A 98,303-nucleotide genomic window follows, 5' to 3' on the forward strand; every position below is an offset into this window, starting at 1 on the left:
CCCAGGCCAGCGGCCAGGTCGCCTCGCAACGCGACACGCTGGCGCGCGCCACCGCGGCCCTCGACCGCGCGATCGAGGTGCTGATCCCGCGCGAAGCAGCCGTCTACAACGCACGCGGCGCAGCAGCGCTGGCCGCGCACAGCGGGGTGGTGAAGGCCTGAGGCCCGGCGAACCCCAGGCTTCTTCCTCGCGGCGCTCTCAGGAGCGCCGTTCGCATTCAGGGCGGCATTCGGCCCGCGACCGGAAAAGCACGGTCCCTGCCCCGCTTATCTCGCTCAAGTTTTCGCGGCCTCCCGGAAGAATCCTCCTTCAGGACTCTTCCGAGGAACCATGGCCGATCAAGGCGCCCAAGACCGCAACCTGCCCGCGTCAGAACGCAAGCTGAAGAAGGCGCGTGAAGACGGGCAGGTGCCGCGCTCGCGCGACCTCGGTCACTTCGCGGCCGTGGCGGCCGGCATCGCCCTGCTGGCGGCGATGGCTCCCACCGCCACCGGCTGGATGACGCGGCTGCTGCAGAGCGGCCTGCGCTTCGATGCCGGCACCCTCAACGGCACCGCCAGCATGTCCGAGCGCCTGGCCGAACTGGGCGTGCAGTTCGCGTGGGCGATGCTGCCGATCGGGGCGGTGATGGTGCTGGCGGCGCTGGCGAGCAGCCTCACGGTCGGCGGCTGGAACTTCACGCTCAAGGCGATCGAGCCCAAGTTCAGCAAGCTCAACCCCCTGACCGGTCTCCCGCGCATGCTGTCGGCCGACCGCCTGGTGGACACCGTACGCAGCTGCGTGCTGGCGCTGGTGATCGGGCTGGTCGGTGCCTTCTATCTGTCGCAGAACGTCTTCCAGTTCACCAGCACGCTGACACTGCCGCTGCCCACGGCGCTGGCCCAGGCCGGCAACGACGTGCTCTACGGCTGATGTTCCTGCTGCTCGCGCTGGCCGTGTTCGCCTGATCGACGTGCCACTGCAGCGCTTCCAGCACGCCAAGCGGCTGAAGATGAGCCACCAGGAAATGAAGCAGGAGCACAAGGAGAACGAGGGCAACGTCGAGGTCAAGGCCAAGGTCAAGGCGCGCATGCGCGAGATGGCCAACCGCCGCATGCTCGCCGCCGTGCCCAAGGCCGACCTGGTGGTGATGAACCCGACCCACTATGCGGTCGCGCTGAAGTACGAGGAAGGCCGGGGCGGTGCCCCGCGCGTGGTCGCCAAGGGCGCCGACCTGATGGCGATGCGCATCCGCGACCTCGCCAAGGACTCCAAGGTGCCGGTACTGCAGGCCCCGGTGCTGGCGCGTGCCCTGTACGCGCACGCCGAGCTCGACCGCGAGATTCCGATCGCGCTCTACACCGCGGTGGCCCAGGTGCTGGCCTATGTGTACCAGCTGCGCGCCGCGCTGGCCGGCAAGGCACCGCTGCCGGGCGAACTGCCCGAGCTGCCGGTGCCCGCCGAGCTCGACCCGCACAACAAACCGTCTTCCGCAGAAAGCGCTGAGGTCCCGGCATGAACCCGATGCTCTCCCAAGTCCAGGCCTGGCTGGGTCCCAACGCCCGCATGATCCGCAGCCTGGCAGTGCCGCTGCTGGTGCTGATGGTGCTGGCGATGATGGTGCTGCCGCTGCCGCCGCTGGCGCTGGACCTGCTGTTCACCTTCAACATCGCGATCGCGCTGATGGTGATGATGGTGTCGGCCTACATGGTCAAGCCGCTGGACTTCTCGGCCTTCCCGGCGGTGATCCTGCTGACCACGCTGCTGCGGCTGTCGCTGAACGTGGCCTCGTCGCGCGTGGTGCTGATGGAAGGCCACACCGGCCCGGGCGCCGCCGGCGCGGTGATCGAGAGCTTCGGCCACTTCCTGATCGGCGGCAACTTCGCGGTCGGCATCATCGTGTTCGCGATCCTGGTGGTCATCAACTTCATCGTGGTGACCAAGGGCGCCGAGCGCATCGCCGAGGTCGGCGCGCGCTTCACCCTGGACGCGATGCCCGGCAAGCAAATGGCGATCGACGCCGACCTGAACGCCGGCCTGATCGACGAGAAGGAGGCCAAGCGCCGTCGCGCCGAGGTGGGCAACGAGGCGGAGTTCTTCGGCTCCATGGACGGTGCCAGCAAGTTCGTGCGCGGCGACGCGATCGCCGGCATGCTGATCCTGTTCATCAACATCGTGGGCGGCTTCATCATCGGCGTGGTCCAGCACGACCTCAGCGCCGGCAAGGCCGCCGACAGCTACATCCTGCTGGCCATCGGCGACGCGCTGGTGGCGCAGATCCCGGCCCTGCTGATCTCGGTGGCGGCCGCCATGGTGGTGTCGCGCGTCGGCAAGGAGCAGGACGTCGGCGAACAGATCATGGGCCAGATGTTCAAGACGCCCAAGTCGGTGGGCATCGTGGCCGGCGTGATCGGGCTGCTGGGCGTGATCCCGGGCATGCCGCACTTCGTGTTCCTGCTGATCGCGAGCGCGCTCGGCTACGTCGCATGGCTGATGCACCAGCGCGAGCAGCGCGCCAAGCTGGCGCCCCCCAGGCCGGCCGCCGCGGCCGGCCCGGCCCCCGACGCGAGGCCAGCTGGGACGACCTGCAGCCGGTCGACACGCTGGCCTGGAAGTGGGCTACCGCCTCATCGCGCTGGTGGACAAGGAACGCCAGGGCGACCTGATGACGCGCATCAAGGGCGTGCGCCGCAAGTTCGCGCAGGACGTGGGCTTCCTGCCGCCGTCGGTGCACATCCGCGACAACCTCGAGCTGCGCCCCAGCATGTACCGGCTCACGCTGCGCGGCGCCGTGATCGGCGAGGGAGAAGCCTTCCCCGGCATGCTGATGGCCATCAACCCCGGCCACGCCAGCACGCCGTTGATCGGTACCACCACCACCGACCCGGCCTTCGGCCTGCCCGCCACGTGGATCGAGGAGCGCCAGCGCGAAGCGGCGCAAATGGCCGGCTATACGGTCGTTGATTGCTCGACCGTGGTGGCGACCCACCTCTCACACTTGATGCAAGTGAATGCAGCGCGCCTGCTGGGCCGCGTGGAAACGCAGCAGCTGGTCGAGCATGTGACGAAGTTGGCACCCAAACTCATCGAAGACGTGGTCCCGAAGATGGTCCCCATCGCCGCCCTCCAGAAACTGCTCCAGCTGCTGCTGGAGGAAGGCGTGCACATCCGCGACATGCGCTCGGTGGTGGAAGCGCTGGCCGAGCACGTCGGCGCCAACCCCAACCTCGCCAACGACCCGCAGGAGCTGTCGCGCCGCATCCGCGTGGCACTGGCGCCTGCGATCGTGCAGCAGATCTACGGCCCGGTGCGCGAGCTCGAGGTGATCGCCATCGAGCCCGACCTCGAGCGCCTGCTGTCGCAGGCCCTGACCTCGCAGAACGGCCCGGTGCTGGACCCCAGCATGGCCGACATCCTGACCCGTTCCGCCGCCGACTCCGCCAAGCGCCAGGAGGACCTGGGCCACCCGGCCTGCCTGCTGGTGCCCGATGCGATCCGCGTGCCCATCGCCCGTTTGCTCAAGCGCGCCGCGCCGCGGCTGCGTGTGCTCTCGCACAGCGAGATCCCAGACACCCATTCGATCCGCATCGGCTCGATCATCGGCGCCGCCGCTTGATCCGCCCCCCTGACAGACCCCGACCCAGAGGCTCCGCATGAACGTCCAACGCTTCACAGGCCGTACCTCGCGCGACGCGATGACCAAGATGCGCCAGGCCCTCGGCGACGACGCCGTGGTGCTGTCGACCAAGCCCTGCCCCGAAGGCATCGAGATGCTGGCGATGGCGCCGGGCGCGCTGGCCGCGGTCGAGCGCCAGGCCGCCGTGCAGCAGCAGGCCGCCGCCGCGCAGCCGGCGCCCGCCAAGCCCGCGAAGCCGGTCAAGGCCGCCAAGGGTGGCCGTTCCGCGACGGCCGACGATGTGCAGCAGGACGTGGAACAACTGTCGATGAGCACGCTGTCCTTCCAGGACTACGTGCGCGACCGCATGCTGAAGAAGCGCGAGGCCGCGTTGCGCGGCGAAGCGCTGCGCGAGGAACGCACCGAGCCGACCCTCAACGTCGCCCCGATGGCGCCGGCCCGTGCCGCCGCCCAGGCGACGCTGTACGCCCAGGATCTGGACGACGACGATGCGGTCGACGCGGCGGTCGATGCCGTGCAGCACCGGATCGCCAGCCAGCAGGCCGCCACCATGCCGGTGCTGCGCGAGCAGGTGGTCTACGGCCGCCAGACACAGTCCGCCACCGCCAGCCCGCCGATCCTGCGCGAGGCCCAGGCCGATGCCACGATGCTGAGCGAGCTGCGCTCGATGAAGGGGCTGATCGAGGAGCGCTTCGGCGCGCTGGCCTTCATGGAGAAGCTGCAGCGCGAGCCCGCTCAGGCCAAGCTGACCCAGAAGCTGCTCGAGTGCGGCTTCTCGCCGGTGCTGATCCGCAAGCTGGTGGCTGGCATGACGGCCGACGTCGGCGACGAGCAGGCCTGGGCCGCCAGCGTGCTGGAGCGCAACCTGATGACCGGCGAGCGCGAGCTGCCGATCGAGGACCAGGGCGGCGTGTTCGCGATGATCGGCGCCACCGGCGTCGGCAAGACCACGTCGACCGCCAAGCTGGCCGCCGCCTTCGCCACCCGGCATGGCGCGTCCAACCTCGGCCTGATCACCCTCGACGCTACCGTCTCGGTGCCCACGAACAGCTGCGCGCCTACGGCCGCATCCTCGGCGTGCCGGTGCACACCGCCCACGACCGCACCGCGCTGGAAGACCTGCTGGAGCTGCTGTCGGCCAAGAAGATGGTGCTGATCGACACCGCCGGCGTCGCCCAGCGCGACACCCGCACGCGCGAACTGCTCGACATGCTGGCGCACCCTTCGATCAACAAGCTGCTGGTGGTCAACACCGCCGTGCAGGGCGAGACCATCGACGACGTGATGACCTCCTACCGTGCCGCCGCCTGCAAGGGCATCGTGCTGTCCAAGCTCGACGAGGCCGTGAAGCTGGCGCCGGCACTCGACGCCGTGATCCGCCACAAGCAGAAGATCGTCGCGGTGGCCAACGGCCAGCGAGTGCCCGAGGACTGGCATCGCCTGTCGGGTCAGGCCCTGGTGCACCGCGCGCTGCGCGCCACCGGCAGCCCGGCCTACAACTTCGACGCGAGCGAGATGAACCTGGTGTTCGCCACGCCGCAGATGACGGAACGCCGCCCCGTACCGGCCGGCCGCGCCTGAGCTTCCCGATCCCGACGACCCCGCTGCCGCCATGTCCACCGACCTGCCCCGCCGCGCCTGCCGCCCCGCCACCGACAGCTGGTACAACCAGCTCGACGATCTGCCGACCCACCCCGCACCGGCCGACCAGGCCCAGGGCCTGCGCCGCCTGTTCGTGAGCCGCACGATGCGCTGCATCCCGGTGGTGTCCAACCCGAAGATCGCCTTCGGCGGCGCCCTGCTGGAGCGCCTGTGCAGCGCCTACGCCGAGCAGGGTCTGCGCACGCTCGTGGTCGACGCCGGCGAGAACGCCCGCGCACCAGCCGAGCTGGCGAGCTTCGACCTCGCAGAGGGCGTGGAGACGCTGAGCCCGCACGTGAGCTACCTCGCTGCCGGCGGCCTGACGCTGCGCTTCGTGGATGCGAGCGGCTCGACCTCCGGCTTCCTCGACGCCATTTCCGAAGCCGCTCCCGACATCGATGTGCTGCTGGTGCATGCCAGCGCTGCCGAACTGGCCCGTCTGTTCGCGCGTCGCGTTCAGGAGCTGCAGGCGGCCACGGTGCGCCCCATCGTCCTGTGCGACGAGCAGCCCGACAGCGTCACGCACGCTTATGCGGCCATCAAGCTGCTGGCGACGCGCGCCGCCTTGCTGACGCACGACCTGCTGTTCAGCGCCCCGCCCGATTCGCCGCGCGCGGCCAAGGTGGCCGAACGCATGGCGCGCTGCGCCGACGACTTCCTGGGGGCCACGCTGCACGACTGGGTGGCCGTCGACCCGGCCGAGGCGCCCACCGATGGCCCGAGCCTGCGGCTGAAGCGCCTGGCACGTGAACAGCTCGCCTGCGCACTGCCGCACACCGTGAGCGACAGCGTGTTCGGCGCACTGGCCGGCGAGATCGGCGCACGCTCCGCGCTGCCGTCGCTGGGCTCGCGCCTGCCGCGGTCGCGCTGAATCCCCGATCGAAGACCGAACGAACCGCCGAACACCGCCTGGAGCCCGACATGTACACCGCCACCGGTCGCCTCGAAACGAACGCCATGATCAAGCAGTACAGCCCGCTGGTGCGTCGTCTTGCGCACCAGATGATTGCCAAGCTGCCGGCCAACGTGGAGATCGACGACCTGATCCAGGTCGGCCTGATCGGCCTCACCGACGCGATGTCGCGCTTCGACAGTGCGCAGGGCGTGCAGTTCGAGACCTTCGCCACCCAGCGCATCCGTGGCGCGATGCTCGACGAGCTGCGCGGCAGCGACTGGATGAGCCGCGGCAACCGCAAGCAGCAGCGCGAGATCGAGGTCGCGGTGCACAAGCTGCAGCAGCAGCTCGGCCGCGCGCCGGCGGAGAGCGAGATCGCCAAGCAGATGGGCCTGTCGCTCGCCGACTACCAGGAGCTGCTGGGCAAGGTGCGCGGCACGCAGCTCGTCTATCTGGAGGACATGTCCGGCGACGATGGCGACAACGATTTCCTCGACCGCCACGTGGCCGACGAGAACGAGAACCCGGTGGCCCTGCTGCAGGACCATCGCATGCGCCTGGCGCTGATCGAGGCCATCAAGACCCTGCCCGAGCGCGAGCAGTTCGTGATGGGGATGTACTACGAGCAGGACATGAACCTCAAGGAGATCGCCGCAGTGCTGGGCGTGACCGAATCGCGCGTCTGCCAGCTGCACAGCCAGTCGATCGCGCGCCTGCGCGCCAAGCTGCGCGACCACTGAACCCCAAAAAGAAGCGAGCACGAGACAACCATGCTGAGCCTGTTCAAGAAGACCCCGAGCGCGGCCGCTGCCACCGACCCGGCACCCGTCGCGGCGCCAGCTCCCGACCTGCGCCAGGCGGTGCAGAGCATCGCCCAGGCGGCCTCCCGTCTCGGCCGTGACGCGGCCGAGGTGCGCGGCCTGATCGAGGACAGCAACCAGGTCAACCAGCGCCAGGTCCAGGCACTGCAGACGCTCGGCAGCCAGCTGGGCGAGGTGCAGCGCGCGCAAGGGGCATCGGTACCACCACCACCGAGAGCCTGAAGGCCGTGGAGCGCGCACGCGCCGCGGTGGAGCAGGTGGGCACCGAGGTGGGCGGTATCGTCGACACGCTGCGCCAGGTGGCGGCCGCGGCCGGACAGATCACGCAGATCGCGCTGCAGACGCGCCTGGTGGCGTTCAACGCCTCGGTCGAGGCCGGCCGGGCCGGCGAGGCCGGACGCGGCTTCGGTGTCGTGGCCGACGCGGTGAAGGACCTGTCGGCCAAGGTCGAGGCCTCGTCGAAGCAGATCATGAGCACCGTGGCCGAGCTCGACCAGCGCGTCGGCGCGCTGGCGCGCGAGATCCAGTTGCGCGAGGGCGAGGCGCCGCAAGGCGCCTTCCACCGGGCGCTGGCCGAGGTGCAGGGCGGGGTCGGCAGCATCAGCGCCGCGGCGGTGCAGAGCCGCACGATCTGCGACGGCCTGAACGAGCAGATGGCCGCGATCGACCGCGAGATGCAGCGCTCCAGCCAGACGCTGGGCAGCGCCACGGCGCGCAGCGAAGCCTTCCTGAAGGTCAGCGAGAACATGATCGAAGTGGTGGCCGACTGCGGCATCGACACCGACGACACGCCCTACATCCGCGGTGTCCAGGAGGCGGCCTCGCAGATCAGCAAGCTGCTGGAGGACGCGCTGCGCACCAACACCATCGCCGTCGCCGACCTGTTCGACGAGAACTACCAGGCCGTGCCCGGCACCAACCCGGCCCAGCACACCACGCGCTTCGTCGCGCTGGCCGACCGGCTGTTCCCGCAGGTGCAGGAGCGCCTGCTGACGCTGAACCAGAAGGTCGTCTACTGCATCGCGGTCGACCGCAACGGCTACGTCGCCACGCACAACCGCCAGTACTGCAACCCGCAGCGCAGCAACGATCCGGTGTGGAACACCGCGAACAGCCGCTACCGCCGCATCTTCAACGACCGCACCGGCCTCGCGTCGGCGCGCAACACCCGGCCCTTCCTGCTGCAGACCTACCGGCGCGACATGGGCGGCGGCAACTTCGTGCTGATGAAGGAAGCCGCGGCACCGGTCACCGTCAACGGTCGCCACTGGGGCGGCGTGCGGCTGGCCTTCCAGTTCTGAGCCTGACCCGATCCATGCAGGACGGCGCCCCGGGGCGCCGTTTTCATGGGCGAGCGCCAAGCCCGGACATTCGGCAGGTGCATTGCGGCCGGCGGCGCGAACGCGCACAGAATGCGCCGCATGAAGAAGTCCCCCGCACTGCTGTTCCTGCTTGCGCTGCTGACCCTGCCCTGGGCCGCTGCGGCCTACACCGAGGCGGCTCCGGCCGCCGCACCCAGCCAGTTCATCTTCGCCTGGCCGCTCGGCGAGGCGGCACTGAAGCCGCGCGGCGCCAGCACGCGCGGCGTGCCGGTCGAGCTCGACACCGCGGCCAGCGAGGCCTGGAAGCGGCTGCGCGAGCCCGGTCTCAGCGCGCGCGAGCGCGACCGCCGCGCCATCCTCGCGATGGCCGGTCCCTACCGCGTGAGCTTCGACTTCCTCGAGGTGCTGCGCTTCGATCCCGCGCTGAAGCCGGACGCGCCCTACCAGAGCTGGGGCACCGAGCAGGTGTTCGTGTCCGAGGACCGCGGCGACTTCATCGCACTGCAGCACATCCTGGTGATGCGGGTGCAGATGCAGGACGGCCAGGTCAGCGAGCCCATCGTCGTGCGGCACTGGCGGCAGGAGTGGCGCTACGAGGCCGACAGCCTGCTCGCCTACGAAGGCCGCAACACCTGGGTGCGCCGGCCGGTACCGGCCGGTGAACGCAGTGGCAGCTGGGTGCAGAGCGTGCTGCAGGTCGACGACTCGCCGCGCTACGCGGCGCGCGGGCGCTGGCAGCACGGCGACAGCTTCTCCACCTGGATCAGCGACGAGACCTGGCGCCCGCTGCCGCGGCGCGAGTTCAGCGTCCGCAGCGACTACCAGGTGCTGGTCGGCAGCAACCGCCACACCATCACGCCCGGCGGCTGGGTGCAGGAGGAGAACAACCTGAAGCTCGCGCTCGGCGATGGCGGCCGGCCACGCGCGACGCTGCCCTATCTGGCGCGCGAGTACGGCGTGGCGCGCTACGAGCGCATCACCGGCCACGACTTCAGCGCCGGCCAGACCTACTTCGAGCGCACCGAGCCGTTCTGGGCCGAGGTGCGCGCCGCCTGGCGCCGCATCGGCAGCGCCCAGCCGCGCTTCGCGCTGCGTGCGCCGGTCGACCAGGGCGGGCTGTTCGCGCCCTTCTTCGAGTACGCCGAGGGCCTGGTCGAGGGCAAGCGTTTCGACGTCGACGATGCCCGGCGCTTCATCGACCGGACGCTGGCGGAGCGCTACCTGGCCGGCCTGCCGACGCCGCCGTGACCGCCACCGCCGGGCGTGCGTGAGGCGTCCTCACTCGCCCCACGGCAGCATCAGCGTCACCAGCAGCAGCTTCTCGAACTCGGGTGCGAAGCGCTCGATGATCGCCTCGGGGTCCGGGCACAGCGTGGAGTCGGTGATCAGCCCGAACTGCACGCCGCCACCGTAGGAGAGGATGGACACGCCCATGCCGATGTCGCCCGACTGCGGTACCCAGAACATGGTCTGCCGCAGCGTGGCACCGCAGAACTTCAGCGGCTCCTTCGGGCCGGGCACGTTGGTCATGACCGCCGTCGCCTTCTTGGCGAACAGGTTCAGAAGCGCGTGCTGCACGGGCTTGACCAGCAGCCCGGCGATGGCGAGCACGCCGAACGCGAGCACCGGCTGGTAGCTGCCCTTGAGCTCGTTCATGCGGCGGCGCACCGCGTAGACACGCTGCACCGGGTTGGCGATGCCGATCGGCAGCACCAGCGGCACCAGGCCGAAGCGGTTGCCCAGCTGATGCGCCTTCTCCAGCGGCCGCAGGTTGACCGGCACCATCGCACGGATCTCCTGGCCGGTGGGGTCGTCGCCCTTTGCCTCGAGGTAGCCGCCGATCGCACCGGCGGCGCAGGCCAGCAGCACGTCGTTGATCGACGCGCCCAGTGCCTTGCCGACCGAGCGCACGTCGTCCAGCGGGATCGGCTCGCACCACGCCACGCGCTTGCTGGTGCCGGGCTTGCCCTTGAGCCGCGTCGGCGAGTCGTCGGGCATCAGCGCGAGCGCAGCGACGTCCTTGACGATCTGGGCGCCGGTGAGCGCCATCTCGACCGAGCCGAACAACGGCTGCTGCGGCTTCGACAGCAGCTCGACGGACTTGGCGACGCCGTCGCCGTAGAGGCCGATGGCCTTGATCGCGACGTCGGTGATCGGCTTGAGCACCGCATCGCTCAGCCAGTCCTTCTCGTCGTCGGGCTTCTGTGCGCGCTCGGGCGGCGGCTTGCCGCCGTCGGTGATCGACAGCATCACCGAGATCAGCGCGATGCCGTCGGCGATGCAATGGTGGATGCGCGCGATCATCGCGCTGCCGCGCCGGCCCTCGACGTCGGGGTAGTCCTCGATCAGGTGCAGCTGCCACAGCGGGTGGGCCGGGTCGAGCGGGGTGGTCGCCAGCTCGGCGGCCCGCGCCTCCAGCGCTTGGCGCGGGCTCTGTCCCTTGCGCGGCGCCAGTCGCTCGCTGCGCACGTGGCGCTGCAGGTCGAAGCTGCGATCGGTGACCCAGCTCGCGCCCATCGCGTCCTCCACCACCTTCTGGCGGAAGCGCTTGTACTTCAGCAGGCGCTCCTCGACGCGCTGGCACAGCGCCGCATGCGACACGCCGGGCTCGAGCAGCCACACGCCCAGGATCATCATCAGGTTGGACGGATTGTCCATGCGCAGCCACGCGGTATCGACACGCGACATGCGCTCCGGCGTGGCGGTGGCCATCAAGGGTCTCCTCGGGTTGTTCTCGGGTTTTGGCCGCGACGATGCTCGGTAAGATCGACAGCGTCAATCTGATTTTCACTGCTGTCCCCTGCCCACGAGGAGCGCTCCATGGCCGATCTGAAAGCCCGCTTCGATGCCGCCGTCGCTGCGTCCAAGACCCTGCCGGAGAAGCCGGACAACCAGACCTTGCTGAGGATCTACGCCCTCTACAAGCAGGCAACCGCCGGCGACGTGGACGGCAAGCGCCCCGGCTTCTCCGACATGGTGGGTCGCGCGAAGTGGGACGCGTGGAATGAACTGAAGGGCACCGCCGGCGAGTCTGCGCAGCAGGATTACATCGAGTTGATCGAGTCGCTGAAGTAGGGAGTCGCGCTTGGCATGTGCAGCGTGTGAGCGCTGCTGACCAGGGCATCGGGTGAACGGCTGCGTTCGTGTCCCCCGGGGCCGGCCCCGCGGGCCGACCGCTCCTCCTTTACCTCACTTCGCCATTCACCCGATGCCCTGGTCGCACGCACCACCGCGGCACGCGAAGGCTTCACAACCCCAGCACACCGCGGTGTATTGAAGCGCCGTGACGGGCCGCTGTGTGGAGTGAAGTAGAGGAGGAGAGCCCGGCCGGAGGGCGGGCTCGGGGGACATGAACGCAACACAGTGGACCGGCGCGGCGCCCGCTCAGCGCTCGCATACAGGCCGTATGAAACGTGCAGACCTTGTCAGGTCTTCTTGCGCGCCGCCTTCTTCGCCGCAGCCGGCGCCTTGGCGCGCTTGTGCTCCGCCGCCAGCAGGCCGTCGAGGTTCTTCTCGATCTCGCCCTCGATGGTCTTCTGGAAGGCGCCGAGCAGGAAGCTCAGCTTCGCGGCGAGCTCGAAGGCATCGCTGCGCACGAGCAGCGTGCCGTTCACGCCGCTGCGCGTGAAGTGCACCACGTCCTCGTCATCGCCCTCCTCCACCGTGCATTCCATGCCGAACTTGGCTTCGGCGTCCTCGGCCCATTTCCACGCGATCTCGCGGGCGCGCTTCAGGCCGAGCTGGTGGGGGCGATGCAGGGCGATGTCGGGCATGGAGACACTCGGTTCGGTTCAGGGCGGTGGCAGCTGACGGCCGGCTCCGAGTGTGGCGCGGCGTTCGGCCTGCGGCAAGCTGGCGAGGCGCCGCACCTCGGCGTAGAAGCGCGAGAAGTCGCTGCCCTCGGCGGCGAACAGTGCCTCGAAGCCCGGCACCAGCGCGTTGTAGGCCGACTGCACGCCCAGGCTGGCGTTGTTGGCCCGCGCGAACCAGGCGTCGTAGCCGCCGTAGCCGGCCCACGGACCGGCCTTGAGGCGCGCGTGCTCGGCGCGCATCTCCGCCATCAACGCGGCCTTGCCGGCACGCTTGTCGGCTTCGCTGCCGGGCCCGCGGTACAGCGCGTCGAGCTGCGTGCGGGTGGCGAGCACGAGCGTGCGGAAGTCGCGGCGGCGCGCATCGAAGCGCTCGTACTCCTCGCGCGCCGCAGCGTCGGCCCGTTGCGCGAGCCAGCGCTCGCCGCCGAGGCGTTCGACCGCGGTCGCGAAGCTTTCGTTGAACTCGGTGTCGTCCTTCGCATAGGCCACCTGGTGCGCCAGCTCGTGGAAGATCAGCCGTGCCAGCTCGCCTTCGGGGTAGCCGATGAAGGTATTGAGCAGCGGGTCGGCAAGGAAGTCACCGGGCAGCTTGCCGAGCGTGGAATAGGCGGGCACACCGTAGACGCTGACCTCCTGGCCCTGGGACATCAACTCGGCGGCCAGCGCGTCGGCCGCGCCGCGGTCGAAGTAACCGCGGTAGCCGACGCAGCCGACCACCGGGAAGCACCAGGTCTTCAGGCTCAGCGACAGCTCGGGCGCCGCGACCACGTTCCACACCACGGCGGGCCGGCCGAGGTCGGCATAGCGGCGGTAGCTGGCGTTGTCGGGCAGGCCCAGCTCCTGGACCGCGAAGTCGCGCATGCGCTGGCTCAGCAGCAGGCGCTCGCGCAGCACGGCCGGCGTGCCGGCGTCGGCCAGCCAGTCATCGACCGGCTTCGCGGCGCGCATCACGCCGAGGTGGCCCTGCACCGATTGCGAGAGGTAGGCGACACTGCCGCAGCCGCCCAGCAGCGCCAGCGCAGCGCCGACCGCGACAAGAGAGAACCACCAGGACCGGGCGCGCAGCAGCATGGCGCGCAGTCTACGGCTCCATGCGGACAGGTCGGCGGGCGCTACAGGTAGCGGCGGATGCCGGTCAGCGCCGGGACACCACTGGCCTCGAGCCGGTCGACGGCCTGCGTGAAGCAGGCGTCCGCGCGCACCGGCCCCAGCAGTTCGGCGAGTGCCACGTACATCACGTTGATCAGCAGCGTGCCATGGCCGCCGGCCGGCCAGTCGCCATCGAGCGTGCTCACCTGCCCGCTCCACCACAGCGACGCCGCGTGCTGCTGGGTCGCGGCAGGCTGGCCGCGTGGCGGATCAGCGCGCGGCGCACGCGCGCCGGCGTCAGGCCGACCGGCAGATCGCGCGAGAGCTGGGCCTCGATCGCCGCGAAGAAGGCCTGCAGGGCCGCCACCCCTCGCCCAGCCGCGGCGCCACCGGGGCGACGGAGCCCGGTGGCAGGCTGCCCGGCTCGGTGGACTCGAAGGGTTGCGAGGACAGTGGATCGTCCGGCAGGCGCCGCGGGTCACTCTGCAGCGCGCGGAAGATCCTGAGGTGCAGCTCGGCTTCCTTGCCGGCCAGGCCGAAGCCGTCGGCGATCTGCCGGCAGTAGCGGCTCAGGCCGAGGAACAGCGCGCCGCGCCCCTGGAACTGCTGGCACCACAGCATCACCGCGTCGCGCACGCGCGGCGCCTCCAGGTACTCGGCCAGCGCGTGCGCCAGCGCACGCCGCACAGTGACCGGATCGTTGTCGCGGCTTGCCATCGTCGACGCACCGCCGCTCATCGCTTGCCCCGGTGCACCGCGTCCTGCTGGAACTCGGGGTAGCCGATCTCGTAGTGCTCGGTGAAATCGAGGCCGCGCTGCTCGTCGAGCGTGCTGGCGCGCAGGCCCATGCTGCGGGCCAGCAGCCAGTACATCAGCAGCGCGGTGCCGAAGGACCACACGAAGGCGACGCCGCAGCCGATCGCCTGCACGCCGAGCTGCCGCAGGTCGAACATCGCGTCGTGCTTGAACAGCCCGGCCGCCAGCGTGCCCCAGACGCCGCCGACCGCATGCACCGAGACGGCTCCCACCACGTCGTCGATGCGACCCGCCTCAAGCAGCCAGCCGGCCAGCACGCTCAGCCCGCCGGCCACGAAGCCGGTGAGCAGCGCATAGGCCGGCTCCATCACGTGGCAGCCCGCGGTGACGCCGACCAGGCCGGCGATGCTCCCGTTGACGGCCGCCGTCATCAGCACCGGCTGGCGGCCGAGCGCCAGCATCGCCAAAGCGCCGATCGCCCCCGCCGCGCCGGACAGGTGGGTGTTGAGCACGATCTTGCCGATGCCCACCGTGGCCGCGGCGGTGCTGCCGCCGTTGAAGCCGAACCACCCCAGCCACAGGATGAACCCGCCGAGCGCCACCGAGGTGAGGTTGTGGCCGAGCATCGGGCGCGCCTCGCCGTTGGGTCCGAAGCGTCCGAGCCGGGGCCCGATCACCAGGACGGCAGCGAGCGCCGACCAGCCGCCCACCGAGTGCACGACGGTCGATCCGGCGAAGTCGATGAAGCCCATCTCGCGCAGCCAGCCCTGGCCGGAGAACAGCGAGCCCCAGGCCCAGGACCCGAACACCGGGTAGATGAGCCCGGTGATGAGCACGGAGCTGACGATGTAGGCCCAGAAACGCGCACGCTCGGCGATCGCGCCGCTGACGATGGTGGCGGCGGTGGCGGCGAACATCATCTGGAAGAACAGCAGCCCGTAGTCGGCCTCGGGCATCGCGTGCGGCAGGAAGCGGTCGGTGCCGATCCAGCCGCTGGCATTGGCGCCGAACATCAGGCCGAAGCCCACGGCCCAGAAAGCGACCGCGCCGAAGCACGTGTCGCAGTAGTTCTTCATGATGACGTTGATCGCGTTCTTGGCGCGGCTCATGCCGCTTTCCAGCAGCGCGAAGCCGGCCTGCATGAAGAACACCAGGCGCCGGCGGCCATCATCCAGACCATGTCGGTCCCGGACTTCAGCTGTTCGATCGTCGTGGGGTCGGCGGCGCGGGAGGCGGCCGCGAGGCTCGCGAGCAGGACGGCGCACGCGAGAGGACGCGCGGCCCGACGGACAGCAGGTTTCAAGACGGATTCCCAACGTTCTGGTGACGCGGCAATGTGGCAAGACACATGCCACCGCGCTGGCCAGCGACCGGACTTCCACGCGACGCATCGGCCGCGTGACGGACTGCTCAGTCCGCGCGCACCTCGACCAGGCAGTCGTAGAAGCTCGGGGCCCGACCGAGGTCGGTGAGCTTCTGGTGGGTGACTTCGTTCACGTTGCTGCCGCGCACGCCGAGCTTGCGCCACCAGATGCCCAGGCCGTTGACCACACCGGGGCGCGCCCGCTCGCTGAGCACGGCCTTGCACCAATACTGGCCGCGCTCGTTGAAGACACGCACCAGCGCACCATCGTGGATGCCGCGCGGCGCCGCGTCGCCCGGGTGGATCTCCAGCACCGGCTCGCCCTCGATGTCGCGCAGGCTCTTCACGTTGACGAAGCTGGAGTTGAGGAAGTTGCGCGCCGGCGGCGAGATCATCGCCAGCGGATAGGCCGCAGCGAGCTCGGGCGTGCTCTGCGCCGACTCGTGGTTGGGCACGTGGTCGGGCACGCCCCAGCCGGGCGCGTCGATGCGGCAGCGCCCGCTCGGCGTGGGGAAGCCGCCGTCGGCGAACGGCGCCTCGGGCAGCGGCAGCTGGACCCAGCCGTGTTCACGCAGCTCGTCGAAGCGCACGTGGCGGCCGAAGGCCTGGCGGGCGATCGCCTCGTCGCTGTCGCCGAAGCAGGGGTCGACATAGCCCATGCGCGCGGCGAGGCGCCGGAAGATCTCGGTGTTGGGCAGCGCCTCGCCCAGCGGCGCGACGGCCGCTTCGTTGATCAGCACCGAGGTGTGGCCGTAGCTGCGGTGCACGTCCAGGTGCTCGAGCTGCGTGGTCGCGGGCAGCACGAAGTCGGCGTGGTCGGCGGTGTCGGTGAGGAAGTGCTCCAGCACCACGGTGAACAGATCCTCGCGCGCGAAGCCCCGCACGACCTGGGGCGATTCGGGCGCCACCGCGACCGGATTGCTGTTGTAGACCACCAGCGCCTCGATCTTCGGGCCGAAGCCGGCCGAGCTCTCGCGCAGCAGGTCGTCTCCGATGGTGCTCATGTTGATCGTGCGCGGACGGCGCGCGCCCAGCAGCTCGGGCCGCTGCAGGGCGCCGTGGTCGATCGGGTACCAGCCGCTGCTCGACAGCAGCAACCCGCCGGCGCGATGCCGCCAGGCGCCGATCAGGCAGGGCAGCGTGGCGATCAGGCGCACCGCGTTGCCGCCGCCATGCACGCGCTGCATGCCGTAGTTGAGGCGGATCGCGGCCGGCCGTGTGCCGCCGTAGTCACGCGCCAGGCCACGCACCTGCTCGGCGTCCAGGCCGCAGACGGCGGCGGTGCGCTCGGGCGTCCAGGCGAGTGCCTTCTCGCGCAGCGCTGGCCAGCCCTCGGTGTGGCGGTCGATGTAGTCATGGTCGAGCCAGTCGTTGACGATCAGCTCGCGCATCAGGCCGAGCGCCAGCGCACCGTCGGTGCCGGGCAGCAGCGCAAGGTGCTGGTGGCACTTGTCGGCGGTCTCGGAGCGGCGCGGATCGATGCAGACCAGCTTCGCGCCGGCGCGCTTGGCCGCCTGGGCGTAGGTCCAGAAGTGCAGGTTCGACGCGATGCTGTTGCTGCCCCAGATCAGGATCAGCTTCGCTTCGGCGAAGTGCTCCACGTGCATGCCGACCTTGGCACCGTAGCTCGCCGTCAGCGCCTCGCCGCCGGCGCTGGCGCAGATGGTGCGGTCGAGCAGCGAGGCCCCCAGGCGGTGGAAGAAGCGCGCGGCCATGCTTTCACCCTGCACCAAGCCCATCGTGCCGGCATAGCTATACGGCACGATGGCCTGCGGGTCGCGCGCAGCGATCGCCTGCAGGCGCGTCGCGATGACGTCCAGCGCCTCGGCCCAGCCGACCCGCTCGAAGCGCCCGGCGCCCTTGGGCCCGACGCGCCGCAGCGGGTGCAGCACGCGCTCGGGGTGGTAGGTGCGCTCGGGATAGCGCGAGACCTTGGTGCACAGCGCGCCGTGGGTGGTCGGGTGGTCGGCGTCGCCCTGGACCTTCACCGCGCGGCCATCGCGCACCGTGACGCGCAACGCGCAGGTGTCGGGGCAGTCGTGCGGGCAGGCGCCGCGCACGCTGCGGGTCAGCCCGCCGTCGCCTTCCACTTGCCGTCCACCTTGCAGAGCTGCTGCTCGCTGCGGGCACTGAGCGCCTTGTGCCGGTTCTCCATCACCACCACGCGGCAACCCGCGCGCTCGCCCTCGCGCGCCGTGACGCTCCCCTCGCTGCCGCTGCGGTCGTTGCGCCAGGTCACCGGCACGCCCAGTTCGGGCGCGGCCAGCGCCTGCGTGACGGCGGCACGGTAGAGCTTGAAATCCTGCTCGTTGAAGCGGCTGATCGGCGTGTTGCGCAGGAAGCCGTAATTGGCGACCTGGGCCAGCGCCGCACTGCCGGCGGCCAGCGCCCCGAACGCCACGGCGGCACCGACAAAGCTTCGTCCTCTCATCGCGGTCCTCCCTGCCGCCCGCGTCTCGGCCGGCCCGGCATGGAGTGTGCCTCGTGCCGGCGGAGGCTGCAGAACGACCCTGTCGCGGCTGCGTCGCCGGGCGCGGCATTACCATGCCGAGGTGGAATCTTCGCCCGCTGGGGAGACGCCGATGCAGTTGATCGAATCCATCCTCGCCGACAGTGCCGCGGTCACCGCGATCCGCCGAGACCTGCACGCCCACCCCGAGCTGTGCTTCGAGGAGCGCCGCACCGCGGACGTGATCGCCCGGACCCTGGGTGACTGGGGTATCCCGGTGCATCGCGGGCTGGGCACGACCGGTGTGGTCGGCATCGTCAAGAATGGCTCGTCTGACCGCGCGATCGGCCTGCGTGCGGACATCGACGCGCTGCCGATCACCGAGCACAACACCTTCCCCCACGCCAGCCGCCACGCCGGCAAGATGCACGCCTGCGGCCATGATGGTCACACCGCGATGCTGCTCGCGGCCGCCCAGCACTTCTCCAGGCACCGGAACTTCGACGGCACCGTCTACCTGATCTTCCAGCCGGCCGAGGAAGGCGGCGGCGGCGCGCGCGAGATGATCAAGGAGGGGCTGTTCGAGCGCTTTCCGATGGAGGCCGTGTTCGGCGCCCACAACTGGCCTGGGCTGAAGGTCGGCCAGTTCGCGCTGAAGACCGGCCCGGTGTTCGCGAGCAGCAACGAGTTCCGCATCACCATCCAGGGCAAGGGCGCGCACGCGGCGATGCCTCATCTCGGTGTCGATCCGGTCCCGGTGGCCTGCCAGATGGTGCAGGCCTTCCAGACCATCATCACGCGCAACAAGCGCCCGCTCGACACCGGCGTGATCTCCGTGACGATGATCCACACCGGCGAGGCCACCAATGTCGTGCCCGACAGCTGCGAGATCCGCGGCACCGTGCGCACCTTCACGACCGAGGTGCTCGACCTGATCGAGCAGCGCATGCGGACCGTCGCCGACGCCACCTGCGCGGCCTTCGAGACGCGCTGCCGCTTCGAGTTCTCGCGCAACTATCCGCCCACCATCAACCATGCGGCGGAGACCGCATTCGCGCAGTCGGTGATGACCGAGGTGGTGGGCGCCGAGAACGTGCTGGAGTTCGAGCCGACGATGGGAGCCGAGGATTTCAGCTACTACCTGCAGCACCGGCCCGGCTGCTATTTCGTCATCGGCAACGGCGACGGCGCGCACCGCGAGGGCGGACACGGCCTGGGCCCTTGCATGCTGCACAACCCGAGCTACGACTTCAACGACGACCTGATCCCGCTCGGGGCAACGCTGTGGGTGCGGCTGGCCGAGCGCTGGCTGGGCACGCCACGCTGACGGATCCTAGAGCCAGCCCTGCTCGCGCAGCGCCGCCTCGCAGTCGGCCGGCCCGGTGAAGTGCAGCGCGCGCCAGCCGGCGGCGCGGGCCGCCTCGATGTTGCCGGCGTGGTCGTCGATGAACAGGCTGCGCGCCGGGTCGATGCCGAAGTCGAGCTCGGCACGCCGGAAGATCGCTGGCTCGGGCTTCATCAGGCCGATGCGCGCCGAGAACAGCCCGGCCTCGAACCACGCCAGGAAGCCGTGCCGGCGCTCGAGGTGGTCCGCATACGGCGCCGGCATGTTCGACAGGTAGTACAGCGGCCGCCGGGCGTCGCGCAGCGCTCGCAACAGCGCCACCGTGCCGGGCTCGGGCTCGAGGTGGGGCGGGATCGCGTCGATCACCGCCCTCACCTCGGCGGTGGCCAGCCCGGTGCGCACGGCGATGCGCGCCGCCAGCGCGTCGGCATCGAGGCTGCCGCGGTCGAACCCGGCCCAGTCGCTGCCGGGGCGAAAGCCCTGGAAGATGCGCTCGGCCAGCGCGCGTGCACCACTGTCGTCGGTGGCGTGCTGCGGCAGCACCTGCTGCAGCAGCGCCAGCGGCTGCCAGCGGAACACGACCCCGCCGAAGTCGAAGACGACGGCCGGACGCGTCACGCGCGCAGCTTCCGCAGCAGACCGGCCGTCGAGGCGTCGAGTCCGCTCGCGTCACCGCTATCCAGGCGCGGCAGCAGTTCGTTGCACATCGCCTTGCCGAGCTCGACCCCCCACTGGTCGAAGCTGTTGATGCCCCACACCACGCCGCTGGTGAAGACGCGGTGCTCGTACATCGCGATCAGCGCGCCCAGCGCAGCCGGATCGAGGCGCTCCAGCAGCAGCGTGGTGCTCGGTCGGTTGCCTGGGAAGCTGCGGTGCCGCGCCAGCACGTCGCGCGGCATGTCGGCTGCGGCCGTCGGGGCCCGCTCGGCCAGCGCCTGTGCCTCGCTTTTGCCCGCCATCAGCGCCTGGGACTGCGCTAGGCAGTTCGCCAGCAGCTTGCGCTGCTGTTCGGCCAGCAATGGCTGAAGGGCCGGCGGCAGATCGAGGTGCGCATGGCTGGTATCGCGCACGGCGATGAACTCGACCGGGATCACGTCGCTGCCCTGGTGCAGCATCTGGAAATAGGCGTGCTGAGCGTTCGTGCCCGGTTCGCCCCAGACCACCGGCGAGGTCGCGAACGGCAGCGGCTCGCCGTCGCGGTCGACGCACTTGCCGTTGCTCTCCATCTCGAGCTGCTGCAGATAGGCCGGCAGGCGGCGCAGGCCCTGGTGATAGGGCGCGACGCTGCGGCTCGTCAGCCCGTGGAAGTTGCGGTACCAGACGTCGAGCAGGCCCAGCAGCACCGGCAGGTTGCGCTCCAGCGGCGCCGTCGCGAAATGGCGATCCATCGCATGGGCGCCGCCCAGCAGTGCGCGGAAGTGCGTGGCACCCAGCGCGATGGCCACCGGCAGGCCGATGGCCGACCACAGCGAGTAGCGGCCGCCGACCCAGTCCCAGAAGCCGAAGGTGGTGTCGATGCCGAAGGCCACCGCGGCGTCGACGTTGGTGGTGGTCGCGACGAAGTGGCGAGCGATGTCGCGTCCACCGCGCGCCAGGAACCAGGCCTTGGCCGTCTCGGCGTTGGCCATCGTCTCCTGGGTGGTGAAGGTCTTGGACGCGATGATGAACAGCGTGCTTTGCGGATCCAGCTGCGTCAACAGCGGTGCGAGCTCGTGGCCGTCGAGGTTGGAGACGAAATGGCTGCGCAGGCCGGCCTGCGTGTAGGCCTGCAGCGCGGGCACCGCCATCTGCGGCCCGAGGTCGGAGCCACCGATGCCGATGTTCACCACATCGGTGATGCCACTGTGCGCGGTGTCGCGCACGCGCTCGGCAAAGGCCAGCATCGCATCGAGCGTCGCGTGCACCTCGCTGCCGTGGGGCGCTGCGTCGCGCGGCGCCCGCAGCGCGGTGTGCAGCACGGCGCGGCCTTCGGTGTTGTTCAGCGGTGCGCCGGCGAGCATCGCGTCGCGCCGCCCTTCCAGGCCGACCTCACGCGCCAGACGCAGCAGCAGCGCCAGCGCGGGCGCATCCAGCCAGTTCTTCGACAGATCGGCGAACAAGTGGGGGGCCTCGACACCGAAGCGCTCGAAGCGCCGCGCATCGCCGGCGAAGGCGGTGCGCAGGTCGAAGTTCGCGGCCGACGCGGCGAAATGCGCGCTCAAGTCCGCCCAGGCCGCCGTGCGGTCGCCACGCACCCAGTAAGCGGACATCACAGCGCCTGGATCAGCCGGTCGAGCTGCGCGGCGTCGACCGCGAAGGCACGGATGCCCTCGGCGAGCTTTTCGGTGGCCATCGCGTCCTCGTTGAGTGCGTAGCGGAAGCTCGCCTCGTTGAAGCTCAGCGCCTTGGCATCGCAGTGCAGCGCGGCATCGACGTCGAGTGCCCGCACCACCGTCGCCTCGCTGGCCTGCAGCTGGGCCAGGAGCTCCGGCGAGATCGTCAGCAGGTCACAGCCCGCCAGTGCCAGGATCTGCCCGGTGTTGCGGAAGCTGGCGCCCATGACCTCGGTCTCGATACCGAACTTGCGGAAGTAGCGCCAGATCTGCGCCACCGACTTCACGCCGGGATCATTGGCACCGGCATTGGCGGCCTCGTCCCAGCGCGCGCCGGCCGCCTTCTTGTGCCAGTCGTGGATGCGCCCGACGAAGGGCGAGATCAGCCGCACGCCCGACTCGCCGCAGGCCACCGCCTGGCAGAACGCGAACAGCAGGGTCAGGTTGCAGTGGATGCCGTGGTGCTCGAGCGCCTTGGCGGCCTGGATGCCTTCCCAGGTGGCGGCGATCTTGATCAGCACGCGCTCGCGAGCGATGCCCTCGGATTCGTACAGCGCCATGATGCGCTGGGCCCGCGCCACGGTGGCCGCGGCATCGAAGCTCAACCGGGCGTCGACCTCGGTCGAAACGCGTCCCGGGACGACGTTGAGAATTTCGCAGCCGAAGCGCACCAGCACGCGGTCGACGATCGCGTCGAGCGGCTGGCCGCGGTGCGCCGCGGCGGTCTGCGCCAGCAGCGGCGCATAGGCCGGCTGGCTGACGGCCTTCAGGATCAGCGACGGGTTGGTGGTGGCATCGCGCGGCGCGAAGGCCGCGATCTGCTTGAAGTCGCCGGTGTCGGCGACCACGGTGGTGTAGGCCTTGAGCTGCTCGAGTTGGCTGGACATGGGCTTCGCGCACGACACGGTCGAGTGAGCGTCGATGGTAAACCGACACCCGTCCCGCACCGCGCCCGCCAGGGCACCGAACTCACGCCTGCACTGGCGAGGGCGTGAGCAAATCGTCGATCCCGTAGAGCCGGGACAGCTCGCTGAGCTTCTCGGGCACGGCCGTCAGCTCGAAACGCTTGCCCCAGGCCTGGGCGAGTCGGCGGCATTCGAGGAGCACGGCCAGTGCCGTGGAGTCGAAGCGCTGCAGCTGCGATCCGTCGATCACCAGCAGCGGCTCGGCCTCGCGCTCCAGCGAGACCTTGAGCAGCCGCAACGTGTCGCGCGCCTCGTTCAGGGTCAGCGTCTCGGGCAGCAGCAGCATGCCCGCTCAGCCCCGGGCGCCAGCGCTCTTGTTGCGCTGGGCCAGTTCGGCGATCAGGCGTCCATGCCCTTGGCTTGATGATGGGCATCCACTGCTGCTGGTAGCTCAGGCCGAGGCGGATGCCCAGCACATCCAGGTCGTGGATCTTCCAGGCATCGCCGGTCCGACGCAGGTAGTAGTTGATGGGCACCGGATCACGCTGGCCGACGATCTTGGTGCGCACGATGACTTCACCGGGGTTGTCCGGACTCTTGACGACCCGGCCGAACTCGATCGTCTGGTCGCGTACCTGCGCGAACGCCGCCGCGTACTGGCGCACCAGCATGACCTTGAACTCGTCCTGGAGCCGGGCGCGCTGGTCCGGCGTCGCCTGACTCCAGGCCGCCTTGCCGGCAGCGAACTCGGTCATGGCGTCGAAGTCCACGTGCGGCAGGATCTTGGCGTCGACCAGCGCGAGGATGCGCTGGGTGTCGCCACCCTGGATGGCCTTGTCGGCCTTGATGGAATCGAGCACCTCGGTGGACACCTGCTTGACCAGGCCGTCGGGCGTCTGCGCCACGGTCTGGGCCAGCGCGACGCCGTGCGCCAGACCGAGGGCGACCAGACTCAGCGACAGGAATTGACGTTTCAGCATGTTTGTTTGCCTTTCAGTGGAAACGACCACGATCGAGCCTTTTGGAGACCGTTTGCGGCGACAAGTTCGCCACGCTACATGACGTTGCAATGAGGTTCAACGCGGCGCAGCGCTCGGGGTTTCAGGATCGGGCGCATCACCACGCCGCGCTCAGGGTCGGGCCTGTGGCACTGGCGCACTGGCGGGCTCCGCCGGCGCAGAGGCAGGAGTAGCCGGTTCATCGGGAACGTAATCCTCTTCGACCGCTCCTGCATCGCGACGCCGGCCGTCCTCCACCAGGCTGCGGCGGCGCTGCAGGTAGGCGTCGCGCACGAAGCTGTACTTGTCGAGCGCGATATCGTCGAGCAGCCCGGTGGCGTCGAGCAGCCCCGCGCGCGTGTTGATCACGCGCAGGCCGGTCAGCGCATTGCGCAACCGGACCGATTCGACCACCTGGTCCGGCGAGGCCAGCAGGTCGACCGGCAGACCGACCGCATCGCGCGCCGAAGACGGCCCCAGCACCGGGAGCACCAGGTAGGCACCGGCATCGAAGCCCCAGACGCCCAGCGTCTGGCCGAAATCCTCGTAGTGCGGCGCGAGGCCCAGCGCGGAGGCCCAGTCGACGAAGCCGACGAGGCCGAACACGGTGTTCGTGCCGAAACGCATCACGTCGTTCGCACTGTCGCCGAAGCGGCCCTGGAGGATCAGATTGAAGGCCGACCAGACATCGCGCAGGTTGTTGAAGAAGTTGTCGATGCCCTGGCGAGCGACCGAGGGCACAACCTCGCGATAGACGCGCGCCGGCGGCGCGATCAGGTACTGGTCCACCGTCTCGTTGAACGCGAAGGTCTTGCGGTTGAGCTTCTCCAGCGGGTCGGGCTGCTCGACGGTGGCGCAGCCGACGAGGCCGAGCGCCAGGGCCACCGCCAGGATCGCCGATCGACAGACACCCGATTTCACTTCTTCGCTCCCTCGCCGTTGTTCGAGTCGGACGACTTGCTGTACAGGAACTGGCTGATCAGGTTCTCCAGCACCACCGCCGACTGCGTGACGCGGATCTTGTCGCCGGTGACCATCAGCTTCTCCTCAGTGCCTGGCTCAAGGCCGATGTACTGCTCGCCGAGCAGCCCAGACGTGAGGATTTTGGCCGAACTGTCCGCCGGGAAGCCGAAGCGCTTCTCGAGATCGATCTCGACGCGGGCCTGGTAGGTGTCGGCATCGAAGCCGATCGCGACCACGCGCCCGACCACGACACCGGCGCTCTTCACCGGCGCGCGCACCTTGAGCCCGCCGATGTTGTCGAAGCGAGCCGAGACCGTGTAGGTGTCGTCGAAGCTCAGGCTCAGCAGGTTGCCGGCCTTCAGGGCCAGGAACACGATCGCCGCGGCACCGATCATCACGAACAGACCGACCCACACGTCATGCTTGGATTTCTGCATCTTCCTACTCCTGACGGGCGCCTCGTCCGTCGTCAAATCGAGAACATCATCGCCGTCAGCACGAAATCGAGCCCGAGCACGGCGAGCGAGGCCACGACGACGGTGCGTGTGGTGGCCCGGGACACACCCTCCGGCGTCGGTTGGCAGGTGTAGCCCTCCCACAGCGCCACGAACGTCACCGTGACACCGAACACGATGCTCTTCACGATGCCGTTGCCGACATCCTTGAACACGTCGACCCCGCCCTGCATCTGCGACCAGAATCCGCCGGCGTCGATGCCGATCAGCAGCACGCCGACCGCCCAGCCTCCCAGGATGCCGACGGCACTGAACACCGCTGCCAACAGCGGCATCGCGAAGACACCGCCCCAGAAACGCGGCGCGAGCACCCGCTGCACCGGGTCGACCGCCATCATCTCCATCGCGGTGAGCTGCTCGCCGGCCTTCATGAGACCGATCTCGGCGGTGAGCGAGGTGCCCGCGCGCCCGGCGAACAGCAGCGCGGTGACCACCGGGCCGAGTTCGCGCACCAGCGACAGCGCGACGAGCAGGCCGAGCGCTTCCGACGAGCCGTAGCGCTGCAGCGTGTAGTAGCCCTGCAGGCCGAGCACGAAGCCGACGAACAGGCCCGACACGGTGATGATCGCGAGCGAGTGGTTGCCCAGGAAGTGCACCTGGTCGACCACCAGCCGCCCGCGCCGCAGGGCCGGACCGAAGCTCGCGAGCATGCGCCCGAACAGGCGCGCCGCGGCACCCAGGCCTGTGAGCTGGGCGCGCACCGCGTATCCGACGTCCGACGGGCGGTACCAGCTCATGAGGAGCCCACCTGGAAGTCCTCGTTCGCGCTCGCGGCGGGGTAATGGAAGCGCACCGGGCCGTCGGCCTGGGCGTCGACGAATTGACGCACCAGCGGATCCTCGCTGGCCCGCATCTCGGCTGGCGTGCCTTGCGCGACCACACCGCCGTTGGCAATGAAGACCACCTGGTCGGCAATCGAGAAGGTCTCGTCGACATCGTGCGAGACCACGATGCTGGTGATGCCGAGCGCCCGGTTGAGCTCGCGGATCAGCCGTGCGGCCACGCCCATCGAGATCGGGTCCAGACCCGCGAAGGGCTCGTCGTAAAGCATCAGTTCGGGGTCGAGCGCGATCGCCCTGGCCAGCGCCACACGGCGCGCCATGCCGCCGGACACCTCACTCGGCATCAGATCGCGAGCACCGCGCAAGCCAACGGCGTTGAGCTTCATCAGCACCAGATCGCGGATGATGGCTTCGCCGAGCCCGCTGTGTTCGCGCAGGGGAAACGCCACGTTGTCGAACACCGACAGGTCGGTGAACAGGGCGCCGAACTGAAACAGCATGCCCATGCGGCGCCTCGCCGCATAGAGGCCGTCCCGGCCCAGCGTGGCGAGGTCGGTGCCGTCGAACAGCACCTTGCCGCTCATCGGCTCGAGCTGACGACCGATCAGTCGCAGCACCGTTGTCTTGCCGCCGCCCGAAGTGCCCATCAGCGCGAGCACGCTGCCGCGCGGTACGACCAGATCCACGTCGCGCAGGATCACGCGCTCGCCGTAGCCGCACGTGACATGCTGGAGTTCGACGAGAGCGTTCGGGTCGCGGCCGGGGATCGACGGCGCTGTTGGACTTGTCATGGGCCGAAGTGAAAAAGCCGAATCAGAGGACCCGGCTTCGCGGATGATAGGGGATACCCGGGGCGCCTGCTGCGCAGCGCCCGGAGGCCGGCCCGTCCGCACGGGCTCGGCGTTGCGGCAGGCCCTAGCGGGGCAGGTCGCTGTATCCCATCAGGAACTCGTCCACGGCGCGGGCGGCCTGGCGCCCTTCGCGGATCGCCCACACCACGAGCGACTGACCACGCGGACGTCTCCGGCAGCGAACACCTTGGGCACATTGGTCTGGTAGCCCCCGGTGAAGTCGGTCGTCGCCTTGGCGTTGCCGCGGCTGTCCTTGTCGATGCCGAAGGCGTCGAGCACGGTCGACACGGGGCTGACGAAGCCCATCGCCAGCAGCACCAGATCGGCCTTGAGCACCTGCTCACTGCCCGGCACCTCGACCATCTTGCCGCCCTGCCACTCGACGCGCACGGTCTTCAGCGCCGTGACCTTGCCCTTGTCGCCGATGAACTCCTTGGTGGCGATCGCGAACTCGCGCTCGCAACCCTCGTCATGGCTGGAGCTGGTGCGCAGCTTGTACGGCCAGTAGGGCCAGGTGAGCTCCTTGTTCTCCTGCTCCGGCGGCATGGGCATCAGCTCGAACTGCGTCACGCTCTTCGCGCCGTGGCGGTTGCTGGTGCCGACGCAGTCGCTGCCCGTGTCGCCACCGCCGATCACGATGACATGCTTGCCGTCGGCGCGGATCTGGCCCTTGAGCTTGTCGCCGGCATTGATCTTGTTCTGCTGCGGCAGGAACTCCATCGCGAAGTGCACGCCGTCGAGATCACGCCCCGGCACCGGCAGGTCGCGACTCTGTTCGGCACCCCCGGTCAGCACGACGGCATCGAACTCGGCCTTCAGCTGCTCGGGCGACACGATCTCCTTGGCCCAGTTCGTGACCTTCGAGCCTTCCGGCAGGTGACCGACCAGCACGCCAGTTCGGAACACCACCCCTTCGGCCTTCATCTGCTCGACGCGCCGATCGATGTGCGTCTTCTCCATCTTGAAGTCGGGGATGCCGTAGCGCAGCAGGCCGCCGATGCGGTCGTTCTTCTCGAACAGCGTGACGGCGTGGCCGGCCCGCGCGAGCTGCTGTGCCGCCGCCATGCCGGCCGGCCCCGAGCCGACGACCGCCACCGTCTTGCCGGTCTTGTGGCGCGCAGGCTGTGCCTGCACCCAACCCTCGGCCCACGCGCGATCGATGATGGCGTGTTCGATGCTCTTGATGCCGACCGCGTCGTCGTTGACATTGAGGGTGCAGGCGGCCTCGCACGGCGCCGGGCAGATGCGCCCGGTGAACTCGGGGAAATTGTTCGTGCTGTGCAGCACCGCGATCGCGTTCGCCCAGTCGCCTCGGTACACGAGGTCGTTGAAGTCGGGAATGATGTTGTTGACCGGACAGCCGCTGTTGCAGAACGGCGTGCCGCAGTCCATGCAGCGCGCGCTCTGGACCTTGGCTTCCTCGTCCTTCAGCCCGATGACGAATTCCTTGTAGTGCTTGAGCCGCTGCTCGACCGGCGCGTAGCCTTCCTCGAGACGCTCGTATTCCAGAAATCCGGTGACTTTTCCCATGGTGTGATGCTCCGTGCGGCCGCTCTGGAAGGCCGGCCTCAGGCCTTGGCCTTGCTCGACTTCTTGTCGTTGGTCCTGGCCTTGGCGATGGTCTCGCTGGCCTCCTTCTTGGCGTGGATCTCGCCCAGCGCCCGCTTGTACTCGTGCGGGAAGACCTTGACGAACTTGCCGCGTGCCGCCGGCCAGTGGTCGAGGATGTCGCGCGCGCGCAGCGAGCCGGTCCAGCGGTGGTGGTCCTCGATCAGCTTGCGCAGCAGCACCTCGTCGGCTACGCCCTTGTGGAAGATGGCGGCCTCCTGGGTGCTGCGCTGTTCGTCGGCCGTGAGTACCTTGTCCATCGCGACCATCGCGGTGTTGCAACGCTGCGAGAAGCTGCCGTCTTCGTCGTAGACGTAGGCGATGCCGCCCGACATGCCGGCCGCAAAGTTGCGCCCGGTCTTGCCGAGCACGACCACCGTGCCGCCGGTCATGTATTCGCAGCCGTGGTCACCGGTTCCTTCGACCACCGTGGTCGCGCCCGACAGTCGCACCGCGAAGCGTTCGCCGGCGACGCCGCGGAAGAAGGCCTCGCCGCTGGTGGCCCCGTAGAGCACCGTGTTGCCGACGATGATGTTCTGCGTGGCGTCGCCTCGGAAGTCGATGCTCGGGCGCACCACCACGCGGCCGCCGCTCAGACCCTTGCCGGTGTAGTCGTTCGCATCGCCGATCAGGTAGAGCGTGATGCCCTGCGCCAGGAAGGCGCCGAAGCTCTGGCCGCCCACGCCTTCCATCTGCATGAAGATGGTGTGGTCGGGCAGGCCTTCGGGCCGGTGGCGGATCAATTCGCCCGACAGCATGGCGCCGACGGTGCGGTTGACGTTGCGCGTCTCGTCCATGAACTGGACCTTCTCGCCACGCTCGATGGCTGGACGGCACTTCTCGATCAGGCGCACGTCGAGGGCCTTGGCCAGGCCGTGATCCTGCACGTCGACCTGGCGACGCGGCACGTCCGCGCCCACCTGCGGCAGGTGGAACACACGCCCGAAATCGAGGCCGCGCGCCTTCCAGTGCGACACGCCCTTCTTGGTGTCGAGCAGATCGGCGCGACCGACCAGTTCGTCGAAGCTGCGGATGCCCAGTTGCGCCATGATCTGGCGCGCTTCCTCGGCAACGAAGAAGAAGTAGTTGACGACGTGCTCGGGCTTGCCCTGGAACTTGGCGCGCAGCACCGGATCCTGCGTTGCCACGCCCACCGGACAGGTGTTGAGGTGGCACTTGCGCATCATGATGCAGCCCTCGACGACCAGCGGTGCGGTCGCGAAGCCGAACTCGTCGGCCCCGAGCAGCGCACCGATCACGACGTCGCGGCCGGTCTTCATCTGACCGTCGGCCTGCACGCGGATGCGGCCACGAAGACCGTTGAGCACCAGCGTCTGCTGGGTCTCGGCCAGGCCAAGCTCCCAGGGCGTGCCGGCGTGCTTGATGCTGGACCACGGCGAGGCCCCGGTACCGCCGTCGTGACCGGCGATCACCACATGGTCGCTCTTGGCCTTGGCGACGCCGGCGGCGATCGTGCCGACACCGACCTCCGACACCAGCTTGACGCTGATGGAGGCGCGCGGGTTGGCGTTCTTCAGGTCGTGGATCAGCTGCGCAAGGTCCTCGATCGAGTAGATGTCGTGGTGCGGCGGCGGCGAGATCAGGCCGACGCCCGGCACCGAGTAGCGCAACATGCCGATGTACTCGGACACCTTGCCACCCGGCAACTGGCCGCCCTCGCCGGGCTTCGCGCCCTGGGCCATCTTGATCTGGATCTGGTCGGCCGAGACCAGGTACTCGGTCGTCACGCCGAAGCGCCCCGACGCCACCTGCTTGATCTTCGAGCGCAGCGAATCGCCGTCCTTCAGCTCGTAGTCGGCCTCGATCACCTTGCTGCCGACCACTTCGCTGACCATCGTGCCCTGCTTGATCGGGATGCCCTTGAGCTCGTTGCGGTAGCGCGCAGGGTCCTCGCCGCCCTCGCCGGTGTTGGACTTGCCGCCGATGCGGTTCATCGCGATCGCGAGGGTGCTGTGCGCCTCGGTGCTGATCGAGCCGAGCGACATGGCGCCGGTGGCGAAACGCTTGACGATCTCGCTGGCCGGTTCGACCTGATCGAGCGGGATGGCCTTGCTGGGGTCGAGCTTGAACTCGAACAGCCCACGCAGCGTCATGTGCCGGCGCGACTGGTCATTGATCAGCTGTGCGTATTCCTTGTAGGTGTCGAACTTGTTCGCGCGCGTGCTGTGTTGCAGCTTCGCGATGGCGTCCGGCGTCCACATGTGCTCCTCGCCGCGTGTACGCCAGGCGTACTCGCCACCGGCGTCGAGCATCGTCGCCAGGACCGGGTCGTCGCCGAAAGCTGCCCTGTGCATGCGCAACGCCTCTTCGGCAACCTCGAACACGCCGATGCCGCCGACTTGCGAGGCCGAGCCGCGGAAGTACTTCTCGACCAGCGGCTTGTTGAGGCCGATCGCCTCGAACAGTTGCGCACCGCAGTAGGACATGTAGGTCGACACGCCCATCTTGGACATGATCTTCGACAAGCCCTTGCCGATCGCCTTGACGTAGTTGTAGATCGCCTTGTCGGCCGAAAGGTCGCCTGGCAACTCCTTGTGCAGCGAGGCCAGCGTCTCCATCGCGAGGTAGGGGTGCACGGCCTCGGCGCCGTAGCCGGCAAGCACGCCGAAATGATGCACCTCACGCGCCGAGCCGGTCTCGACCACCAGGCCGGCGGTGGTGCGCAGGCCCTCGCGAACCAGGTGCTGGTGGATCGCCGACAGGGCCAGCAGCGCGGGGATCGCGATCTGGTCGCGGCTCATGCGACGGTCGGTGATGATCAGGATGTTGTGGCCGCCCTGGATCGCGTCCACCGCCTCGGCGCACAGCGATGCCAGCTTGGCCTCCACGCCCTCACCGCCCCAGGCGTACGGATAGACGATGTTGAGCTCATACGACTTGAATTTGCCGTGCGTCGGCTTCTCGATGCTGCGCAGGCGCGCCATGTCCTCGAAGTCGAGGATGGGTTGCGCGACCTCCAGCCGCATCGGCGGGTTGACCGCATTGATGTCCAGCAGGTTGGGCTTGGGGCCGATGAAGCTGTTCAGCGACATCACGATCGCCTCGCGGATCGGATCGATCGGCGGGTTGGTGACCTGCGCGAACATCTGCTTGAAGTAGCTGTACAGCGGCTTGTTCTTGTCGGACAGCACGGCCAGCGGCGAGTCGTTGCCCATCGATCCGATGCCCTCTTCCCCGGTCTGGGCCATCGGACTCATCAGGAACTTGATGTCTTCCTGCGTGTAACCGAAAGCCTGCTGGCGATCGAGCAGGTTTTCGGCAAAGGCCGGCGCGGCCTCGGCCGGCGCGGCGATGGCGTCGAGCTTGATGCGCACGTTCTCGATCCACTGCCGGTAGGGCTTGGCCGAGGCGTAGGTGTTCTTCAGTTCCTCGTCGTCGACGATGCGGCCCTGTTCCAGGTCGATCAGAAACATCTTGCCGGGTTGCAGGCGCCACTTCTTGACGATCTTGTTCTCCGGGATCGGCAGCACGCCGGACTCGGAGGCCATCACCACCAGATCGTCGTCAGTGACGATGTAGCGGGCCGGACGCAGGCCGTTGCGGTCGAGGGTGGCGCCGATCTGCTTGCCATCGGTGAACACCATCGCGGCGGGACCGTCCCACGGCTCCAGCATTGCAGCGTGGTATTCGTAGAAGGCACGGCGCCGCTCGTCCATCGTCGCATGCTGCTCCCACGCCTCCGGGATCATCATCATCGCGGCGTGAGCCAGCGGGTAGCCGGCCATCGTCAGCAATTCCAGCGCGTTGTCGAAGGTCGCGGTGTCGGACTGGCCATCGAAGCTGATCGGATACAGCTTGTTCAGGTCATCCCCCAGCACCGGCGACTTCATCACGCCCTGGCGCGCGCGCATCCAGTTGAAGTTGCCCTTGACGGTGTTGATCTCGCCGTTGTGCGCCACCATCCGGTAGGGGTGCGCCAGCGGCCATTCCGGGAAGGTGTTGGTCGAGAAGCGTTGGTGCACCAGCGCAAGCGCCGACACCGTGCGTTCGTCTTGCAGATCCAGGTAGTAAGTGCCCACCTGATCAGCAAGCAGCAAACCCTTGTAGATGATGGTGCGGCAGCTCATGCTGGGCACGTAGTACTCGTGGCTGTGCGTGAGCTGCAACTTCTGGATCGCCGCCGATGCCGTCTTGCGGATCACGTAGAGCTTGCGCTCCAGCGCATCGGGCACGATCACGTCGGCGCCACGGCCGATGAAGATCTGACGGATCACCGGCTCCTTGGCCCGCACCGTGGGCGACATCGGCATGGCCCGGTCGACCGGCACGTCGCGCCAGCCCAGCAGCACCTGCCCTTCGGCGTGCACGGCGCGCTCCAGCGCCTGCTCGCAGGCCAGTCGCGAGGCGTGTTCCTTGGGCAGGAAAATCATGCCGACACCGTACTCGCCGGGCGGCGGCAGTTCGATGCCCTGGAGAGCCATCTCGCGCGGTAGTACTCGTCGGGAATCTGGATCAGGATCCCAGCGCCGTCACCCATCAGCTTGTCAGCCCCGACCGCGCCACGGTGATCGAGGTTCTCCAGGATCTTCAGCCCCTGGCCGACGATGCTGTGTGCCTTGACGCCCTTGATGTGCGCCACGAAGCCGACGCCGCAGGCATCGTGTTCATGGGCCGGATCGTAGAGGCCTTCGAGGCGAAGGGTGTCGATGTCTTGCTGGCTTGGGGCGGACGAGGTCACGGCGCTCTCCTGGCGGGAAACGGCCGAGAGATTACGGCAGCGCAGCAAAACTGACAATCAAAAAATTCAGGGTCAGATTCTTATTATTGAGCGCTCGACACTGGTGCGAAATTAAATGGTGACATATCAAATTTGGTGCGCCGGCCGAATCTTCGGTGGTCGGCCTCTGGGCCTCGGCGCGACCGGTCGTGACGAGGCAGAGGCCAGTTGCGCGACGAAACGGTCGGATCCCAGCGCCCAGCCCCCCCGCAGTGCCGCTTCGATGGCCTGCACCTGGCGGTCCGGTAACGCGTGCTCGAGCATGCTGCCGTAGGCCATCTCTCGCTCGAAGGGTGTGTTGCCAAGCGCCCAGTACGCCGCCGGATGCACCAGGAACGGGTCCGCAGCGTGACCGCGGTGGGCCGCTTCGCTGGAACATGGCAGCGACACGGCTGCTGCCGCCTGAGCGCCATGCCCCAGTCGTTCGACATACACCATGCAAGGCAGCAACCACGAGGTCGGTTCGATGACGGCCGCCCGGAAGCGGCCTTCCCACAAGCCGCCAACACGGCCGTGGCGTCGGTTGAAGGCCGACGCATGCCGGCGCGCCACCGATTGCATGACCAGGCTCAGACCACTCGCCTGATCGGGCGTAGCCACCAGATCGAGACGCGACTCGAGCACCGAGTAGGCGTGGATTGCGACGTGATGCTGCGCCGCCACCTCGCGCAGCAACTGCAGCAATGACTGGCGGTCGGTGTCATCCTGCACCATCGTCTGGCCGTGCTGCGCGCGCTGGCTCACCACGTGCGGCAGCGCCGGAACGATCAAGCGGGGCAATCGGGCCATGGCGCGCGAGGGTACACCGCGGCAGCGGCGCGGGCCGCCGGCCGCAGGGGACTCAGAAGCGGTGGCGCAGCGCCAGCGCGATGTTGTGAGCGCCCTTGCCCGCCTCGGAGGTCACACCGCCGAAGAATCCGCCGCCGCCCGGGGCGGCCTGAGCGTTGTCGTCATTGTCGAAGCGGGTCAGCACGAAATTGACGTCGGTGCGCTTCGAGAGTGCATAGGTGTAGACAGCGCCGTAGGACTGAACGTCCGCATCGGCGATGGTGCGATCGTCGTAGTGGTTGTAGGCCACCGTCACGGTGCTCGGGCCGAAGTTGAAACGATAGCCCACGTGGAACAAGCGGGAATCCTGGCGCAACGCACGCTCGAAAGCATTGCCGATCAAGGTGGCGAGCGGCGCAAATGCGGGGCTCGGGTTTTGTGCGATCAAGCCCGCAGTCACGTCCGCGCCGACGCCAGGATTGTCGTCCTTGAAGGTCGCATAGAGCGTCGACAGCTTGCCAGGACCCAGGTCCACCGAAGCACCCAGCAGCACATCCGTCAGAGCCTTGTCGCCGACGGCATTGTTGTTGGTGCCGTAGGCCGCCCCCACCGCGAAGCCGTTGCCCTTGTAGTACGCGTTGGCACTCATGTAGCGGTTGTTGGAGGTGGAATCACCGGTTTCGCCGAAGGCATACATCAGCGTGGCCGTGAAACCATCCTTCTGCAGTCGATAGGCCAGGGCGTTGCTCTTGCGGATGTCGACTGCCGCCGGCAGCGTGGCGATCTGTGCGGCCGACAGGCTGGAATCGGTCTGCATCGAATCGAACACGTAGAACATCTCGTAGGCCGGCGTGTACTGCCGACCCGCCAGCACGGCACCGACCGGTGTGACGAGACCGACGAACGCCTGCCGGTCGAAGACGTTGTTGGTCAGGTTCACGCCGATCTGGCTGCCCAGTTGCGCGCCGACCTGGTTCACGACGGTCTGGGTCGTCACGCCCGGGGCCAGCGGGATCAGCGGCACGCCGAGGAACTGCAGATCGAGAAAGCGGTCCGGGACTTGGATGCCCGATGCCGCCCGATTGCTGATGGCGCCGGTGTCGGCCTCGAAACGGCTTTCGAGCACGAAGAGCGCGCGGTAGCCACCCCCTAGATCTTCATTGCCCTTGAACCCCCAGCGCGAGCCTTCCATGATGCCGCTCGCCAACCGCGTCTTGGCGGCGTCCTGCCCCGAAACGTAGTTGATACCGGCATCCACGCTGCCGTATAGCGTGACCGAATTCTGTGCCTGAGCCGACGCGGCGAAAACCGATGTCGCGGCCAATGCGATGAGGGTCTTGTTCATGGGAAACGTCTCCTGCAGATTCTCGAATCGGGCCATCGTGGCGCTGCCTCGACAACCTCTGCAAATGACTGTATCGACGCCCCCCGGAGCCCCGTAGCGGGTCAACACGGGGATGTTGCGATTTGCTCACAAGGGAGTAGAGACTACCCTCCAGACACCCGTCCGTGGTCTTCGAAGACAGTGCGGCCCGTGATGCGCCGGTGCTCGCTGATCGCGAAGCGATCCGTCATGCCCGCCACATAGTCGGTAACGGCGCGGAACGGCGTGGCGCTTTCGGCCGCAGCCGACGGCAGCTCGGCAGCTCCCGTCACGTAGGCCTCGAACAGTTCGCGTACCACGCATCTTGCGCGGTGCGTCGTGCTCTCGACCTGCGGGTGGCGGTAGAGCTGCGCGAACAGAAAGCGCTTCAGTGCCAGGCTCTCGTCCCGCATCGCCGGCGTGAACTGCACCAGCAACGGCGACATCCTGACATCGGACACCTTCTCGATGCGATGCTGCCGCAGCGCGTCGCGAGTGGCATCGATCACGTCGTAGACCTGGGCGGACAGCAAGCGCCTCAAGGTTTCGAACAAGAGCCTGCGGCCCTCGAGGCCAGGATGCTCACGTCGAGCTGCATCCATGTGGGTTGCCACCAAGGGCACTTCGCGAAGCTGCTCGAGACCGATCAAACCCGAACGCACGCCGTCGTCGACATCGTGTGCGTTGTAGGCGATCTCGTCGGCGAGGTTGCACAACTGCGCCTCCAGGCTGGGCTGCGTGCCGTCGAGAAAGCGGCGCCCGACACCGCCCGGCTCCTGCAGCTCGAGCGCCTGCGCGTTGCGTCTGGAGCAGTGCTTGAGGATGCCTTCCCTTGTCTCGAAACTGAGATTCAATCCTTCGAAGCTAGCGTATCGTTGTTCGAGTCGGTCGACGACCCTCAGCGACTGAAGGTTGTGCTCGAACCCCGAGCCTGCGGATCGATGCGTCGCAAGCAGCCGTTCAACTCATCCTGCCCCGCATGTCCGAACGGGGTGTGTCCCAGATCGTGCGCGAGCGCGATGGCTTCCGTGAGGTCTTCGTTGAGCTGCAGAGCACGGGCTATCGAACGCGCGAGCTGCGCCACCTCGAGCGAGTGCGTGAGCCGCGTCCGGAACAGGTCGCCCTCGTGGTTCAGGAAGACCTGGGTCTTGTAGACGAGGCGTCGGAACGCGGTGGAATGAACGATGCGATCGCGATCGCGCTGGTAATCGTCCCGGGTCGGTGCGGGCGCTTCGGCGTAAAGGCGGCCACGGCCGCTGGCCGGATCGCTGGCGTAGGACGCGAGCGACATCATCAGCGCAGCGTGGGAATCACGTACAGCGCGAAGCGAGGACCTGACGCAAGGTTGCATCCGGCACGCTGCGCAGCACGGCATGCCCGATGGCGTCGAGCAGCACGAACTTGATTTCGCCGGCTTCCGCCTTCTTGTCGAGGCGCATGAGCTCGAGATAGCGATCCGCCCCCAGGTCCGGCCCCTTCACCGGCAAACCCGCACGGTCGATGAGCCGGATCAGGCGCTCCGCGTCCCCCTCGGGCAGCAGGCCCAGTCGCGCCGAGGTTTCGGCTGCCATCGCCATGCCGCAACCGACAGCCTCGCCATGGAGCCACTCTCCGTAACCCAGACCGGCCTCGATCGCATGACCGAAGGTATGGCCGAAATTGAGAATGGCTCGAAGGCCGGCCTCGCGCTCGTCCTGCCCGACGACGGCCGCCTTGATCTCGCACGACCGTCGCACGGCATGGCGCAGGGTGGCCACATCGCGAGCAAGCAACGCATCCAGGTTAGCCTCGACCCAGCCCAGGAAGCTCGCATCGGCGATCGGCCCGTACTTGATGACTTCGGCCAGGCCGGCGCGCAACTCCCGCATCGGCAGCGTGCTCAACGTCTCCAAATCGACGACGACGCAGACCGGCTGATGGAACGCTCCGATCATGTTCTTGCCGCGCGGGTGGTTGATCCCCGTCTTGCCACCCACGGAGGAGTCGACCTGCGCCAGCAGCGTGGTGGGGACCTGAACGAAGGGCACCCCGCGCATGTAGCTGGCTGCGGCGAAGCCGGTCATGTCGCCGACCACCCCACCGCCCAGCGCATAGAGGATCGTCTTCCGATCGGCGCCTCCAGCCAGCAGCGCGTCGAAGATCAGGTTCAGCGTGGTCCAATCCTTGTGGCTTTCGCCGTCGGGCAGCGTGATGAGCTCGACCTGTGCGTGCTTTCCGCGCAGAGCGTCCCTCAGGAGCTGCGCATAGAGCGGCGCCACCGTGGTGTTGCTGACGATGACGGCCAACGGGCTGCGCGGTACGCCTGCAAAACTTTCGGGCGCGCGCAGCAAGCCCGAGCCGATGCGTATGGGATAGCTCCGCTCGCCGAGGGCGATATCGATGGTCTCGATGCCGGAGAGAGGAGTCACAGAGATCGATGACATGCCCGAAGTGTACGGGCCCAGTTCGAGCGTCCTAGCGCGGCGGCTCGACGGCGGAGGCACCCGGTTCGCATCGACGATCCCGGCCAGCTCGAGTTGCATCAGGATCATGCCCACCAGAGTCTGGACCGTCGGCCTCCCCGTCTCGACGACAAAATGCGCAGTCTCGCGGTACAGCGGATCGCGCTCGCGATAGAGCTGCTGCAACCGGGCCCGAGGATCCTTGACCTGCAACAACGGCCTTTGCGTGTCGTGACGCAGGCGCCGGTGCAGTTCTTCCGGCGAGGATCGCAGGTAGAGCACCGTGCAGTCCTCGTGCAGAACGCGGCGATTGACCTCCCGCAAGACGGCACCTCCGCCCGTGGCCAGTACGCCGAGCCGGCTGGCACAGAGCTCGCCGATCACCTGCTGCTCAAGATCGCGAAATCGGCCTTCGCCCTCGCGCTCGAAGTAGGAGCGGATCGGTTCCCCGATCCGCTGTTCGATCACCGTGTCGGAATCCGTGAAACTGACGCCGAGCTTCCGCGCCAGCACGCGGCCGACCGAAGACTTGCCTGAACCGGGGAGCCCGACCAGTGCCAGCCGCATTGCAGCGTCCGGCTGCTGCCCGTCAACGGGCCGTCGTCGGTTTGCCGCGACGCCCTCGATCAACGTGCAGCGGCAGTGCGGTCGGTCACGACCTTGGGCGTCAGGAACACCAGCAGTTCGGTCTTGTTCGACGTCCGGGTCTGGCTGCGGAACAGCGCACCGAGCACCGGCACATCGCCCAGCAGCGGCACCTTGGTGTTGTCGATCTGCTCGGTCTGCTCATAGATGCCACCGATCACCACCGTCCCGCCATTGTCGACCAGCACCTGCGTCTTGACGTGCTTGGTGTTGATCAGGATGCCGGCCGCCGTGGTGGCTCCGGGGCTGTCCTTGTTCACGTCGACGTCGAGGATGATGTTGCCTCCGGGGTGATCTGCGGGATCACTTCGAGCTTCAGCGTCGCCTTGCGGAACTGGATCGCCGTCGCGCCGCTGGAGGTCGCCGTCTGGTACGGAATCTCCGTGCCCTGCTCAATGAGCGCCTTGACCTGATCGGCCGTGACCACACGCGGACTGGACACGATCTTGCCCTTGCCGTCCGCTTCCAACGCGGAGATCTCGAGATTCAGGAAGCGATTCATCGCCGAATTGAAGATCGACACCGCGAACGTGGCCGCGTCGTAGCCGTTCTGACCGACGGCGGGCAGATTGACGAAGTAGCTGTTCGTCGACGGTGTGCCTGTGGTTAACCCGCTGCTGTTGATCGGAGGCGCCTGCCCGGTGGCGGCGCCGATACCGAGGTAATTGCCGCCGATGCCGGCGTTCACCTTCGACGACGGTGCGACGGTCGCACCGAGCTTGGCTCCGAGCGAGCGGCCGAAGGTATCGGTCGCCTCGACGATGCGTGCCTCGATCAGTACCTGACGGACCGGGATGTCGATACGGGCAATGATCTGCGCCACCTCTTCGAGCTTCGAGGGAATATCGCTGACGAAGAGTTGGTTGGTGCGCGTCTCGTACACGATGCTGCCGCGCGGCGACAGGATGCGACTGTTGTTCGATCCGCCGCCCTGTCCACCGTTACCACCTTGCCCGGCCTGCTGCCCCGTGAGCCCCTTCGATACTTCCTCGGCCTTCACATAGTTCAGCTGGAATGCCTGAGTGCGGACTGGCTCAAGAGACGCAATCTGCGCCTTGGATTCCAGTTCGAGCTTCTCCTTCGTGGCAATCTCATCCTTCGGCGCGATCCACAAGACGTTCCCGCTCTTGCGCACACCCAGACCCTTGGCCTGCAGGATGATGTCGAGCGCCTGATCCCAAGGAACATCCTTCAAGCGCAGCGTGACATTGCCGGTCACCGTGTCGCTGGTCACCACGTTGAAGTTGGTGAAATCGGCGATCACCTGCAGCAGCGCACGAACCTCGATGCTCTGGAAATTCAACGAGAGCTTCTCGCCGGCATAGCCCGGACCTTGCGTCAGCTTGTTCGGATCGATCTTCTGCGGACGCACCTCGAGCACGAACTGGTTGTCGGTCTGGTAGGCACTGTGTTCCCACACACCGGTCGGCTCGACCACCATCCTGACCTTGTCGCCGCTCTGAAAGGACGACACGGTCCGCACCGGGGTGCCGAAGTCGGTCACGTCGAGACGGCGACGCAGGCTCTCCGGCAGGCTGGACTTCAGGAATTCAACCACCAGGTTCTGGCCCTGCTGGCGAATGTCGACACCCACCTGGTTGCTGGGCAGATCGACCACCACGCGACCGGCACCATCCTGGCCGCGGCGGAAGTCGACGGCACGCAGCACCTGCGGTGCGTCATTGAGGCTGTCGGCAAAATGAACCGGCGCCGCCGTCGCTGGGGCGGCGACGGGAGCGGCCGCCGTGGGTGCGGCCGCAACATTGCCACTGGTCTGCAGCGTCAACACGAGAGTCTTGCCGTCGAGCGTCGCCGAATAATTGCCCGGTTGCTTCAGGTTCAGCACGAGGCGGGTCCGATCGCCCGCCTGAGCGACGTTGACGGATCGCAGGTTGCCTTGGTTGACGTCGACGCTGGAACGGCCCAGTGCGTTGCTCACCCCCGGAAGATCGATCGCGATGCGCGGCGGCGTCTGGACAGCGAACCCTGCCGGCACGGCCCCCAACGCTTCACTCAGTTCGATGCGCACCACGTCGGCCGCGCCCTGCTGGCTGCTGTTGATCGCCTGAATCGCGTTCTCCGCCCACGCGGACACCGCGGAGAAGAACAGCGCGAGCGCGACGGCTGGTGCTCGCCATTGGTTCATGGTCGTGATCTCCCGAATTTTCGTCATCGCGCCTTCTCCTGCAGCTGGAGGGCAGAGGGACGCTCTATCCATTCACCCGCGGCATCCTGAACAACTTCCCGCACGCCCACCTCGGTCTCGGAGATCTTTGTGATCTTTCCGTAGTTTTGACCGAGATAGTCACCCACCTTGACCTGGTAGAGCAGGTTGTCGACTCGCAACAGTGCGAACTGACGCCCTTGCTTGGACACACTGCCGACCATGCTCATGGAGTCGAGCGGATAGGCCTCCAGCGGCTCCTTGCGGCGGTTCATCTCGCCCGCCAGCAGTGAATTCGGCTGACGCGCCTCCTGCTTGAGGGCCACCGCGAGCTTTTGGCTGCTGAACGGTTCTACCGCACGAGCCTGCTCATAAGGTTGCGGATCGAAGCGCTTCGGTGGCGACAGCGGTGCGATGCTGGGGCGGACTTCACGACGCTGCTGGTCCATCCAGGCCTGAAGTTCTTCCTGCTCGGCGCCGCAGGCCGACAGCAGCATCAAGGCTGCCATTGCGGACATCATCAGCGCAGTGCGTTGCAACGGCCTGGTCATTTCTTTGCCCCCGCTGCAGCCTTCTGGCTGGCTTCCCGCGCCTTGCGCTGAGTCTCCACCTCGCTCGGATCAAGGTAGCGATAGGTGCGCGCCAGGGCGTCCATGCTCAGGTTGCCGGTCCCCGCACTGGCTGCATTCTGCGCGCCACCGGGTCCGACGCCGGAAATGTTGAGGTTGTGCAAGGTCACGATCCGGGACAGGTTTGCCACGTCTGCAGCGAAGGAGCCTATGTCGTGGTACCTGCCCGTGACGCGGATCGCGATCGGCAATTCGGCGTAATAGTCCTTGACCGCCACCTGCCCAGGCCGGAAAAGCTCGAACTGCAAACCACGGCCCAGACCGGCCTGGTTGATGTCCGACAGCAGAGCATCCATCTCGGCCTTGCCCGGCAACTGCTTCTCCAGTTGCGTGACGTACTCCTGAACCTGGATCTTCTGCTTGCGCAGTTCGCCGAGGTTCACCGCCTGGGCCAGCTTGGCGCGGTAGTCCTGCCGCAGACCCGGTTCGCGGTCGCGCTCGGCCTGCAACTCGTCAGCCGTCGCCGACAGCAGAACGAACCAGGCCACCACCACCAACGCAGCCGCCACGGCCACGAAGGTCACCAACTTGGGCAGCCACGGCCACTGCCCGGGTTCGTTGGTATTCAGCCCACGGAACTGCCCGGAAAGATCTTGCAGGACGGAGTTCAGATCGAGTGCGGGGTTCTTTTTCGTTGCCATCTGAGCGTCCTCAGGAACGGGGCACCGACGCGGCCGCCGCCGGAGCCGAGGCCCCCGCAGCGCCGGGGACCGCCGACTTGTCCGGCGTCTCCACTTGAGGACGCTTGAGACCGACCTTCACCACGAAATCGAACAATCGCTTCTGCTCGCGGTTGGGCGTCGTCAGGCTGGCCGCCTTGATCTCCACCAACTCCGGCTTCTCGAGCCAAGTCGAGTTGTAGGCAGTGTTGCGCAGAAACTCGGAGACGCGTTCGTTCGTCTGCGCAATGCCGTTGATTGCCACCACCTGACCATCCTGCTTGATCGTGGTCAGGTACACGCCTTCGGGCGTCTGCTTGACGAGTTCGTTCAGAAGGTACACAGGGATGTTGCGATCCGTCTGCAGATCTTCGACGGCCTTCTGACGCGCCTTCAGGCTGTCGATCTCGGCCTTGAGCGTCGCGATGTCCTTGATCTGCTCCTCGAGCTTCTTGATCTCGGCTGTCAGGTAGGCATTGCGCTCTTGCTGGGTGCTGATCATCTGTTGCAGCACCAGGTACCAGAGCGCCGCAATGGCGATACCGGCTGCAGCCGCGACACCCAGCCCGACGAAGAAGGCCTTCTTGCGACGCTGCCGCCGCTCTTCGCGATGCGGCAGGAGGTTGATCAAGATCATTACAGGAACCTCCGCATCGCCAGGCCGCACGCGGTCAGGTAGGCCGGGGCTTCACGGCGCAGCTTGCTCTCGCGCACAGCGGACCCGAGGCGCATGCCTTCGAAAGGATTGACGACCATCGACGCAAAGCCCGTCAATTCGGTCACCCGCTCCTTCAAGCCAGGCAAGGTTGCGGTGCCACCACCCAACATCACGTAGTGCACCTTGTGGTGCGGTGTGCTGGTGAAGAAATACTGCAATGCCCGACCGATCTCCTGCGCCAGACTGTCGACAAACGGCACCAGCAGACTCGATTCGTAGTCTTCCGGAAGATCACTGGCCAGCTTCTTCTGCTCGGCCTCTTCGAACGAGAAGCCATACTGGCGCGAGATCATTTGCGTCAGCTGCGACCCCCCGAAGGCTTGGTCACGGTCGTACAGCAGTTCCTCGTCGCGAAGCACCTTGAGGCTGGTGGTTTCGGCGCCGATCTCGAACAGCGCCACCAACGCATCACGCCCTTCGTTAGGCAAGGCCGAGACGATGCGCATCATGGCCAGACGAGAGGCATGTGACTCGATATCCAGCACGACCGGCTTCAGCCCGGCGGCCTCGGCGAGGCCCTGGCGATCCTGCACCCGATCTTTCCGCGACGCAGCAATCAGCACCTCGACGTCGCCGACCGAGGACGGGCTCGGCCCGACGACACAGAAATCCAGGCTCACCTCATCCAGCGAAAACGGAATGTACTGATTGGCCTCGGACTCGACCTGGAGTTCGAGTTCCTCGTCACGCAAGCCGGCCGGCAGCATGATCTTCTTCGTGATCACTGCCGACTGTGGCATCGCCATCGCCACTCGCTTGGAACGGGTACCGCTCTTGCTGACGACACGGCGCACCGCGTCGGCCACTTCATCGAATTTCTCGATCTGGCCGTCAGCGATCCAGCCTCGCTCGAAACTCTCGGTGGCAAAACGTTCAAGCACGTACTGGCCCGAGGCGGACTGACCCAGCTCGACGAGCTTGACGCTCGAGGAGCTGATGTCCAGCCCGACGAGCGGCGCTTGCTTGCCTCCCATCAACCCGTCTAGAAAGCCCACACGGTCTCCCGCTCGCCGCTGCACGGCTGTTAAGAAGTTACTTCAATGCTAGCAGTAAAGCCTTTGTGTCCCAATGCTTTCGGGCTGCGCGTCGGCGACCACGCGACAAGCTCACGTTGCAAAACTCACGGTCCGGGCAAGCGCCTAGTCCCCCGCACACCGGGCACCGGTGGGCATGCCGGGACGCGATCCATGTCGTTCGGAGCGCATTTCTATAATCGTTAGGTCCTGCTGGAGATTCATGAGCGCCAAAGATCGCAAACCCTCGCCGACGGCGTCCACATCTTCCCGAGCCGGTTTTCTATCCAACCTGCCCGCCGCGGCCCGGTGGCCCCTGCTGGTCGGCGGGTCGGCACTGGCGCTCGTCGTATCAGGACTGCTGGGTGGCTTCGCGCTGCTGGCGATCGCGTTGGCCGTGGCCTACCCGAACCTGCCCGAGATCAGCAGCCTCACCGATTACCGGCCCAAGCTGCCCCTGCGCGTCTTCTCCGCCGATGAAGTACTGATCGGCGAGTACGGCGAAGAGCGTCGTCTGTTCGCGCCGATCGGTCAGATTCCGAAGGTGATGCGCGAGGCGGTGCTGTCGATCGAGGACGCGCGCTTCTATCAACACGGCGGCGTCGACTACATCGGGATCGTGCGCGCGGGGCTCGCCAACGTCGGCGAATCCCGCAGCAGGGTGCCTCGACGATCACGATGCAGGTGGCACGCAACTTCTACCTGCCGACCGAGAAGACCTTCATCCGCAAGGTGTACGAGATCCTGCTGGCGCTGAAGATCGAAAGCCAGCTCAGCAAGGACCAGATCCTCGAGGTCTACATGAACCAGATCTATCTGGGGCAGCGCGCCTACGGTTTCGCGGCCGCCTCGGAGATCTACTTCGGCAAGCCGCTGAAGGACGTGACGGCCGCCGAGGCGGCCATGCTCGCAGGTCTGCCGAAGGCGCCGTCGGCCTACAACCCGGTCGCCAATCCGACGCGGGCGCGACAGAGGCAGCAGTACATCATCGAGCGGATGTACGAGAACGGCTACCTGACCGAGGAACAGGCCGAGGCTGCCAAGGCTGAGCAGCTCAAGTACCGCAGGGACATTTCGGTCCCACTGCACGCCGAGTACGTGGCCGAGACGGCTCGCCAGCTGATCTTCAGCCAGTACGGCGAGAGCGCCTACACCCGCGGCCTGAACGTCTACACCAGCGTGCGCGCGGTCGAGCAGGAAGCGGCCTACCGGGCGCTGCGCCGAGGCATCACGGACTACGAACGACGGCAGGTGTACCGGGGACCAGAGGGCTATGTGGACCTGCCCGCGGACCCCAAGGCGCTCGACGCCCGGGTCGCAGAAGCGCTTGACGAGCATCCAGACAATGACGAAATCAAGGCGGCGGTCGTGCTCGAAGCCAGTTCCAAGCAGGTCGTGGCCGTGCTGCAGAGCGGCGACACCTTGACGATCACCGGCGAAGGCCTGCGTCCGGCGACCTCGGGACTGTCGCCCAAGGCCGGCCCCAAGGTCCAGATCCGTCGAGGCGCGGTGATCCGCGTCATCAGGGGGGCGAAGGACGTCTGGTCGATCACCCAGGTGCCCGAGGTCGAGGGCGCCTTCGTCTCCATCGACTCGCGCACCGGCGCGATCCGCACCATGGTTGGTGGCTTCGACCATGCGAAGAGCAAGTTCAACCATGTGACCCAGGCCTGGCGCCAGCCGGGTTCGAGCTTCAAGCCCTTCATCTACTCGGCCTCGCTCGAGAAGGGCTTCACACCGGCCACGGTGATCAACGACGCGCCGCTGTTCTTTGACGCGGCCGCTACCGGCAGCCAGCCCTGGGAGCCGAAGAACTACGACGGCACATTCGACGGCCCGATGTCGATGCGCCGCGCGCTGGCGAAGTCGAAGAACATGGTGTCGATCCGCATCCTGGAGGCGATCGGCACCGACTACGCGCAGAACTGGATCACCCGCTTCGGCTTCGACGCCGACAAGCACCAGCTACCTGCCGATGGCGCTGGGAACCGGCTCGGTCACGCCGCTGCAGATGGCCGCGGGCTATGCGGTGTTTGCCAACGGCGGCTACCGCGTCAACCCGGTGCTTGTCACGCGGGTCACCGACAACCGCGGCCGCATCCTGGCGCAGACCGAACCGGCACCGCTGGACGAGTCGGCGCGCGTGATCGACGGTCGCAATGCCTTCGTGATGAGCAGCCTGCTGCAGGAGGTCACGCGCTCAGGCACCGCAGCGCGTGCCCAGGCCACCCTGAAGCGAACCGACGTCTACGGCAAGACAGGCACCACCAACGACTCCCAGGACGCGTGGTTCGCCGGCTACACGCCGAACCTGGTGGCAGTGGTGTGGATCGGCTACGACCAACCGCGCAAGCTCGGCGACCGGGAAACCGGTGGCGGGCTGTCCCTGCCGGTGTGGATCGATTACATGAGCGTGGCACTCAAGGGCGTGAAGGTGACCGAACTCACACCTCCGGAAGGCCTGCTCAATGTCGGCGGCGAGTGGTACTACGAAGAATACGGCCCGGGCAACGGCGTCAGCAGCCTTGGGCTCGACACACCTGCGGCTCCCGCGCCCACTGAGGAAGAGCGCAAGAGCATCCTCGACCTGTTCAAGAACTGATCGTCATCCCGGCAGGTGCGTCGCCGGCGCCATGCCGTCAGATCGTCGGCGGCGCGAAGTTCAAGGGTCGGCCCGCCTGCTCGCTCGCGCAACGCGACAGCGTGACAAAGAAGTCCTCCTCGGTCTTGGTGTCGCACCAGGTGCCTGCCACATGGCGATAGTGAAAGCCGCCGCTGCGTGCCGCCAGCCAGATCTCCTGCAAGGGCGGCTGGGTGTTCACGACGATCTTGCTGCCATTCGGAAAGCTCAGCTCGAGCAAACCGCCGGTGCGCGCTGCATCGATATCGACCACATCGTCCTGCAGCCAGCGATCGACCTGCAGTTCGATGCCGCCCAGCACGGCTCTCGTCAGCGCCTGGTAGTCGGCGTCGCTCAGCGCAGAGGCGGGGGTCGCGGTGCTCATTCGTAGAATCCGATGATGTTGAAACCTGCTTCGATTCTAGGCAGCCGCATCTCCGTGATCGCGGTGTGTGCTTTGCTGGGCGGACTGACCCTGGGTGGCTGCGGCCAGAAGGGCGCGCTCTACCTGCCGGGATCGTCGAAGCCCGCGCCGGCTCCCGGCCAGGCCGCCTCTGCGCCCACCGGGGTCGCCCGATGACGCTGCCCGGCGCCCCATTCGTCGCCTACCGCGGCACGGAGTTGTTCATCGACGGTTGCGCGGCAAGCGAGCTTGCGGCACGCTTCGGCACCCCGCTTTACGTCTACAGCCGCCGCGCCATGCTCGCCGCGCTGGCGCCGTACCAGCGGGCGCTGGCCGGGCGGGAGCACCTGATCTGCTACGCGATGAAGGCAAGTTCGAGCCTGGCGGTGTTGCAGACCTTCGCCCAGGCCGGATGCGGCTTCGACATCGTCTCGGGTGGCGAACTCGATCGCGTACTGGCGGCCGGCGGTGACCCGGGCAAGGTGGTGTTTTCAGGGCTCGGCAAGACGCGTGCGGAGATGCGGCGTGCGCTCGAGATCGGCGTGCGCTGCTTCAACGTCGAAAGCGAGGCGGAGTTGGACGTGCTGTCCGAGGTGGCGTTGTCGCTCGGCCGGGTCGCCCCGGTCAGCCTGCGCGTCAACCCCGACGTCGACGCGAAGACCCACCCCTACATCTCCACCGGACTGAAGGGCAACAAGTTCGGCATCGCGCACGACCGGGCCGTCGCGGCCTACCGCCGCGCGGCGCAGCTCCCCGGGCTCAAAGTGGTGGGGATCGACTGCCACATCGGCTCTCAGATCACCGAGATCGCGCCCTATCTCGATGCCGCCGACCGCGTTCTGGACCTGGTCGAGGCGATCGAATCGAGCGGCCTGCGGATCCACCACCTCGACCTCGGCGGCGGCCTGGGCATCCAGTACACCGATGAACGACCGCCAGCCGCCGACGCCCTGATCGGCGCACTGCTGGCGCGCCTCGACGCCCGGGGGCACGGTGCGCGCACGCTGGTATTCGAGCCGGGTCGCTCGCTGGTCGGCAATGCAGGTGTGCTGCTGTCCGAGGTGCTGTACCTGAAGCCCGGTACGCACAAGAACTTCTGCGTCGTCGATGCCGCCATGAACGACCTGATGCGTCCTGCCCTGTACGAAGCGACGATGGGCATCGTGCCCTGCCGACTGCGGGACGGCGTGCCTGTCGTCTACGACGTGGTCGGCCCGGTGTGCGAATCGGGTGACTGGCTGGGCCGTGACCGTGCGCTGGCACTGCAGCCGGGCGATGCCGTCGCGGTCCTCAGCGCCGGAGCCTATGGCATGAGCATGGCCAGCAACTACAACAGCCGCCCGAGGGCCGCCGAGGTGATGGTCGATGGCGACGTGGCCACGCTGATCCGTGAACGCGAACCCGTCGCGGAGCTGTTCCGCGGAGAACATTTGCTGCCCGCTGACTGACGTCCTCCGGCGGGGCAGCTCAAAGCCGCCCTTCGCTCACGGCGTGGCAGGCCACGCGGATGCCGTCGATCGCCTGCCAGGCCGGCCGCTCGCGCCGGCAACGCTCGTCGGCATGCGGGCAGCGCGGATGGAAACTGCAGCCGCTGGGTGGCTGCAAGGGGTTGGGCACTTCGCCTTGGACCGGTATGCGCGGCCGCCCGCTCATCTGCAGATCGGGCACCGCATCGAGCAGCATGCGCGTGTACGGATGCCGGGGCCGACCGAACAACGTGCGCTTCGGCGCCAGTTCGACCAGCCGGCCGAGGTACATGACACCCACCTGATCGGCGACGTGTCGCACGACGGCGAGGTTGTGCGAGATGAACAGGTAGGTCAGGCCGCGCTCGCGCTGCAGGTCCTTCATCAGGTTGAGCACCTGGGCCTGCACCGACACGTCGAGCGCCGAGGTCGGCTCGTCGCACACCAGGAAGTCCGGCGACGTGGCCAGCGCCCGCGCGATCGAGATGCGCTGGCGCTGGCCGCCCGAGAACTGGTGCGGGAACTTGCCGGCGTCTGCCTCGGCCAGCCCCACGGACGCGAGCAGCGCACCCACGCGCTCGCGCAGGGCCGCGGGCCGGCGTTCCACGCCCTGCTCGATCAGCGGCTCGGCCACGATGGACTGCACGCTCCAGCGCGGGTTGAGACTGGCGTAGGGGTCCTGGAAGATCATCTGCAGACGGTGCTGTGGCCCGGCCAGCACGCGTGACAGGTCTTCACCGCCGAATCGCACCGATCCGCTACTGGGCCGGTGCAGGCCGACCAGCAGCCGCGCCACCGTGCTCTTGCCGCAGCCCGATTCGCCGACCAGCGCCAGCGTCTGGCCGCGCTCGATCACGAAGTTCACGCCGTCGACGGCCTGGACGGTCTGCCGCGGCCTGCGCGCCAGCACACGCTCGAACCACGGAGGGGAGACGTCGAAGTGCTTGACCAGGTCGCGCACCTCGACCAGCGGCAACGCCTCGCCCGGTGCACTCATGCTGGCCGCTCCGCTGCTGCCTCGACCAGCCAGCAGGCCGCCCACGTGCGGCCCGCGTCCGACAGCGTCGGACGCTCGGCGCGGCAGCGATCGAAGGCGTGCGGGCAGCGCGGATGGAAGGCGCAGCCGACGGGAATCACGTCCAGCCGCGGCATGCTGCCGTCGATCTGCGCGAGCCGCTCGCGGTCTTCGTTCATCGACGGGATCGAGCGCATCAGACCGACCGTGTACGGGTGCCCCGGCGCGTGCACCACGTCGCGCACCGCGCCGATCTCGACGATGCGCCCCGCGTACATCACCGCCACCCGATCGCAGGCCTCGGCGATCACTCCCATGTCGTGCGTCACCAGCATCACCGCCGCGCCCTGCTCCTTGCACAGGCGCTTGAGCAGGTCGATCACCTGAGCCTGGATCGACACGTCGAGTGCGGTGGTCGGCTCGTCAGCGATCACCAGCTCCGGGTTCGCGGCCAGCGCCAGCGCGATCACGACCCGCTGACGCATGCCGCCGGAGAACTGGTGCGGGTAGTGGTCGATGCGTGCCTCGGGCGCCGGGATGCCGGTGTCGCGCAGCAGCGCCACGGCGCGCTCCCGCGCCGCACGCGCGTCGAGCGGCAGGTGGGTGCGGAGGGTCTCGACCAGTTGCTGGCCGACGGTGTACAGCGGGTCGAGCGAGGTCAGCGGATCCTGGAAGATCGCGCCGATGCGCCGGCCGCGGATGCGGCGCCATGCGGCCGGCGGCAGGTCGTCGATGCGCTGGCCCGCCAGCCAAATCTGCCCGCCGGCGATGCGCCCTGGCGGCTCCAACAGGCCGATGATGGCCGCGCCGGTGAGCGACTTGCCGGCCCCCGACTCGCCGACCACGCCCAGGATCTCACCGGGCGCAATGTCGAACGACAGGCCATCGAGCGCCCGCAGCGTTCCGCGACGACCGGGAAACTCGACCACCAGATCGCGCACCTCGAGCAGGCCGGGCGGCTTCAGCATGGCAGCGGATGGCTCATCTCAGCCTCGGATTCAGCGCGTCGCGCAGCCAGTCGCCGAGCAGGTTCACGCTCAGCGCGATCAGCCCCAGCATCGCGCCAGGAAAGAGCGCGATCCACCACTCGCCGCTGAACAGGAAGTCGTTGCCAATGCGGATCAGGGTGCCCAGCGAGGGCGAGGTCGGCGGCACGCCGACGCCGAGGAAGCTCAGCGTTGCCTCGGTGATGATGGCCGTGGCGACCTGGATCGTCGCCAGCACGAACACCGGCCCGAGCACGTTCGGCAGCACGTGGCGACGCATGATGCGCACCGGCGACACGCCGATCACGCGTGCCGCCTGCACGTACTCCTTCTGTCGCTCGACCAGGGTCGACCCGCGCACTGCGCGCGCGTAAGGCACCCAGCCGGTCAACGAGATGGCGAGGATCAGCACGCCGAAGGCCAGCGCCTCGTGGGCCGCGGGGAAGACCGCGCGACCCACGCCGTCGATCATCAAGGCCACCAGGATGGCCGGAAAGGACAGCATCACATCACACACGCGCATGATGAAAGCATCGACGCGACCGCCGACGAAGCCCGACACCAGACCCAGCGTCACGCCGACCAGCATCGACAGCAGCACCGAGGCCACGCCCACGGCCAGCGAGATCCGTGCGCCGTACATCAGCGCCGAGAGGATGTCGCGCCCCTGGTCGTCGGTGCCCAGCAGGTAGGCGCTCTTGCCCTCGGCCATCCAGACGGGCGGCAGGCGCGAGTCCCCGAGGTCGAGCGTCGCGAGATCGAAGGGATCGTGCGGCGCCACGAGCGGCGCCAGCACCGCGCAAAGCAGGCAGGCCGCGGCGATGATCGCCGCCAGCATGGCCACCGGCGAGGCGCGAAAGCTCTGCCAGATCTCGCCGTCTACGAAGCGATGACAGGCGTCTGCGTTCATCTCGCGATCGTCTGCGTCACCCATGCGCGGCTTCGCGATCAGGGCGCAGCCGCGGATCGACCACCAAGTAGAGCAGGTCGACGGCCAGGTTGATCGCCACGAAGATCAGCGCGACGAGACACAGGTAGGCCGCCATCACCGGCACGTCGGCAAAGCTCACGGCCTGAATGAACAACAGACCCATCCCCGGCCACTGGAACACCGTCTCGGTGATGATCGCGAATGCGATCAACGAACCCAGTTGCAGCCCGGTGATCGTGATCACCGGCACCAGCGTGTTCTTCAGGCATGGCCGAAATGCACCGCGCGATCGCTCAGGCCCGCGCGCGCGCGAAGCGGATGTAGTCGCTGCGCAGCACCTCGAGCATCTCGGTGCGCACCAGCCGCATGATCAGCGCGAGCTGAAACACCGCGAGCGTGATGGACGGCAGCACCAGATGCTGCCAGCCGCTGACAGTGAACCAACCGCTCGTCCAGCCACCGATGCGCAGCACCTCGCCACGGCCGAAGCTCGGCAACCAATGCAGGCCGACGGAGAACACGAGGATCAGCAGGATGCCGATCAGGAAGGTGGGCAACGAGACACCGAGCAGAGACACCGTCATCAGGATCTGCGACACGATACTGCCCCGCCTCAGCGCCGCGATCACGCCCATCGGCACGCCGATCCCCAGCGCGAGCACCGCGGCCGTGATCGCGAGTTCCAGGGTCGCGGGCAAGCGCTCGGCGATCAAGGTCGACACCTTGCGTCCCTGGCGCAGGCTCAGGCCGAAATCCCCCTGCACGGCGTTGCCGACGAAGCGCGCGAACTGCAAGGGCACGGAGCGATCCAGGCCGAGGTCGGCACGCAACTGCGTGCGCTGCTCGGGCGTCGCATCCTGCCCGAGCAGATGGGTCACCGGATCGCCGACGTGCTGGAACAGCATGAACGAGATGAAGCCACGGCCAACATCACGATCACGGCTTGGAGCAGGCGGCGAAGGATGAGGGCGAGCATGGCTTCCGGTTATGGGCGACCATCGAGTGACTTGAGCGCGCCGGTCCGCAGCATAAGTGCCACGCTCGAATCACAGCGGCTGTCGCGACAGCATCGAACTGGGACCATTAACGAGATGTTGTTCGTTTCATCGTCGACCTTGACCGCACGCTCGACGTTCTGGACGTAGGCGTCTAGGTTCGAGGCCTTGCCCATCGCGAGCAACCGCGAAAAACAGGGTCGTCGGGGCCGAACGCACCGCCGTTAAGGAAGCACACGCCGTCAAGCAGCGCAACAGACAGCTGCGTTAGGTCGACTGTTTGGCGCGGGTCTCGAGCAGAATTCAACCTCGACGCGGCAATGTGCATCGATGAACTCTGTCACGAAGATCTGATCATCAGAAATTCACGAACTGCGCGTCCGAGAGGAGGCCTTGCGCAACGCAAAAAAAAGCAGCCCCGAAGGGCTGCTCCTACGACCCGGTGGGAACAGAAGTCAGAATGTGTGGGCCACACCTAGCAGCGTAATCTCACGCTTGATAGACAGGCTGTTGTCGTTGTCACCGCTACGCTCGGTGTATGCCGAGTACAGTGTGGTGCGCTTCGACAGCGAGTAGCGAGCGGAAATGCCGTACTTCGACAGATCCTGATCAGCGCCTCCAACGATATCGTAGCTGGCACGTGCGTACTGCCCGCGGATGCTCAGATTGCCGAACGGCACCATCACGCCAACGGTGTAGGCGTCGTAGTCCTTAATCGACCCTACTGCACCCGTTGGAGCGACTGTCTGGGTACCGTAGTCCGATGTGTTCTGGTAACCCGCGAAGAGAGTGGCTACACCGAAGTTGTAGTTACCCCCCACAGTCGTCACCTTGTTATAGGTATCACCGAAACCGTCATAAGCTTCGTAAGTCAGGGCCGCTGCGACAGGCCCACTCTTGAAAGTCGCCGACAGACCCTGATGGCGCGCCGACGCAGGCCCTTCGCCTAGCCCGACCATGCCAAGAAGCTGGAAACCGCCGAAGCTCGGCGAGACGTAGCCGACCGCGTTGCTGACGCGGACAGTCAGCTCCTGAAAAATGGGGCGGTTGCCGGCAGCACCGGCCACAACATTCAGCACTTCGGTGAGCTTCATTTCACCGAGACCGGTGACGTCGACGAATCCGCCAATCGTCTGGCGACTCAGTGTGTCCTGACGGCCAAAGCGAACTTCGCCCAGAGACGCAGTATTGAGCCCAACAAAGGATGCTCGATTGAAAAGGTCACCCGCCGTATTGCTCCCAGTATCGAGATTGAATCCCGACTCGAGAACGAACAGGGCCTTCAATCCACCGCCGAGATCTTCGACACCACGCAGACCCCAACGCGAACCACCGATACCACTGGACGTACCGCCGTCCTTCATGTTCCAAATAGATTCTCCGCGATTGTCGCCGGGAGTTGTGCGGGTGATGTTGGTGTCGGCACGACCGTAGAGCGTCACCGACGATTGCGCCGAAGCGGCGCCGGCGAACGCACCCAGAGCGGCCAGAGCGAGTACTGATTTTTTCATTGCAACTATCTCCAGAGTTGAACATGTGGTTTCGGTGAATCCGGCCCCTCGGATGCTGCGTGCGACACCCGAAGCTGCTCACCGCCCCAACTGAGGAGCGATTCCACCAGACCGTTGCGCCCCCCGCCAGCACTGAGCTTGTTCTATGCTTATTCTGTTGCGGGACGACAACTTTGATGCACAAACTTGGTGCGCAAATGCCCTGACATACGACTGTCATGAATGAGATCATTCACGAACAACGGCCTTTCGGCCCTTGAAGACCCCCTTCCCGCACCGCTTCGACCATGCGTTCACTCAGCCGCACCGATCAGGTGATTTCTTCACTCGACAAGGCCTTGAGCACGGTGTTCGCGGCTCACTCGGCGTCCCGGCCCGCCCCCAGGCCCGCCGCCGATCCCGGCCTGACACTGACACCGCAGGAAAAGGCGTTGTCGGCCTCCCTGATGCGCGTCAATCATGTCGGCGAGGTATGCGCCCAGGCCTTGTACGACTCGCAGGCCTTGGGCACGCGAAACGAGGCCCTGAGGGCCCAGTTCGAACACGCGGCACGCGAGGAGACCGACCACCTCGCGTGGACCGAGGCTCGGTTGACCGAGTTGAACGGGCGCACCAGCTGGCTCAATCCGCTGTGGTACGCCGGAGCGTTCGGGCTGGGCCTGATCGCCGGACGCCTCGGCGACGCGGCAAGCCTCGGCTTCGTGGTCGAGACCGAACGTCAGGTCGAGCAGCACCTGCTGCTGCACCTCGACAAGCTGCCGGTCGCCGATGTCGAGTCGCGGGCCATCGTGGCCCAGATGCGCGAGGACGAGGCCCGACACGCCGCCGCCGCGGAGCATGCCGGCGCCGCGTCGCTGCCGACGCCGGTGCGCTGGATGATGCGCGGCATGGCCAAGCTCATGACCACGACCGCGCACCGCCTCTGAGTGCGCCGTCCCGGCGGCCGCCGGCGGATCAGACCTCGACGATCTCCACCCCGGTCGTCATCGCGGCAGTCTTGGCCAGCATCGCGCTCGCCGAGCAGTATTTTCATGGGACAGCGCGACGGCGCGCTCCACCGCCGCGGCGGGCAAGCCGCGGCCCCGAACGACGAACTGCAGGTGGATCTTCGTGAACACCTTCGGGTCCGCCGTCGCCCGCTCCGCGCTCAGTTTCACTTCGCAGCCCCGGATGTCATGGCGCCCGCGCTTCAGGATCAGCACCACGTCGTAGGCGGCGCAAGCGCCGGTGCCGGCGAGCACCGTTTCCATCGGTCGCGGCGCCAAGTTGCGCCCGCCGCCGTCGGGCGCCCCGTCCATGGACAGCAGGTGGCCACTGCCGGTCTCCGCGTTGAACGCCATGCCGGCCTCGGGTTGCCAGCGAACGGTGCACTCCATGCCTGAAACTCCTCCAGAAGAGGCGCCGATTGTGCCGAGTCGCACGAATTTGGAGCCGTCCCCCTAGAAAAAGAACGCTCGTGCTTGTTGCGGCGCACCATCCTCTCGTTGTATGATGACTCATCGATTGGAAGCGTTCTGACCCAATCACCGCTTGTCTCCTCCACCCTCCTCCAAAGGTGGATTCAGCCAGGGCCTCACGGCCTTGGGCTTTTTTATTGGCGCGGCCGCAAGCGTGCTTGTTGCACCGCAGCGCCGGACGGGTCCGAGGCGGGGGCTGACTTATCATCGCGCCGCTTGTAACAAGGAGACTCCATGGCCCGCGCCGCGCCGCGCCCCCCCGCCGCCAAACCCGCCGCACGCAAGGCCCGGTCACAGCCGGACTACCTGCAGCGCATCCTGACGGCGCGGGTCTACGACGTGGCGATCGAATCGGCCCTGCAGTTCGCTCCGCAGTTGTCGGAGCGCGTGGCCAACCGGGTGTGGCTCAAGCGCGAGGACGAGCAGGCGGTCTTCAGCTTCAAGCTGCGCGGCGCTTACAACAAGATGGCGCACCTGAGCCCGAAGCAGCTGGAGCGCGGCGTGATCTGCGCCTCCGCCGGCAACCACGCCCAGGGTGTCGCGCTGTCGGCCCGCAAGCTCGGCTGCCGGGCGACGGTCGTGATGCCGGTCACCACGCCGCAACTCAAGATCGAGGCCGTGCGGGCGCTCGGCGGCAAGGTGGTGTTGCACGGCGAGAGCTATTCCGACGCCTACGCCCATGCGCTGAAGCTCGAACGGGAGAACGGGCAGACCTTCGTGCATCCCTTCGACGATCCGGACGTGATCGCCGGTCAGGGCACCATTGCCATGGAGATCCTGCGCCAGCACCAGGGGCCGATCGACGCCGTGTTCGTGGCGGTGGGAGGCGGCGGCCTGATCTCGGGCATCGCGGCGTACATCAAGGCGGTCCGGCCGGAGATCCAGGTCATCGGCGTCCAGACCACCGATTCCGATGCCATGGTGCGTTCGGTGCGCGCCGGCAAGCGCGTGACGCTGCATGACGTGGGGCTGTTCTCCGACGGCACGGCTGTCAAGCTGGTGGGCGAGGAAACCTTCCGCCTGACGAAGCAGTGGGTCGACGACTTCGAGGTCGTCGACACCGACGCCGTCTGCGCGGCGATCAAGGATGTGTTCCAGGACACGCGCTCGATCCTGGAGCCGGCCGGCGCGCTGGGCGTGGCGGCCATCAAGCAGTACGCGGCGCGCACCGCTTGCCAGGGCAAGACCTTCGTGGCGATCACCTGCGGCGCCAACATGAACTTCGACCGGCTGCGCTTCGTCGCCGAGCGCGCCGAAGTGGGCGAGGAGCGCGAGGCGCTGTTCGCGGTCACGATCCCGGAGGAGCGGGGCTCGTTCAAGCGCTTCTGCGAACTGCTCGGCCCGCGCAGCGTCACGGAATTCAACTACCGCATCTCGGACGCGCAGACCGCGCAGGTGTTCGTGGGCCTGGCCACGCGGGAGCACGGCGAATCGGCCCGCATTGCCGAGCGGTTCGAGAAGCAGGGCTTCGCGACGGTCGACCTGACGCACGACGAACTGGCCAAGACCCATATCCGCCACATGGTCGGCGGCCGCTCCGAGCTGGCCCGCGAGGAGCGGCTGTTCCGGTTCGTCTTTCCGGAGCGTCCGGGGGCGCTGATGCGCTTCCTGACCCGCATGCATCCCGACTGGAACATCAGCCTGTTCCATTACCGGAATCAGGGCGCCGACTACGGCCGCATCCTCGTCGGCCTCCAGATCCCCCGCGGAGCGCAGCGCGCGCTGCGCGAATTCCTGTCCACGCTCGACTACCCCTGCGTCGAGGAGACGAACAACCCGGTCTACCAGCTCTTCCTGCGCTGATCCGCCCCCGTCGAACGACGCCGGGCCCGCCCGTCATCGTGCGCGATTGTCTCGAAGCCGACGCAGGGCTCACAATCTCACGGCACCAACCCTCCACGCCGCCATGTCCGTCCAGCGCTCCCTCATTGCTCCCACCGCCCATCCGCGGCTCGAAGATGCGCTGCGGCAGAAGCTGCAGCACCGCGCCGAGACGGCCGGCAGCCTGGGCGAACTCGAACCCCTGGCGGTGCGGCTGGGGCTGATCCAGAACTCGCTGAAACCCCGGCTCAAGAGCCCACAGCTGGTGGTGTTCGCCGGCGACCACGGGCTGGTCGTCGACGGCCTGTCGACGCGCGGCGATTCGACGTCGCAGCAGGTCACGCACCTGCTCGCCGGACGGCTGCCGATGGCCGTGTTCTCGTTCATCCAGGGCATGGGGCTCACGGTGGTCGATGCCGGTCTGGCCGAGTCGATGAGCCCCTACCCCAGCCTGCTCCAGCGCAAGATCGGTTTCGGCACGCGCAGTGCGCGGTCCGGCCCGGCGATGTCGATCGACCAGGCGCACGCCGCGATCCGCGCCGGCATGGAGATCGCCGACTCGCTCAGCGGCAACGTCCTGGCCTGCGCCGGCATCGGTGTCGGAGCCCACGAGAGCGCGTCGCTGGTGCTGTCGCGGCTGGCGGACATCCCGCTGCGGGACCTGACCATCTCCGGCCCCGACATGCCGCCCGATGCGCTGGCGCAGACGATGGTGGTGCTGCAGAGCACTCAGGGTCGCCACCGCGACGTGACCGATCCGGTCGAGGTGCTGGCCGCCTTCGGAGGCTTCGAGGTGGCGACGATGGTCGGCGCGATGCTGGTCGCGGCCAGCAAGCGGCACCTGATCATGGTCGATGGCCTGCCAGCGTGCGCAGCCCTGCTGGTGGCCGCCCGCATCTCGCACCGGTGACCGACTATGTCGTGTTCTGCCGCAGCCATGGCCACCGCGGCCTGGACCATGCGCTCAACCTCTTCCGCGCCAGCGCTCTGCTCGAGCTCGGCATGGAAAGCACCGACGGGACAGGATCTACGCTGGCCTGGCCACTGGTGCACAGCGCGGCCGCCCTGCTGACGCAAGTGGCCGAAGGCGAGGATGCAGGTCCAACGCTGCCCTCGACGACCACGCTCCCCACGCTCGACACGCCGGTCGAAGCCGATTTCGGCTCCAGCACGCGACCCTGAAGCGCTGCGAGTCCGTCCGTCAGCGCGGGCTCACTGGCGATTGATCGGGGCCCGCGGTGGACTGGCCGGTGCCGGGGCCATCGGCACCGCCGGTGCAGGCTCGGCGGCCGGCGGCGCCTGGAGCAGGCCGGCGGCCGGTGGCAGGCTGCCGGTGGCGGGCAACGGCAGCGGCGGCAGGTCGAGTTGAACGGCAGGAGCTCCCTGGGAAGGACCGAGGGTGGCGCTGCGCCGCGCCACCGACTGCAGCACCAGCGCATTGTCGATGCGCGCGCCGACCCGGTAGGCACGGGGCGGTTTCTCGTCGACGGCGATCAGCGCAATGCCCTGATCGTGCCCACGTTCGCCGTCCTTCGGTGCCATGACGCCGATCAGCTTGAAGCGGCTGGCGAGTCCCGGCTCAGTCACCGGGGTCGCCGCCGTTGGCACGGCCGCGGCGAACAGCCGCGTCACGTCGCCGCGCAGGCTGTCGGTCGCGGACACCGGCTGCGTCTGACTCGGTGCCGGCCGCGGCGTCACGAGGATGCGCAGGCCCCAGAAGGCCACGCAGGCCGCGACGGCGGCCCAGACGACGAACGCAGCAATACGGGCTGGCATGGCTGAAGATTATGATGGAAGCGAATCATCGCCCCGCGACGGTGCACCCCGTCCCCCAAACCCAGATGCCCAATTCCTCCGCATTGAACTCGTCGCTGCGCTCCGCGCGCGGCTTCACGCTGATCGAACTGATGGTCGTGCTCGTGATCATCGGCGTGCTGGCCGCGCTGATCGTGCCCAATGTGCTCGATCGGGCCGACGACGCACGGGTCACCGCAGCGCGCACCGACGTGAACAACCTCATGCAGTCGCTCAAGCTGTACCGCCTCGACAACCAGCGCTACCCGACCGGCGAGCAGGGCCTGCAGGCTCTCGTCGCCAAGCCGAGCGCCAGCCCGGTGCCGCCCAACTGGAAGCCCTATCTCGACAAGCTGCCCAACGACCCGTGGGGGAACGCCTACCAGTTCGCGAATCCCGGCGTGAAGGGCGAGGTCGACGTGTTCAGCTTCGGCGCAGATGGCCGGGCCGGCGGCGAAGGCAAGGACGCGGACATCGGTTCCTGGCAATGACATGAGCGGGCTCACGGCCAGCGGCCGAACGGGCCTGCGCCACGCGACGGACCAGTCGCGCGGCTTCACGCTGATCGAACTGCTCATCGTCGTGAGCCTGATTGCCATCGTTTCGGCCGTTGCCTCGCTGGCGCTGCGCGACCCGGCAGCCACCCAGCTCGAGCGCGAGGCCGCCCGGCTGGGCGCATTGCTCGAAGCAGCGCGTGCCGAGGCCCGAGCCGCCGGCGTGGCGGCGTTGTGGGTGCCATCCGAGACCGGTTTCCGTTTCGTCGGGCTGCCCAGCGAACTGGCCCTGCCGAGCCGCTGGCTCGCGCCGGCCGGCATCAGCGCAGAGGTGCGGAACGGCCGAGGCCTGATGCAGGCGGCGGTGCTGGGGCCCGAACCGGTGATCGGGGCCCAGCGCATCGTGCTGCGCCTCGAAGCCCAGACCGTAGCGCTCGCGACCGACGGCTTCGGGCCGTTCGCTGTCGTCGACGACGAGGCCTCCCCAAATGTCGCGCGCTGAGTTCCGGGCGCACTGCTCCGCCAGCCGCAACGTTCGCGGCATGACCTTGATCGAGGTACTGGTAGCGCTGGCCATTGTGGCGGTCACGCTGGGGGCCGGGCTCAAGGCCGCCGGGGCGTTGACCGACAACGCTCAGCGCCTCACCGACGTGACGGTAGCCGAGTGGTGCGCGGACAACCAGCTCACCGCCTTCAAGCTCATGCGGCAGTTTCCCGGTATCGGCGACAGCGAGTTCTATTGCGAGCAGCTCGGTGTGGTCTATCAAGGCAAGATGGTGATCCGCCCGACTCCGAACCCCAATTTCCGACGCGCCGATGCGGTGGTCTTCACCCCCAGCGGCCAGACCATTCTGACGCTGTCGACGGTGCTGTCGAGGTACTGACGATGCGCGGTCTCTCCCGTCACGCCGCACAGGCCGGCTTCACGCTGGTCGAGGTGCTGGTGGCGCTGCTGATCATGGCCATCGTTGCCGCCTTGTCCTGGAAGGGCATCGATGCCATCGTCCGCTCGCGCGACATCAGCAGCCAGCGGCTCGAGCAACAACTTCGACTGCAGTCGGTGATCGCGCAATGGGAGGCCGATCTCGCCGAAATACAGGACAGTGGCATCGTCCCGGCGCTGCAGTTCGACGGCGCGAGTCTGAGACTGACGCGGCGCCAGGCCGCCGGCCTGCAACTCGTCGTCTGGTCGTTGCGCGGGGACAGCTGGACGCGATGGGCCGGCCCGGCGGTGACGCGGGGCGCGGACTTGCGCGAAGCCTGGCTGCAGTCGCAGCAACTGCTCGGCAATGAAGCCGAACAGTTGCGCGCATTGAGCGGCATCGCCAACTGGCAGCTCTATTACTGGCGTGGCAACGCCTGGACCAACGCCCAATCGAGCGGGGACGCCGCGCTGACGACCGCTGCAACGCCGACGCTGGTGACACGACAGGCGCTGCCGGGTGGCGTGCGCCTGGTCCTTGCCTTCACCGAGGGCAGCGGCCGGGTCGGTGCACTGACCCGCGACCTGCGCCTGTCCCCGCAGGGCTCATGACTTCGATTCTTCCCAGATGCCGCCGCATTGCCGGCCAACGCGCGAACCGTCAGCGCGGTGCCGCCCTGCTGACCGCCATGGTCATCGTCACATTGGTGGCCACGCTGGCCAGCGCCATGGTCTGGCAGCAATGGCGCGCGGTGCAGGTGGAAGTGGCCGAGCGCGCGCGTGCGCAGGCCCTGTGGATCCTGACCGGTGCGGTCGACTGGGCGCGCCTGATCCTCCGGGAAGACGCGCGCACCGGCGGCGCCGACCACCTGGGCGAGCCTGGGCAGTGCCGCTGGCCGAGGCCCAACTCTCGACCTTCCTGGCCGTCGATCGCGACAACACCGATGACGCGCCAGAGGCTTTCCTGTCCGGCTCCATCACCGACGCGCAGTCCCGCTACAACCTGCGCAACCTGGTCGAGGCCGGCTCCGGGACGGCGAGCGCCGCCGAGGAACGCGTGCTCCAGCGCCTGCTCGATGCCGTCGGCGCACGCTCCGATCTCGCTCCGATGATCGTGCGCGGGCTGCGCGCCGCCACGCTCGCAAGCGGTCAGTCGAGCGGCGCGGAACTCAGCACCGATCCACCTCTGATGCCGGAGCGCATCGAGCAACTCGCCTGGATCGGACTCGATGCTGAGACCCTGGCGCTGTTGACTCCCTACGTCTCGCTGCTGCCGGTGCGCACCACCGTGAACGCCAACACCGCGCCCAAGGAAGTTCTGGCGGCGGTGATCGAGGGCCTGGACCTGGCCAGCGCCGACCGGCTGATCCAGGCCCGGCAGCGCAATCCGTTCCGCAATGTGGCAGAGCTCGACGCGCTGCTGCCGCAGGGCGTGAGCGCCGCCACCGAGCGGGTTTCGGTGACATCGTCCTTCTTCGAGGTGCGCGGCCGGCTGCGCCTGCAGGACCGCAGCGTGGAGGAACGCGCGCTGGTCGAGCGCCGCAACCTGGACATCGTGACCCTGCGGCGCGATCGGGTTGCGTCGGTCGAGAGCCTCGGCCGATAGAGCACACATCCGGAAACCGCCCCCCGTCCCGAATCCCGGCTGTCGCCGCTGAGCCACACCTACAATCTCCGCGCACCCCTGGCCCCATGACAACGCTCGTCGTCTCCGTTCCGCCGCGTCCGCGTCTGCGTCCCGGCGCCTCAGCGCCCGCTCCGCGGGCGATGGCGGAGTTCGCCTACGCGTTCAGCATCGACGGGTTGACGGTCGATCGCGAGGGCCAGGCGGCGCCCGCACTGTTGCCCAAGGCCGACCAGGTGGTGGCGATGCTCGCCGCCACCGATGTCAGCTGGCACCACATCGTGTGTCCCAAGGCCCCGGCGGCCCGCCTCGGTGCGGCGCTGGCCGGCGTGCTGGAAGAAGCCCTGCTCGAAGACGCTGGCCAGCTGCACCTGGCGCTCGCGCCCGGCGCCAAGGGCGGCGAGCGGGTCTGGGTGGCCGTGACCGACCGCGCCTGGCTGGCCGGCGAGATCGCCACGCTGGAAGCCGCCGGGCAGCGGGTCGATCGTGTCGTGCCGGCGGCATGGCCGGATACGCCACCGAACGGGCACTTCACGGCCACCCACGAAAGCGGTGCCGACGGCATCGGGGGACTCTCGCTCGTGCTCACCTGGGCCCATGCCGACGGCGTGGCCAGCTGGCCGCTGCAAGGCGGGCTGGCGAGGGCCCTGCTGCCGCAGCCGCTGCCCTCCGATGTGCGTTTCACCGCCACCCCGGCGGTCGCCGCGCCAGCCGAGCGATGGCTTGGCAGCACGGTGCGGGTCCAGTCGGCTGCCGAACATGCCTTGCAGGCGGCTCGCTCGCTCTGGAACCTGCGGCAGTTCAGTCTGGCACCGCGCCACCGCGGCTTGAACGCCCTGCGGGAGGGCTTGCGACGCTTCCGCAGTTCGGCGTGGCAGCCGGTCCGCCTCGGACTGGCCGCGCTGGTCATCGTGCAGTTGATCGGCCTGAACGTCGCCGCGTGGCAGCAGCGCGGCACGCTCGAAGCCAGACGCCTGGCCATGACCTCGCTCCTGCGCGAAACACATCCGCAGGTCCGCGCCGTGCTTGACGCACCGGTCCAGATGCAGAGAGAAACCGATGCCTTGCGGGTGGCCGCCGGCCGACCCGGCGAAGCGGACCTGGAGTCTGCGCTGCAGGCCGCGGCCAGCGCCTGGCCGGCCCAGCAACCGGTGCAGACACTCGGCTACGAGAACGGCCTGCTGACGCTGGCCACGCCCGGCTGGACCGAGCAGCAGGTCGGGGCCTTCCGCAACATCCTGGCGCCGAGCGGCTGGCAGGTCGAAGCTGTCGATGACCGTGTGACCCTGCGTCGCGTAACGGCCGTCGCTGCAGGCCCCCGTACATGAAGACGGCACTGCCGCCGGCCCTGGCCGCGATGAGCGAGCAATGGCGAGCGCGCTGGCGCCGCATGGCGCGGCGTGAACGCCGGCTCATCACTGCAGCCACCATAGTGGTCGGCGTAGCGCTCGTCTGGATGCTGGGCGTGCAGCCGGCCTGGCGCAGCCTGCGCGACACGCCCGCGCAGATCGACGCGGTCGAGTTCCAGTTGCAGCAGATGCAGCGGCAGGCGGCCGAAGCCCGCGAACTACGCAAGCTGCCCACCGTCAAGCCGGCTCAGGCAGAAGCCGCGTTGCGTGGTGCCACTGAGCGACTGGGGACCAACGCACGACTCACGCTGCAGGGTGACCGCGCCACCCTCACCCTCAGCGGCGTCCCCGGCGAAGCGTTGGCCGCGTGGCTGGGTGAGGTGCGCAGCGCCGCCCGCGCGCGCCCCGACGAAGCCAAGCTCTCGCACGGCCCCAACGGTTACAGCGGCAGCGTGCTGCTTACGTTGCCGCGACCGGGCTGACCGACACGCACCTGCACGCGCACGCACCCCATGGCCCGCTCCTTCTCAGCTTCCCAGTGGCGTCCGTCGACCTGGCGCGTGTCCCTGCTGCGTCGGCCGCGGGATGCCGGGGCCGTGTCACGGACGAGTGAATGGGGCGAATCCACCTACGAGGGGCTGCGCTGGGAACGCGCTCGCCACGCCGGGCGGCGCTGGGCCCTTTGGGGAGCGGTGCTCGGGGGCCTGCTCGGCGTCATCGCCTTTGCACCGGCCGCCTGGTTCGCCGCCTGGGTGGAGCGCGCCAGCGCCGGACACGTGCTGCTGGCCGACGCGCGCGGCAGCCTGTGGCAAGGCAGTGCCGTCGCAGTGTTGAGCGGTGGCGCGGACAGCCGGGGTGCCCGCTCGCTGCCGGGCCGGCTGCAGTGGACCCTCCGGCCGGCCGGTCTGGCGCTCTCTCTTCAACTGGAGCATGCCTGCTGCCTCAACGGCCGGCCGAGCGTGCGGCTTACACCCGGTTTCGGCACCGTCACCGCGACCCTGCAGGGCTCGCCCACCTGGATCGGCCAGTGGCCCGCCGAGTGGCTGGTCGGCCTGGGAACGCCCTGGAACACGCTGCAGCTCGGCGGCGTGCTGCGCCTGAGTTCACCGGGTATCAGCCTGCAAACGGTGCAGGGGCGCTGGCGCGTGACCGGCCAGGCCGCGCTCGACGTGGCAAATGCCGCATCCCGGGTGTCGACACTGGAACGGCTGGGCAGTTACCGTCTGGAGATCGGCAGCGACCCGGGCAACTCCGGGACCGCACAACTGACCCTGAGCACGACCGAGGGCGCGTTGCAGCTGTCGGGGCAAGGCACGCTGGGTGCCGGAGGCCTGCGTTTCCGTGGCGAAGCAAGCGCCGCGGAGGCCGACCAGCCGGCGCTGACGAACCTGCTGAACATCATCGGGCGGCGCGACGGCGCGCGGTCCGTCATTTCGATCGGATGATCATGAGCCTGACCACTTCACCGAAGCCCGCCCGCCGCGCCACGGCGCTGCGCGCGCTGGCTGCGGCCTGTGCGGTCAGCGTCGCGCTCGGCAGCCTCGCGCCGCCGGCCCTGGCGCAGAAGACCAAGACGCGCGAGCCGGTGACGCTGAACTTCGTCAACGCCGAGATCGAGGGCGTGGCGCGGGCCATCGGCGCCATCCTGGAGCGGCAGATCGTGATCGATCCGCGCGTGAAGGGCCAGATCACGCTGTACAGCGAGCAGCCCCTGTCGCCGCGCGAGGCCTACCTGAACTTCCTGGCTGCGCTGCGCGGCCTGGGCTTCACGGTGGTCGAGGTCGCCGGCCTGCTGAAGGTGGTGCCCGAGGCGGATGCCAAGCTGCAGACCGGCACCGTGTCGGTCGGCAACGTCACGCGCCAGGGCGATCAGATCATCACGCAGATCTTCCGGCTGAACCACGAGAACGCGAACAACCTGGTGGCCGTGCTGCGTCCGCTGATCAGCCCGAACAACACCATCAACGCCAATCCCGGCAACAACTCGCTGGTGATCACCGACTACGCCGACAACCTGCAGCGCATCGCCAAGGTGATCGCGACGGTGGACGTGCCGGCAGGGACCGATGTCGAGGTGATCCCGCTGCAGCATGCGGTCGCCTCCGACATCGCGGTGCTGGTGCAGCGCCTGTCGGACGCGTCAGCGGCAACGGCGGGCGCCCCGGCGACCGCGGCCAGCGGCGGCACTCTGTCAGTGATCGCCGACGCCCGCACCAACTCGCTGCTGGTGCGCGCCGCCAACCCGGCCAAGCTGGCCCAGGTGCGCTCGCTGGTCGGCAAGCTCGACCAGCCCGGCGCCGCAGGCGCCGGCGGCAGCAACATCTACGTGGTCTACCTGAAGAACGCCGATGCGACGCGTCTGGCCCAGGTGCTGCGCGCGGCCTTCACCAGCAATACCAGCAGCAGCAGCAGCGGCTCGGTCGGCGGCGCGGCGAGTCCGGTCACGAACCTGTCCAACCAGGCGAATGCCCAGCTCGGCAACCAGACCTCGGGCACGGGTGCTGCACCGCAGACGACCAACCCCGTCAGCGGCGCTGCCCAACCGTCGACCGGCGGCTTCATCCAGGCCGATCCGGCCACCAATGCGCTGATCATCACCGCGGCCGAGCCGCTGTACCGCCAGCTGCGCTCGGTGATCGACCAGCTCGATGCGCGCCGCGCCCAGGTCTACGTCGAGACGATGCTGGTGGAGGTCAACGCCACCAAGGCGGCAGACGCCGGCATCCAGTGGCAAGGCCTGATCGGCAAGGACGGCGACAAGACCGGCCTGATCGGTGGCACCAATTTCGGGACCGGCGGGGACAACATCATCAACCTGTCGATCGCCGCGGCCCAGGGCGGCACCGCCGTCAGCGGCAACCTGCCCTCGGCGGGCCTGAATCTCGGCGTCATCCGCCGCTTCGCGGGTGTCTACACGCTGGGTGCGCTGGCGCGCTTCCTGGAGACCAACGCCGACGGCAACATCCTCTCGACGCCGAACCTCGTCACGCTGGACAACGAGGAAGCCAAGATCGTCGTCGGCCAGAACGTGCCTTTCGTCACCGGCTCGTTCACGAGCACGGGGACCGGCAGCGGTGCGACCAATCCGTTCCAGACCATCGAACGCAGGGATGTCGGCATCACGCTGCGCGTGAAGCCCCAGATCGGCGAGAACGGCACCGTGCGCATGACGATCTACCAGGAAGCGTCGAGCGTCGTGAACCAGAACGTCTCGCAAGGCGTGGCCGACGCCACCGCGGGGCTGGTGACCAACAAGCGCTCGATCGAGTCGACGGTGGTGGTGAACGACGGCGACATCCTGGTCATGGGCGGCCTGATGCAGGACCAGTTCCAGGACAACTCCAGCCGCGTGCCGGGCCTGGGCCGGCTGCCCGGCATCGGCGCGCTGTTTCGCAGCGACAACCGCACCCGCACGAAGAGCAACCTGATGGTCTTCCTTCGCCCGCAGGTGATGCGCAGCGCCGAGAGCAGCAATGCGCTGTCGCTCGACCGCTACGATCTGATCCGAGCCCAGCAGCAGAACAGCCAGCCCGAATCGCGCGTGCTGCTGCCGAACTTCGACACGCCGGTGCTGCCACCGCTGCGTCCGCCGCCGGGTGAGTCGATGCAACCCGCGCCCACGCCGCCGGCCTCGCCGCCGCTGCAGAACTGAGCGTTTCGGCATGGCCACCCGCCACCCGCTGCCCTACGCCTACGCGAAGGCCCACTCGCTGCTGCTCGAGGACAACGGCAGCCAGCTCGTGCTGTGGGCCGGCGACGCTGTCTCGCCGTCCGTGTTGAGCGAGGTGCTTCGCCTCTACGCCGTCGACGCCCTCGAGCGCGAAGCGCCGGCCGCACTGTCGCAACGCATCGCCAGCGTCTATGCCGGCGGCGAGTCGAGCGCCGCTGCGGTGATCGGCGAAGTCGAGAGTGGCGTCGACCTGTCGCGCCTGATGCAGGACCTGCCGGCGGTGGAAGACCTGCTCGAGGCCGCCAACGATGCACCCATCATCCGCATGCTCAACGCGCTGCTGACGCAGGCCGCGAAGGACGGCGCGAGCGACATCCACATCGAGCCCTACGAGCGCAGCTCGGCAGTGCGCTTCCGCGTCGATGGCACGCTGCGCGAGGTGGTGCAGCCGAACAAGGCGCTGCACGCCGCGCTGATCTCTCGCCTGAAGATCATGGCCGAGCTCGACATCTCCGAGAAGCGCCTGCCGCAGGACGGCCGCATCTCGCTGCGCATCGGGGGCCGGGCAATCGATGTGCGCGTGTCCACGCTGCCCAGCGCGCACGGTGAACGTGCGGTGCTGCGGCTGCTCGACAAGGGCGACAGCACGCGCTTCACGCTCGAATCGCTGGGCATGAGCGGCGAGACGCTCACCAAGTTCAAGCGCCTCACGGCACAGCCTCACGGCATCGTGCTCGTCACGGGACCGACCGGCTCGGGCAAGACCACCACGCTGTACGCCGGCCTCGGCCAGGTCGACACGCAGACGACCAACGTGCTGACGGTCGAGGACCCGATCGAGTACGAGCTGCCGGGGATCGGGCAGACGCAGGTCAATCCGAAGATCGACCTGACCTTCGCCAAATCGCTGCGCGCGATCCTGCGCCAGGACCCGGACGTCATCATGATCGGCGAGATCCGCGACTTCGAGACCGCGCAGATCGCGATCCAGGCCTCGCTGACCGGCCACCTGGTACTCGCCACGCTGCACACCAACGACGCGCCCAGCGCCGTCACGCGACTGACCGACATGGGCGTCGAGCCCTTCCTGCTCAGCAGCTCGCTGCTCGGTGTGCTGGCGCAGCGGCTGGTGCGCAAGCTCTGCCCGGACTGCAAGAAGCAGGACGACAAGGGGCGCTGGCACCCGGTCGGCTGTCCCACCTGCGGCAGCACCGGCTATAAGGGTCGCACCGGCGTCTACGAATTGATGGTCGCCGACAGCGCCCTGCAGAGCCTGATCCACAGCCGTGCCGCCGAGTCGCAATTGTTCGTCGCTGCGGAACGGGGCGGCATGAAGACGATGCGCGAAGACGGCGAGCGATTGGTGGAGAGCGGGGTGACATCGCTGGAAGAGCTGTTGAGGGTGACGAGGGAATGATGGGCGGCCCGGGGTGGTTCGAGCGCTCTCGCGACGCGGGCATTGAGCCCGCGCCGCTCGCCGAGCGCTGCGCTGGCCGATCTCCGTAGACGGAGCCTCTCGGCCTTCGCTCCACGTTCTCTATGCCCGCTTACAAATTCGAAGCCCTCGACGCTGCCGGCAAGCCCAAGAGCGGCCTGCTGGAGGCCGACAACGCCCGCGCGGCGCGGGCCCAGCTGCGGCTGCAACAGCTGGTGCCGCTGGAAGTGAAGCCGGTTCTGGGACAGGCGGCGAACAGGGGCAGCTTCCAGCTCGGCCGGCGAGTCTTCAACAGCACCGGATTGGCGATCTGGACGCGCCAGCTGGCCGGCCTGGTGAGCGCCGGCCTGCCGCTCGAACGCGCGCTGACCGCACTGACCGACGAGGCCGAGGACCCACGCCAGCGCGAACTGCTGGCCCACCTGCGTGCCGAGGTCAACGCCGGCTCACCGTTCGCCCGTGCGCTCGGCAATGCGCCGCGCGAGTTCGACGACGTCTACCGGGCAGTCGTCGGCGCCGGCGAACAGACCGGCCAACTGGGCCTGGTGCTCGAGAAGCTCGCCGACGACCTGGAAGAGCGCCAGGAACTGCGCAGCAAGTTGATCGGCGCAGCGCTCTATCCCGCCATCGTGTCCCTGGTAGCGATCGTGATCGTGGTCTTCCTGGTCACCTACGTCGTGCCGCAGGTGGCCAGCGTGTTCGCGGGCGGCAAGCGCGCCCTGCCCTTCCTCACCAGCGCCATGCTGGCGATCAGCGCCTTCCTGCGCAGCTGGGGCTGGCTGCTCATGCTCGGCCTGGCCGGCGGCGTGGGCACGCTGCTGTTCATGCGTCGCAACGAGGTCTTCCGCGAGCGCTTCGACGCCTTCTGGCTCACGCTGCCGCTGATCGGGCGCCTGTCCCGCGGCTACAACGCCGCACGCTTCGCCGGCACGCTGGCGATGCTGGCCGGCGCCGGGGTACCGATCCTGAAGGCCCTGCAGGCGGCCGCCGAAACCCTGAGTAACCGCGCCATGCGGGCCGACGCGATGGCCGCGCTGATCCAGGTGCGCGAGGGTGCGCCGCTGGCCTCGGCCCTGGCCGGCAAGCGACGCTTTCCCGGCCTGCTGGCGATGTTTGCCCGCCTGGGCGAGCAGACCGGCCAGCTGCCCGTGATGCTGCAGCGGGCCGCTGCGCAGCTCGGCACCGAAGTGCAGCGCCGTGCGCTGGCGCTGGCCACCATCCTCGAACCCCTGCTGATCGTGGTGATGGGCGCCGTGGTGATGCTGATCGTGCTGGCCGTTCTGCTGCCGATCATCCAGCTCAACACCTGGGTCAAATGAAAAAGGCCGGCCCCACAGGGCCGGCCTCCATTGCCGAACGACGTCGCTGCGCCGAATCAGAGCACGGTCGCCTTCGACGATGCGCGCTGGTTCAGGGCGCTCGCGTCGCTGAGCGGCGTGCCGGCCTGCTTCAGCGACACGAAGGTCGACGGATGCAACTCGGACAGACGCGACGCTTCAATCTGGCGCACGAAGTGCCAGCCCGAAGGCGTCTTGACGTAGGCAAAACCCGTCGGCAGATCGACGAACACGCCGAAATCCTCGACCGGCAGGGTCGTTTCGGCCTGCGCGGGCAGCACGGCGGCCGCAACCAGGGACAGGGTAATCAGGGGGCGGAACAGGGTCTTCATGACGAACCTCTAACCAAGCAGTCGATCGACGGCAGCCTCGTAGGTCACCGTCACCGTCGTTTCTGAAGCAGTCGATCGACGGGGTTTAGCCCGTCACCGTCACACTAGGGTAAACCATTATATTCGGATCTGTGTCTGCCTGCACAGAACCTGTTGCAGTGCGGCATCGGCTTGCTCTTTCCGATCCCCCCGGCACGTGGGTTGCATGCGATCTGCTCGGGGTTTGCCCCGTTGATCCGAGGCTGGCTTGCGGCAGGCTTTGCTGCAATGCATCTCAATGGGTTGTCGTCTGGAGGATCTGAATGCCATCCACCGCCACAGAACTCGTGACCGTGCCGACCGGGCTGCCGCGATCAGGCTTGCCCATCGCCCACATGCGCAGCGTCTACCGCCTCGGTGACGTTGAGCGCCGGCTCGAGAAGCTGCCACCCAAGGAACACGAGAGCCTGCGTGCCACCTATGAGCGCATGCTCGAAAAGGGCGCGGAGCGCTTCCAGGTCAAGCCCTCGGGCGTGCCGGCGATGGACCATCTCTACGAGCAACTGCCCAATTTCCACGACGTGCTCGACGACGTGAAGCGCCAGCTGGCGCTGTGCCACGACAGCCGCGACGCACTCGAGATCACGCCGATGCTGCTGTTGGGTCCCCCGGGCGTCGGCAAGACCCATTTCGCGCGAGAGATGGCGCAGTTGCTCGGCACCGGCCTGGGCTTCCTGTCGATGAGTTCCCTGACAGCTGGTTGGGTGCTCAGCGGCGCCTCCAGCCAGTGGAAGGGTGCGCGGCCCGGCAAGGTGTTCGAGACCCTGGTCGACGGTCAGTACGCCAACCCGGTGATGGTGGTGGACGAGATCGACAAGACCGGCGGCGAGCACGCTTACGACCCGCTGGGCGCGCTGTACGGCCTGCTGGAGCACGACACCGCCGGCAGCTTCACCGACGAGTTCGCGGAGGTCGCGATCGACGCCAGCCAAGTGATCTGGGTCGCCACCGCCAACGATGCACGGGCGATTCCCGAGCCCATCCTGAACCGCATGAACGTGTTCGAGGTGCAGATGCCCGATGCCGCCGCGGCGCGCGCGATCGCTGCGCGCCTGTACCGCGGCATCCGCGCCGACCATGACTGGGGCAGCCGCTTCGCGCCGGAGCCCGGCGACGACGTGCTCGATGCGATGGCCGAGCTGGCGCCGCGCGAGATGCGGCGCGCCTGGATGACGGCCTTCGGCAACGCCAAGCTCGCCGGCCGTGCGGCGGTCGAGCCGCGCGATCTGCCGGAAGCGCACGGCCGGAAGGCCGCCATCGGCTTCATGCAGTAGCGCTCTTCGCTGCGGGGCGGCGCAGCGCACGCCGCCCGGCTAGCATCGGTGCATGTCCGTTTCCCTTGCCGGCCAGCTGGTCGTGGCCATCTCCTCGCGCGCGCTGTTCGACTTCGAAGAAGAGAACACCATCTTCGAAGGCAACGACGACCGCGCCTACATGCAACTGCAACTGCAGCGGCTCGATCGGCCCGCGCGTCCCGGCGTCGCGTTCTCGCTGGTGCACAAGCTGCTCGCCTTCACCACACCTGAAGCGCCGCGCGTCGAGGTGGTGATCCTGTCGCGCAACGACCCGGTCTCCGGCATGCGGGTGTTCCGCTCGGCCCAGCACTACGGCCTGCCGATCCAGCGCGGCGTGTTCACGCGCGGCAGTTCGCCGTGGCGCTACCTGAAACCGCTGCACGCCAACCTGTTCCTGAGCGCGAACGACGCCGACGTGCGCTCGGCGCTCGAGGCCGGCGTGCCGGCGGCGCGCGTGCTGCCGCATGCGGCGCGCGCCTCGGAGGCGCACCCGAACGAGGTGCGCATCGCCTTCGACGGCGACGCCGTGCTGTTTTCCGACGAGGCCGAGCAGGTGTTCCAGAGCGGCGGCCTCGACGCCTTCCAGCGCCACGAGGCCGATCGCGCTGCCAGTCCGCTGGCCGCCGGGCCGTTCAAGCCCTTGCTGCATGCCCTGCAGCAACTGCAGCAGGCCAGTACCGAGCGCATGCGTCTGCGCACCGCGCTGGTCACCGCCCGCAGCGCGCCCGCCCACGAACGCGCGATCCGCACGCTGATGGACTGGCACATCGAGGTCGACGAGGCCATGTTCCTCGGCGGCCTGCCGAAGGGCGAGTTCCTGCGCGAGTTCGAGCCCGACTTCTTCTTCGACGACCAGACCCGCCATGTGGAGAACGCTGCGCACCACGTCCCTTCGGGACATGTGGCCTCGGGCGTCTCCAACCCCTGACACCACGATGGCCGGAGCCTGCCATGCCCGATGACTTCTTCGCGCCACCGGCGTTCAAGGCCGACGAGGCACTCGCCGCGCTCAAGCGCCGCCTGCGCGAATGGCGGCTCGTCGAGCGCGAGGGCCGTTTCGAACTGCAGGGTCGCGCGATCGCGGAGCTCCAGTTGGAGAGTGGCGCGATCCGCGCGCGCACCGTGCGCATGCCGGCCATGTCGCCCCAATGGGACGAGACACGGCTGCACAACAGTGCCGATGTCCGGCGCTTCAGCGAGGCGCTGCAGCAGCGCCTCACGCGCTGGGCCGACCGCGACGAGTGAGCAGCGACGGCTCGGGGTTTTCCCCCCTGCCACCACGTCATTCCGCAGGCGCGCACGAGCTCGCCGCTGCGCTTACGTAGTTTCCGGCATGGCTGCTGCCGCGGGAGCCTCTAGCATCGCTCACCGTTTGACGTTTCCCCCAAGGAGTTCTGCATGAAGCGCATCCTGCTCACTGCTGCCGCCGCCCTCGCCGTGACCGGCGCCCTGGCCGAGTACCCGGAGAAGCCGATCACCATCGTCGTGCCGTTCTCCGCCGGCGGCCCGACCGACAAGGTGGCACGCGACTTCGCCGAAGCCGTGCGCAAGCCGCTGGGCGGCGCGACGATCGTGATCGAGAACGTCGGCGGAGCGGGCGGAACGCTGGGTGCCGCCAAGGTCGCGAAGGCCTCACCCGACGGCTACACGCTGCTGCTGCACCACATCGGCATGGCCACCTCACCGGCGCTCTACCGCAACCTGCAGTACAAGACGCTCGACGACTTCGAGTACCTCGGCCTGATCAACGAAGTGCCGATGACCCTGATCGGCAAGCCGACGCTGCCGGCCTCGAACTACGCCGAACTGCTGAAGTGGCTGGACGCGAACAAGGGCAAGGTCAATCTCGCGAACGCCGGCCTGGGTGCGGCCTCGCACCTGTGCGGCCTGCTGTTCCAGTCCACGCTGAAGGCCGATATGACCACCGTGCCCTACAAGGGTACCGGCCCGGCGATGACCGACCTGATCGGCGGCCAGGTCGACATCATGTGCGACCAGACCACCAACACCACCGCCCAGATCGAGGGCGGCAAGGTGAAGGCCTATGCCGTCACCACGCCCAAGCGTCTGACGACGCCGGCGCTGGCCAAGCTCCCCACGCTCGACGAGTCGGGCATGAAGGGTTTCAACGTCAGCATCTGGCATGGTCTCTACGCGCCGAAGGGCACGCCGAAGGCGGTGCTCGACAAGGTCAACGCCGCACTGAAGACCGCACTGCATGACGCCGACTTCCTGAAGCGCGAGGAGGCGCTGGGCGCGGTGGTCGTGAACGACGCACGCACCAGCCCGGCCGAGCACAAGAAGTGGGTCTCGTCGGAGATCGACAAGTGGGCCCCGTCATCAAGGCCGCTGGACAGTACGCCGACTGAGGCAAGACCCGCGGCCACGAAGGCCAAACTCAGCAAGCCACTCCTCGGAGTGGCTTTTTGCGTCGGCGCTCAGCTGAATCGGCAATGCAGCTCGTGTCGCCGACCTGCGCCAGCCACACATGCCCGCCCGGCTGCAGCAGCGCGTTGCGCAACACCCAGCCGCCCGCATCGGCCTGCAGGCCCAGGCGCAGCAGGTCGCCCATCACGGCATCGGAGTCGCGCAGCCCGAGCGGCAGGTCGGGCGTGCGCCGCCGTTCCTCGCGCCAGGCCGCGGCGCATTGCGAATACGGCAGCCGGCCCTGCGCCACCGCTTGCGCCAGCGGGCTCTCCGGGGGCGGGAAGGGCCGCAGCGACGCGTCGAAGCACTCGCGTCCGAAGCGGCCGAACTTCGAGTCGCCGTCGAGATACCACTGGCTCAGCAACTTGGCGCGCCGCTGCGGCAGATCGAACACGAACTCCCAGCGCCGGGCTGCGCCGTCCCGGGCCACGCCCTGGGGCGCCAGCACATGCTTCAGCCGCGCGTCGGAATCGAACTGGTGGGCCGTCTTCACGGCCTGCTCCAGCGCGTGCGAGACGAGGCAGGGCACGCCGCCGCCGGGCGGACGCTCGTTTCGGGTCAGTGGCTCGTGCAGGCTGTTGCGATCGAGCCGACGATCGATGCTGTTGAGTAGACGGCGTAGAGCGGTCACGCGGCCCTCCTCGAAAGGGCCCGCGTCGTCACCAGATCACAGCGCTCGCGGCGACGGCAAGGAGAGTACGGGCGGTGCGTCATGGTCTCAGTTTGTCATGTCCGACGACGAGCGGGATCGTCACCGGCCCGTCGTTGACCAGGAGCACTTGCATGTCGGCACCGAATTCGCCACATTCGACCGGGGTGTGCCGAGAACGCGCCGTGGCCAGCAACCTTTCGTAGAGCACCCGGCCTTGCTCCGCAGGTGCAGCGCCGCCGAAGCTGGGGCGGTTGCCACCCGAGCAATCGGCCGCCAGCGTGAACTGGCTGACGATGAGCAGACCGCCGCCAGCCTCCACCACGCTGCGGTTCATCTTGCCGGCATCGTCGGAAAACACACGCAGCTTGAGCAGGCGCTCGACCAGCTTGTCGGCCACGGCTCCGGTATCCGAGGGCTCCGCGCACACCAGCACCAACAAGCCCGGGCCGATCTCGCCGACTCGGCGGCCACCGACCTCGACCCGCGCCTGGCTGACACGCTGCAGCAACGCGATCACAGCAAGTCCCGTTCGTCGTCGAAATGCGCCTCGACGTCGCTCGGCAGCAGCTGGATGGTGGCACGCAGGCCCGGCACTGCGCTCATCAGCGCCTGCTCGACCGAGGTGCGCAGCGCCGCAGCCCGGCCCAGCGTCCAGCTGGCCGGCATGTGCATGTGCAGGTCGACGAAGCGCCGCTGACCGGCACGCCGGTGGAGACGTGGTCGAACCGGATGGTGTGATGTCGGAAGCTTTCGAGCACGCCCTCGATGTCGCGCAGCACCTCCGGCTCGAGGGCCTGGTCCATCAGGCCGTCGGCCGAGCGGCGCACCAGCGACGTCCCTTCGCGCAGGATGTTGAGCGCCACCAGGATGGCCGTCGCCGGGTCAAGCCACAGCCAGCCGGTCCACTGCACGGCCACCAGCGCGACCACCACACCGGCCGACGTCCAGACGTCCGTGATCAGATGGCGCGCATCGGCCTCCAGCGCCATCGAGCGGTGTTCGCGGGCCTTGCGGAACATGGCCCAGGCGAGCGCTCCGTTCATCGCCGAACCCACCACCGACAGCGCGATGCCGAGGCCGATTGCATCGATCGGCTGGGGTTCCAGGAAGCGGTGCGCCGCGGCCCAGATGATGCCCAGTGCTGCCGCGAAGATCAGCACCCCCTCGAAACCGCTGGAGAAGTACTCCGCCTTGTGGTGACCATAGGGATGGTCGTCGTCGGCCGGTCGACGGGCCACCGTGACCATCAGCAGCGCGAACATGGCGCCAGCCAGGTTGACCAGCGACTCCAGCGCGTCCGACAGCAGGCTCACCGAATCGGTGAACCACCAGGCGCCGGCCTTCAGCGCGATGGTGGCCAGCGCAACGGCGATCGAAAGCTTGAGGTAGGTGCTGACCGACATGCGCCGATTGTCGTCGGCCGATCGGTCGGCGGTCGCCGCTCGCTACGGCTGCCGTCTGCGCCAGCGCATCAACAGTTCGCTGACGGCGTGCAGCCCCAGCAGCCCGGGCAGCGCGGCGGCCATCGCCTCGTGCACGTCACCGACGATGCTGCGATCCCCCAGGTCGCGTTGCCCAGCAGGACGCCACTGGCAGCGACCAGCGACACCGCCAGCACCAGCCCCCAGCGCAACGCAGTGCGCACCGGCTGCCAGGCCGGACGCGACGCCCGACGGGCGGCGCGCACCACGCCCAGCGTGCCGGCGGTCACCAGCCACAACCCGAAGACGCCGGCGGCAGCCAGCCCCAGCGCGGCGTGCGAACCGGGGTGCGCTTCGGCACCCAGCCAGGCCACGGCCAGCACCGCAGCCAGTACACCGTGCAGGAGCACGGCGGCAAACACGTGAGCTCGCCGGAAGCCCGCGGGGTGGGTCGTGCCGATGTCCGCGGTCGCGTCAATGCCCATGGCGGCCGGGCTGCAGGCGCTGCAGCGTCTTCGGATGGAAATAGGCCTCGACCTTCCAGCCGTCCTTGTCGAGCGCTTCGACTTCATAGCAGCCGTCGTCGACCTCGATCTTCTCGATGCGCCAGCCCTGGCCGTTGAGCTGTTGCTCGAGCTCGGCCATCGGTCGCCATTGATCGCGCGGTCCGGCACCGCAAAGATCCTTGCTGCCGGCGTGCACCGGTGCGCTCACCAGAAGGGCGGCGGCCGCCACAGCGGCCAGCGACAGGGAGAGTCTGTTCATCGAAGCTCCTTTCGAGGGGTTGGAAATCGGCAGGCCGCCAGCGCGACCCCATGGCAGGCATGCTGCGCGCCACCCGTGAACCGAAGCTGAACGCGGCGCGGTCCCCGTTCAGCCCCGGTTCAGGCAACGCCGTCAGGCTGCAGAATCCATGTTCAACGCCATGCAACTGCTGCTCCTCGAAGACGACATCGATCTCGGCCAGGCGGTGGTCGACCACCTCGAAGCCCAGGGCCACACCGTCACGTGGATGAAGCTGTGCGCCCAGGCCGAGGCCGCGCTGCGCGGCGATCCCGCAATCGAACTGGTGCTGCTCGACCTGCAACTGCCCGACGGCGAGGCGCTCGACCTCTTGCGCCGCCTGCGCGCCGGCGGCGAGCGGCGCCCGGCGATCGTGCTGACGGCGCGCGACCAGGTCAGTGATCGCATCCGCGGCTTGCAGGCAGGCGCCGACGACTACCTGGTCAAACCCTTCGACCTCGAGGAGATGCTGGCACGCATCGACGCCGTCGCCCGCCGCAGTGGTGTGACCGATCCGCAGGCCGTGCGCGCCCAGGCCACCTCGCTGGACTTCGAGGCCAAGCGCGCGCTGCGCGACGGCGATCCGGTCACGCTGACCGCGATGGAATGGGCGCTGCTGGGACGGCTGGCGAGCCGCCCGGGGCGCATCTGGAGCCGGGCCGAGCTGGAGCAGGCCTTGCACGCGCAGGCCGGCCGCGACGAGGTGGAGAGCAACTCGCTCGAGGTCATCGTGAGCCGCTGCGCCGCAAGCTGGGCGCCACGTTGATCAGCACCCATCGCGGTCTGGGATACCGGCTTGAAGCCTGAACCGGGCGCCCCCCCGTCGCCGCCGTGGCGCCTGGAGCAGCGGCTGCGGCGTCAGCTGCTGCTGGCGCTCGCGGTGCTGTGGCTGGTCGGTGCGGTGACGGCGCTGGTCGGCCAGCAGCACGAGCTGCACGACGTGCTCGACGACGCCCTGGAAGACACCGCGGAGCGCGCACTGAGCCTGCCGCTGCGCAGCGACGCGGCCCCTGAGGCGCCACAGGGCGACGATGACGACGAGCACGCGCGCCTGCAGATCTTCGACCGCGATGGCCACCTGCTGTGGCGCTCGGCCGAAGCGCCGCTCACCCCGCTGGCCGACCTGCGCCGCAAGGGCACACGCAGCGAGGGCGGTTGGCGCGTGTCGGTGCAGCGCCGTGACGACGGCAGCCGGCAGGCGGTGGCTGCCGAGCCGCTGGAAGTCCGCCATGAGGCGCTAGGCCAGGCCGCACTGTGGCTGCTGACGCCCTTGCTCGCTCTGCTCCCTCTCGCTGCGCTGCTGGTTCACCTGGTGCTGCGGCGCGGCTTCCGACGACTGGAACCGCTGCGCGCTGGTCTGGCCCGGCGCGAAGGCGCCGACCTGTCGCCGCTGCCGCTCGACGGCCTGCCGGGTGAGCTGAGGCCGCTGGTCGAGACCTTGAACGCCTTGCTCGCCCGGGTGAGCGCGTTGCTGCAGGCGGAGCGCCAGTTCGCGGCCGCCGGAGCTCACGAGTTGCGCACCCCGCTCGCGGCCGCCCGCGCGCAGGCGCAACGCCTGGCCCAGGAGGCGCGTGACGTCGGCCTGACCGAGCGTGCCGATGCACTGGTGCGGCAGCTCGATCGACTCGCTGCGTTGGCCAGCCGCCTGCTGCAGATCGCGCGCATCGAATCGGGCGTGGCGTTGAAACGCGAGCCGGTCGACCTGGCTCAGCTGGCCACGCTGGTGGCCGACGAGTTCCCCGAGGCACGGCCCGGCGGGCGCCTGCGAGTCGAGGCCGGGCCGGTGGTCATCGTCGCGGCCGATACCGACGCCCTGGGCATCGCGCTGCGCAACCTGATCGACAACGCACTCAAGCACGGTGGCCCAGCCGCCCAGGTCACGGTGCAGGCCGGACCGGGCTCGATCAGCGTGCGCGACGACGGTCCCGGCGTGCCGCCCGACAGCCTGACGCGCCTAGTGCGCCCCTTCGAGCGCGGCGCATCGGCGGCCGAGGGCAGCGGTCTGGGGCTCGCGATGGTCGAGACGATCGCCCGGCAGTCGGGAGCGCAACTGGAGCTGAGGTCGCCGGTCGCCGGCGGACACGGCTTCGAAGCCACGCTGCGTTTCGCAGACCCCTGAGGCGGGCCTCACCCGCGCGGCGGGCGCTCAGCGGAGCGTCACGCGGGCGAACTTGCGCTTGCCGACCTGGACGACGTAGGTCCCGGCCTCGAGCTTCAAGCCCTTGTCGCTGATGGCGACGCCATCGATGCGCACGCCCCCCTGCTCGACCATCCGCAGCCCTTCGCTGCCCGAGGCCACCAGGTTGGCCTGCTTCAGCAAGGTGCCGATCCCGAGCGGTGCGCCGGCCAGCGCCACGTCGGGCAGTTCGTCGGGCACACCGCCCTTGGCACGGTTCTGGAAGTCCGCCTCGGCGGCTTCGGCAGCCGCCGCATCGTGGAAGCGCGTGGTGACCTCCTTGGCCAGCAGCACCTTGGCATCTTTCGGGTTGCGGCCCGCATCGACCTCGGCCTTCAGCGCGGCGATCTCGGCCTCGGAGCGGAAGCTGAGCAGGGTGAAGTACTTCCACATCAGCGCGTCACTGATGGACAGCATCTTGGCGAACATGCTGTTGGCCGGCTCGGTGATGCCGATGTAGTTGTTCTTGCTCTTCGACATCTTCTCGACGCCATCCAGGCCTTCGAGCAGGGGCATGGTCAGGATGCATTGCGGTTCCTGTCCGTACTCGGCCTGCAGCTGCCTGCCAACCAGCAGATTGAACTTCTGGTCGGTGCCCCCGAGCTCGAGGTCCGACTTCAGCGCCACCGAGTCGTAGCCCTGCATCAGCGGGTAGAGAAACTCGTGCACCGAGATCGGCACGCCGGCCTTGAAGCGCTTGGTGAAATCGTCGCGCTCCATCATCCGAGCGATCGTGTAGCGCGACGCCAGCTGGATCATGCCGCGCGCGCCGAGCGGGTCACTCCATTCGGAGTTGTAGCGGATCTCGGTCTTCGACGGATCCAGTACGAGGCTGGCCTGCCGATAGTAGGTCTGGGCGTTCGACTCGATCTGCTCGCGCGTCAACGGCGGCCGCGTGGCATTTCGGCCGGACGGGTCGCCGATCATCGAAGTGAAATCCCCGATCAGGAAGATCACCTGGTGCCCCAGATCCTGGAGCTGGCGCATCTTGTTCAGGACGACGGTGTGGCCGAGGTGGATGTCGGGAGCCGTCGGGTCGAGCCCCAGCTTGATCCGCAGTGGCACGCCGGTTGCATTCGACCGTGCCAGCTTCTGCAGCCAGTCGTCCTGGGGCAACAGTTCGTCGCAGCCCCGCAGGCTGACGGCCATGGCGGCCCGAACTGCATCGTTCACAGGGTACTTGGCGACAGAAGCCGGCCGTTCGGGGAGTTTTGCGGCACTAACCTGATCGGCAGGGTCGGACATGAGCAGGATTTGGGTTTTTACGCCGGGCCACTACGGCCCCTCGATACAATCGTTGCGTTTGCAGAGTGACGGGATTCTAGAGGGGCACAACCCCCGGCATCGTCGACTGCCCACGCCAGACTTGCCGCATGTGTCCCCGCCAGCGGGATTGCTCGGGTCGTTCGCTTTTCAGGATCGTTGGGATTGAACACTTCTGCTTCCTTGCTTCGCCTCGTCGAGCGTACCGACGCGCTGTTGCAGCGCCATCCACGCCGGCTCACGGCAGCCGTCGTGACATTGCTGCTGGGCTCGGCAGTCACCGCCTTCGGCGTGGCGCCGATGGCCCCCGATGCAGCCGACCTGCCACGCCGGGTTCTAACGGAAAGCGTCACCCCGCTTGCGCTCGACGCACAGTTGCAAGCACTTGAAACACACTCGGTAGCGCTCTACCGCAGCGAACTCACCCGCAGCAGCGACACGGCCGACACGCTGCTCCAGCGTCTCGGCATCGATGATGCGGAGGCAGCAGCCTTCCTGCGTCGCGATGCCACAGCGCGCGCGCTGCTCGAAGGCCGTGCCGGGAAGATGGTGCAGGCACTCGCCACCAACGGCCGGTTGAGCCGGCTCATCGCCCGCTCTCCCGCCGAAAGCACAGCTCAGTTCTCGACGCATTTCACGCGGCTCACCATCGAGCGCGACGCGATTGGCCTGCGAGCGCGCACCGAGCAGGCGGCGCTGTCCAACGAGGCCAAGCTCGGATCCGGCACCATCCAGAGTTCGTTGTTCGCGGCCGCGGACGACTCGCGACTGCCCGACGCAGTGACCATCCAACTCGCCGAGCTGTTCGGCACGGATATCGACTTCCGCCGCGAGCTCAAGCGCGGCGACACCTTCACGGTACTGTACGAGGCGCTCACCGCCGATGGCGAGCCGGTGACGTGGAACCAGGCATCGGGTCGCGTGCTGGCGGCTCAGTTCATCAACGATGGGCGCACGCACGATGCCGTGTGGTTCGAGGAAACCTCCTCCACGGGCAAGACCAAGGGCGGCTACTTCGGACTCGACGGTCGCAGCAAGAACCGCATGTTCCTCGCATCGCCGATGGCCTTTTCTCGTGTGACCTCCGGCTTTTCGATGCGATTGCACCCGATCCTCAAGACCTGGCGCGCCCACCTGGGAGTCGACTATGGCGCGCCGACCGGCACGCCGGTGCGCGCCGTCGGCGACGGCGTCGTCGAGTTTGCCGGCTGGCAGAACGGCTACGGCAACATCGCCATCATCCGCCACGCCGGTGACCGCGAGACCCGCTACGCGCACCTCAGCCGCCTCGATGTGAAGCGTGGTCAGCGCATCGACCAGGGCCAGCTCGTCGGCGCCGTGGGAGCTACCGGCTGGGCCACCGGCCCTCACCTGCATTTCGAGTTCCGCGAGCGCGGCCAGGTCCAGGACCCGCTGAAGATCGCGCGCGCGTCCGAGGCCCTCACCATCTCGCCTGCCGCGCGGGCGCAGTTCGACGAAATGGCGGCCGCCGCCCGGTCGCAGCTGACCGTCGCCTCTGCCGTGAGCCCGGTGGCACGCTTCGAGTGAGGCGCCCGCCGCACCGCGGAACGAGCCCGCCACGGCGGGCTTTTTCACGCCCCCGGGGCTTAGGATGCTGCAATGGGTGAGAACTACATCGGCCTGATGTCAGGCACCTCGATCGACGGCGTCGACGGTGTGCTGGTCGAGTTCGACGGTGAACGCATGCAGGTGCTGGCGCACGCGCACCGGGCGTTCGACCCCGCACAGCGCGCCGAACTGCTGGCGCTGAACACCCCGGGCGACAACGAATTGCACCGCGCTGCCCTGGCGGCGAACGCCCTGGCCCGGACGTACGCCCAAGTCGTGACCGAACTTCGCAAACGCGTGCCCGGCCCGGTACGCGCCATCGCAGCGCACGGCCAGACCGTGCGGCATCGGCCCGGTCAATTCGACGGCATCGGCTACACGCTGCAGCTCAACGCACCGGCCCTGCTGGCCGAGTTGACCGGCATCGCGGTCGTGGCCGACCTGCGCAGCCGCGATGTCGCGGCCGGCGGCCAGGGCGCTCCCCTGGTCCCGGCCTTCCACCGCGCCCGCTTCGGTCGAGACAGCGAAGCCGTGGCCGTGGTCAACATCGGCGGCATCAGCAACCTGACGCTGTTGCCCGGAGACGCTCGCCCGGTTCGAGGCTTCGACTGCGGTCCCGGCAACGCTCTGATGGATCTGTGGTGCCTGCGACATCGTGGCCTGCCATACGACGACGGTGGACAGTGGGCCGCTGGCGGGACCGTCGCGCCCGACCTGCTCGCCGCCGCCCTGCGGGACCCGTACTTCGCCCTGCCGCCACCGAAAAGCACCGGACGCGACGACTTCCATGGCGCGTGGCTCGATGGCCTGCTGGCAGAGAGGCCGGGCCTCCATCCGCAGGACGTGCAGGCGACGCTGTGCGAGCTGACCGCCCGGGTCATCGCCGACGATCTGGTGCGCCACCTGCCCGCCACGACCGTCCTGCTGGTGTGCGGCGGCGGTGCGTTGAACCGGGAGCTGATGCGCCGGCTGCAGGCCGCGCTACCGGGCACGCCGGTGCAATCCAGTGCGGAACGCGGCTTGCCACCGCTGCAGGTCGAGGCTGCGGCATTTGCCTGGCTGGGCCGGGCCTGCCTGCACGGCCGCAGCGGTTCCCTGAAGGAAGTGACCGGCGCCGCAGGATCGCGCGTGCTGGGGGCGCTCTACCCGGCTTGATCGGATCCGGGAAACGAAGAAGCCGCCCGAGGGCGGCTTCTGGGTGATGCAGCTGGTGCGGGAGAGCCCCGCACTACGCCTCAGGTCGAGAAGCTCGAACCGCATCCGCAGGTGGTGGTAGCGTTCGGATTCTTGATGACGAACTGCGCGCCTTCCAAGTCTTCCTTGTAGTCGATCTCGGCGCCTACCAGGTACTGCAGGCTCATCGCGTCGATCAACAGCATCACGCCGTTCTTCTCCATCTTGGTATCGTCGTCGTTGACGATCTCGTCGAAGGTGAAGCCGTACTGGAAGCCGGAGCAGCCGCCGCCCTGTACGAAGACGCGCAGCTTCAGCTCGGGGTTGCCCTCTTCCTCGACCAGTTCCTTGACCTTGCCGGCCGCACTGTCGGTGAAGACGATCGGGGCGGGCATCTGGGTGGCAATGTGTTCTGCAACGGCGCTCATGGAGACTCCTGTGACTCGCGATCCGGAATCGCCCTCGTATTGTGACCGACTGCGCTCAAGACCGCATTGGCCGCCAGTCGCAGCGCCGGTTTGTCCTCCGACGCCAGCGGCCGCAGTTCCCCGTTCACCTGTGCGCCCTGGTGCATTTCCAGGCGCTCGTAGCGCACATTGCCCTCTATGCGAGCCTTGGGCTGCAACTCCAGCAGTTCATCCGATTCCAGCGGGCCGCGGACTTCGCCATTGACGATCACGTGACCCGCCTTGACCCTGCCGGCAATGCTGGCTTTCTCGCCGATCACGAGCAGGTTGCGTTCGTCGCCGAGGGCCAGCACATTGCCCATCACCCGCCCGTCGATGCGGAGACCCTCGCTGAAGCGGATCTCGCCCTCGATCACCGTGCCCTCGCCAACGAGTGTGCGGATGGGAGGTTGCTTGCGCATTCCGAACATGTTTCATCTCCTAGGAAAGGCGTGCCATGCCGCGCGCTAGAGGCTCACATCCTGGCTGGCGCGCACACCGCCCTGGGCGTCCAGCACCCGGACCTGCAGGGCGTCGACCACGGCCAGCGCGGGAAAATTGAGCGTGCCGTCCACGCGCTGGTACTGGCGGAACTGCAGCACACGCGGCGCTCCGGATGGCGATTGCGACCACGTCTGGCCTTCGAGCTGACCCTTCAGCGTCAGCTCATAGCGTCCCTTGAACTCGGCTGGTGACTTGCCCTGCTGCATCACCAGCAACTGGTAGCGCAATTGTCCGTTGCCGACGACTTCGGCCTGCAGCCCGCGCACCACCAGTTCCGATTTCCCGCTGGTCGGCAGCAGGCGCTCAAAGAAGCCGAGGTCCCCTTTGAGCGCCAGATTCTCGGCCTCCAGCGCCTTGATCTGGCTCATGAGTCGCTCCTGAGTCGTGCGCTCCGTCTTGAGCAGGCTCTCCGCGGTGTTGGCGATGCTCTGCGCCTTGTCGCGCTCGCTGCGCAACTGCTCGAGGTCGATCGCATCCGCCTCCTTCGACGGCGTCGCCACCGGCACCCGATCGAGCCGGTCGAGGCCGGCGATGTCCTTGCCGAACTCGAAGGCCCACAGAGCCAGCGCCGCCGAGAATCCAAGGGCCAGCGCCAGAACCGCCCAGCGCAGCGGCCATGGCAGATGACTGCGCACGATCATGCGCGGCGCACTGATCGACAAGCGGCGGCGCAGCAGCTTCCAACGCATGGGGTTCCGGAAAGCCCAAAAGTCCATTCTAGGCAGCCACCCCGTGGCCGCCAGCGCGCAATGTGCAACCGGACGATGAACTTGCAGCACAAATGAAAAAGCCGCCCGAAGGCGGCCTTTTGTCGCGGACTGCGCAGAAAGATCAGCGCTTGCTGAACTGCTTGCGGCGACGCGCGCCGTGCAGGCCGACCTTCTTGCGCTCGACCTCACGCGCATCGCGCGTGACGAAACCGGCACGGCTGAGCTCGGACTTGAGCGCCGCGTCGTAATCGATCAGCGCCCGCGTCACGCCGTGGCGCACAGCGCCGGCCTGACCCGATTCGCCACCACCGTGAACGTTGACCTTGATGTCGAAGGCCTCGACATTGTTGGTCAGGAACAGCGGCTGCTTGACGATCATGATCGACGTCTGACGGCCGAAATATTGTTCGACCGGCTTGCCGTTGACCGTGATCTGGCCGCTGCCCTTCTTGATGAACACTCGTGCCACCGAAGACTTGCGGCGGCCGGTCCCGTAATTCCAATTGCCAATCATCGCCGCTCCTTAGACTTCCAGAGCCTTGGGGCTCTGGGCGGTGTGCGGGTGCGTGGCACCGGCATAGACCTTCAGCTTCTTGATCATCGCGTAGCCCAGCGGCCCCTTGGGCAGCATGCCCTTCACGGCCTTCTCCAGGGCGCGGCCGGGGTGCTTGGCCTGCATGTCCTTGAACTTGGTCGCGTAGATCCCACCCGGGAAACCCGAGTGCCGGTAGTACACCTTGTCGGTGGCCTTGTTGCCCGTGACACGGAGCTTTTCGGCGTTGACGATGACGATGAAGTCGCCGGTATCGACGTGAGGCGTGTAGATGGGCTTGTGCTTGCCACGCAGACGGAGGGCCACTTCGCTGGCAACCCTTCCGAGGACCTTGTCGGTCGCGTCAATCACAAACCACTCGTGCGTCACTTCGGCCGGTTTGGCGCTGAAGGTTTTCATGACTTTGAAACAGAGTGGAAATCCCGGCTCACATCGCTTTCGCGGTCGGTGCCCCTTGTATGCCATTCCTTCGGACGAGCCGTCGAACCGGCGTGGGGCCTCTTAGGCGAAATACCGACCACCCTGGGGCGACCGCTTCTCCCGGAGCCAGAAAGCGGGAAAGCCAAGCAGTATAAGCCAGATCATTCCGTCGGACGGCGCAGGAGTCGAAGTCGGCCGTGGCGGCGCATTCCCCTCCCCCACCACAAGGTCAAGCGAGATCGCCACTAAAATATAAGGGTAAACCCCATGATCACCGATCCCTTTCCCCCTGCTGCCCGCCCGAGCATGTCTGCGGCCCCCTCCGCCCAGCCCGCCTCGCGACGCGCGCATCGCAGTGCCTTGCAATGGGTGCCGATCCGCTCGCTCGCCGAACGTCACCGGGAGCGGATCGTCGCCCATCTGGTTGCTCTCCCGCCGCGCGACCGCTATCTGCGCTTCGGCCACGCCGCAAGCGATGAGCAGATCGCGCAATACGTGGACAGCATCGAGTTCGCGCGCGACGAGGTCTTCGGCATTTTCAACCGCCGGCTGGAATTGGTGGCGATGGCGCACCTCGCATATGAGCGCGCGCCGCAACTGGACAGCCATCCCGCGATGGTCGAGTTTGGGGTGTCGGTGCTGCCGCAGGCGCGTGGGCGCGGCTATGGAGCCCGCCTGTTCGATCACGCGGTCATGCACGCCCGCAACCGCGGAACGGAGACCCTGTTCATCCATGCGCTGAGCGAAAATACCGCCATGCTGAAGATTGCACGCAACGCCGGTGCCAAGGTGGTGCGCGACGGCAGCGAGTCGGAAGCGTGGCTGAAACTGCCGCCCGACACCCTGGGCAGCCAGGTCGAGGAGATGGTGGAAACCTATGCCGCCGAGGTGAATCACCGCCTGAAACGTCACGCGCTGCAACTGGAGCACTGGTTCGATGCCGTGAACGAGGTCCGGGCCCGGTTCGCCAAGGGACTGGTCGTCGCCTCGGAGTAGCCCGCGGCCGTCGCCGCGGGGCGACAAGCACTCACCTGAGGGGATGCCGCCCAAGCCCGGCGGTGACTAGCATGCCGGACCGTCCGCGCCGTGCCGCGGCGAAATCTGCCACGCCACCGTATCCCTCATGACGCTGCCCCTCTGGCTGTATGCGCTGCTCGCGGGCATGGCCCTGGTCTGCGCATTTGCCGTCGGGCGCTACTCGCTCGCCCGCCGACAACGCCGTTCGCTGCCGAGGCAATGGCTGCTGATGGCACGGCCGGTCCTCAATTCCGACGAACGCCGCACCATGCGCATGCTGCGCGAGGGACTGCCCCAGTACATCGTGCTGGCGAAACTGCCGCTGGTCCGCCTCTGCCAACCGCGCGACCCGCGGCGGGTGCGCTACTGGTTCGACCTGCTCGGCAGCCTGCATGTGAGTTTCGCCGTCTGCAGCCCCAACGGCCGCGTCATCGCCGTCATCGACCTCGAGCCGGAGCGCGGCGTGTCGCGGCGCGCCAGCAAGATCAAGCAATCGGTACTGGATGCGTGCCGCATCCGCTACCTGTCGTGCAAGGCCGAGAATCTGCCCCGATGAGCGAACTGCAATTGCTGCTTCGCCCCCAAGGCGCTGCACCGCGCCAAGCGCCGCTCGCCGCCGCGCCACCGAAGAACTTCCAGCAGGCACGCAGCACCTTGTCCGACACGGTCCGCACGCGCCGCGCCGAGCGCTCGGCCCGCTGGGCGGACTCCGGCTTCCCACAGGATTCCTTTTTTGCGCCGGACAGTCGACTCGACGGCCCGAGCAGCGAGTTTGCGCCACTGGCCGCTGCAGTGCCCGACTCGCTCTCGGGTTCTCTGCGCTGAACACTCGCCCGCCTCGGAAAGGCGCCGTCGCAGATCCGATCCGCCAGCGTTCCCGGCCGGGGTACGCCCGCATGCGAGCATCGCGGCATGGATCATGCCGCACCGCCCCAGCCCTTTGCCGATCTGACACCGCACGCGGTGCTCGACGCGATGGCCGACATCGGCCTTTACGGCGATGGTCGGCTGCTGCAACTCAACTCCTACGAGAACCGCGTGTTCCAGGTGGCGCTGGAGGACGGCAACACCGTCGTCGCGAAGTTCTATCGCCCCGCGCGCTGGAGCAACGAGCAAATCCTCGAGGAGCACGCCTACGCGCTCGAGCTCGACGCCGCCGAAGTGCCGGTCGTCGCCCCGCTGGTGCTGGATCCCCGGCAAGCGCGCGGTGCATTGCGATGTCTCGGTGCGCCCCCCACGCTGGCAACGCTCGGCGGCATGCGTTTCGCCGTCGCGCCGCGCCGCGCCGGGCGGGCGCCGGAACTCGACGATCCCGAGGTGCTGGAATGGATCGGCCGCTTCATCGGTCGTCTGCATGCCGTTGGGCGACAGCGGCCGTTCGAGCACCGGCGCACGCTTGACATCGATACCTTCGGCCATGCTCCGCGGAAGTGGCTGCTCGACACCGACAAGGTCACCGCCGCAGAGCGCCCGCGCTGGTCAGACGTGTCGGAGCGGGCGCTGACGCTGGTGGCCCAGCATTTCGCCGCGGCCGCCCCGCTGCGTTCGCTGCGCCTCCATGGCGACTTCCACCCTGGCAACCTGCTGTGGACGCCTCAGGGCCCGCATTTCGTCGATCTCGACGACGCGGCGATGGGTCCCGCCGTACAGGATCTGTGGATGCTGCTGTCGGGAGACCCGGATGTCGCCCGACAGCAACTCGCCGCGCTGCTGGAGGGCTACGAAACGTTCTGCGACTTCGACCGCCGCGAGCTCGCGCTGGTCGAGGCGCTTCGCACCCTGCGGATGATCCACCACAGCGCTTGGCTCGCACAGCGTTGGGACGATCCGGCCTTCCCCGCCGCGTTCCCGTGGTTCGGCGCGCCGAGCTACTGGTCCCAGCAGATCGAGCACCTGCTGATGCAGATCGACGTGATGACCGGCGCGTAGCGCCGGTCAGCGCAGAACGGAGCGGCTCAGACCAGCAGCCGGTTCACGCGCTGCACGTAGGCAGCCGGGTCGTCGAGCTGGCCGCCTTCGGCCAGCACGGCCTGGTCGAACAGCACCTGCGCCAGATCGTCGAAGCGCTCGCTGCCATCGAGGCGCTTCACTAGCGCGTGTTCGGTGTTGACCTCCAGGATCGGCAGGCTCGTCGGTGCGCTCTGGCCGGCCTGCTTCAGCAGGCGCGCAAGGTGCCCGCTGATATCGCCATCTTCCACCACCAGGCAGGCCGGCGAATCGACCAGCCGTGTCGTCACGCGTACGTCCTTGGCGCGCTCCTTCAACGTGTCCTTCAACTTCTCCAGCACCGGCTTGAAGGCCTCGGCCGCTGCCTCGGCCTGCTGCTTCTCGCCCTCGTCCTGCAGCTTGCCCAGGTCCACCGCGCCCTTGGCCACGCTCTGCAGCGGCTTGCCCTCGAACTCGAACAGGTGCGAGAGCATCCACTCGTCGACGCGGTCCGTCAGCAGCAGCACCTCGATGCCCTTCTTGCGGAACACCTCGAGTTGCGGGCTGTGCCGTGCCGCCGCCGTGGTGTCCGCGGTGATGTAGTAGATCGCCTCCTGGCCGTCCTTCATGCGCGCCAGGTAGTCGGCCAGCGACACCCCCTCGTCGGCCTGGGTCGATGCGAAGCGCAACAGCTTGGCCAGGCGCTCCCGGTTCGCGTGGTCCTCGCCCACGCCTTCCTTGAGCACCGCGCCGAACTCGCGCCAGAAGGCGGCGTACTGGTCGCGCCGCGCGGCGTCTTCGCTGCCCGCCATCTCTTCCAGCATGCCCAGCACGCGCTTGGTCGAGCCTTCGCGGATCGCCTTCACGTCGCGACTTTCCTGCAGCAGCTCGCGCGAGACGTTCAGCGGCAGGTCGCTCGAATCGATCACGCCCTTGACGAAGCGCAGGTAGCTCGGCATCAGCGCCTGTGCGTCGTCCATGATGAAGACGCGTTTCACGTAGAGCTTGATGCCGCCCTGGCGGTCGCGGTTCCACAGGTCGTGCGGCGCCTTCGCCGGCAGGTAGAGCAGTTGGATGTACTCGCTGCGGCCCTCGACGCGGTTGTGCGTGTAGGCCAGCGGCGGCGTGCTGTCGTGGCTGAACTGTTCGTAGAAACTCTTGTATTCCGCGTCGGTGATCTCGCTCTTCGGGCGGGCCCACAGCGCAGCCGCCTTGTTGACGGTCTCCCATGCGTCCTGAGTCACGTACTCGCTCTTCTCCGCGTCCCAGACCTGCCCGCGCATCAGGATCGGCAAGGAAATGTGATCGGAGTAACGACCGATGACGGACTTGAGCTTCCACGCGCTGAGGAACTCGTCCTCGCCGTCGCGCAGATGCAGCGTCACCGAGGTACCCCGCTGCGCACGAACGAGATTCTCGACCTCGAAGTCGCCGGTGCCAGCGCTGCTCCAGCGCACCCCCTCTTCGGCCTTCAGCCCGGCGCGGCGCGACTCGACCGTGATGCGGTCGGCAACGATGTAGCCACTGTAGAAACCCACACCGAACTGGCCGATCAGCTGCGCGTCCTTCGCCTGCTCGCCCGACAGCTTGCCGACGAACTCGCGGGTGCCGCTCTTGGCGATGGTGCCCAGGTTGGCGATCGCCTCGTCGGCACTCATGCCGATGCCGTTGTCGGCGATCGTGATCGTGCGCGCCTCCTTGTCGAAACTCACGCGCACTTCCAGGGTCGAAGCATCCTCGTACAGTGCGGCGTCGTTCAAGGCCTCGAAGCGCAGCTTGTCGCAGGCGTCCGAGGCGTTGGAGATCAACTCGCGGAGGAATATCTCCTTGTTAGAGTACAAGGAGTGGGTCACGAGGTGCAGCAGCTGCTGCACCTCGGCTTGGAATGACAAGGTCTGCTTGTTCATGGCGGCCTGAAAATCGTTGACAGGGTGCACGGGCGCGAGAGCCGAATGTGCGCCGAAGATTGTGGGGCCACTTGCCGGTCTTTCAAGACCGCGAGACCCCGGACCCGCGGGCCGCAGCGCGGCCCTGCTGCCCACCGCGGCCCGCGCCAGCGAGCCGGACCGCGACAGCCCCGAGGAGAACAACAACGCCATGGAGACATCAGCTCTCGCCCTGTCCACTGCACCGCTGTGGACTCTGGAAGGTCTGCGCGGTGCCGACCCCGTGCTGGGGATCGCGCTGTTGATCATCATCGCCGTCGTCACCGGCGAGGCGGTGCGTCGCTGGACGCGCCTTCCGCGCACCTGCGGCCACATGCTGGTCGGCGTGATCGCCAGTCCGCTGGCCCTGCGCCTGCTGGAGCGCACCGATCTCGATCCGTGGAAGCCGCTGCTCGATCTGGCAGTCGGCGTGCTCGTGTTCGAGCTCGGGGCCCGCATCCGCCCGCGCTGGCTGTTCGACAACCCCACCCTGGCGCTGCAGTGCATCGCCGAATCGGTGCTCGCGGCGGCCGCCGTGACCGCGGGCCTGGTGATGCTCGGCGCACCGGCGATGTCGGCGGCGCTGGTCGGCGCCGTGGCGATGGCCACCTCCCCGGTCATCACGATGGCCGCCGTGCACGAGACCCAGCCACGTGGTCAGGTCACCGAGCGGCTGCTGATGATGACCGCGCTCAACAGCGTGCTCGCCGTACTCGCGCTGAAGATCTGGCGCGTGATCGCGACCGCTGACGCGCCGCTGAGCTCCGAGTGGCTCCCGGCACTGGCCAATGCGGTCTATGTGCTGTGCGGCTCGTTCCTGCTCGGCGCATTGCTCGGCCTGCTGCTGACGTGGATGTCACGTCCCATGCGCCGCACGATGGCCAGCGCGGTGCTGCAGATCGGCCTGCTGGTGCTCGGCGCGCTGCTGGCCACGCAATGGACGCTGTCGCCGCTGCTGGCGCTGTTGGTCGCCGGCGTCGTGGCGCGCGCACGCATGGGCCACGGCCTGACCATCGAGCCGCAGCTCGGCACCGCCGGCGCCGCGCTGACCGTGCTGCTGTTCGTGAGCCTGGGGCTGGTCAGCTCGGTCGAGAGCTTCTGGAGCCTGTGGCCCTGGGTACTGGCGATCGTCGTCGCGCGCGCGCTCGGCAAGGGACTGGCGGTGGCGGCGCTCGCGCGGCCCAGCGGCCTGAGTCTGAAGCAGTCGCTGGCCCTCACCGTGGCACTGCAGCCGATGGCGCAGTCGGCCCTGCTGCTGGGTGCGGCCACCTACGGCTGGCCGGCCGATGCGCCGATCGTCGATGCCGCCGTGCTGCAGGCGCTGGTGATCGCCGTCACGCTGATGCAGCTCAGCGGCCCGGTGTGGTCGGTGCTGGGACTGCGCCATCTCGCCCGCGAAGTCCCGGAACGGAGCTGACCATGGCCTTGCAAGATTTCACCCCCTCGGAGCCGCTGACCCTCGGCGTCGAGCTCGAGCTGCAGTTGCTCAGCACCCACGACTTCGACCTCGCACCGCAGGCGGAGGACCTGCTGCGCGAGACCGCCAAGCACAGCGGCGCGTGGGACATCAAGCCCGAGATCACGCGCAGCATGATCGAGATCGGCAGCTCCATCCAGCGCCGTCATGGCCCGCTGCGGGAGGAGCTGCGCGACATGCGCAACCAGCTGACGCGCGCGGCGCGCAAGCTCAACATCGCCATCGCCGGGGGTGGCACCCACGCGTACCAGCATTGGAGCGAACAGCAGATCTTTCCAGCCGAACGCTTTCGCTACATCAGCGAGCTGTACGGTTATCTCGCCAAGCAGTTCACCGTGTTCGGCCAGCACGTGCATGTCGGCTGCCTTGACGGCGACCAGGCGCTGTGGCTGCTGCATGCCCTGTCGCGCTACGTGCCGCACTTCATCGCGCTGTCGGCCTCATCGCCCTACGTTCAGGGACAGGACACCGGCTTCGACTCGGCACGGCTCAACTCGGTGTTCGCCTTCCCGCTGTCTGGCCGTGCGCCGTTCGTGCGCAGCTGGGAGGAGTTCGGCGGCTTCTTCGACAAGATGACGGCGACCGGCGTCGTGCAATCGATGAAGGACTTCTACTGGGACATCCGCCCCAAGCCCGAGTTCGGCACCATCGAGCTGCGCGTCTGCGATACGCCGCTGAGCGTCGACAAGGCCGCGGCACTGGCGTGCTACCTGCAATGCATCTGCCGTCAACTGCGCGAGGAGAAGCCCTTCGAGCCCAGCGAGGACGACTACCTCGTCTACACCTTCAACCGCTTCCAGGCCTGCCGCTTCGGGCTCGACGGCGAGATCGTCGACCCGAAGACCAAGCAGCGCTCGCGCCTGCGCGACGACATTCTGCGTACCTTGACGCGCCTGGACGAGCACGCGCTCGACCTGGAGGCGCTCGATGCGACGCAGTTACTGCGCGACTCGCTGTTCGAGGGCAACGATGCCCGCTGGCTGCGAACGCAGCGCGCGGCGATGCTGCCGCTGCCTGCCGTGGTGGAGGCTGCCGCCCGGCGCTGGGGTGAATGATCGACGGGTGCCACCCACGCAGAGCGACAGTTGTCGCCTGCGTAGCCGTGACACCCGTCGCATTGATGCAACGCGCGGACGGTCCAGCCTGCGTCTGGAGCGCGCCGGCGCCTCGGAAACGCAGCTTCGATGACGGGCACAAAGCTTGCCCTGTCGGGTTCACCCGTTGCACGGGTCGAACGACACGCGCACATCACTCACAGGAGACTCACCGATGGTCCTGCTCGAATTCGCCATGGCACCGCTCACCAAGGGCGAGAGCGTCAGCCCCTTCGTCGCCCGCTCGCTCGACATCATCGACAAGAGCGGCGTGCCTTACCAGCTCACACCGATGGGCACGATCCTCGAAGGCGAATGGCACGAGGTGATCGCCGTCGTCAGCGCCTGCTTCGAGGCGATGAGCGCCGACTGCGACCGGGTGGGCACGAACATCAAGATCGACTACCGCGCCGGCCCGGGTGGGCGGCTGCAGTCGAAGCTCGACTCCGTTCAGCAGAAGCTGGGACGCACGCTGTCAACCTGACGGCGCGCCCGCGGGAACTGCGGCCCGTGCCGGCCGCAGATCCTGCAAAAGATCAAGCAGCGAGGTCTTCCGGCGTCTTGCCGCCAGCGATCGCATCCAGGAACCACTGCGGGCGCCGCCCGTGGCCCGACCAGCTGTGGCCGGCGTCGTCGCGGTACTTCACTTTGCTGGCGGTCCGAGCCGGCTTCTTCTTTTTCGCCCCGGTGCCGCGCGGTTTGCGGCCCGACGCGGCGAGCCCGAGATCGGCCGCGCTCAGGTCATAGAACGCTATCGCCTCGCGGATGCGCTCGATCACGTCTTTCACTTCGCGCTTCTTGAGAGCTTCCGCCTGACGCTGCAGCGTCGCGATTTCTTTTTGGATCTGGGCCAGTGATTTCGCCATTCCGATGTCCTTCGTGTTGGTATCCATGCCAGTGAGAGCATAAGCCCACGCCGGTAAAATCGCTGGCAGTCGCCCGGCATCGAGGCGCCGCAGCCGCCGGCTGCTTCCACTCTCAACGAAAGCCCCGCCCGCCATGAGCCTCAAATGCGGCATCGTGGGTTTGCCCAATGTCGGCAAATCCACTCTTTTCAATGCGCTCACCAAAGCCGGTATCGCCGCGGAGAACTATCCGTTCTGCACGATCGAGCCCAATGTCGGCGTCGTCGAATTGCCCGATCCGCGGCTGCAGGCGCTGGCCGCCATCGTCGTGCCGGAGAAGCTGGTGCCGGCCATCGTCGAGTTCGTCGACATCGCCGGCCTCGTGGCTGGCGCGAGCCAGGGCGAGGGCCTGGGCAACCAGTTTCTCGCCCATATCCGCGAGACCGATGCGATCGTGAACGTGGTGCGCTGCTTCGACGACGAAAACGTGATCCACGTCGCCGGCAAGGTCGACCCGATCGCCGACATCGAGGTGATCCAGACCGAGCTCTGTCTGGCCGATCTCTCCACGGTCGAGAAGACGCTGCAGCGCTCGATCAAGGCCGCAAAGTCCGGCAATGACAAGGAAGCCGCCAAGCTGGTCGACGTCCTGCAGAAATGCCAGACGGCGCTGAACGAGGCGCGTCCAGTGCGCAGCATCGCCTTCAGCAAGGAAGAAATGGCGATCCTCAAGCCGCTGTGCCTCATCACGGCCAAGCCGGCGATGTTCGTGGGCAACGTCGACGAAGGCGGCTTCCAGGACAACCCGTATCTCGACAAGCTGCGAGCCTATGCCGAGAGCCAGCGGGCACCCGTTGTGGCCATCTGCGCCAAGACCGAGGCCGAGCTCGCCGACATGTCGGACGAGGACCGGCTGATGTTCCTGCAAGAGATGGGACAGGAGGAACCCGGGCTGAACAGGCTGATCCGTGCGGCCTTCAAGCTGCTGGGCCTGCAGACCTACTTCACCGCCGGCGTGAAGGAGGTGCGAGCCTGGACCATCCACATCGGCGACACCGCGCCGCAGGCCGCCGGGGTGATCCACACCGATTTCGAGCGCGGGTTCATCCGGGCTCAGACCATCGCCTTCAACGATTTCATCGCGTTCAAGGGCGAGCAGGGCGCCAAGGAGGCCGGCAAGATGCGCGCCGAAGGGAAGGACTACGTCGTCAAGGACGGCGACGTGCTGAACTTCCTGTTCAACGTCTGAGCGTCGGTTCGTGAAGAGACCCGGCGGCGCAAGCGCTGGCGGGGTGTGAAGGCGGCCACGGCACGGCCTGCAGCGTGTGCCGACGGAGGCTGCCACGCCCATCGCCGGTGGTAGGCTCGCAGGCGATCGCCCCCGTCCTCATGGCCGATACGCTCACTCACTCCAGTCCGACAGCCTCCGCCCCCCCTTCGTCGCCACATCGCTGGTGACCCTGGTGCTGGTCGCGCTGGCCTATGTGCTGACGGGCGCGGCCTCGCTGCAACTCGCGATCCCCCCCGGCTACGCTTCGCCGCTGTTCCCGCCGGCCGGCATCGCGCTGGCCGCGGCTTTGGTCTACGGTTGGAGGGTGCTGCCGGCGGTGATGCTCGGGAGCCTGAGCGTGCAGATGCTCGTGTACTTCAACGGCGATCAGCAGCATGTCTTCCGCGATTCGCTCACCGGGCTCGCAATCGCTTGCGGTGCGACGGTGCAGACTGCGCTCGGCGCCTGGCTGGTGCGCCGGGGCCTGAGGGAGCCACTGACGCTGGACGGGCCGGCTTCGATCCTGCGCCTGTTCGGCTTCGGTGCGTTGGCCGCCTGTACCGTCGGGGCAAGCCTGAGCGTCCTGGCGCTGTGGTTGGCCGGTCTGCTGCCGACCGCCCTGCTATTCGACACCTGGTGGACCTGGTGGGGCGGCGATGCCTTGGGCGTGATGATCGCCACACCCGTGGTGCTGACGCTGATCGGCCGACCGCGGACCGCCTGGCGGCCGCGCCGCAACACCGTGGCCTTGCCGTTGGTGGTTGCCACCTTGCTGCTGGCGCTGGCCATCTGGCAAGTCGCCCGCTGGGACGGCCAGCGCGACGCGGCGCGCTTCGAGCGCGATGCGATCAGCGTGAGCCGTACGGTCGAGCTGCGGCTCAATGCCCACCTCGACGCACTGGATGCGATGCACAGCATCTATGTCGCGTCGTCGAACGTCGACAGCCGTGAGTTCGAGCGGGCCAGCGCCGGCTGGCTGCGCAAGCTGCCGAGCGTGCAGGCGATCGGTTGGCATGAGCGCGTTGCGCGGCAGGACCTGCCGGCCTTCGAGGCAAGCCTGCGCTCTCTCGGTCAACCGGACTACCGCGTGTTCGAACGCGACAGCGCTCTCAGCGCGAACGACTCCGAACTGATGGTGATGCGCTACATCGAGCCGCGTGCTGGCAACGACACCGCGCTGGGTGTCAACGCGCTGTCGATTCGCGCTGCCCGCGAGGCCATCGCGCGCGCGCGCCTGAACGATGGCGCCACGGTCACCCCTGGCTTCAGGCTCACGCAGGAAACCGCACAGCAGACCGGCGTTGTCGTCTATCGCGCCGTGTACCGTGGGGACGAGCCATCACGCAGCCTGCAGGGAATGGTCTTCATCACTCTACGCATGGAAGACGCTCTGGCCCGGCTTGCTGTCGGTGCCCCACGCTATCTTCAGTTCTGTCTGCTGGACAGTGATGCCCCCCCGAGAGCCGGCTGCTGGCCGGCTCGTCCGACTGCGCGCGCCCTGCCGTCAATCCCCTATGGAGTCACACCGCGGAGATCCCGTTCGCCGGTCGCACCTGGGAGCTTCGGGTGCAGGCACCGAATGGCGTTCCCAATGGGCCCGCCGCCGGGCCGCTATCGGGAGAGAGCGCGACGGCTTGGCTGTTCTCACTGACCGGGCTGCTCGGCACCGGCATGATGGGTGCGCTGCTTCTGCTCGTCACAGGGCGCACTCGGCAGACCGAAACGGCTGTCGCAGAACGTACCGAGCAGTTGGAGCACGAGATCACCGAGCGCCTGGCCACCGAACAGGCGCTGCGCGAGAGCGAGCAGCGCTTCCGCAGCATCTTCAACTCGGTGCCTATCGGCGTGGTCTACACCGACCTTCAGGGCCGCATCAAGCAGCCTAACGCAGCCTACTGCACCATGACCGGCTACAGCGAAGAAGAGCTGTTGAGCCTGTCGCTCGCCAGCCTGACCCACCCCGAGGACCGTGCCGCCGATCTGGCAAGCCAGCAGGATCTGGTGGACGGGCGGCTGCCGCTGTACCGGCGGCGTAAACGCTACGTCACCAGGAACGGCCCGGTACTGTGGGTCAGCGTGACGGTCAGCCTGCTGCGCGACGAGCACGGCCAGCCGCACCGGCTGGTGGGACTGGTCGAGGACATCAGTGAGCACCTGCGCCTCGAAGAAGCGGAGCATGCGCGCGAATCCGCGGAGACCGCCAACCGCGCGAAGAACGAATTCCTTTCGCGCATGAGCCACGAACTGCGCACGCCGCTCAACGCGATGCTCGGCTTCGCGCAACTGCTCGACCTCGACCGCGGCGAGCCTCTGCACGAGCGCCACCGGATGTGGGTAACGCAGATCCAACAGGCCGGCTGGCATCTGCTGGAGATGATCAACGACGTGCTGGACCTGTCGCGCATCGAGTCCGGCACACTGAGCCTGCAGGTCGAGTCGTTGTCGCTGGAGCCGCTGATCGCCGCATCGATGGCACTGGTGGAGCCGCAGGCGCGCGGTCGCGGCCTCACGCTTGTCCGCACGATGGCCGAGCACGCCCCGCTGCAGGTTTTGGGCGACGCGACTCGCGTCAAGCAGATCCTCACCAACCTGCTGAGCAACGCCGTCAAATACAACCGCGAGGCGGGTGAGGTGCGTGTGTCGACCCGTCGCACTGAGGACCGCGATGGCACGCCGATGCTGGAACTCGACGTCTGCGACACCGGCCTGGGCATCGAGCCTCAGCTGCTGACCCAGCTGTTCCAGCCCTTCAACCGGCTGGGGCGCGAGCGTGGCGCGACCGAAGGCACCGGCATCGGCCTGGTGATCGCCAAGCTGCTGGCCGAGCGCCAGGGCGGGTCGCTGAAGGTGCGAAGCGAGCCCGGTGTCGGCTCGACCTTCACGCTGCGCCTGCCGCTGGACTCGCAAGCGCGGCCGATGACCGCAAGCCAGGAGGCCGACGAAGAGGCCAACGCAGCCTACAACCGTCGTCATGTGCTCTACATCGAGGACAACGACACCAATGTCGAGGTGATGCGCGGCATCTTCGGCCTGCGCCCGCAGGTCCGGCTGGCCGTCGCGACCACCGGGCTGGACGGCTTGGCGGCCGTGCGCACCTCGGCGCCCGACCTGATCCTGCTCGACATGCACCTGCCCGACATCGACGGCATGGTGCTGCTCCAGCACCTGAAGTCCGACGAGCAGACCGCCGAGATCCCCGTCATCGCCGTCTCCGCCGACGCGCTGCCGGCCCAGATCTCGGCCGCCCTGGGGGCCGGCGCGATCCGCTACCTCACGAAACCGGTCGCCATCGACGAGGTGCTCGGCGTCCTGGACGAGCTGCTGTCGCAGCTGACGACCCGCTTCGGCTAGCCCCCGCGATTCACCGGCCAGGCGGGAACACGACGCGCACGCGCAGGCCGCAGCCGTCTTCGCCGTCGAGCAACTCGACCCCCGCGTTGTGCGAGCGAGCGATGTCACGCACGATGGCCAACCCGAGGCCGCTCCCGGCTCCCGTCGAGCCCGGTGCACGGTAGAAGCGCTCGAACACCTTGGCGCGCTCTTCGGCCGCAATGCCGGGGCCGTTGTCTTCCACCTCGAACATCGACCTCGGTGCACCGTCCTGCTGCTTCAGGACACCGGTGCGTACCGTGATCCGGGCCGGCCGCTGGACGGTGCCGGTCGCGTACTCCAGCGCGTTGTGGATCAGGTTGGCGAGCAGCTCACCGAGCAGATGGCGGTGCCCACGCACCGGCGCTGCCTCGAGCTGGAACCCGAGATCGGCGCCGCGTTCCAGTGCGCGCGGAACCCAGTCCTGCGCGGCGTCCTGGGCCACCGCCTTCAGGTCGACCGGATCCCCGGGCTCGTTGCTGCTGGCCTCGCTGCGTGCCAGCGCCAGCAGCTGGTCCGCGGCCCGGGCCACGCGCTGCGTCGAACGGTGCACGCGCTCGAGCGTTGCATGGACGGCGGGCGGGTGGGCTTCCAGTGTGCGCGCCG

Annotated in this window: 87 protein-coding genes and 11 pseudogenes; 48 read left to right on the plus strand and 50 right to left on the minus strand. The window is 67.9% G+C overall.

Translation table 11 applies throughout. From position 1 onward, the window contains the following. The first annotated feature begins 330 nt into the window (after positions 1-330). The 10 genes and pseudogenes from x551_RS26665 (at position 331) to x551_RS00035 (ending at position 9,543) form a co-directional block, all read left to right on the plus strand. Complete coding sequence (locus x551_RS26665) at positions 331-912, plus strand: EscU/YscU/HrcU family type III secretion system export apparatus switch protein (RefSeq protein ID WP_253950250.1); 582 nt, start codon at positions 331-333, stop codon at positions 910-912. Positions 913-952: 40 nt separating this feature from the next. Next, positions 953-1,498: an EscU/YscU/HrcU family type III secretion system export apparatus switch protein gene (locus tag x551_RS26670; RefSeq protein WP_253950251.1), complete on the plus strand. Its 546-nt coding sequence runs from the start codon at positions 953-955 to the stop codon at positions 1,496-1,498. After that, a pseudogene (gene flhA / locus x551_RS00010) lies at positions 1,495-3,595 on the plus strand (flagellar biosynthesis protein FlhA). Before x551_RS26670 ends, flhA begins: the two are co-directional and overlap by 4 nt. A 37-nt stretch (positions 3,596-3,632) precedes the next feature. After that, a complete protein-coding gene (locus tag x551_RS00015; protein ID WP_253950252.1) occupies positions 3,633-4,772 on the plus strand; it encodes a hypothetical protein in 1,140 nt (379 codons plus the stop codon). Further along, positions 4,700-5,197 carry a hypothetical protein gene (locus tag x551_RS26675; RefSeq protein ID WP_253950253.1) on the plus strand — a complete coding sequence of 166 codons (498 nt, stop codon included), beginning with the start codon at positions 4,700-4,702 and terminating at the stop codon, positions 5,195-5,197. Before x551_RS00015 ends, x551_RS26675 begins: the two co-directional genes overlap by 73 nt. Positions 5,198-5,228: 31 nt before the next feature. Beyond that, positions 5,229-6,128 (plus strand): antiactivator of flagellar biosynthesis, encoded by a 900-nt coding sequence (locus tag x551_RS00020; RefSeq protein ID WP_011830656.1) that lies wholly within the window; start codon positions 5,229-5,231, stop codon positions 6,126-6,128. 50 nt (positions 6,129-6,178) lie between these two features. Then, entirely contained in the window at positions 6,179-6,892 is a 714-nt protein-coding gene (locus x551_RS00025; RefSeq protein WP_011830657.1) for an RNA polymerase sigma factor FliA, read from the plus strand. Positions 6,893-6,922: 30 nt separating this feature from the next. Then, the gene (locus x551_RS26680) at positions 6,923-7,195 is read left to right on the plus strand and encodes a hypothetical protein (RefSeq protein WP_231497579.1); all 273 of its coding nucleotides are present in this window, start codon (positions 6,923-6,925) and stop codon (positions 7,193-7,195) included. Positions 7,196-7,200: 5 nt separating this feature from the next. Continuing rightward, on the plus strand, positions 7,201-8,274 hold the full coding sequence (locus x551_RS00030) for a methyl-accepting chemotaxis protein (RefSeq protein WP_231497580.1): 1,074 nt from the start codon (positions 7,201-7,203) through the stop codon (positions 8,272-8,274). Between the two features lie 120 nt (positions 8,275-8,394). Further along, positions 8,395-9,543 (plus strand): DUF6607 family protein, encoded by a 1,149-nt coding sequence (locus tag x551_RS00035; RefSeq protein ID WP_231497581.1) that lies wholly within the window; start codon positions 8,395-8,397, stop codon positions 9,541-9,543. Positions 9,544-9,573: 30 nt separating this feature from the next. On the opposite strand, the gene x551_RS00040 is transcribed toward x551_RS00035, so the two are convergent. After that, positions 9,574-11,007 (minus strand): wax ester/triacylglycerol synthase family O-acyltransferase, encoded by a 1,434-nt coding sequence (locus x551_RS00040; protein ID WP_036231336.1) that lies wholly within the window; start codon positions 11,005-11,007, stop codon positions 9,574-9,576. 108 nt (positions 11,008-11,115) lie between these two features. On the opposite strand from x551_RS00040, the gene x551_RS00045 reads away from it, so the two are divergent. Beyond that, positions 11,116-11,370, plus strand: a complete 255-nt coding sequence (locus x551_RS00045; protein WP_011830661.1) for an acyl-CoA-binding protein — start codon at positions 11,116-11,118, stop codon at positions 11,368-11,370. Between the two features lie 350 nt (positions 11,371-11,720). Here the strand turns inward: x551_RS00045 and x551_RS00050 are convergent, their stop codons facing one another. The 7 genes from x551_RS00050 to x551_RS00080 all read right to left on the minus strand — a co-directional run bounded on the left by x551_RS00050 (position 11,721) and on the right by x551_RS00080 (position 17,746). Beyond that, entirely contained in the window at positions 11,721-12,068 is a 348-nt protein-coding gene (locus x551_RS00050) for a polyhydroxyalkanoic acid system family protein (RefSeq protein ID WP_011830662.1), read from the minus strand. An 18-nt stretch (positions 12,069-12,086) separates the two neighbouring features. Beyond that, positions 12,087-13,178: an aminopeptidase gene (locus x551_RS00055; protein ID WP_051495636.1), complete on the minus strand. Its 1,092-nt coding sequence runs from the start codon at positions 13,176-13,178 to the stop codon at positions 12,087-12,089. Positions 13,179-13,219: 41 nt separating this feature from the next. Continuing rightward, a complete protein-coding gene (locus x551_RS00060; RefSeq protein ID WP_036247227.1) occupies positions 13,220-13,402 on the minus strand; it encodes a hypothetical protein in 183 nt (60 codons plus the stop codon). A gap of 91 nt (positions 13,403-13,493) precedes the next feature. Further along, complete coding sequence (locus tag x551_RS00065; RefSeq protein WP_161727909.1) at positions 13,494-13,913, minus strand: hypothetical protein; 420 nt, start codon at positions 13,911-13,913, stop codon at positions 13,494-13,496. A gap of 17 nt (positions 13,914-13,930) precedes the next feature. Then, positions 13,931-15,094: an ammonium transporter gene (locus x551_RS00070; RefSeq protein ID WP_197028760.1), complete on the minus strand. Its 1,164-nt coding sequence runs from the start codon at positions 15,092-15,094 to the stop codon at positions 13,931-13,933. 268 nt (positions 15,095-15,362) lie between these two features. Then, positions 15,363-17,405: a molybdopterin oxidoreductase family protein gene (locus x551_RS00075; protein WP_036231338.1), complete on the minus strand. Its 2,043-nt coding sequence runs from the start codon at positions 17,403-17,405 to the stop codon at positions 15,363-15,365. Next, positions 17,384-17,746 (minus strand): hypothetical protein, encoded by a 363-nt coding sequence (locus x551_RS00080; protein WP_129448524.1) that lies wholly within the window; start codon positions 17,744-17,746, stop codon positions 17,384-17,386. Before x551_RS00080 ends, x551_RS00075 begins: the two co-directional genes overlap by 22 nt. A gap of 151 nt (positions 17,747-17,897) precedes the next feature. Between x551_RS00080 and x551_RS00085 the strand changes: the two genes are divergently transcribed. Further along, a complete protein-coding gene (locus tag x551_RS00085; RefSeq protein WP_036247234.1) occupies positions 17,898-19,091 on the plus strand; it encodes a M20 aminoacylase family protein in 1,194 nt (397 codons plus the stop codon). A 6-nt stretch (positions 19,092-19,097) separates the two neighbouring features. Here the strand turns inward: x551_RS00085 and x551_RS00090 are convergent, their stop codons facing one another. From x551_RS00090 to x551_RS00105, 4 genes are all read right to left on the minus strand, one after another. Beyond that, the gene (locus tag x551_RS00090) at positions 19,098-19,727 is read right to left on the minus strand and encodes an HAD family phosphatase (RefSeq protein ID WP_036231342.1); all 630 of its coding nucleotides are present in this window, start codon (positions 19,725-19,727) and stop codon (positions 19,098-19,100) included. Continuing rightward, positions 19,724-21,358 carry a glucose-6-phosphate isomerase gene (gene pgi / locus x551_RS00095; protein WP_036231344.1) on the minus strand — a complete coding sequence of 545 codons (1,635 nt, stop codon included), beginning with the start codon at positions 21,356-21,358 and terminating at the stop codon, positions 19,724-19,726. Before pgi ends, x551_RS00090 begins: the two co-directional genes overlap by 4 nt. Then, positions 21,358-22,308: a transaldolase gene (gene tal, locus x551_RS00100; protein WP_036231346.1), complete on the minus strand. Its 951-nt coding sequence runs from the start codon at positions 22,306-22,308 to the stop codon at positions 21,358-21,360. Before tal ends, pgi begins: the two co-directional genes overlap by 1 nt. An 82-nt stretch (positions 22,309-22,390) precedes the next feature. Further along, on the minus strand, positions 22,391-22,672 hold the full coding sequence (locus tag x551_RS00105; protein WP_011830672.1) for an STAS domain-containing protein: 282 nt from the start codon (positions 22,670-22,672) through the stop codon (positions 22,391-22,393). A gap of 28 nt (positions 22,673-22,700) precedes the next feature. Between x551_RS00105 and x551_RS26685 the strand changes: the two genes are divergently transcribed. After that, entirely contained in the window at positions 22,701-23,399 is a 699-nt protein-coding gene (locus x551_RS26685) for a hypothetical protein (protein ID WP_253950254.1), read from the plus strand. Between the two features lie 57 nt (positions 23,400-23,456). On the opposite strand, the gene x551_RS00115 is transcribed toward x551_RS26685, so the two are convergent. The 15 genes and pseudogenes from x551_RS00115 to x551_RS00185 all read right to left on the minus strand — a co-directional run bounded on the left by x551_RS00115 (position 23,457) and on the right by x551_RS00185 (position 43,142). Further along, on the minus strand, positions 23,457-24,245 hold the full coding sequence (locus x551_RS00115) for a VacJ family lipoprotein (RefSeq protein ID WP_011830674.1): 789 nt from the start codon (positions 24,243-24,245) through the stop codon (positions 23,457-23,459). Beyond that, positions 24,242-24,724 (minus strand): outer membrane lipid asymmetry maintenance protein MlaD, encoded by a 483-nt coding sequence (gene mlaD / locus x551_RS00120; RefSeq protein WP_011830675.1) that lies wholly within the window; start codon positions 24,722-24,724, stop codon positions 24,242-24,244. The genes x551_RS00115 and mlaD overlap by 4 nt, the downstream gene beginning before the upstream one ends. A 32-nt stretch (positions 24,725-24,756) precedes the next feature. Beyond that, the gene (gene mlaE / locus x551_RS00125) at positions 24,757-25,539 is read right to left on the minus strand and encodes a lipid asymmetry maintenance ABC transporter permease subunit MlaE (protein ID WP_036231351.1); all 783 of its coding nucleotides are present in this window, start codon (positions 25,537-25,539) and stop codon (positions 24,757-24,759) included. Beyond that, the gene (locus x551_RS00130) at positions 25,536-26,375 is read right to left on the minus strand and encodes an ABC transporter ATP-binding protein (protein WP_051495637.1); all 840 of its coding nucleotides are present in this window, start codon (positions 26,373-26,375) and stop codon (positions 25,536-25,538) included. The genes mlaE and x551_RS00130 overlap by 4 nt, the downstream gene beginning before the upstream one ends. Positions 26,376-26,499: 124 nt before the next feature. Further along, positions 26,500-27,965 (minus strand): annotated as a pseudogene (locus tag x551_RS00135) (glutamate synthase subunit beta). A 38-nt stretch (positions 27,966-28,003) separates the two neighbouring features. Then, a pseudogene (locus tag x551_RS00140) lies at positions 28,004-32,742 on the minus strand (glutamate synthase-related protein). Between the two features lie 126 nt (positions 32,743-32,868). Next, positions 32,869-33,570 carry a transposase gene (locus tag x551_RS00145; RefSeq protein WP_036231354.1) on the minus strand — a complete coding sequence of 234 codons (702 nt, stop codon included), beginning with the start codon at positions 33,568-33,570 and terminating at the stop codon, positions 32,869-32,871. A gap of 52 nt (positions 33,571-33,622) precedes the next feature. Then, a complete protein-coding gene (locus x551_RS00150; protein ID WP_036231366.1) occupies positions 33,623-34,894 on the minus strand; it encodes a porin in 1,272 nt (423 codons plus the stop codon). 143 nt (positions 34,895-35,037) lie between these two features. Then, positions 35,038-36,203, minus strand: a pseudogene (locus tag x551_RS00155) (deoxyguanosinetriphosphate triphosphohydrolase). Positions 36,204-36,222: 19 nt separating this feature from the next. After that, on the minus strand, positions 36,223-37,983 hold the full coding sequence (aroB, locus tag x551_RS00160) for a 3-dehydroquinate synthase (RefSeq protein WP_253950255.1): 1,761 nt from the start codon (positions 37,981-37,983) through the stop codon (positions 36,223-36,225). Further along, positions 37,980-40,144: pseudogene (locus tag x551_RS00165) on the minus strand (type IV pilus secretin PilQ). The gene aroB and the pseudogene x551_RS00165 overlap by 4 nt, the downstream one beginning before the upstream one ends. A gap of 23 nt (positions 40,145-40,167) precedes the next feature. Continuing rightward, positions 40,168-40,713, minus strand: coding sequence for a pilus assembly protein PilP (locus x551_RS00170; protein ID WP_081771143.1), 546 nt, complete (start codon positions 40,711-40,713; stop codon positions 40,168-40,170). Beyond that, on the minus strand, positions 40,710-41,432 hold the full coding sequence (locus tag x551_RS00175) for a type 4a pilus biogenesis protein PilO (protein WP_036229397.1): 723 nt from the start codon (positions 41,430-41,432) through the stop codon (positions 40,710-40,712). The genes x551_RS00170 and x551_RS00175 overlap by 4 nt, the downstream gene beginning before the upstream one ends. 10 nt (positions 41,433-41,442) lie before the next feature. Next, complete coding sequence (locus tag x551_RS00180; protein ID WP_036229400.1) at positions 41,443-42,087, minus strand: PilN domain-containing protein; 645 nt, start codon at positions 42,085-42,087, stop codon at positions 41,443-41,445. Next, on the minus strand, positions 42,087-43,142 hold the full coding sequence (locus tag x551_RS00185; protein WP_036229403.1) for a pilus assembly protein PilM: 1,056 nt from the start codon (positions 43,140-43,142) through the stop codon (positions 42,087-42,089). The genes x551_RS00180 and x551_RS00185 overlap by 1 nt, the downstream gene beginning before the upstream one ends. Before the next feature lie 262 nt (positions 43,143-43,404). Between x551_RS00185 and x551_RS00190 the strand changes: the two are divergent. Beyond that, a pseudogene (locus x551_RS00190) lies at positions 43,405-45,783 on the plus strand (penicillin-binding protein 1A). A gap of 37 nt (positions 45,784-45,820) precedes the next feature. On the opposite strand, the gene cyaY reads toward x551_RS00190, so the two are convergent. Continuing rightward, positions 45,821-46,186 carry an iron donor protein CyaY gene (gene cyaY / locus x551_RS00195; protein WP_011830691.1) on the minus strand — a complete coding sequence of 122 codons (366 nt, stop codon included), beginning with the start codon at positions 46,184-46,186 and terminating at the stop codon, positions 45,821-45,823. 191 nt (positions 46,187-46,377) lie between these two features. On the opposite strand from cyaY, the gene lysA reads away from it, so the two are divergent. Then, complete coding sequence (gene lysA, locus x551_RS00200; RefSeq protein WP_036229404.1) at positions 46,378-47,652, plus strand: diaminopimelate decarboxylase; 1,275 nt, start codon at positions 46,378-46,380, stop codon at positions 47,650-47,652. A 19-nt stretch (positions 47,653-47,671) separates the two neighbouring features. On the opposite strand, the gene x551_RS00205 is transcribed toward lysA, so the two are convergent. The 5 genes and pseudogenes from x551_RS00205 to x551_RS23885 form a co-directional block, all read right to left on the minus strand. Continuing rightward, positions 47,672-48,667, minus strand: a complete 996-nt coding sequence (locus x551_RS00205; protein ID WP_036229468.1) for an oligopeptide/dipeptide ABC transporter ATP-binding protein — start codon at positions 48,665-48,667, stop codon at positions 47,672-47,674. Continuing rightward, a complete protein-coding gene (locus x551_RS00210) occupies positions 48,664-49,653 on the minus strand; it encodes an ABC transporter ATP-binding protein (protein WP_036229407.1) in 990 nt (329 codons plus the stop codon). Before x551_RS00210 ends, x551_RS00205 begins: the two co-directional genes overlap by 4 nt. 13 nt (positions 49,654-49,666) lie before the next feature. Then, a complete protein-coding gene (locus x551_RS00215) occupies positions 49,667-50,605 on the minus strand; it encodes an ABC transporter permease (protein ID WP_173402788.1) in 939 nt (312 codons plus the stop codon). Next, positions 50,598-51,578, minus strand: a pseudogene (locus tag x551_RS00220) (ABC transporter permease). Before x551_RS00220 ends, x551_RS00215 begins: the two are co-directional and overlap by 8 nt. A gap of 474 nt (positions 51,579-52,052) precedes the next feature. Continuing rightward, positions 52,053-53,108, minus strand: coding sequence for a porin (locus x551_RS23885; RefSeq protein WP_081771144.1), 1,056 nt, complete (start codon positions 53,106-53,108; stop codon positions 52,053-52,055). A gap of 287 nt (positions 53,109-53,395) precedes the next feature. Between x551_RS23885 and coq7 the strand changes: the two genes are divergently transcribed. Then, a complete protein-coding gene (gene coq7, locus x551_RS00230) occupies positions 53,396-54,034 on the plus strand; it encodes a 2-polyprenyl-3-methyl-6-methoxy-1,4-benzoquinone monooxygenase (protein WP_036247240.1) in 639 nt (212 codons plus the stop codon). A gap of 28 nt (positions 54,035-54,062) precedes the next feature. Here coq7 and x551_RS00235 read toward each other — a convergent pair. Then, positions 54,063-54,484: pseudogene (locus tag x551_RS00235) on the minus strand (OsmC family protein). A gap of 315 nt (positions 54,485-54,799) precedes the next feature. Between x551_RS00235 and ilvA the strand changes: the two are divergent. From ilvA to x551_RS26690, 3 genes are all read left to right on the plus strand, one after another. Continuing rightward, positions 54,800-56,368, plus strand: coding sequence for a threonine ammonia-lyase, biosynthetic (ilvA, locus tag x551_RS00240; protein ID WP_036247245.1), 1,569 nt, complete (start codon positions 54,800-54,802; stop codon positions 56,366-56,368). A 103-nt stretch (positions 56,369-56,471) separates the two neighbouring features. Continuing rightward, positions 56,472-57,296, plus strand: coding sequence for a nicotinate-nucleotide--dimethylbenzimidazole phosphoribosyltransferase (locus x551_RS00245; protein WP_253950256.1), 825 nt, complete (start codon positions 56,472-56,474; stop codon positions 57,294-57,296). Then, on the plus strand, positions 57,293-57,568 hold the full coding sequence (locus tag x551_RS26690) for a nicotinate-nucleotide--dimethylbenzimidazole phosphoribosyltransferase (RefSeq protein WP_253950257.1): 276 nt from the start codon (positions 57,293-57,295) through the stop codon (positions 57,566-57,568). The genes x551_RS00245 and x551_RS26690 overlap by 4 nt, the downstream gene beginning before the upstream one ends. A 30-nt stretch (positions 57,569-57,598) precedes the next feature. Here the strand turns inward: x551_RS26690 and x551_RS00250 are convergent, their stop codons facing one another. Further along, a complete protein-coding gene (locus x551_RS00250) occupies positions 57,599-58,162 on the minus strand; it encodes a type II secretion system protein N (protein WP_051495507.1) in 564 nt (187 codons plus the stop codon). Between the two features lie 65 nt (positions 58,163-58,227). On the opposite strand from x551_RS00250, the gene gspG reads away from it, so the two are divergent. The 11 genes from gspG (at position 58,228) to gspF (ending at position 68,993) form a co-directional block, all read left to right on the plus strand. Next, positions 58,228-58,671 carry a type II secretion system major pseudopilin GspG gene (gene gspG / locus x551_RS00255; RefSeq protein WP_051495508.1) on the plus strand — a complete coding sequence of 148 codons (444 nt, stop codon included), beginning with the start codon at positions 58,228-58,230 and terminating at the stop codon, positions 58,669-58,671. Position 58,672: 1 nt separating this feature from the next. Continuing rightward, on the plus strand, positions 58,673-59,176 hold the full coding sequence (locus x551_RS00260; protein ID WP_051495509.1) for a prepilin-type N-terminal cleavage/methylation domain-containing protein: 504 nt from the start codon (positions 58,673-58,675) through the stop codon (positions 59,174-59,176). Then, positions 59,163-59,558: a type II secretion system minor pseudopilin GspI gene (gene gspI / locus x551_RS00265; protein WP_011830706.1), complete on the plus strand. Its 396-nt coding sequence runs from the start codon at positions 59,163-59,165 to the stop codon at positions 59,556-59,558. The genes x551_RS00260 and gspI overlap by 14 nt, the downstream gene beginning before the upstream one ends. Positions 59,559-59,560: 2 nt before the next feature. Next, on the plus strand, positions 59,561-60,208 hold the full coding sequence (locus tag x551_RS00270; RefSeq protein WP_036247247.1) for a prepilin-type N-terminal cleavage/methylation domain-containing protein: 648 nt from the start codon (positions 59,561-59,563) through the stop codon (positions 60,206-60,208). 274 nt (positions 60,209-60,482) lie between these two features. Next, the gene (gene gspK / locus x551_RS00275; protein ID WP_343252092.1) at positions 60,483-61,202 is read left to right on the plus strand and encodes a general secretion pathway protein GspK; all 720 of its coding nucleotides are present in this window, start codon (positions 60,483-60,485) and stop codon (positions 61,200-61,202) included. A 161-nt stretch (positions 61,203-61,363) separates the two neighbouring features. Continuing rightward, on the plus strand, positions 61,364-62,548 hold the full coding sequence (gene gspL / locus x551_RS00280) for a type II secretion system protein GspL (protein WP_231497484.1): 1,185 nt from the start codon (positions 61,364-61,366) through the stop codon (positions 62,546-62,548). Positions 62,549-62,577: 29 nt separating this feature from the next. After that, a complete protein-coding gene (gene gspM, locus x551_RS00285) occupies positions 62,578-63,051 on the plus strand; it encodes a type II secretion system protein GspM (protein ID WP_231497485.1) in 474 nt (157 codons plus the stop codon). Positions 63,052-63,165: 114 nt separating this feature from the next. After that, positions 63,166-64,014 (plus strand): type II secretion system protein N, encoded by an 849-nt coding sequence (locus x551_RS00290; RefSeq protein WP_231497486.1) that lies wholly within the window; start codon positions 63,166-63,168, stop codon positions 64,012-64,014. After that, positions 64,011-66,221, plus strand: coding sequence for a type II secretion system secretin GspD (gene gspD / locus x551_RS00295; protein WP_036229419.1), 2,211 nt, complete (start codon positions 64,011-64,013; stop codon positions 66,219-66,221). The genes x551_RS00290 and gspD overlap by 4 nt, the downstream gene beginning before the upstream one ends. A 10-nt stretch (positions 66,222-66,231) precedes the next feature. After that, positions 66,232-67,656, plus strand: coding sequence for a type II secretion system ATPase GspE (gene gspE / locus x551_RS00300; protein WP_011830713.1), 1,425 nt, complete (start codon positions 66,232-66,234; stop codon positions 67,654-67,656). A gap of 122 nt (positions 67,657-67,778) precedes the next feature. After that, the gene (gene gspF, locus x551_RS00305; protein WP_011830714.1) at positions 67,779-68,993 is read left to right on the plus strand and encodes a type II secretion system inner membrane protein GspF; all 1,215 of its coding nucleotides are present in this window, start codon (positions 67,779-67,781) and stop codon (positions 68,991-68,993) included. A 56-nt stretch (positions 68,994-69,049) separates the two neighbouring features. Here the strand turns inward: gspF and x551_RS00310 are convergent, their stop codons facing one another. After that, a complete protein-coding gene (locus x551_RS00310) occupies positions 69,050-69,343 on the minus strand; it encodes a hypothetical protein (protein WP_036229422.1) in 294 nt (97 codons plus the stop codon). Positions 69,344-69,645: 302 nt separating this feature from the next. On the opposite strand from x551_RS00310, the gene x551_RS00315 reads away from it, so the two are divergent. The 4 genes and pseudogenes from x551_RS00315 (at position 69,646) to x551_RS23890 (ending at position 73,046) form a co-directional block, all read left to right on the plus strand. Further along, complete coding sequence (locus x551_RS00315) at positions 69,646-70,656, plus strand: AAA family ATPase (protein WP_011830716.1); 1,011 nt, start codon at positions 69,646-69,648, stop codon at positions 70,654-70,656. A gap of 52 nt (positions 70,657-70,708) precedes the next feature. Beyond that, positions 70,709-71,605 carry a 5'-nucleotidase gene (locus tag x551_RS00320; protein WP_011830717.1) on the plus strand — a complete coding sequence of 299 codons (897 nt, stop codon included), beginning with the start codon at positions 70,709-70,711 and terminating at the stop codon, positions 71,603-71,605. A 23-nt stretch (positions 71,606-71,628) separates the two neighbouring features. After that, positions 71,629-71,922: a hypothetical protein gene (locus x551_RS00325; RefSeq protein ID WP_036229426.1), complete on the plus strand. Its 294-nt coding sequence runs from the start codon at positions 71,629-71,631 to the stop codon at positions 71,920-71,922. 153 nt (positions 71,923-72,075) lie between these two features. Continuing rightward, positions 72,076-73,046, plus strand: a pseudogene (locus x551_RS23890) (tripartite tricarboxylate transporter substrate-binding protein). A gap of 29 nt (positions 73,047-73,075) precedes the next feature. On the opposite strand, the gene x551_RS00340 reads toward x551_RS23890, so the two are convergent. The 5 genes and pseudogenes from x551_RS00340 to x551_RS00360 form a co-directional block, all read right to left on the minus strand. Continuing rightward, on the minus strand, positions 73,076-73,735 hold the full coding sequence (locus x551_RS00340; RefSeq protein WP_036247257.1) for a hypothetical protein: 660 nt from the start codon (positions 73,733-73,735) through the stop codon (positions 73,076-73,078). 79 nt (positions 73,736-73,814) lie between these two features. Beyond that, complete coding sequence (gene dtd / locus x551_RS00345; protein WP_036229432.1) at positions 73,815-74,273, minus strand: D-aminoacyl-tRNA deacylase; 459 nt, start codon at positions 74,271-74,273, stop codon at positions 73,815-73,817. Then, positions 74,270-75,159, minus strand: a pseudogene (locus tag x551_RS00350) (cation diffusion facilitator family transporter). The gene dtd and the pseudogene x551_RS00350 overlap by 4 nt, the downstream one beginning before the upstream one ends. Positions 75,160-75,227: 68 nt before the next feature. Next, a complete protein-coding gene (locus tag x551_RS00355) occupies positions 75,228-75,662 on the minus strand; it encodes a hypothetical protein (RefSeq protein WP_036229437.1) in 435 nt (144 codons plus the stop codon). Beyond that, positions 75,652-75,942 carry a PepSY domain-containing protein gene (locus x551_RS00360; RefSeq protein WP_011830723.1) on the minus strand — a complete coding sequence of 97 codons (291 nt, stop codon included), beginning with the start codon at positions 75,940-75,942 and terminating at the stop codon, positions 75,652-75,654. Before x551_RS00360 ends, x551_RS00355 begins: the two co-directional genes overlap by 11 nt. 160 nt (positions 75,943-76,102) lie before the next feature. Here x551_RS00360 and x551_RS00365 point away from each other — a divergent pair. Together x551_RS00365 and x551_RS00370 are read left to right on the plus strand one after the other, a co-directional pair. Beyond that, positions 76,103-76,767: pseudogene (locus tag x551_RS00365) on the plus strand (response regulator transcription factor). Further along, the gene (locus x551_RS00370; protein ID WP_051511753.1) at positions 76,757-78,079 is read left to right on the plus strand and encodes an ATP-binding protein; all 1,323 of its coding nucleotides are present in this window, start codon (positions 76,757-76,759) and stop codon (positions 78,077-78,079) included. Before x551_RS00365 ends, x551_RS00370 begins: the two are co-directional and overlap by 11 nt. A 27-nt stretch (positions 78,080-78,106) precedes the next feature. On the opposite strand, the gene tyrS is transcribed toward x551_RS00370, so the two are convergent. Next, positions 78,107-79,285, minus strand: coding sequence for a tyrosine--tRNA ligase (gene tyrS / locus x551_RS00375; protein ID WP_231497489.1), 1,179 nt, complete (start codon positions 79,283-79,285; stop codon positions 78,107-78,109). 297 nt (positions 79,286-79,582) lie between these two features. Between tyrS and x551_RS00380 the strand changes: the two genes are divergently transcribed. Both x551_RS00380 and x551_RS00385 read left to right on the plus strand, forming a co-directional pair. After that, positions 79,583-80,947, plus strand: a complete 1,365-nt coding sequence (locus x551_RS00380; protein WP_253950259.1) for a M23 family metallopeptidase — start codon at positions 79,583-79,585, stop codon at positions 80,945-80,947. A 72-nt stretch (positions 80,948-81,019) separates the two neighbouring features. Further along, the gene (locus x551_RS00385; protein WP_011830728.1) at positions 81,020-82,123 is read left to right on the plus strand and encodes an anhydro-N-acetylmuramic acid kinase; all 1,104 of its coding nucleotides are present in this window, start codon (positions 81,020-81,022) and stop codon (positions 82,121-82,123) included. Between the two features lie 80 nt (positions 82,124-82,203). Here x551_RS00385 and erpA read toward each other — a convergent pair whose 3' ends face one another. From erpA to rplM, 5 genes are all read right to left on the minus strand, one after another. Next, complete coding sequence (gene erpA, locus x551_RS00390; protein ID WP_011830729.1) at positions 82,204-82,569, minus strand: iron-sulfur cluster insertion protein ErpA; 366 nt, start codon at positions 82,567-82,569, stop codon at positions 82,204-82,206. Continuing rightward, positions 82,566-83,018, minus strand: coding sequence for a polymer-forming cytoskeletal protein (locus tag x551_RS00395; protein ID WP_011830730.1), 453 nt, complete (start codon positions 83,016-83,018; stop codon positions 82,566-82,568). The genes erpA and x551_RS00395 overlap by 4 nt, the downstream gene beginning before the upstream one ends. 36 nt (positions 83,019-83,054) lie before the next feature. Next, positions 83,055-83,780 (minus strand): DUF6776 family protein, encoded by a 726-nt coding sequence (locus x551_RS00400; protein WP_036229444.1) that lies wholly within the window; start codon positions 83,778-83,780, stop codon positions 83,055-83,057. Positions 83,781-83,922: 142 nt separating this feature from the next. Further along, entirely contained in the window at positions 83,923-84,315 is a 393-nt protein-coding gene (rpsI, locus tag x551_RS00405) for a 30S ribosomal protein S9 (protein ID WP_011830732.1), read from the minus strand. A 9-nt stretch (positions 84,316-84,324) separates the two neighbouring features. Further along, positions 84,325-84,753, minus strand: a complete 429-nt coding sequence (gene rplM, locus x551_RS00410) for a 50S ribosomal protein L13 (protein ID WP_011830733.1) — start codon at positions 84,751-84,753, stop codon at positions 84,325-84,327. A gap of 288 nt (positions 84,754-85,041) precedes the next feature. On the opposite strand from rplM, the gene x551_RS00415 reads away from it, so the two are divergent. The 4 genes from x551_RS00415 (at position 85,042) to x551_RS00430 (ending at position 87,720) form a co-directional block, all read left to right on the plus strand. Beyond that, positions 85,042-85,770: a GNAT family N-acetyltransferase gene (locus tag x551_RS00415; protein ID WP_036247259.1), complete on the plus strand. Its 729-nt coding sequence runs from the start codon at positions 85,042-85,044 to the stop codon at positions 85,768-85,770. A 127-nt stretch (positions 85,771-85,897) separates the two neighbouring features. Then, complete coding sequence (locus x551_RS00420; protein ID WP_051511755.1) at positions 85,898-86,347, plus strand: DUF2726 domain-containing protein; 450 nt, start codon at positions 85,898-85,900, stop codon at positions 86,345-86,347. After that, positions 86,344-86,616, plus strand: coding sequence for a hypothetical protein (locus x551_RS00425; RefSeq protein WP_036247262.1), 273 nt, complete (start codon positions 86,344-86,346; stop codon positions 86,614-86,616). The genes x551_RS00420 and x551_RS00425 overlap by 4 nt, the downstream gene beginning before the upstream one ends. Positions 86,617-86,703: 87 nt before the next feature. Continuing rightward, on the plus strand, positions 86,704-87,720 hold the full coding sequence (locus x551_RS00430) for a serine/threonine protein kinase (protein WP_036229447.1): 1,017 nt from the start codon (positions 86,704-86,706) through the stop codon (positions 87,718-87,720). 26 nt (positions 87,721-87,746) lie between these two features. Here the strand turns inward: x551_RS00430 and htpG are convergent, their stop codons facing one another. Then, positions 87,747-89,624 carry a molecular chaperone HtpG gene (htpG, locus tag x551_RS00435; RefSeq protein WP_036229450.1) on the minus strand — a complete coding sequence of 626 codons (1,878 nt, stop codon included), beginning with the start codon at positions 89,622-89,624 and terminating at the stop codon, positions 87,747-87,749. A gap of 190 nt (positions 89,625-89,814) precedes the next feature. Between htpG and x551_RS00440 the strand changes: the two genes are divergently transcribed. From x551_RS00440 to x551_RS00450, 3 genes are all read left to right on the plus strand, one after another. Continuing rightward, positions 89,815-91,059, plus strand: a complete 1,245-nt coding sequence (locus x551_RS00440; RefSeq protein ID WP_036229453.1) for a cation:proton antiporter — start codon at positions 89,815-89,817, stop codon at positions 91,057-91,059. A 2-nt stretch (positions 91,060-91,061) separates the two neighbouring features. Further along, positions 91,062-92,174 (plus strand): YbdK family carboxylate-amine ligase, encoded by a 1,113-nt coding sequence (locus x551_RS00445; RefSeq protein ID WP_036247265.1) that lies wholly within the window; start codon positions 91,062-91,064, stop codon positions 92,172-92,174. Between the two features lie 214 nt (positions 92,175-92,388). Further along, positions 92,389-92,697: an MTH1187 family thiamine-binding protein gene (locus x551_RS00450; protein ID WP_011830740.1), complete on the plus strand. Its 309-nt coding sequence runs from the start codon at positions 92,389-92,391 to the stop codon at positions 92,695-92,697. A gap of 52 nt (positions 92,698-92,749) precedes the next feature. Here x551_RS00450 and x551_RS00455 read toward each other — a convergent pair whose 3' ends face one another. Continuing rightward, on the minus strand, positions 92,750-93,106 hold the full coding sequence (locus x551_RS00455) for an H-NS histone family protein (protein ID WP_011830741.1): 357 nt from the start codon (positions 93,104-93,106) through the stop codon (positions 92,750-92,752). A 106-nt stretch (positions 93,107-93,212) separates the two neighbouring features. Here x551_RS00455 and ychF point away from each other — a divergent pair, with 106 nt between their 5' ends. From ychF to x551_RS00470, 3 genes are all read left to right on the plus strand, one after another. Next, positions 93,213-94,307 (plus strand): redox-regulated ATPase YchF, encoded by a 1,095-nt coding sequence (ychF, locus tag x551_RS00460; protein WP_011830742.1) that lies wholly within the window; start codon positions 93,213-93,215, stop codon positions 94,305-94,307. Between the two features lie 205 nt (positions 94,308-94,512). Continuing rightward, complete coding sequence (locus x551_RS00465) at positions 94,513-95,979, plus strand: CHASE domain-containing protein (protein ID WP_036229459.1); 1,467 nt, start codon at positions 94,513-94,515, stop codon at positions 95,977-95,979. Between the two features lie 23 nt (positions 95,980-96,002). Next, positions 96,003-97,679 (plus strand): PAS domain S-box protein, encoded by a 1,677-nt coding sequence (locus tag x551_RS00470; protein WP_216701288.1) that lies wholly within the window; start codon positions 96,003-96,005, stop codon positions 97,677-97,679. 10 nt (positions 97,680-97,689) lie between these two features. Here x551_RS00470 and x551_RS00475 read toward each other — a convergent pair. Continuing rightward, on the minus strand, positions 97,690-98,303 hold a 614-nt coding region (locus x551_RS00475; RefSeq protein ID WP_036229502.1), incomplete at its 5' end, for a HAMP domain-containing sensor histidine kinase.

It is taken from the genome of Methylibium sp. T29 (assembly GCF_000576205.1).
GTDB lineage: Bacteria > Pseudomonadota > Gammaproteobacteria > Burkholderiales > Burkholderiaceae_C > Methylibium > Methylibium petroleiphilum.

Excerpts from the sequence above, each read along its gene's own strand:
- x551_RS26665 (WP_253950250.1), top strand. The coding sequence starts at position 331 with ATGGCCGATCAAGGCGCCCAAGACCGCAACCTGCCCGCGTCAGAACGC.
- x551_RS00015 (WP_253950252.1), top strand. The coding sequence starts at position 3,633 with ATGAACGTCCAACGCTTCACAGGCCGTACCTCGCGCGACGCGATGACC.
- x551_RS00020 (WP_011830656.1), top strand. The coding sequence starts at position 5,229 with ATGTCCACCGACCTGCCCCGCCGCGCCTGCCGCCCCGCCACCGACAGC.
- x551_RS00025 (WP_011830657.1), top strand. The coding sequence starts at position 6,179 with ATGTACACCGCCACCGGTCGCCTCGAAACGAACGCCATGATCAAGCAG.
- x551_RS26680 (WP_231497579.1), top strand. The coding sequence starts at position 6,923 with ATGCTGAGCCTGTTCAAGAAGACCCCGAGCGCGGCCGCTGCCACCGAC.
- x551_RS00035 (WP_231497581.1), top strand. The coding sequence starts at position 8,395 with ATGAAGAAGTCCCCCGCACTGCTGTTCCTGCTTGCGCTGCTGACCCTG.
- x551_RS00040 (WP_036231336.1), bottom strand. The coding sequence starts at position 11,007 with ATGGCCACCGCCACGCCGGAGCGCATGTCGCGTGTCGATACCGCGTGG.
- x551_RS00045 (WP_011830661.1), top strand. The coding sequence starts at position 11,116 with ATGGCCGATCTGAAAGCCCGCTTCGATGCCGCCGTCGCTGCGTCCAAG.
- x551_RS00050 (WP_011830662.1), bottom strand. The coding sequence starts at position 12,068 with ATGCCCGACATCGCCCTGCATCGCCCCCACCAGCTCGGCCTGAAGCGC.
- x551_RS00055 (WP_051495636.1), bottom strand. The coding sequence starts at position 13,178 with ATGCTGCTGCGCGCCCGGTCCTGGTGGTTCTCTCTTGTCGCGGTCGGC.
- x551_RS00065 (WP_161727909.1), bottom strand. The coding sequence starts at position 13,913 with ATGGCAAGCCGCGACAACGATCCGGTCACTGTGCGGCGTGCGCTGGCG.
- x551_RS00070 (WP_197028760.1), bottom strand. The coding sequence starts at position 15,094 with ATGCAGGCCGGCTTCGCGCTGCTGGAAAGCGGCATGAGCCGCGCCAAG.
- x551_RS00080 (WP_129448524.1), bottom strand. The coding sequence starts at position 17,746 with ATGAGAGGACGAAGCTTTGTCGGTGCCGCCGTGGCGTTCGGGGCGCTG.
- x551_RS00085 (WP_036247234.1), top strand. The coding sequence starts at position 17,898 with ATGCAGTTGATCGAATCCATCCTCGCCGACAGTGCCGCGGTCACCGCG.
- pgi (WP_036231344.1), bottom strand. The coding sequence starts at position 21,358 with ATGTCCGCTTACTGGGTGCGTGGCGACCGCACGGCGGCCTGGGCGGAC.
- tal (WP_036231346.1), bottom strand. The coding sequence starts at position 22,308 with ATGTCCAGCCAACTCGAGCAGCTCAAGGCCTACACCACCGTGGTCGCC.
- x551_RS00105 (WP_011830672.1), bottom strand. The coding sequence starts at position 22,672 with ATGCTGCTGCTGCCCGAGACGCTGACCCTGAACGAGGCGCGCGACACG.
- mlaD (WP_011830675.1), bottom strand. The coding sequence starts at position 24,724 with ATGCAGAAATCCAAGCATGACGTGTGGGTCGGTCTGTTCGTGATGATC.
- mlaE (WP_036231351.1), bottom strand. The coding sequence starts at position 25,539 with ATGAGCTGGTACCGCCCGTCGGACGTCGGATACGCGGTGCGCGCCCAG.
- x551_RS00130 (WP_051495637.1), bottom strand. The coding sequence starts at position 26,375 with ATGACAAGTCCAACAGCGCCGTCGATCCCCGGCCGCGACCCGAACGCT.
- x551_RS00145 (WP_036231354.1), bottom strand. The coding sequence starts at position 33,570 with ATGGCCCGATTGCCCCGCTTGATCGTTCCGGCGCTGCCGCACGTGGTG.
- x551_RS00150 (WP_036231366.1), bottom strand. The coding sequence starts at position 34,894 with ATGAACAAGACCCTCATCGCATTGGCCGCGACATCGGTTTTCGCCGCG.
- x551_RS00170 (WP_081771143.1), bottom strand. The coding sequence starts at position 40,713 with ATGACCAGGCCGTTGCAACGCACTGCGCTGATGATGTCCGCAATGGCA.
- x551_RS00175 (WP_036229397.1), bottom strand. The coding sequence starts at position 41,432 with ATGGCAACGAAAAAGAACCCCGCACTCGATCTGAACTCCGTCCTGCAA.
- x551_RS00180 (WP_036229400.1), bottom strand. The coding sequence starts at position 42,087 with ATGATCTTGATCAACCTCCTGCCGCATCGCGAAGAGCGGCGGCAGCGT.
- x551_RS00185 (WP_036229403.1), bottom strand. The coding sequence starts at position 43,142 with ATGGGAGGCAAGCAAGCGCCGCTCGTCGGGCTGGACATCAGCTCCTCG.
- cyaY (WP_011830691.1), bottom strand. The coding sequence starts at position 46,186 with ATGAGCACCGCGACCCCCGCCTCTGCGCTGAGCGACGCCGACTACCAG.
- lysA (WP_036229404.1), top strand. The coding sequence starts at position 46,378 with ATGACGCTGCCCGGCGCCCCATTCGTCGCCTACCGCGGCACGGAGTTG.
- x551_RS00205 (WP_036229468.1), bottom strand. The coding sequence starts at position 48,667 with ATGAGTGCACCGGGCGAGGCGTTGCCGCTGGTCGAGGTGCGCGACCTG.
- x551_RS00210 (WP_036229407.1), bottom strand. The coding sequence starts at position 49,653 with ATGCTGAAGCCGCCCGGCCTGCTCGAGGTGCGCGATCTGGTGGTCGAG.
- x551_RS00215 (WP_173402788.1), bottom strand. The coding sequence starts at position 50,605 with ATGGGTGACGCAGACGATCGCGAGATGAACGCAGACGCCTGTCATCGC.
- x551_RS23885 (WP_081771144.1), bottom strand. The coding sequence starts at position 53,108 with ATGAAAAAATCAGTACTCGCTCTGGCCGCTCTGGGTGCGTTCGCCGGC.
- coq7 (WP_036247240.1), top strand. The coding sequence starts at position 53,396 with ATGCGTTCACTCAGCCGCACCGATCAGGTGATTTCTTCACTCGACAAG.
- ilvA (WP_036247245.1), top strand. The coding sequence starts at position 54,800 with ATGGCCCGCGCCGCGCCGCGCCCCCCCGCCGCCAAACCCGCCGCACGC.
- x551_RS00245 (WP_253950256.1), top strand. The coding sequence starts at position 56,472 with ATGTCCGTCCAGCGCTCCCTCATTGCTCCCACCGCCCATCCGCGGCTC.
- x551_RS00250 (WP_051495507.1), bottom strand. The coding sequence starts at position 58,162 with ATGCCAGCCCGTATTGCTGCGTTCGTCGTCTGGGCCGCCGTCGCGGCC.
- gspG (WP_051495508.1), top strand. The coding sequence starts at position 58,228 with ATGCCCAATTCCTCCGCATTGAACTCGTCGCTGCGCTCCGCGCGCGGC.
- x551_RS00260 (WP_051495509.1), top strand. The coding sequence starts at position 58,673 with ATGAGCGGGCTCACGGCCAGCGGCCGAACGGGCCTGCGCCACGCGACG.
- gspI (WP_011830706.1), top strand. The coding sequence starts at position 59,163 with ATGTCGCGCGCTGAGTTCCGGGCGCACTGCTCCGCCAGCCGCAACGTT.
- x551_RS00270 (WP_036247247.1), top strand. The coding sequence starts at position 59,561 with ATGCGCGGTCTCTCCCGTCACGCCGCACAGGCCGGCTTCACGCTGGTC.
- gspL (WP_231497484.1), top strand. The coding sequence starts at position 61,364 with ATGGCGGAGTTCGCCTACGCGTTCAGCATCGACGGGTTGACGGTCGAT.
- gspM (WP_231497485.1), top strand. The coding sequence starts at position 62,578 with ATGAGCGAGCAATGGCGAGCGCGCTGGCGCCGCATGGCGCGGCGTGAA.
- gspD (WP_036229419.1), top strand. The coding sequence starts at position 64,011 with ATGATCATGAGCCTGACCACTTCACCGAAGCCCGCCCGCCGCGCCACG.
- gspE (WP_011830713.1), top strand. The coding sequence starts at position 66,232 with ATGGCCACCCGCCACCCGCTGCCCTACGCCTACGCGAAGGCCCACTCG.
- gspF (WP_011830714.1), top strand. The coding sequence starts at position 67,779 with ATGCCCGCTTACAAATTCGAAGCCCTCGACGCTGCCGGCAAGCCCAAG.
- x551_RS00310 (WP_036229422.1), bottom strand. The coding sequence starts at position 69,343 with ATGAAGACCCTGTTCCGCCCCCTGATTACCCTGTCCCTGGTTGCGGCC.
- x551_RS00315 (WP_011830716.1), top strand. The coding sequence starts at position 69,646 with ATGCCATCCACCGCCACAGAACTCGTGACCGTGCCGACCGGGCTGCCG.
- x551_RS00320 (WP_011830717.1), top strand. The coding sequence starts at position 70,709 with ATGTCCGTTTCCCTTGCCGGCCAGCTGGTCGTGGCCATCTCCTCGCGC.
- x551_RS00325 (WP_036229426.1), top strand. The coding sequence starts at position 71,629 with ATGCCCGATGACTTCTTCGCGCCACCGGCGTTCAAGGCCGACGAGGCA.
- x551_RS00355 (WP_036229437.1), bottom strand. The coding sequence starts at position 75,662 with ATGGGCATTGACGCGACCGCGGACATCGGCACGACCCACCCCGCGGGC.
- x551_RS00360 (WP_011830723.1), bottom strand. The coding sequence starts at position 75,942 with ATGAACAGACTCTCCCTGTCGCTGGCCGCTGTGGCGGCCGCCGCCCTT.
- tyrS (WP_231497489.1), bottom strand. The coding sequence starts at position 79,285 with ATGGCCGTCAGCCTGCGGGGCTGCGACGAACTGTTGCCCCAGGACGAC.
- x551_RS00385 (WP_011830728.1), top strand. The coding sequence starts at position 81,020 with ATGGGTGAGAACTACATCGGCCTGATGTCAGGCACCTCGATCGACGGC.
- erpA (WP_011830729.1), bottom strand. The coding sequence starts at position 82,569 with ATGAGCGCCGTTGCAGAACACATTGCCACCCAGATGCCCGCCCCGATC.
- x551_RS00395 (WP_011830730.1), bottom strand. The coding sequence starts at position 83,018 with ATGTTCGGAATGCGCAAGCAACCTCCCATCCGCACACTCGTTGGCGAG.
- x551_RS00400 (WP_036229444.1), bottom strand. The coding sequence starts at position 83,780 with ATGCGTTGGAAGCTGCTGCGCCGCCGCTTGTCGATCAGTGCGCCGCGC.
- rpsI (WP_011830732.1), bottom strand. The coding sequence starts at position 84,315 with ATGATTGGCAATTGGAATTACGGGACCGGCCGCCGCAAGTCTTCGGTG.
- rplM (WP_011830733.1), bottom strand. The coding sequence starts at position 84,753 with ATGAAAACCTTCAGCGCCAAACCGGCCGAAGTGACGCACGAGTGGTTT.
- x551_RS00415 (WP_036247259.1), top strand. The coding sequence starts at position 85,042 with ATGATCACCGATCCCTTTCCCCCTGCTGCCCGCCCGAGCATGTCTGCG.
- x551_RS00420 (WP_051511755.1), top strand. The coding sequence starts at position 85,898 with ATGACGCTGCCCCTCTGGCTGTATGCGCTGCTCGCGGGCATGGCCCTG.
- x551_RS00425 (WP_036247262.1), top strand. The coding sequence starts at position 86,344 with ATGAGCGAACTGCAATTGCTGCTTCGCCCCCAAGGCGCTGCACCGCGC.
- x551_RS00430 (WP_036229447.1), top strand. The coding sequence starts at position 86,704 with ATGGATCATGCCGCACCGCCCCAGCCCTTTGCCGATCTGACACCGCAC.
- htpG (WP_036229450.1), bottom strand. The coding sequence starts at position 89,624 with ATGAACAAGCAGACCTTGTCATTCCAAGCCGAGGTGCAGCAGCTGCTG.
- x551_RS00440 (WP_036229453.1), top strand. The coding sequence starts at position 89,815 with ATGGAGACATCAGCTCTCGCCCTGTCCACTGCACCGCTGTGGACTCTG.
- x551_RS00445 (WP_036247265.1), top strand. The coding sequence starts at position 91,062 with ATGGCCTTGCAAGATTTCACCCCCTCGGAGCCGCTGACCCTCGGCGTC.
- x551_RS00450 (WP_011830740.1), top strand. The coding sequence starts at position 92,389 with ATGGTCCTGCTCGAATTCGCCATGGCACCGCTCACCAAGGGCGAGAGC.
- x551_RS00455 (WP_011830741.1), bottom strand. The coding sequence starts at position 93,106 with ATGGATACCAACACGAAGGACATCGGAATGGCGAAATCACTGGCCCAG.
- ychF (WP_011830742.1), top strand. The coding sequence starts at position 93,213 with ATGAGCCTCAAATGCGGCATCGTGGGTTTGCCCAATGTCGGCAAATCC.
- x551_RS00470 (WP_216701288.1), top strand. The coding sequence starts at position 96,003 with ATGGGTGCGCTGCTTCTGCTCGTCACAGGGCGCACTCGGCAGACCGAA.